We start from the raw sequence: 114,014 nt of genomic DNA on the forward strand, positions 1-114,014 counted from the left end.
GCGCAGGACGCAAAGCGGGTTAGCTCTAAGGCGCTTTTGAGGCATCCCTTAAAAAGTCCAACTGATTGTCGTCCATTAGAGAGAATTGACGAGTGGCGCCGGCCGCTCGGTAAGCCTCGAGCTGTTGATGTCCCTGCTGACGCGGTGCATCTGCATTTCGCCGTCGAGATGATGGCCGAGGATACCCTTGAGGTTTTCCTTCGGCGTCGATGGATTGAGCCAGCCCTCAAAGACCTCAGGATCGAGGATGATCGGCATGCGCGTGCGTCTGGTTCGCCACCACGTCGCGTAGGGTGGCATATGCTACTTCGGGCGCCCATCCAACTTGGATGATGCTGTCGATGAACTACCTGACAGAAATATCGGTTGCCGAAACTAAAATAAGAAGTGATCGACCTTCAGCGCAAAGGCATCATCGAGATAGATGACGAAATCTGACTTTCCATCGCCATTGGTGTCACCCTCGATTCGCGTGTCCGATACGTTTTTAGTGTAGCGCAACTCTCCCGCCTTGCCAGAGAAAGCCTTCGACCCGACGAAATTGAACTCTTGCGCACCAGACTTCTTCGAATTGGCGTCCCATGCGCTGAGATCGATGCTGTCGGAACTGGAAAAATCAAAGATCGTGTCTGCGGTTACGCGCGTATTACCCGTATCGCCCTTTGCGAAGACGAAGATATCGGCTCCTGAACCACCATAAAGACGATCGATGCCCTTGCCGCCATTGATTACATCGCTGCCGCCGCCGCCATCGATCCTATCCTTACCACTGTAACCCGAAAGTTTGTTGTTGCCGGAATTGCCGACAAGCACGTTGGCAGAGCCGTTACCGGCGCCGCTGATACCTTTGAAACCGATTAGCGTCAAATTTTCCAATGAGCCGGAGAGCGCGTAGGAAACCTCAGAGTAGACGGTATCCACCCCTTCACCGGCCAATTCGGTTATCTTGTCGCCACTGATATCCACGTAATAGCTGTCGTTGCCCTTGCCGCCGATCAGCGTGTCAGCACCACCAAGGCCATCAAGGACGTTGTTTCCGGAATTGCCAGTGATTCTGTTGACAAGGTTGTCACCTGTTCCATCGATGTTCTTACTGCCGGACAGGGTTAAATTCTCAATATTGGCAACGTCGTCAGTAAGCGAAAAGGAAAATGGTACGACGATAAGATCGGTACCTTGTCCTGCCAGTTCCTGCACACGGTCTGCCTTGCTGTCGACGATATAGGTGTCGTTACCAGCGCTACCGATCATGATGTCGGCGCCTCCGCGGCCATCAAGCCGGTTGTTATAAGCATTTCCCCTGATCGTGTTAGCGATATCATTGCCCGTGCCGTTGATGTTCTTGGTACCGATCAAAGTCAGATTTTCTACGTTGTCGGAGAGAACAAAGGACGCTGAAGAGTTGACCAGATCGGTCCCCTCTCTCGCTTTCTCCATCACTTTATCGGCACTACTATCGACAAAATAGGTATCACTTCCTCCGCCGCCGACCAGGATGTCCACACCCCCTTTACCGTCAAGCTGGTTGGCGCTGCTATTTCCGGTGATCTTGTTGTCCTGTTCATTACCAGTGCCCCTCAAACGGGATGTTCCCGTCAGCTTCAGGTTCTGGACGTATTCGGTGAGAGTGTAGGAGATGGAAGCGATGACGAGATCCGTGCCTTCGCCTGCCTTCTCCTGCACGATCGCGTTGAGATTATCGACGAAATAGGTGTCATCACCTTTTCCGCCGATCAGAACATCGGCACCGCCCTCGCCATTGAGCGTATCGTTTCCTCCATAGCCGACCAGATACTCGTTTCCGGAAGTCCCGACGATCTTTTCGGATGTTGCAGAGCCGAAGATTGCCTCCGAAAAATATTTTACGTGAACACTGCTTCGAGGCGTGTCATCCGCCCATGCAACCACCCATCCGCCATCCGCCAGCGAAGTGATCGTGGGCTGTTGTTGGTTGTTATTCCGGACATAATTCACGACAACTTCGGAACCGACCTTATTTCCATCGGAATCGTAGAGCTGCTGGTATATATCAAGCAGGTTCCTTCCCGTGGTGGCATTCCAGGTAACTATCCAGCCTCCATCGTCAAGCGCTGCAATCGACGGCTCAGACTGGTGGCCAACGGTTGACGTGTTGACCAGCTTCTCGCCCCCGGACACACTACCATCGGCCTTGTAGCGCTGCTGATAAACACCGAAATTGCTGCCGTCCTGTCCAAAGGACGCCCAGGTGATCACCCATCCACCGTCGGAGAGCACGGCAACATCGACGTCGTCCTTGGCCCCCGCTGTAAAGCTGTTGACCTTTATCTCGCCCCCGACGCCATTGCCGTTACTTGCATAACGCTGCTGATAGACGCCTGAACCGCTGCCATCCTGCCCGGCGGTAGACCATGTGACGATCCAACCACCATCGGGCAACACCGCGACCGCCGTATCATTCTCCTTGCCGACGGTAGAAGTGTTGACCTTATTTTCCTCACCAACTGCGTTACCATTGCTCCCATAACGCTGTTGGTAGATTCCAAAGCCGCTTTCATCCGGCAGAACGGTGGACCACGTCACAACCCAACCGCCGTCTGTGAAAGCCGTCACGGACGGCCCACTGCGATCTCTAATTGCGCGACTGCTTACGCTAATCTCGTCGCCAATTGCATCGCCATCGGCATTGTAGCGGCGCTGGGAGATCAAATAGCCACTGTCGCTCTCGCTATATGACGACCATGTAACCACCCACCCTCCATCGGAAAGCAGCGCCGTGGAAGGCTCCAATTGGGCATCCGGTATGTAGGTGTTAACTTGGCTTATTTCGCCGACGGGCTCTCCATCTGCATTGAAGCGAAGCTGGTAGATACCGTGGTCGCCGGCGTCCACGGCTCTCCAGTTGACGACCCACCCTCCGTCGGCAAGTCCAGTCACAACCGGTTCTCTTTTAGGGCCGCTTCTTGATTCGTGTAGGACGACTTCGGACCCTGAGTTCACCTGCGAAACCATTATCGCTGCCCTTATTTCGAGAATATTTTACTCGCATAAGTACATCAATTGCGCTTACTCGCAAAGAAAACATCCCTCAATAGATGATGGCGTTCACAACCGCCCCAGTCCCGAGGGGAAACATCGATGGCTGAAAATCGTTCAGCCTGTAACAGCGAGAGCGTTGCGCCTCCTAGGCATCACACCCGCGGAGAAAACGTGCTTTGGGGTGCGAGGCAAATCTCAGAGACCGGCGAGGTTCTCACCGAGTTTGCCCATCAGATACTCCGTTGCGGCATTGGTACTGTCCAATGGCACATGAACGTATTGAATTGGACGAGTACCAACTGGTCTTATCCAGTAAAGGCTTTCAGTAGGACTCCAATGCGCCAACGCATTTTTGCTGTCACTTGCGAAGAAAGCCACCAAAGTAATCGTGTTCGTGCCCGCATCAAATTGGCGGTCGAACCTCAAGCCTTTTTCGGAAAACTGTTTAATCGAAAGCAAGTTGCTTTCGATTTCAGAAAACTGCGCGAGCCCGGGCTGCACATCGAGGCATTCAAGCATCTCTCTATGGCGCTGTTCTGCGTAGGTTTCTTTTGGTTGACTGTCCTCAAATCTCTTATTCCAGTCAGTCAAAGTATCCTCCACCATCGACACCCTCATCCCAACCGAGCGCGATCTATCACGCTATTGCAGCCGCATCACCGTCGAACGGACAAACATCGACAGCACTCCCAACCTAGCGAAAGCCGGTGCGCAATGAATTTCTGCACCGAAATGTGGCCCGGCTACTGCTTGTACATGCACCGGACCACATTCGCGGTCGTGGGCGGGGCTCGCTACGACCACACCCAGAAATTCGCAATCTCTAAAATAGTTCCTTCGAAAGGGCGCGATCATGGTGACACCACAGAAGCAATCGAACCAGTTCGGCCACCATGACTGCGATCCCGCCGTGGTTGAGTATCTCCTCAGCGCTCTCCATCACCCCGTCCTCGTCCGTGCTTTGGACGAAAGTCACCCGGTTGACGTCGAGGCCCGCTTCCGTAAGCGCGGGAGCGAAAAGGTCGTCGTTCACCAGGCACCAGAACACAGGCCCCTTCGTCCGCGCAGCAACCCCTGCGGTAAATGAGGCGGCGGTCGCGCCGTTCACCGTATCGCTTCCACCACCCGCTATTTCGTGGGTAGAGCCAAACGCCAACCCACTGTGGATACGCCTATCAATTTCCGGAACGCCGAAGGGAAGGCGAGGGCGAGTTGAGCGATGGGCGCCAGCGATCGGGTCTATTTTTTCCTGCAGATCGGCTATGGGTGCAGCGTTGGCGCTCATTGGCTTCGTGCCTCAGCATCGTCAGTGTCTAAGGTTGGTCGCCAGCCACGAGTGAACCCCCGACTTATCGCGCTATCTGCCAGTTGAAGCTGCCAGCGTAGATAGGCGCAGTCAGCCAGCAGCGTGGCTACCGCGGCCCGAGCATTGCCCCCGTGCCAGGCGAGAGCTTCGTCGACCTCGTTGCGAGGCTCAGGTGATTCTGCGCGCACGTTCCCGTTCTGCTGTGTTGATGCCAAAGCAGGCACTCGTTTGGTTTCGGAGTGTTCTTATTATGTTCTTGTTGGGAAAACAGTCAAGGAGATCGGGAAAATATTCCTATGGCTTGGCCACCCACGCTTTCCAGAGCAGCGTCACTCTGCTCGGCGAGGATGGACGTACGGCAGGAAGTCCTCGTCGAAGTCTTCATGCGCGAAGTAATCGAGCGCACGCTGTCCCTGCGGTGAATCCAGGTCCTCCGACTTGCCGTCAGGGCCGCCCAGAAGCTGGCCGATAACGTGGTAGGCTTGTTGGATTTTCGCCTCGAGCTCGGCGATGCGTTCTGCGTCGGTCATTGTTGGTGTTCTTCCCTGTGTTCAGATGCGCCGCTTTCCGCCGTGCCAGTCGTTCAGACGCGCGATTTCTTCAAGCCCGAGATCCGCCACAATCCAGGTACGATCACCTTGACTGTCTCGCTTGCCTTCCTTGATGGCGCCCCTGCTGGCCAACTCATTCATAGTAAAATCCGTGGTGCCCGGAATTTCCGCGCTCGTCCTTACGTCGGGATGTTCTACAATATACCGGAGGGCATTCATGCAGCGGGTGTTTAAGCCAAGCTTCGGCTTACGATCATTGCGCTTGTCTCTCGCGGATCGCCAACCCTCAGGGTTCTCTTTACCGTCCTGCAGAGATTGCAATATGTAGCTTTTGTCGACGCCCATGTGGATGTTGTACCACTTCCTTACGAGTGGCACAGGCCGACCGTCATGAAGAGGATCGATTTTGGGAAAGCCGTGGCGCTCAAGCGCTGGGATAACCACCTTCACGTACATCAACGCGCGCTCCTTGCCTACGACCGCGATGGCGATCTCGCGGTCAGTGGCGAACAGCGAGAGTTTGGAGAGGGGATCGGTCACTCCGCCCCCCACATTCGGTTCAAGATTTTCGCGGCCATAGCCGCCTTGTCCTGAGGAAAGAAGCGACCGTAGTGCTTCATGACCGTCTCGGGTGTGTCCTGGATCGCATAGCTGGCCTGCTCATAAGAACCAGTTTTCTTGAGGACGTGGGTGGCCAGCACGTCGCGTACCGAGTGTGGTCCATGAGGCAGAAGACCCGCAATCGCTCCGCGGCCGGTGTAGGGATTGTAGATGCCGTACCTTTGGATCGTTAGGCGCCAAGCCTCATAGAAAGCTGCTTCGTCGTATGCGGCGGATGAGGTGTTGCGCTTAGTCGATTTGACGAAGAAAGTCCCTGGATCGGACGAAAGTCCTAAGAGGCGGGGCCTGTGTCGCTCGATGTAGGCCTCGATGTGAGCGTATAGCTCCGACAGATCGTTGAGAAACAGCCGGAACGGGTTGGAGCTGAAAAAAGATGAACCGGAGTTCTTGAACGCAATAGCAGGAATGAACACCTCCCATTTACCCTCACGGGGATTCCAACGCAGTTCGCCGCACCGCCGTTCGGCAAGGCGCCGCTCCGTGCTCGGAGGCGCGTCTCGATGGCAAATCAATAGCTCTCGGAGGTTTCGCTGACGGAGCCCCAAATGAAGACCCAAGCGCAGCATTAGATAAGACCTTAGGCCCTCGGCAGCGGCCATCGGAAATTTCCTCTCATCTGGTAGTCTGCGCAGGATCTCATCCGTAATCTTCCGATATTCAAGCACCGGGCTTTCGGCTTCGAGTATCGGAAGGATTGGTTCGAACGGGTCGCGGTGCACCCGCAAGACCTGCTGCACCTCGGCAAAACGAACGGCAGCATGTTTTCGGAGCACATTACAGGTTCCTGACCAGTCGTCGCGAGCGGCAGCAATCTCCGCTTCTTCGAGGATTCCCGGAATCGGTTTGAGCCGGTTAGCGAGATCCGGGCGCTGCCGCAGCCAGCCGGTGTCTTCTCGGACCAACTCGAGTGCAGAACTCAACATGTTGCACTCCCACACCGTAAAGAATCCGCGACGGCGCTCGCGCCAGGTAAGATACCAGTCCCAGATTCCGGGAAAAACAAGCAACGCCAGCGTGAGGTCAGCTATCGGCACGCCCGCGCCGCATACTCGCCCTGATGGGAGTGAAGAGAGCGCGCCGAGTAACAGGCCTAGATGCTCGATCTTTTGCCCTGCCGTGAAGTGGCCCCACTTCTTATTGCGCAGTAGGCCCTTGTCCGTTAGCGTGGCTGTCTTAAAGCAAACGAGGTCACGCATTTCTCCAGCCAAAGCCGCTGGCGCAGTACGTCGCCTGCTTCTCTTCCGCGCCGTTCGTCGCTCAAGTGAAGGGAACCTTATTCCAAAGCTCTCGCTGATCGTGTCAGCCTGATATCGCCGATAGTCCGTTGTTCTAGAAATGACGTTTTCGCGAGCCCATCGAATTATCTCTGCCTGTTTTTTTGCAGGTAGCTCGTTGAAGTCGTCGGGGAGATGCCATGCTAGGCGGCGCCTCTCTGCCGGACCTACGGAAAGCCCCGTCTCATGGCCGATGAGCGCTCGCCCTTGATGGGGAAGTTTCATCCTGAGATATCCTTTTTCCAGCCCATAGCGGACTTCAATCCGGCGCAGAATCTTCATGCTGCGAGCGCCGCGAGGAACCTTGCGGTCGCGCAGCCATGTTCGGATAGTTGTCGAGCAAAAGCGATCTTCTGGTATCACGACATGCTTGTGAAGAAAGGAGGCTGTTTCACCGTGGCGCTGCATCTGGAACGCCAACGCCTCCCGAAATGTAGGCGGGTCGTATTGGCTGTCGAAGCGGGCTACAGCGGGTGTCACGGTCGCCAACTCGGCAGCCGCATCACAAGTATGAGTCGGCGTTGGATGCTCGCGAATCCATTTCTCGATCACGAGAAGGCCGACCTGGATGTTTCTGCAGAGGTTGACTGGAAAATCTCCGTCCGCCCCGCAAGCCAACGAAATAGCGCGCCAGTCAGGGCGACCGTACCGTTTTGGCGGAGGTGTTCGAAAAACCAACAGACCAAGCAGATAGCTGGTTATGCTCGCGTACAGATCGGGGCCAGCTATCGGGGCGATACACGCGCCGCAGAAGACGGATATTTGATTCCTGATTTCCCTTGCGTCTGATGCCGGCATCGTTGTCCACCACTTTGCGAGGATTGCCGCCGGCACCAATGCCGACCGCGGTGTCGTGCTCCTCTAAGGTGGTGACCGGCCAGAGCCGGGCGCGGTTGGTGCCAGCGAGGGAAGGCTAACGCGAACGGTCAGAGACCGCAATAGGCGAAATCTGGCTAAGTATTTGACAAAATTGTAAAAATATGGAGTTGGACTGCCGTCGAATGCGTCGTCTACGAGGTCGATGATCTTCATGCCGAGCTAATGGAGATCGACGAAAACCTAGCCCGGTCTGAACTAACGCCTGCCGAAGAGTCCGCATACATCCTGCGACGCAAAGTTGTGTGGGAGGAGATTAATGGTTCCGTTGGTGCGAAAATTTTGCACACCAACGAACTCCGCGCTGACGGCAGACGCAAGGGCGAACAACACCTTAAGCAGTTCGCCGCTGAGATCTCGGAGGTTACGGGTTCCTCTAAACGCGACGTTCAACTCAAGATCGCACGCGCCCGCGAACTCGGTCCCGACATCACCCGCATCGTTGGAACGTCTCTGGATAAAGGCGTCGAGATGGACGCCCTCATAAAGCTCCGACCGTTTCTCCCGCTGACATTATTGCGAGAGCCGAGGCAGGTGACGGACTCGACCAATTACCGCGTGATGCCGACTAAGCCAAACCTCGCAGCGGGCTTACATTATGAATGGGCGTGGGTCTTTTCTTATCAACAGCGTTGACGCGTCCAGATTGTTGAAATCAGCGTAATCGCCGGTTCGATAGATGACCGCATTTGTCAGATTTAGGAAGGCTCTGCGGATCTTGATGTTTTTCCCCGCCAAAGCATCCTTCACTTTTTCGATGTAGCTGACGTAGTCGTCCGGAGCGCACGACATAACCAACTTTGTGTTGAAGTCATTTGTGTCTACACCGTCAAGCAACCCATCCCAGTCCAAATTGCCTGGACCTCCACCGGCATGATGGCCGCGGGCATTGAAGTAGTTATTGGTATTAATGGGCTTATTCCACAGGAGAACGACAGAGCAGCACCCGCCCATGACTCCGGTAATTATCGCCTCCTCTCCAGCCTGAAGCGTTACAATTATAGCCTTATCCCTCGGGCTTTGAGTGAGTTGCGCCATTTTCGTTTTTTTTGCCATTTCGGTCCTCGCAACAAAAGTAATATCCAGTGGCAATATCATCTGGCGCTCTGCCGCCGCCGATCCGACCTGAACGCCCCCTGTAACTCACGGCATCCTCGCACCGCATCTTGCGGTTGTCGAGCTAGGTGTCGCCGGTTTCGAAGGCAGCTGAACGCAATTTTGCACCGAGCGAAGTTACCGAGTGAAGTTAAGGGGATGGCGGTGGTGCGGAGGATTATTGCGCGGGGCTTGTGCTAGCGAGGTGCTAATCAGGCGCGGCTATTCCCATCCGCTTCATTCTCTCCAGCCTGGCTTCCCGCTTCTTTCGCATCTCCTCCTTCCGCTCAGGCGTCCAAAATGCCGGATCCTTTATCTTGTGGCTGATCCGCTTAGACTTGGGCAGGTTGGGAGGCGAGACCGGGTCGTATACTGCGGGGAGTGTTTTGGTCGGCGGCGCAATTGGGCGAAGCTCATTCCGAAAGACGGCTCCAATGGCTTTGGCGAGTTTGGATGTGTGATCGAGTTCCACCGTTTGCACCACGATAAACCAGGCATACGCCTCGTCACCGTTACTCTCGTTGATGTATCGGACGAAGTGGCGACCGACAACCTCTTCGATCGCAAGGCCATCGCTCTCGTCATTGTTGCACAGGTCTAGGGTAATTCGATCACCAAGGTTCGGCACCACACCTTTGAGGGCAGACAGAGGAATCGTGTCGATGTGCTGGTACCCGCCGTTCGATACCGGGCAGAGGACATAGACCTCCTCAAGGGCCTGCTCTTCCACCTTACTCCTGCCGATCCCGTAGGCGCACGCCGGCGCCGCCACTAGTGGTTTCTCCATCGGCTAGGAAAATCACTTTATCCTCAAGGGCGGCCCGAAGCGCATCAAGCGTGGATTGCTTTGCATCGGCGCCATTTTCAATCCGCGTGATCGTGTTGGCCGTCACACCCGCCAACTCGGCAAGTTCGCGAACGCCGAGTCCCACGGCAGCACGAGCCATCTTAAGCTGAATAGCCTTCATTTCGGTACCCTGTACAAATGCGTATTGACACGGAACCAGAATCGGCTATTGTGTCGGTACAGTGTACAAACACACTTCGACAAACGCAACACGAGGAGCCAACGATGACCGCCACGTCACCCAGATTAAGACCTTTCCGCTTCGCAGAAGGTCAACCAGTCCTGCTCGGAGGAGATCTGCCTGCGGTTATCCGCGGCAGATTAAGAACCTACGCAGGGCAGGCGCTTTATCAGATTGAACTGACCGGCGAGGCCGCCGGTCGCCCCTTCCGGACTGTGATGGAGGATGGGCTTGTCGAAGTCACTCAGCGGCCGACGCAAGCGCGCAATTACCGCGCTGCTGTTCTATCTCCAAGAAGGCCGATGCTGCTACTGCCGCAAGTTCCTGCGGTTAAGCTATGCGCCGCTTTATAGAAGCCGGCATAACGCAGCCACGCTTGAGCACCTGCGCCGCCGCGCTGATGGCGGCCGACACTCGCTCGATAATCTCGCTCTAGCTTGTAAATCCTGCAACGACGGGCGAGGGGTGATCGATTGGCTCACCTATGACAGCTGGATCCGAAACGAATTTTGAGTTTGCCGCTGACGCGCCGTAGGAGGCTGCACGCGGTCTTTTATTCGAATGCTCGTGCCACGGGGTGGTATCCGCGGCGCCTTCCTCGTGAGGGGATAGGGTGGGCTGTGTTCGCCTCGTAGCCCACCCGAGCAAAAGTCACCACGAGGCCCGCACTGACCACCCGCTCCAACACCGCGGAGCGCGGGCCGTTTCCACACCTCTATTCAGTCGCTCAGCAGCACCACGATTTCAGCTAAAAGCACATCGAGCGAATTTGACGAGTCCACCTGCGTGATTGTCGGTAGAGCTTCCTTTTTTCTAATCTGTGAATGAAGGTGCAGGTCTGCGATGTTCCGGGCCGTGGTATCCAGATGCTTCAGTTCGCGCTTCAGTGTGGCTCCGCCGTAGTTATTGGCGACCTCCGAGAAAGTCATCTTGCCAAAAATTGGCGGCACATGGTCCACGATTGCTCGCGTAAGCATCGCCATCGAAAGATAGCTCTCTGTCGCAAATGCTAGGTTGAGTTCTTCACAAAGGCGTATCAGCCTAGCTAGATCGAAGTTAGAAGATTTTATAGCACGAAGGGACTCGATACGCGTAGGATCCACGATCGCCCGAGATGTAACCGCCAACTTAACTTCTCGACGCCCGATTTCAGCGCCCTGCGCATTTACGGCTTCCGGTACCGACAATCGTCTAACCTGTGCGTTTACCGGAAGGTGTGCCAGCCATCGGAGGTGCTTGTCCAGATTGAACTCAGCATGTTCGCGGACGGTCGTCGATGGAAATCCAAGCGGGTCGCCAATGTCAATCGACGGCATTGCGGCCCACTCTGCCGCGAAACCTGAGTCAGGACATGTACACGCGATCCAATCGGCTACTCGAGCTTTCCATCCTGCAGCCTTCATACCCACTTCAAGAGGTGTGCCGAACTTCACGTGGGTCTTAAGTTCAGCGCCGAGGCGCGATAACTCGTCTAATCCCTTCATTGCTAGTCCTGACGCAAGTTCAACCGGCGAAAAACATCTTGGCCATCTCGTAGACAGCAAACAGGCCTCCCGCCAATTTCAGCCAAAACCCTGCGGTAAGGGAATCCGCCGCTCTTTTGCCTAGCTGACTGGCAAAATTCTCCGCGAACGTCTCACCGTGCCTCTGGCAAAAGTCCATTAGTTTCTGGCCGGTCGTGCGAAGTTGGTTGGCTGCATGAAGACCCGCTTGCCGGTTCGCGATCAACCGTTCTCTCGGCTGCCTAAGAACAGCCATAGCTTCCCGAATGCGCTCATTCTCCTCTTCGCCATACGGCGGAAGCCCAATTTCTTCGGGAGGGCCATTTCCGCCAATCATTGGAGAAGGAAGTTGAATATCCTTGAGGAGATCGGCTACCTCGTCTAGCGCAACTTGAAGCTGCTCATAGGAATCATCGTCATCCGGAATAATTCGGTCTTCGTGAGGCGCCCAATCAACTGCCATCGCCTCCAGCTCGTCGATTATCTCTTCGAGAAGGTCTGAAGGGATTTCGAAGAAATGGTCATCGAGCACCTCGCGCACATCATGAGGGCCTCCCCAAATCCAGTGGTATCCACCCTCGGCGCTGTCGTGTGGGGTGCTGTGTGCCGGGTCCTCGAAGTTCTCAAGAAACCAGTCTTTGACCCTTTCCCTGATGTCGTCTTCGGAGTCCTCATCGACGTCGATGAAAGGCGTGGTAGTTACCGGACCCAACTTCAACCCACTCAAGTCTCACCTCTTTAGCCGGCAGTATGCGCATAAAAAGAAAAAGGCCGGCATTCGCGCCGGCCCGTTCCGTTACTTCTTTCTCGTGCCCTTGGTCTCATCCTGACGAAGGACAGAGGCGGCAAGCGTCTTCACCTGGGATGCAGTTGGCTTTTGACCACCTAGCACCTTGCCGGCAATGGACGACGCCCTATTTCCAGTTTGAGCTTTTGCCATTCGGCTTACTCCGGGCCTTGATTAAAGGAACCTCGGGGACTATCACCAGCGTGCAACCGTCTGCCGATAGACTCGGCCTGTCCGACGGCCAGGCCACGACCAATCGAGCAAACACGAAGAGGCGACACCGCAAGGTGACGCCTCTTTTTGTACTGTCTAATAAAGGGACGCAAGCATCGCGCGTGAAATTCGCGCAGTAATCCACAGGTAATATAGCACGGCGTTTTCGGGTTATCCACACAGGATCGCAGAATTTCTACGCTTCAGTGGAAAGCGGGGAAAACTACTATTGATACTTGACAGATGTTTCTTGCCGCCGGGGCACCCAACATCCTCCCGCACACCGCATCCCGTATCGGCGCGCGCTACAAGCGCGCGTGCGAGAAGTCTCGCGCTGCACTCTATCGAATGGCACCGGTGGCTGTCGCGCGTGAGGCGTTTGTGTCCGCCTGCCTCGAAGCGGGGTTACCTGTCGAGGCTTTGGCGCCAAGTTGGCAGCAAGGACCGTCGTCGCCGCCTCGCATGAGTGCCTGAACATGCTCGCCGCTCGTCTATTGGGGCGGGCGGCGCCCTTTGGGAACGAAGTTCAGTTCGCCGCGTTCGTCTCTTGATCAAAACAGGAGAGCGTCATGAATCGCATAATCTATATCGTTGGACTGGTCGTTGTCGTCCTGGTGATTTTGTCGTTCCTCGGTCTCCGCTGATTTCGTGAGGTGAGCAATGATTACGCGATTCATTCTCGGCGGCGGTGCGCTGATCCTGTTACCTTTTGCAGCGTTTGCCGATGAAGCCAAAGTCACGTCTGACACAAGCTCGCTCCAGGCCTCAGAGATACTCTCCTCAGTCGAAAGGCGCCCTGACTTTGCGCGAATCTCCGGGATGTCGTGGAACGATAAGGGCTACTACGAGATCGAGTACCGTACGCGTGACAAGGCGAAGGTCGAGATCAATATTGATGCGAAGAGCGGCCAACCGGTCGACCAAGAGTAGGGGCATAAAATGAACGATCCACGCGAAAGGCGCATCACAGCGCGAGCCTTCGATCTCTGGCAGGCTGAAGGGTGACTAGAGGGGCGAAGCCTCAGCCATTGGCTGCAGGGGGAGAAAGAGGTCGACGAAGAGATCTACGAGGAATCGCGGAAAGGCAAAATCGAGTCGGTCGCACTTGCCGGCGCTGCGAACCCGCGTTGAGGTTTGACTCCAATAGGAGCCAACCGCGGCAGCCGAAAACTACGTTAGGAATGAAATTAGGAGCCGGTTCAATCAAGAACCGACTCCTAAAACAATATCAGCATGTTAGCTGAAGAAACTGGCTCCCCGGGCCGGATTCGAACCGGCGACCTGTCGATTAACAGTCGAATGCTCTACCGCTGAGCTACCAGGGATCATCCGCTTGCTGCTAGTTTCTAGCTGCTCGCTGCGGAGTGAGCGCGTAATACAAATGCTGGATCGATTTGCCAAGCGCTTTTTGACAAAAAAATGCATCAGACTTGATTGATTGTGGAGAAGTCTCCAACTGGGAGAGAGATGATGCCTGGAAAACCGGGCTTTTCAGCGAAAAGAGCGGTGGATGACAGCGAAAAAAAACAGCATGCATTTTGGTATCGATCCCCGCACCAGGGAGGTCGTCATCGGTTCTTTTCGCTTCAAGCTGCCGGAATCGCGCTGGTTGCGCACGCTGATCGGGGTGCTCCTGGTCTTCGGCGGTCTTCTCGGCTTCCTGCCGGTGCTCGGATTCTGGATGGTGCCGCTTGGCCTTCTCGTGCTTTCGCACGATTCCCACTTCGTGCGGCGCCAGCGCCGCCGCCTCGCCGTTTGGTGGGCGACCCGCAAGGCGCGCCGCAACGCCCGCTGATCGTTCCTTGCGTCATTTCCGCTGACCTGATTTAACCCGATGGCTATCGGAAGAGGGGAAGCCTATGGAATTGCTGGTGAAAGGCGCCGTGGTCGGTTTTGGCGCAACGGTGCTGATGGATGTGTGGGCTGTCTTGCTGTGGAAAGCCTTCCGCCAGTCGCGGCCGAACTGGGCGCCGGTCGGTCGCTGGGTCTGGCATCTGAAGAACGGCACCGTCTTCCATGACGATATCGCCGCCGCCGAGCCCCATGCGCAGGAGCAGGCGCTTGGCTGGATCTTCCACTACGTGGTCGGCATTCTCTATGGCGTCATTCTGGCGGTGTTTGTCGGCACATCGTGGTTTGCCGCACCGACCTTTCTGCCGGCCTGGATACTCGGCATCGTGACCGTCGGTGCGGGGTGGTTCCTGCTTCAGCCGGGGCTTGGGATTGGCGTTGCGGCCTCGAAGCTGCCGAACGCCAATACGGTGCGCGTCCTCAATCTGGTGTCGCACACCATCTTTGCGCTGGGGCTCTACGGAACGGCGCTTCTCATTCGCTGACAGGAAACACGCCACCGCCGCGAGCCGGCGGTGGCGTTTTGTTTTAGCGTGCGGCGGCGACGCCGAGAATGAGGCCCGTGGCGACGCTCATCAGAAGGTAGGAATTGTCCACCTTCACCCATTGCTGACCGCGGGCGGGCTTGCGCAGGCCGTAGCGATGGTAGTCGCGCACGGCCGGCCGGCCTTTCCAATTGGAATAGCGCTCGCCCTTGCGCCAGCTATGGCGCGTCGTGACCTCCTTCTTCTTTACGACGTAGGAATGGCCGGGCTTGCGGTCTTGGCGGTGCTGCTGCTGGGCCTGCGCCATCGGTACGACGGCAAAGGAGAGAGCGACGGCCGTCAGAAGAGTGCGGGTGAAGAGTTTCATCGGTTGGTTCCTCGTTGTTGATACGAGAAGCCTAGGACCGCATCGATGAACCAAAACTGAACGATATGATTACGATTTTGTAATGAAAATAATGGCTTAAATAGAGCGGTACGCTATAGAGGTAAGCTGGCAAGGCCCAGACGGGCCTGTCGCCTCAGTGGGTGGAGGGAATGTCTTCTTCCTCCAGGAAGGAGTGGATGCCGTCCCGCGCCACGGTGGCCAGGAACTCGTCGAAGGCCTCCCGGTCGGTTGCAAAGGGGGCATCCCATTCAAAAAGGTCCTCGTTCTGCGTCACCACCTCCAGCCGCCAATCCTGCTGGGTGCCGGCCGGCCGGTAGATATCCACGAGAACGGTGACGTCATCCTCCGTAAATTCGCCGGAGAGTTCGGAATGCTCGAGTTGAGGTTTCTTCGCCATGGGTGATTCCGTTTGATTTGTGTTCGGCATATGCGCACAGCAGCACGCGTCTGCAAGAGCCTGCGTTGTCAGGCAGGATCAATTTCCGCGAATGCGAATGCAGGCGTCCCGCCATTGCACCAGCTTCGCCCCGTCGCCCTTTTGCGGCGCAAGCGCGAAGGTCCTGTCGCCGATGGCGATCGTCGCTCCCTCGCTGTTGTCTTTCGACAGCGTGTCGAGCATAGGCGCGGTATCGTAGGTACCCAGACTGAGCATCCACCCACCGTCCATCTCGTTTGCATCGACATGGATCATGGAAATCGGCAGGTCTATGCTCTTTCCTCCGGCCGAAAGCGCCACCTTGGCGTAGGCAAGACCTGCGGAAGCCTTGATCAGGTCGATCGCCATCGGCTCCACTGGACCCGTGATGATGCTGATCTGCAGCGGCGGGCTCCGGGCGGGATCGCAGGAGAGGCTGTAGGCGGCGCATTCCGAGACCTCTTCTCCAGTGCAGGGACTGAAGGTGAGGTGGGCGGCCGGCTGTTCCTCGTTCTCATACATATAGGCGTAGAACTCCTCGCTTCGCGCCGACGTGAGGCCGAGGGAGAACACAGCAAGGATACTGGCAAGAAGCGATGCGAACCTCATGAGACCCTCTTGTCGATGTCGAGCCGAATCGTCGCAGCCGGTGTGATGGCCGGCGGTTTGCTGCGGCCCTGCGCACCCGCGCCAGCAAAGTATCAGAGCTTGGCGAGCATTTGTCGACGGTCTTTTGACTGAGGGCAGGCAATGCACCGCAAGCACGCCGAAAGAACGCCGCCGACGGGCAACAACGGCCTGCCGAACGAGGCAAGGACGATGCGGAACGCACAAGGCAACGGAAGCCCGTCAGGGCTGGTAACTTTTTGATTTCACTGATGAAGAAGTTGGAGGCCTCGCCGAGAATCGAACTCGGGTGCAAGGATTTGCAGTCCTCTGCGTCACCACTCCGCCACGAGGCCATCCGTTGTGGTGACGGGCGTTTAGAACGAATCTCAGGAGCGCGCAATACCCTTCATTCTCAAGCGGCTCCTTTTTTATCGGGAATGTCTGTTCCTTTCTTTTTTCGAGAGATTCTTGTCGCTGGCATCGAAACGAGGCCTCCTGGCTCAGGGCTCCAACTGCCCTGTGTCTTTCGTGCGCCAGCAGCGCCCGGGCATTTTTTGTACAGTATGGCAACTCCTCTATCGCGCTTCTGCTGGAGGTACAGCGGTCTTTCCTTGTCCAGATTCCGTGAAAATATCCCCGCTCTTTGCTGCGCGCCTATCATGAGATGTCCGCTCAGAATGGGTGCGGAAAGGCAGGTTGGTTGGCGGCAAACTGGATTGTACCGGTGGCCCTTGGAAGGAGAAATCAGCCGACCACTGCGATGCAGATGCAGCCGGCAATCGTGTCGGCCGAGGCGATCTTGTGTCGCCACTTAAGCAGAAAACTCGAAAAGGACTTCACAATGACAGGTATTATGCAGCGCATCCAAGGTACGGTCCAGAGCCTCAACGGGATCTCTTTGAGCACAGGTGTGATCATTCCCATCAATCCAAAGGCGGTGATGGTCGAACTGACATTTCAGGATATCAGCGTATCGCCTGCTGCCGGGGCAGGGTGGGGCCTGAGGTTGGAGGCGAGTTCCACCATTGAGACGACCGGCTACCAGGCCGGTCACTCGAAGATGACATCGTCGGCGCAGAGCGTTTCGCAAAGCGGGACCTGGTTCGTCCTTTGCGGAAACGAGTCGTCGGGCGACAGCTTCTACGGATATTCCCGTCTGTCTCTGGCCAATACCAGCAACAACAGGTGGTTTTGCGAGAGCATGCTGTTCGAATGCTCCGGTCAGGATATCCAGAGGCTCTCGGCGGGAACGAAGAGCGTCGCGTCGCAACTGACCGGCATCCAGATTTGGGGCGGTGGTGCGGCCGGAACCTTTGTTGGCGGCTCGGTTACGCCCGTGGTCTACGTCATCGACTGACGGATACACAAGAGGGGTCTCAAGTAGTCTTTTGAGTGGCCCTTTCGAAGACGGCGGCGCGCCCGTGAGGCGCGCCGTATCATGTTATTGCGCCGGTGCGCCTTCCAGGCCGACAAGGGCGATCTTGGCGTAACCCGCGCCGCGCAGGAGGTTCATGACATCCATGACGCTGCCATAGTCGACGGCCTTGTCCGCGCGCAGCAGGATGCGTGTATCCTTGTTGCCTTCCGTCACGGCATCGAGTTCCGGACCGAAAGTGTCGCGGCCGATCTCGCCGTTGCCGATCGAGACCGTAAGGTCCTTTTTCAGCGTCATGAAGACCGGCTTGTCCTCGCGCGGTGTCGGCTGGGCGACGGAGGAGGGCAGGTCGACATTGATGTCGACGGTTGCAAGCGGTGCGGCCACCATGAAGATGATGAGCAGAACCAGCATGACGTCGATGAACGGCGTCACATTGATCTCGCTGTTTTCCTCCAGGTCGTCTCCGCCGCCTTCCTTGATCTTGCTGGCCATGACGTCACCCGAGCTTCACAACGGAGCCGGCGGCCCGCTCGCCACGCTGGGCGGCGGGGTGACGGACGGCGCGGCGTACGTCTAGGTCGCGGCTGGCGAGGCGTTCGATGGCGGCCGAGGCGTCGGCAAGATTCTGGCGGTAGCCGGTGATGGCGCGGGCGAGGAAATTGTAGATCACCACGGCCGGAATGGCCGCGACCAGGCCGATGGCGGTGGCGAGCAGCGCTTCGGCGATACCGGGCGCCACGATGGCAAGGTTGGTCGTCTGCGCCTTCGAGATGCCGATGAAGGAGTTCATGATACCCCAGACGGTCCCGAACAGACCGACGAACGGCGCCGTGGAGCCGATAGTGGCCAGGAGGCCCGTCCCCTTGGCGATGCGGCGGCCGCCATGCACTTCCATGCGGCCGAGGCGCGAGGCGATGCGCTCCTTCACGCCACCATCGGAGACGTGGTCGAGCACAGCCTCAGAGGCTTCCATCTCTTCGCGGGCGGCGCGCGTCATGCGGGCGACGAGCCCGCGGTTGCGGCCGAGCGCCTGTTCGCCATCCTCAAGGCCGCGGGCGGCCACAAGGCGACGCACGGCGCGGCTGGCAGACCGCTGCGCAGCGCCGAGTTCGGCGAGCTTGACCAGAAGCACCGTCCAGGTGACGACGGAAGCGAAGGCAAGACCGATCATCACGCCCTTCACGACGATATCGGCCGCCATGAACATGCCCCAGGGGGAAAGATCGTGCGGCAGGCCGGCCTGGCGTGCACCGGCGGCATCATCGACCGCGTCGAGTTCCGTCGCGTCGTCGACAGCCATGACATCGGTCTCGGTCGCCGCTGCCGGGCTGGCCGACGTATCGGCATCGCCTTCGGTCGCGGTCGGGCGCGATGTCGTTTCGGTCGTTGTCGTGCCCGCGCCCGTTGCGGTGCCCGTAGACTGCGCCTGCGTGGATTGGCTCTGCGTGGATTGGCCTGTATCCGGCTGGGCGTCCGTCTGGACCGTGGGTGTCTCCTGGGTCTGCGCCGAAACGGCGTAGGGCGCGGCAAGCGCCATCAGGATCATCGCGAAGTGCAGTCGAGACCGTTTCAGCACGGCGTATTCCTCTTGTATGTCTTACTTTTAAACGGAGCCCGTTCGAGCGAAAGGGCGTCGGTGCGGCCGCAAGCGCGGCCTTAAAACCTGACTGTCCAATACGACATTATGCCCCGGACAGGCAATAATATGTTGAGTAATTTATTCATGATAACGCGGGCAGGCTGCGGGCCATCCTGCAAAGGCCGCTGAGGAGGGCGGTTTTTGCGCGCAAACCGTTCGCACCTATGGACACCCGGCCCGAAACCGCACTAAGAGAATTGCGACGCATCCGGCAGCGGGCCGGGCCTTCGCGCCGGTCCTCGCCGTTTTACTCAAGGGCTAGAGATGATTGACTACAAAGCAGCGCGCACGAAGATGGTGGACAACCAGATCCGTACGACGGACGTGACGTCGCACGAGGTGCTTGACGCCTTCCTGACCGTCGCGCGCGAAGAGTTCGTGCCCGCGGCGGTAAAGCCGCTCGCCTATATCGACACCGATATCCAGCTGGTGCCCGGCCGCTTCCTCATGGAGCCGTCGCCGCTCGCCAAGCTGATCCAGCTCGCCGAGATCGCCAGCACCGATATCGTTCTCGAAGTCGGCTGCGGCACCGGTTATGCCTCAGCGGTCCTGTCGCGCCTGGGCAGCTCGGTCGTCGCGCTCGAAAGCGACGCGGAGCTTGCCGCGACGGCGACGGAAACGCTTTCCCGCCTCGGTTATGACAATGTCGCCGTCGTCTCGGGCGATCTTGAGGCCGGTTACGCTGCGGAAGCGCCCTATGACGTGATCTTCGTGCACGGCGCCGTCGAGTTCGTTCCGGCAGCACTTTTCGCGCAGCTGCGCGATGGTGGCCGCCTGATCGTGGTCGAAGGCTATGGCAATGCCTCGCAGGCACGCATCTACATCAAGGAAAGCGGCCATGTTGCCGAGCGCAACGTGTTCAACACCGCCGTCAAGCCGCTGCCGGGCTTCCGCAGGGCAAAAGAATTCGTCTTCTAATACGGTGTAGTCCGATTGATGGAGGAAAGGCCCGCTTTTGTTGCGCTTTGGCAACGGGCCTTTCCTATTGTCGCTGCCGGACCTGATGGGACTGGCGCGATCCCTGTTTCCCAAGCAACTTAAAGCCACTATCGCAAGCGGTGCGGGAACCGTCGGGAACGGATGCCACATCGCCGAAAGGCGTGTGCGGCTTTTCGCGGGTCAAAGTGTATCAAAGGGCGGCTCTCTGTGGCGGGTCGATCCAGGATCGGAGTTTTGTACTGTGTCCATTCTTCGTCGAACCGCCCTTGCTTTTGCGTTTGCTTCCGCCGCGTTCGTCCTGCCACAGGGCGTCTGCGCCGAAACGCTGGCCGGCGCGATGGCCAAGGCCTACGAGAACAATCCGGATCTCAACGCTGCCCGCGCGGCGCTGCGCGCCATCGACGAGAACGTGACCATTGCGAAGGCCGGCTATCGGCCGCGTATCAACGCGGTGTCGGAATACGAGGTCACCGGCACCAAACTGGACAAGCGCCCGGTCTTCGGCAACCGCAAGACAAAGCAGCTTACTTCCACCCACGGCATCACCGTCACGCAGCAGATTTTCGATGGCTTCCAGACGTTGAACCGCGTGAAAGCGGCGGAACTGAATGTTCTGGCAAGTCGTGAGCAGTTGCGCGCCAACGAGATCTCCATCTTGCTGGCGGCTGTCGAATCTTACACCAATATCGCCCGGGATCAGCAGGTCGTCTCGATCCGCAAGCAGAACCTCGCCTTCCTGCGCGAGCAGCTCAACGCCGCCAACGCGCGCCTTGATGTCGGGGAAGGTACGCGGACGGACGTCAGCCTCGCCGAAGCCGAACTTGCTGCCGCCAAGGCGCTGTTGACGGCGGCCGTCTCCCAGCTCAAGCAGAGCGAGGCGGCCTATGTGCAGATCGTCGGCGTCGCTCCGTCCGGTATCAAGCAGCCCGCTGCGGCAAAGAAGGCCATGCCGGCCTCGCTCGATGCCGCAGTCGCGATGGGCTATCAGGAAAACCCGAACATCCTTTCGGCCATGCGTAGCGTCGATGCGGCCGGCTACAATGTGCGGGTGGCCGAAGGCACGATGCTGCCGGGTGTCTCGCTGCAAGGCGATCTTTACAAGTCCGTGAACAACGATGCCGGCCCGGCCGACAATCTGACCGGTGCGCTCTCGGCCCGTGTCGTCGTGCCGATCTATCAGGGCGGCGCCGAATACGGTCAGATTCGCCAGGCCAAGGAACAGCTCGGCCAGCGCCAGATCCTCGTCGATTCCGCCCGCATGGAAGTCCAGCGCACCATCGTTTCGGCCCACGCCCAGTATGAGGCGTCGGTCGCTGCCATTTCGGCGATCCGCCAGCAGATCGAGGCCGCCAACATGGCGCTGAACGGCGTGGTCGAAGAGCGCAATGTCGGCCAGCGCACGACGCTCGACGTGCTGAACGCGCAGCAGAACGTGCTCGACGCGAAGGAAAGCCTTGTCGCCTCACAGCGCGACGCCGTTGTCGCCAGCTATTCGCTGATTGCGGCCATGGGCGCGCTTACGGTGCACAGCCAGGGGCTGGAGGTCGCGGAATACCGCGCCGAGCGCCATTACGAGAAGGTCAAGGACAAGTGGTTCGGCCTTCGCACGGTCGACAGCAACTGAGCGGCCGCGGCCCTGCCCTTGGCAGGGTAAACAAATCTGTGCATCACTCTTAACACATGATTCGCGACGATTTAGTTCGCCGCTGAACTCGCCTAGGGTTTTCGGGATGTCCGGCAGGCCTTGCATGCCATGCCGCGGACGCCGCAGAGAACGGGGATAGAAATGGCTCAGCCAAGTGTAGCGCGTGAACCGTCCATGGATGAAATCCTGGCGTCCATCCGCAAGATCATCGAGAACAACGAAGCTCAGCCGGACCTCGCCGCCGATGCGCAGGACGATGACGGCTTCGATATCTCGACGGAAAGGGATGCCAGCCTTCTCGACCATCCCTCCGTTGTGGAACACTTCCACGTCGAGGAAACCCGGTCCGCCCCCGTGCATGCCGTTGCGCGCGCCGAACCTCTGCAGGGCGGCCAGCCGGCACTGTCGCTGGCCGATGTCGCCGCGCGCGTCCGCGCCGCTTCCGAGCGCCATGTCGCCGCCAACCGTGGCGAGCCGATGGAACGCGATTCGTTCTCGGTGGAGCCGATGCAGCCGGTCGTTGCGCGCGAGGACAATCCATTGGTGACGGCGCGCGTTGCCGCCACGGCGAGCCGTTTTGCGCCGGTGAACGAGACTGTCGAGCCGGTGGAGGCCGTCGCGCCCCGAATGGCACCGGTGCAGAGCACCGTTGCCGAGACGATCGAAGATAGCCCTGTCGGCCGCGAGATCGCTTCCCTCGTGTCGCCTGCCGTCAGCGAACGCGTCGCGCAGTCCTTCGGCGCGCTGGCGGAAGCCGTCGATGCCGGCCCGCGCCGTTCCTTCGACGAGATCGCCGAAGACATGCTGCGCCCGATGCTGCAGGAATGGCTCGACGACAACCTGCCGACGCTCGTCGAACGGCTGGTGCGCGAAGAGATCGAGCGGGTGGCGCGCGGCCCGCGCCGCTGACCGACGCCGCCATTTTCGAAAAGATGGTTTAAGCCGCGCCGGGGCCACCCGGTGCGGCTTTTCTTCTGATATTGTTGACTCCATGCCGCTCATCCGGTTTACAAAACCCAACCGATAAACAGCAGGCCACGCACGAAAATGCTTGAAAAAACCTATGATTCCGCAGCGGTCGAGCCGCGCATCGCCAAAACGTGGGAAGATGAGGATGCTTTCCGCGCGGGCGAGGGCGCAAAGCCTGGCGCCGAGACCTTCACCATCGTGATCCCGCCGCCGAACGTAACGGGCTCGCTGCATATGGGCCATGCGCTCAACAACACGCTGCAGGACATCATGGTCCGCTTCGAGCGCATGCGCGGCAAGGACGTGCTTTGGCAGCCGGGCATGGATCATGCCGGCATCGCCACCCAGATGGTCGTCGAGCGCAAGCTCGCCGCCGAAAAGCTGCCGAGCCGCCGCGAGATGGGCCGGGAGGCCTTCATCGAGAAGGTCTGGGAGTGGAAGGCGGAATCGGGCGGGCTGATCTTCAATCAGCTGAAGCGCCTCGGCGCCTCCTGCGACTGGTCGCGCGAACGCTTCACCATGGACGAGGGGCTCTCCGAAGCCGTGCTCGAAGTTTTCGTCTCCCTCTACAAGGAAGGCCTGATCTATCGCGGCAAGCGTCTCGTCAACTGGGACCCGAAGTTTGAAACGGCGATTTCCGATCTCGAAGTCGAGAACAAGGAAGCCGACGGCCATATGTGGCACTTCAAGTACCCGCTTGCCGACGGGGCCACCTATACCTATGTCGAGAAGGATGCCGACGGCAACGTCGTCTTCCAGGAAGAACGCGACTACATCTCGATTGCCACCACGCGTCCGGAAACGATGCTGGGCGACGGCGCGGTTGCCGTTCATCCGACGGATGAGCGCTATGCGCCGATCGTTGGCAAGCTCTGCGAAATCCCTGTTGGTCCCAAGGAACACCGCCGCCTGATCCCGATCATCACCGACGAATATCCGGAAAAGGATTTTGGTTCGGGTGCGGTCAAGATCACCGGCGCGCACGACTTCAACGACTATCAGGTCGCCAAGCGCAACAACATTCCGCTCTACCGCCTGATGGACACGCAGGCCGCGATGCGCGCCGATGGCGAGCCCTATGCGTTCTACGCTGCGCAGGCGCTGGAGATCGCGAAGTCCGGCCATGTTCCCAACGAGGCCGAAGTCGACGACATCAACCTCGTTCCCGACGAATATCGCGGCCTCGATCGATACGAAGCCCGCAAGCGCATCGTCGATGCGATCAATGCCGAGGGCCTAGCCGTCACCGTCAAGGACGCCGAAGGCAACGACATTCCCTATGTCGAGAACAAGAAGGTCATGCAGCCCTTCGGCGACCGCTCCGGTGTCGTCATCGAGCCGATGCTGACCGACCAGTGGTTTGCCGACGCCAAGACGCTGGCCAAGCCCGCCATCGCCTCCGTCCGCGAGGGCCGCACCAACTTCGTCCCGAAAAACTGGGAAAAGACCTATTTCGAATGGATGGAAAACATCGAGCCGTGGTGCATCTCGCGCCAGCTGTGGTGGGGACACCAGATCCCGGCCTGGTACGGTCCTGATGGCCAGGTCTTCGTCGAGAAGACCGAGGAGGAGGCGTTGCACGCCGCCATTCAGCACTATATCGCCCATGAAGGCCCGTGGAAGGCCTGGGTCGAGGAGAAGCTGGAGAATTTTGCGCCGGGTGACATCCTCACACGCGACGAGGACGTGCTCGACACCTGGTTCTCCTCCGCGCTCTGGCCGTTCTCGACGCTTGGCTGGCCGGAAAAGACGCCGGAACTGGCAAAATACTACCAGACCGACGTGCTGGTCACCGGCTTCGACATCATCTTCTTCTGGGTCGCCCGCATGATGATGATGGGCCTGCACCTGATGAAGGACGAACTCGGCAATCCGATCGAGCCATTCCACACCGTCTACGTCCACGCCCTGGTGCGCGACAAGAGCGGGCAGAAGATGTCGAAGTCGAAGGGCAACGTCATCGATCCGCTCGAACTGATCGATGAATACGGTGCGGACGCGTTGCGCTTCACGCTCGCCATCATGGCCGCGCAGGGCCGCGACGTGAAGCTCGACCCGGCCCGCATCGCCGGCTACCGTAATTTCGGCACCAAGCTCTGGAACGCCACGCGCTTTGCCGAGATGAACGGCGTTGCCTCCGATCCGAAGTTCGTACCTGAAACGGCCTCGCTGACGATCAATCGCTGGATCCTGACCGAACTCGCCCGCACGGCGCGCGACGTCACGGAGGCGATCGAGACCTATCGCTTCAACGATGCGGCAAGCACGCTCTACCGCTTCATCTGGAACCAGTTTTGCGACTGGTATCTGGAGCTGCTCAAGCCGGTCTTCTCCGGCGAGGACGAGGCCGCAAAGGCGGAATCGCAGGCCTGCGCGGCCTATGTTCTGGAAGAGACCTACAAGCTCCTCCATCCCTTCATGCCCTTCATGACGGAAGAGCTGTGGGCGCACACCGCGGGCGAGGGCCAGAAACGCGACAGCCTGATCTGCCATGCCGAATGGCCCGCACCCGCTTATGGCGACGACGCCGCAGCCGACGAAATCAACTGGCTGATCGATCTCGTTTCGGGCATTCGCTCGGTCCGCGCCGAGATGAACGTGCCGCCGAGCGCCACCGCACCGCTCATCGTGGTCGGTGCGAATGCGCTGACCCAGAAGCGGCTAACCACGCACGACTCGGCGATCCGTCGCCTGGCGCGCGTCTCCGAGATCGGCCTCGAGGATGCGGCACCCAAGGGCGCAGCACAGATCGTCGTCGGCGAGGCGACCGCCTGCCTGCCGCTTGGCAACCTGATCGATCTCGGCGCCGAAAAGGCGCGCCTTGAAAAGGCAATCGAGAAGGCGAAGGCGGAAGCAGGCCGTATCCAGGGCAAGCTCTCGAACGAAAAGTTCGTCGCCAATGCAAAGCCAGAGGTGGTGGAAGCCGAACGCGAGCGCTTCGCGGAACTCGAGCAGCAACTCGCGAGCCTTGCCGTTGCACTGACAAGGGTCAGCGAAGCCGGCTGATTCCACGCATTGCGTGTGAAGAGACAAGGAAAACCGCGCCGGTGCCCCCGGCGCGGTTTTTTATTCGGTGGCGGGCTGCAAAATTTCCATTGTGGTCGAAATGTGACATGTTGTCGCCGTGTTGGAATATTTTTCCGGATTTTGCGATAAATTTGTGTCGTTCTGAAATTTTCTTCCTGCTGTTTTGATTGTTGAGGTGCCCTCGAAAAATCTTACGTAATTCTGTGAATGCTCATGGGAAATTACGGGCGAGAAGTGGGGTTTGCTAATGTGGCGCGTGTCTTCGATAGTCATGACGGACAGGCGGTGGAGAGGCCGCTTACATGACATTGGGGGACTGTGAATGATCAACTCGATCTTCAAGAACGGTGTTCTCACCGTTGCGGCATTGGCAGCCTTTGCGACAGCTGCCCAGGCGGGTGGCTTCAGCCGCGGCGAAGCGGATACGGATATTCTTTACGAAGACGGTACCGCGGCGTTCCGCGCGAAGACGACTTTCGTCGCTCCGCAGCGCGGATACGATACCGTCAATGGTGTCGAGGGCACGGACGGCGACTACACGGACAACTATTTTATCCCGAGTCTGGCCGGCAAGGTACGTCTGACGGACAACCTGTCCTGCGCGGCGACCTACACCCAGCCCTTCGGCGCGTCCTCGACCTATGGTCTGCAGGCACAGGCCGCCGATGCGGCCACCTCGAGAATCGGCAACGCGACCATCGAGGCGAGCTTCGAAACGCAGGAATACGGCCTGACCTGTGCTGCGAACTTCAACCTTGAGACTGGCCGGCTGTGGCTGCTTGGCGGCCTCTTCCTGCAGAGCTTCGACTATGAGGAAGTTTCCCGCTACGGCACGCTGCGCCTGAAGGACAGCAGCGAGCTCGGCTATCGCCTCGGCGCCGCTTACGATATCCCGGATATCGCCCTGCGGGCCGAGCTCATGTACCGCTCGCAGATCGACCATTCGGGCGACGGTTCTTTCACCATCAGCCCCGCCGGCTCCCCGATTCTGGGCGTGCCGGCAGGTTTTGAACTCCCGGCCTATGGTGCAGGCAGCTTGCCGCAGTCCCTCGAGCTGAGCCTCCAGAGCGGCATCGCGCCCGGCTGGCTTGCGTTCGGTTCGATCAAGTGGACGGACTGGAGCGTGCTGCCGACGCTCAACTACAACATCACCGGCCTCGGCGATCTCAAGAAGAACTTCAAGTTCCGTGATGGTTGGACTGTGATGGGCGGCATTGGCCATACCTTCACCGATACCGTCTCCGGGGCGATCAGCCTGACATGGGATCGCGGTGTCGGCACCGGCGCCGATATCATGACCGACACGTGGACGGTCGGTATCGGCACGGCCATCAAGGCCGGCCCGGGCGAGTTCCGTCTCGGCGGCGCAGTCAGCTACCTGACGTCGGGCGAGCAGAAGTTTGATCCCGGCGGCGAGCTTGCGGATTTCAATGCGACGGTTGACGGCGACTTCGCCTACGGCGCAAGCCTGTCTTATCTCGTAAAATTCTGATCGGCGGACCAGAAGCATCGGAAAAAGGGCCCGGCGTCATCGCCGGGCCCTTTTTCTTGGTTAACACTTCGTTTCATGGTCGCCTGCCTTCTGGGGAAACCACAGCGAAGCCTGAAAATATGTGACGGAATCGCAACACATTTTTTTCCAGAGTTTGCTACACCCCTAGGCAAGCGACGAAATGTCCATTTCCCGCCACAAACGGGGCGCAGCGATACGGACATGTAGACGCGTGGAACCGCGCTTAAGGAAACGATGAGCCAGCCTATGTCATTGCCGCCGGAGAAGCCGGAAATCAGCACGGGCCCCGTGCATTCCCGGTTTGGCGCAAATAGGAAGGCCAGGCGCGGAATTGTAGAGTCGATGCCGAAGTCCGAGTTGATGCCGATGAAACTTTTGGTAATGGGCCTGTGTCTTTCGCTTTCCTCCGGGATGGCGTCCCAAGCCCTCGCATTTGACACGCAGTCCGGCGTAAGCCGGGAAAGTGGTCCTTTCGACCTCTTCAAATTCGGCTTCTTCTCCTACAAGGAGGGTCGCAAGAGCGACGCCGTGGAGGCGTATCGCTATGCGGCGGAAAAGGGCCATACCGGGTCGCGCTGGGCACTCGCCAACATGTATGCCGATGGCGACGGCGTGCCGGAAAACGATCTCGAAGCCTTCAAGATCTACAGCGAAATCGCCCAGGCCGGCGTGGAGCCGGGCTCGGAAGACACCGGCTACTTCGCCAATGCGCTGATTGCGCTTGCCAGCTACTACCGTCGCGGCATTGCCGACAGTCCCGTGAAGATCGACCTCACCCAGGCTCGTCAGCTCTATTTCCAGGCGGCGTCCGCCTTCGGCATTCCGGAAGCGCAGTTCCAGCTCGGCCGCATGATGCTGAGCGGCGAGGGTGGTTCCGTCAGCGTGCACCAGGCCAAGAAGTGGCTGAACCGCGCCCGCAACAACGGCCATGCCGGCGCCATGGGCCTCTTCGGCAACATCATCTTCCAGGAAGGTGATGCGGCGCGCGGTCTTGCTTTCATGACGGCAGCCCTCGATCATTGCCCGCCGAAGGACTGCGCGTGGCTTCAGACAACGCAGGAAGAAGCCTTCTCGGTTGCAAGCGAGGAAGATCGCCGCAAGGGCGTTGCGCTGGCGAAAAACATTCGCTCCAACTCAGCCGAATAGAGATCCGGTAGGATACTGGGCGGGCGGCCTGCCGCCCGCGGCTACGCCGCTGCCGACAGCGCGTAGTCGAGCACGGCCACGACCGGAACGTGGTCGGATGGTTTTTCCCAGTTGCGCACATGCTTTTCGACATCCGTCGAAACGAGCCGATCGGAAGCTTCGGCCGACAGCATCAGATGGTCGATGCGGATCCCGTTGTTCTTCGGCCAGGCGCCGGCCTGATAATCCCAGAACGTATAAAGCGGCGTTGCGTCGGACGACGCGCGCACGGCATCGGTCAGGCCAAGGTTTTCGAGGCGGCGGAACGCCTGGCGGGTCGGCGGCAGGTAGAGCGCATCGCGCTCCCAGACCTTCACGTCCCAGCAATCATGCGGTTCGGGAATGACATTGTAGTCGCCGGCGAGGATCAACGGTTTCTCCAGCGCGAGCCGGTCCTCGGCAAAGGCGACGAGACGATCCATCCAGGAAAGTTTGTAGGGATATTTCACCGGATCGTCGGGTGGATTGCCGTTCGGCAGGTAAAGGCAACAGAAGCGGATCGAGCCGCCTTCGACGGAAAAGACGCCCTCGATGAAGCGGGACTGTTCGTCGCCATCGCCGCCGGGCAGGCCGCGGTGGACTTCGTCAGGGCGAATCTTCGAGAGCAGCGCGACGCCGTTGAAGCCTTTCTGGCCATGCGTCTCGATGTGATAGCCCAGCGCCTCGATTTCGGTGCGCGGAAAACTCTCGTCGACCGTCTTGATTTCCTGCAGGCCGACGATGTCCGGGTTCGACTCTTTCAGCCACGCGACGAGATTGTCGATGCGCGCCCGCACGCCGTTGATATTCCAGGTGGCAATCTTGATCGGCATGCGGGTTCCGTTTCGGTTTTCAGAGAAATCAGATCGAGAAACTTGTGCCGCAGCCGCAGCTGGCAACGGCATTCGGGTTCCTGATCTGGAAGGACTGACCGAGCAGGTTGTCGATGAAATCGATCTCCGACCCGTCCATGTAAACGAGGGAGAGCTGGTCGATCAGCACCTTGGCATTGTCCTTTTCGAGCACGATGTCATCGTCCTGCTGGACGTCGACGAGGTCGAACTTATAGGAGAAGCCGGAACACCCGCCGCCTTCGACCGAGACGCGAAGCGCCTGCTTTTCGGGCGCCGAGCCGAGGATAGAGGCGATGCGCCGGGCGGCGGCATCGGAGATGGTTACGGACTTGTCAGTCATGTCTGCCTCCTGCCGGGGTCAAGATCCGGAGAGAATCGCTTCCTTGCGCGGGTGGCGGCCGTGAAGCCGCCTTGGGTCCGTCTGCTCCGGGCCATCTTTGCAAGTCTCTGAAAAGATTTGCATTTCAAGCTTTCCTTGCAGCCGGACTTGCCGCTGTGCACACTATAGGTATGAAGGCATTGCGGCCGCGTCAATGGGCGGCGTGAATGCAGGTGACGAATGACCTTTGACAGACATGCGCTCGGGTTTGGTGCCGGGCAACGCGCAATCTACGCCTCCGACCCGTGGACGACGCGCGGACGGCTTCATGCCGAGAGCGAAAGCCCGACCCGATCGGACTTTCAGCGCGACCGTGACCGCATCGTGCACACGACCGCCTTCCGGCGCCTCAAGCACAAGACGCAGGTCTTTATCGCCGCCGACGGCGATCATTATCGCACGCGCCTGACCCACACGATCGAGGTGGCGCAGATCGCCCGGGCGCTGGCGCGCGCGCTGAGGCTCGACGAGGACCTCGCCGAGGGCGTCGCGCTGGTGCACGATTTCGGCCACACCCCCTTCGGCCACACCGGCGAAGATGCGTTGCATGACGTGCTGAAACCCTTCGGCGGCTTCGACCATAATGCCCAGTCGCTGCGCATCGTCACCAAGCTTGAGCGCCGCTACGCGGAGTTCGATGGGTTGAATCTCACTTGGGAAAGCCTCGAGGGCCTCGTCAAGCACAACGGCCCGCTGATCGGCCCGACCGGCGAATGCACCCATGGCGAGGATGTGCCGCGCCCGATCCTCGAATACTGCGCCATACACGATCTCGAGCTGGCGAGCTTCGCCAGTCTGGAGGCGCAGGTCGCGGCTATCGCCGATGATATCGCCTACAACACCCACGACATCGACGACGGCCTGCGCTCCGGCTATCTGACATTCGAGATGCTGGAGGAGGTGCCGTTCCTTGCCGGGCTCATGCGGGAAGTCTCCGACAAATATCCGGGCCTGGAAGCACCGCGCTTCACTCACGAGATCATGCGCCGCCAGATCACCCGCATGGTGGAGGATGTGATCGGCTATGCGCAGGCGGCGATCCGCGAGGAGCGCCCGGAAAGTGCGGAGGATGTGCGCAAGGCCCGCCGCTGCCTGGCGACCTTCACCGAGGAAATGTCGGTGACCGACAAGCAGATCAAGAAGCTCTTGTTCTCGCGCATCTATCGCCACCCCGAGGTCATGCGCGTGCGCGCCAATGCCGCCTCGATCCTGACGGACCTTTACCATGCCTATATCGACGAGCCGCAGCTCATGCAGGGGCACTATTGGGTGGACCGTATTGCCAGCATGCCGGAATCGGCGCGCGCCCGCCATGTCGGCGACTATCTCGCCGGAATGACCGACAATTACGCTATCAGCACGCATCGGCGGCTGTTTGACCATACCCCGGAATTGCGATAGTCACCCGCCGAACCGAACTTCTTCGCAGGATTGGCCATGAAATGGCCGCCGCGAGCGGATGGATGAGATGAACCTTTTTACAGACTTCGATAGCAGAATCAAAAACGTACTCGAAGGACTTGAGATCGTGCGTGAAAAGCGCGCCGATGTCGATTTCAGCCGCATCAGCGTCGAACCACCGCGCGACGCCAGCCATGGCGATGTCGCGACCAACGCTGCGATGGTTCTCGCCAAGCCGCTCGGCCTCAATCCGCGCGCACTCGCCGACCTCATCGTCGGCGAGCTGAAGAACGATCCTGAGGTTGCCGATGTCAGCGTCGCCGGACCGGGCTTCATCAATGTGCGCCTTTCCGTTCCCTATTGGCAGAAGCTGCTGGCAGCCATCGTTGCGGAAGGCACGGACTACGGTCGCGGTTCGCTCGGCGCTGGCCGCAAGGTCAATGTCGAATATGTCTCCGCCAATCCGACCGGCCCGATGCATGTCGGCCATTGCCGCGGCGCCGTGGTGGGCGATGCGCTCGCCAATCTGCTGGCGTTTGCCGGTTATGCGGTGACGAAGGAATATTACATCAACGACGCCGGCTCGCAGATCGACGTGCTGGCCAAGTCCGCATTCCTGCGCTACCGCGAGGCGCTTGGCGAAACGATCGGCGAAATTCCCTCCGGCCTCTATCCGGGCGACTACCTTGTTCCGGTCGGTGAAGCGCTGGCTGTCGAGCACGGGACGACCCTGCGCGCCATGTCGGAGCAGCAGTGGATGCCGATCGTCAAGGAAAAGACGATCGGGATGATGATGGCGATGATCCGCGAGGATCTGGCAGCACTCAACGTCAAGCACGACGTGTTCTTCTCCGAGCGTTCGCTACATGCCGGTAATGGCGCGTCGATCCGCACTGCCATCAACGACCTGACCTTCAAGGGCCATGTCTACAAGGGCGTGCTGCCGCCGCCGAAGGGCCAGCTGCCGGAAGACTGGGAAGATCGCGAGCAGACGCTGTTCCGCTCCACGGAGGTCGGAGACGATATCGACCGCCCCCTGATCAAGTCGGACGGCTCCTACACCTATTTCGCGGCCGACGTCGCCTATTTCAAGGACAAGTACGACCGCGGCTTCGACGAGATGATCTATGTGCTCGGCGCCGACCATGGCGGTTACGTCAAGCGCCTGGAGGCTGTCGCGCGGGCCGTGTCGGAAGGCAAGGCCAAGCTCACGGTCCTGCTGTGCCAGATGGTCAAGCTCTTCCGCGACGGCGAGCCGGTGAAGATGTCGAAGCGCTCGGGCGACTTCGTCACGTTGCGGGACGTCGTCGACGAAGTCGGCCGCGATCCGGTCCGCTTCATGATGCTCTACCGCAAGAACAGCGAACCGCTCGATTTCGACTTCGCGAAGGTAACCGAGCAGTCCAAGGACAACCCGGTCTTCTACGTGCAGTATGCCCATGCACGCTGCATGTCGGTGTTCCGCCAGGCGGCCGAGGCCTTCCCGGGCCTCGATATCGCCTCGCTCGACCTCGCAGGCGCAATCGAAGGCAATATCGTCGATCCGAGCGAGCTTCTGCTTCTCGCCAAGCTCGCAGAATATCCTCGTGTCATCGAGGCCGCTTCACTGGCGCAGGAGCCGCATCGCATCGCATTTTATCTCTATGATCTCGCCAGTTCGTTCCATTCGCACTGGAATAAAGGCAAAGAACAACCGGAATTACGGTTTGTTAACGATAAAAATAGAGAATTGAGTATCGCCAGACTTGGGCTGGTGCACGCGGTTGCCTCCGTTCTCAAGTCGGGCCTTGCCATTACAGGCACGGCCGCTCCGGACGAGATGCGATAACGTCACCATTTGCCCACAATAAGCTGGCAAATGCGTATTTGTGGCTTGTGAGTGGGAAGCAGTATGGCAGACAAGAACTTCGCGCGAAGCGGAACCGCGGACACAGATCTCTTGGCGGATGATGATCCGCTAAGTGAACTTGCCCGTCTCGTCGGCTACGAGCCGCGTCCAGTCAAGGATGTGGCCAAGTCTTACTCGGAGCCCCTCGATACTGTGCCACGGCGGGAAAATCCTGTCCTGGCCCTCGAGGACGAGCTTATGCGCGCTTTCGAGCAGTATGACGCGCCGAGCCGCGTTGCTGCCGAGCCGGTCGTTGCCGAAAAGCCCGTTGCGCGCCCGGTCGAGCCCGTCTTCGAGGAGTTTCGGCCTGTTGCCGAGGATCGCGCTGCCGTCATCGACGAAATTCCGACGCGCGACGATGCGGTCACGGATGTCGATCCACGCGAGCCGTCGTTCACCGAAGAGGTCGTGGAGCCGGTCCTTGAAGCCGATCCGTCGCTGCTGCTCGCCGACGAGCTGGAAGCGGCCGTCAACGAGGTGCCTGCCGTCGAGGTGGAACCGGTTGTTCACACTGGCCGCCAGTTTGCCGATCGCCTGGAGCCGCACTTCGAAGCGCCCGTTCGCCATGAGCCGGTCGTTGATATCGTTCCGAGCAATCATACGGCCTCCAATGAACGTCAGCCGGAATTTCTCGGCTTTCAGCCGATGGTCGCTGACGAGAACCCGCTCGACGATCTGAGCCTGGATTTGGAGCGCGAACTGGAGCTTTCGATCGGCGATGGTTTCGCCGACGATCTCGTTGCTGATGACCGCTCCGTTGCCGAGGCGTCGTTCGTCGAGCCGCAGCCGGTGGTCGTCGAAGTCGTCGAGAACAATGCCGAGCCGGCCTTCCAGGAGTGGATGCCGGCGGAGGCTGATGCCGAACCGTTCCAGGCCGAGACCGCCTATGCCGCGGACGAGCCGCATTTCGTCGCGGACCTCGCCTTCGATAGCCGTGAGGAGCGTGCCCGCGCTGCCGCCGTGGTGGAAAACCAATGGCAGGCTGAAGAGCCGGTCTTCGAGGCTGTGTCCGACTATCGCGTCGAATCCGTAGAGACGGCCGTCCATGACCGCGACGCCTTGCTGGCCGATGTCGAGCGCTATCCGGTTCCCGAAGCCCGCACGCCCTTCGCAGGCGAATCGCGCAATCCCGCGAACATCGCCTCGATCTTCAGCCGTCGCGCGACGCCGACCGTGCATCACCGCGAGCCGGTGCTCTCCAAGGTCACGACGCCCGTCGTAGAACCCGTGAAGGAACCGGTCGCCAGGATCGAGCCTGCTCCGGTGGTCGAAACCCGTTCGGAGCCTGTCGTTGCACCGGCAGCGGTTGCTGCCGCCGAGCCGGAAATCGATTTCGAATCGATGGAATTCGATCTCTCCGATATCGAACTCGACCTTTCCGACATCGTGCTGGACGATTTGCCGGTCAAGGCGGACGCGAAGCCCGTGGAGGTGAAGCCTGTCGCGATGACGGCTACCGTCGCCAAACCGGCCGAAGCCCAGGCGCCGGTTCGCCGCGAACCCGCCGTCGCGGTTCCTGTATCGACCTATACGGCAACGCCGCAGCCGGTTGTGGCCGAAATGGCCGACGGCTCGCTGCCGTTCGATCCATCGATGATCGCCGACACCGACGTGGGCGTTTCTCCGGTCACCGAACTCGACGTGCCGCAGTTGCCGGTCATCGAGAAAGAAAAGCCCCCGGTCGCCCAGCCGGACTATGAATTCGACATCGATGCCGAGATGGCGCAGCTCTTCACCGAGCCTGCCGCCAAGCCGGCGCGTGGCGAAAGCCTGCAGGCGGGCGTCGCCGCCGGTGCGGTTGCCGCGGCCACCGTGGCCCAGCCGGCCGCGCAGATGAACGATGTCGATGATTTCGAGCGTGCGCTCGAAGAGGATTTCCGCCGCTCGCTGAGCCAGCCCGAGCGTATGGCAATTCCGGTCGATCCGGGTCAGGCGACGCAGCTTTACAGCGGCGATGGCTATGACGACGAACAGTCGCGTCCGCGCCGCGGCCTGCTGATCGCGGCCTCGATCGCCGGCTTGCTGCTGATTGGCGGCGGTGGCGTTTATGCCTGGAGCGCCTTCACGGGTGGCACCGCCGCTTCCGGCGAGCCGCGTGTCATCCTCGCCGACAAGGCCCCGATCAAGGTCGTGCCCGAGGAAAAGGGCGGCAAGACCGTTCCGAACCAGGACAAGGCGGTCTATGACCGCGTTGCAGGCGACAATGCCAACACGCCGCAGCAGGAACAGCTCGTCACCTCGACGGAAGAGCCCATCGACGTCGTGCAGCGCACGCTGACGCCGGAAACCTTGCCGGATGATGGTATCGACACGCCCGCCACGGCGGAAGACGACAGCAACCGTCTGCTGCCGGGTGTGGACGAGCCGGAAACGGGGACCGCAGATGGCAAGCCGTTGGTCTCGCCGCGTAAGGTAAAGACGATGATCGTCAAGCCCGACGGCACGCTCGTCGCCCGCGAAGACATCGTGAGCGAGCCGGCAGCCGAAACCGCCGGCCTTGATGCCAAGGCGACGGCGACGACGGCCGCCACGTCAGGTGAAGCGTCGGCGACGGCCAATGCCACCCTCGACGCCGACGCCTCGTTGCGCGCCGAGCAGATTGCGACGGACGGCCAGCCGCGCTCGGCGCTCGCCGAAGTGGCGACCGCTGAAGTCGACGACACCGCACCTGTTCGTACCGTCAAGACGACGACGATCGGCGCGACGACGGGCACCACGACCGACGGCAAGGCACCGGTTCCGGTAACCCGCCCGGTCGACCAGCCGGTCACCGTGGTCGGCACCGTCACGGAAAACGGCAATGTCGCCGGCACGCAGACCGCGTCGGCAACCCAGACCCAGCAGACGGCGGAACAGACGCAGGTCGCGGCGGTCGCGCCGGGCAGCTACGTCGTCCAGATCGCCTCGGTGCCTTCGGAAGCCGAAGCGCAGAAGACCTACAAGACGTTGTCCTCGAAGTTCGGCAGCGTCATCGGTGGCCGCGGCGTGGATATCAAGAAGGCGGAAATCCCCAACAAGGGCACGTTCTTCCGCATTCGCATTCCGGCCGGCTCGCGCGAAGAAGCAAACGCGCTGTGCAGCCGCTATAAGGGCGCCGGCGGCAGCTGCCTCGTCACGCGCTGAGGTCAAGACCAGATATTTGCAAGGCGCGGGACGGGTTCCGCGCCTTTCTCTTTGCCCATCCAACGCCAAACCGCTGAGATTGCCGACATGAGCGAATCGAAATCCTTCATTTCGGGCTGCAAGGGCCTGAGCCTCACCGAAGACGAAAAGGCCTTCTTCCGCAGCGAGCGGCCCTGGGGCTTCATTCTGTTCGGCCGCAATATCGGCGATCCCGCGCAGGTCGCGGACCTGACGGCCGAGATGCGCGCCTGCATCGGCGGCGGCAGCGATATCCCTGTGTTGATCGACCAGGAGGGCGGTCGCGTTCAGCGCATCAAGCCGCCGCATGTCCAGCAATATCCGAACGCAGCGGCGCTCGGCGCGATCTACCGTGCGGATGAGGAGAAGGGGCTGCGCGCCGCCTGGCTGATGTCGCGTCTGCATGCCTTCGATCTCCACCGCCTCGGCATCAATGTCGATTGCCTGCCGGTGCTGGATGTCGCCGTGCCCGGCGTACACGACGTCATCGGCAACCGTGCCTATGGTCAGGAGCCCGAAATCGTCTCGGTCATGGGCAAGGCGGCGGCTGAAGGCTTGAAGGCGGGCGGCATGCTGCCGATCATGAAGCATATGCCGGGCCACGGCCGTACCATGGTCGATTCGCATCACGACCTGCCGGTGGTGCATGCCGGCCTTGACGAGCTGGAGGCCTGCGACTTCGTTCCCTTCCGGCGCATGAACGGCGAGCTGATGGGGATGTCCGCCCATATCGTCTTCACCGCCATCGATGCCGACAATCCTGCAACGACCTCGGCCAAGGTGGTGCGCGAGATTATTCGCGGCCATATGGGCTTCGATGGCCTGCTGATGTCCGATGACGTGTCGATGAACGCCCTGAAGGGCGATATTGCCGAAAGAACCCGGGGAATCATCGCCGCGGGCCTCGACATGGTGTTGCATTGCCATGGCATCATGGACGAAATGCTGATGGTGACTGAAAACACGCCGCCACTCTCGGGCGAAAGCCTTCGGCGGGCCAAGGCGGTGCGTGCAGCCTTTACCGCGCCCGATGGCGCGGACGAACAGGCGTTGCGCGAAGAATTCAATGCCATGATCGCGGTGTCCTAGGAGGCTCCGCAAAGGGAGTTTCGTGCTGGGACCGGGAAGCAAGTCGCAGAAGAAAGGCCGCGGCGCAGATGCGCCGATGGACGGCCTGTGGCAGGACGGCGGCGAGGAGCGGGGGCTTTCCGAGGAAAGCCTCGTCGTGGATCTCGCCGGCTTCGAAGGTCCGCTCGATCTCCTGCTGCATCTCGCCCGCACGCAGAAGGTGGATCTCACCCGAATCTCGGTGCTGGCGCTCGCCGAGCAGTATCTCGCCTTCATCGACAAGGCGCGGAAAATCCGCATCGAGCTTGCCGCCGACTATCTCGTCATGGCGGCGTGGCTGGCTTACCTCAAGTCTCGCCTGCTGATCCCCAGGCAGGCCAAGGACGATGGTCCCTCGGGCGAGGAAATGGCCGCGAGCCTGGCCTTCCGGCTGAAGCGGCTGGAGGCGATGCGCGATGCCGCGACGCGCCTCGTCAACCGCAACCGCCTTGGCCGCGACGTCTTCGCCCGCGGCATGCCGGAGCATATCCCGACCGAGCGGCGCTCCGCCTTCGAAGCGTCGCTCTACGACCTGCTCAACGCCTACGCCTCGTTGCGCCAGCGCCATGCCATCACGCAGGTCACCATCGAGAAGCGCTCGGTCTGGTCGCTGTCCGATGCTCGCGAAATCCTGACGCTGCTGGTCGGCGGGTTCGAGGACGACTGGACGGCGCTCGACCATTTCATGCTGCGCTACCTGACCGATCCGACCGAGCGCACCACGGCGATCGCCAGCGCGTTCGCGGCAACGCTGGAACTCGTGCGGGAAGGGCGCCTGGAACTTCGCCAGGACGGCGTGTTCCAGCCGATCTATCTCCGGCGCGGCCCGAAGCCCGACGGAGAGGACGAGGGGAGCACGGATCGTGATTGACGGCGAGGGGGATGCACTGGAGGGCGGAACGATCGTCGATCCACGCCGGTTGCACGAGGCCGCGCGCATCGCCGAAGCGCTGGTCTTCGCGTCCGCCGGGCCAGTCTCGCAGTCCTATATCGCAGAGCGCCTGCCGCGCGGCGTCGATGTGCTGCATGTCATGCGTGAACTGAAGGGGTTGTATGCCGGGCGCGGCGTCAATCTCGTGCAGGTCGGTGACGGCTGGGCTTTTCGCACGGCGCCGGACCTGTCCTTCGTCATCCGCACAGACGAGACGGAGGTGCGCAAGTTGTCGCGCGCGGCTCTCGAAGTGCTGTCTATCATCGCCTATCACCAGCCGGTCACGCGCGCCGAAATCGAGGACATCAGAGGCGTGCAGACCTCCAAGGGCACGCTGGACGTCTTGATGGAGGCGGGTTGGGTGCGGTTCCGTGGCCGCCGCCGTACCCCCGGCCGCCCCGTAACCTTCGGCACGACACGGGACTTCCTCGATCATTTCGGCCTCGAGGAACTGCGTGACCTGCCCGGTCTCGAAGAATTGAAGGGGGCGGGCCTGCTCTCCGGCCGCATTCCTTCGAACTTCCAAGTGCCTCTTCCGCTTGGGGAAGACGAGATGGCGGAGGACGAGGACCCCATTACCCAGCTCGACCTCGAAGAGCTGGGTCTCTTGACACCGGGCGGAAAAGACGACGAATAGACGAAGCTTATCGAGCAGCTCCAGCAAAAGGGCGAAGCGGTTTCGCGTCTGGACGTTGCCTCAAGACAAACAGCTCGAAGCGTTCCCGTCGTAAGGAAAGACGAGAATGCTTGCAGACAGGACTGCATCGCCGGTCTGACCGGTGACAGGGAAAGACTTCGGCAATGGCTTCGGACCCCTCGGGCTCCAACGGTATCGAAACGAGACGAGCATCGGCGGTGACCTTCGCCGCGCGCCTTGCCTTCGAAGACATTCATCACAGCTACCACAACAAGCCGACGATCCGCGGCATTTCGCTGACGGCGGAGCCTGGTGAAGTGCTCTGCCTGCTTGGCCCCTCCGGCTCAGGCAAGACGACGCTTCTGCGCATCGCCGCGGGCATCGAGGCGCAGACGTCGGGCCGCGTGCTCCTCAACGATCGCGAGATCGCCGGTCCCACCACGTTTCTTCCGCCGGAGCGGCGCGGCGTCGGCCTGATGTTCCAGGACTTCGCGCTCTTCCCGCACATGTCGGTGCTCGACAATGTGCGCTTCGGCCTGACGGCTCTGCCGCGCGCCGATGCGGAAGCCGAAGCCGAGGTGGCGCTGGAACGCGTCGGTCTCTCCCATTATGCCCAGAAATTTCCGCACGTGCTGTCCGGCGGCGAGCAGCAGCGCGTGGCACTCGCCCGCGCGCTGGCACCGCGACCTTCGGTGCTGCTCATGGACGAGCCGTTCTCCGGTCTCGATTCGCGGCTGAAGGATTCGATCCGCGCCGATACGCTCGCTATCCTGCGCCAGTCGCGCGCCAGCGCCATCGTCGTCACGCACGATGCCGAAGAGGCGATGCGCATGGGTGACCGGATTGCGCTTCTGAAGGACGGCTGTCTCGTGCAGGCCGGCACGGCGGAGGAGCTTTATCTCCATCCGAAGGACATCTTCGCCGCCGCGTTCTTCTCCGAGATCAACGAGTTTCCGGGGCACGTGCGTGGCGGCGTCGTGGAGACGCCGCTCGGCGCCGTTGACGGGAAGCGTTTTGCCGATGGTCAGAAGGTGAATGTCGCCGTGCGCCTCTCGGGGCTTCGCGTTCTTGAGACTGGCGGTGAAATTCCCGCGCGCATATTGTCGCGCCGGTTTCTCGGCGTCGTGGAACTGCTGGACCTCGCCATACCCGGCGCGGACCGGCCGATCCGGGCACGCGTGCGGGCAGACCAGTTGGCAGCCGGATTGCGCGACGTCACGCTTTCGGCTAACCAGCGCGATATTCTAGTGTTTGAAAAAAACGGTTGAACGTCTTACATCGGGGTAAGGGTTCGTAAGGGAGTGGAAAAAATGGGTTCTTTCAGCATCTGGCATTGGCTGATCGTTCTGGTGGTTGTGCTGCTGCTGTTCGGCCGTGGCAAGATTCCGGAACTGATGGGCGACGTCGCAAAGGGTATCAAGAACTTCAAGAAGGGCATGTCCGACGAGGAGGCCGCTGCCGCCGAACAGGCGAAGACGGTCGATCACAAGGCCGACGAGGTCAAGTGACCGGCATTCGGCCGTGGACCGCTGTTTACGGCCTATGAGGACAGTTTCCTATGCTTGATGTCGGCTGGACCGAGATACTCGTCATCGCCATCGTTTTGATCATCGTGGTGGGTCCGAAGGACCTGCCGCAGATGCTCAGGACGTTCGGCCGCATGGTCTCCAAAATGCGCGGCATGGCCGGTGATTTTCGCCAGCAGTTCGACGAGGCGCTGCGCGAAGCCGATCTCGACGACGTGCGCAAGACCATCGGCGAAGCGCAGAAGCTCAACCCGCTCAACACCATCAGGGATGCGGTTAATCCGTTGCGCCAGATGGGCGATGAGCTGAAGGCCGACCTGCATAAATCGACCGGCTCCGTCACCACGTCGATACCCTCGGCCAGCACGGCCGAGAGTGTTTCCAGCGCGCCGGTGGCTGTGCCGTCCGAGGCAGCAAAGCCTGCCTCCGCCGAGCCCGTTGCCGCCGTGCCGCTGAAGGCAGGGCCGGTGAGCAAGACGGCAAAGCCGCGCAAATCGGCTGCAAAAGCCGAGGCGGAGCCGAAAAAGACTGTCGCCAAGCCCGTCACCAAGGCGACGGCAGCCAAGAAAGCGGCCCCCGCGAAGTCCGAGACAGCAAAGTCCGCGACCGCGAAGTCCAGGACGCCGAAGGCCAAGACTGCGAAGATCAAGAAGGACGGCGCATGAGCGGTGATATGGACGACAAGCCCCAGCCGCTCATCGAGCATCTGATCGAACTGCGCCGGCGCCTACTCTGGGCCGTCGGCGCGTTCTTCATTGCTTTCCTCGTCTGTTTCTATTTTGCCAAGCAGCTGTTCAACCTGCTCGTCCTGCCTTTCAAGTGGTCGGTGGAGTGGGCTGGGCTGACGCATCGCAATGTCGAGCTGATCTATACGGCCCCGCAGGAATTCTTTTTCACGCAGATCAAGGTCGCCATGTTCGGCGCCTTCGTCATCGCGTTTCCGGTGATCGCCCAGCAGGTCTACAAATTCGTCGCGCCCGGCCTCTACAAGAACGAGCGCGCCGCCTTCCTGCCGTTCCTGATCGCGTCGCCCATCCTGTTTCTGATCGGCGCGGGGCTCGTCTATTTCTTCTTCACGCCCATGGTCATGTGGTTCTTCCTTGCCATGGAGCAGGGCGGTGGCGAAGGCCAGGTGTCGATCCAGCTGTTGCCGAAAGTGTCCGAATATCTCAGCCTCATCATGTCGCTGATCTTCGCCTTCGGTCTCGTCTTCCAGCTCCCGGTGGTCTCGTCGCTTCTCGTGCGTGCCGGTTTCATCACGTCGCAGACGCTGAAGGAAAAGCGCAAATACGCGATCGTCATCGCCTTCGTGGTGGCCGCCGTTCTGACGCCGCCCGATCCGGTTTCCCAGATCGGCCTTGCGCTGCCGGCCATCCTTCTCTACGAGATTTCCATCTATACGGCCCGACTCATCGAACGGCAGCGGGCGAGCGTCTCGAACGCGCAGGATGCGGAAAACGAGGTCGCTGCAACACCGGGCGAGGCCGATTGAGGCTTCGCCGCCGGGGCGCTGCCGGGCGGGATGGGCTCTCATCCACGGAACGCCTGGAACGACAATGCTTGATATCAAATGGATCCGCGACAACGCCGCCGCCCTTGACGCCGCTCTGGCAAAACGTGGCACAAGCCCCCTTGCACAGAGCCTGATCGACCTCGACGAGAAACGTCGCAGTGTCATCCAGAAGGCGCAGGACATGCAGTCGCGCCGCAACGCCGCCTCTAAGGAGATCGGCGCGGCGATGGCCGCCAAGAACAGCGAACTTGCCGACAAGCTGAAGGCGGAAGTTTCGGTCATCAAGGATCAGCTTCCGGCCGCCGAGGAAGAAGAGCGTCAGGTCACCGCCGAGCTCAACGACGCCCTGTCGCGCCTGCCGAACATCCCGTTTGACGACGTACCCGTCGGTTCGGACGAAACAGGCAATGTGGAAAAGCACAAATGGGGCAGCAAGCCCGGCTGGAACCACAAGGCGCTGGAGCACTACGAGATCGGTGAAGCGCTCGGCTACATGGATTTCGAGGCTGCGGCCAAGATTGCCGGATCGCGCTTCACGGTGCTGAAGGGCCAGCTCGCCCGCCTCGAACGCGCGCTCGGCCAGTTCATGCTGGACGTGCACACGCAGGAGCATGGCTACACCGAGGTGCATGCGCCGTTGCTCGTGCGCGACGATGCCATGTTCGGCACCGGGCAGTTGCCGAAATTTTCCGAAGACCTGTTTCGCACCACGGATGGACGCTGGCTGATCCCGACCGCTGAAGTTTCGCTCACCAACCTCGTGCGCGAAGACATCCTGGATCAGGAAAAGCTGCCGCTACGCTTCACCGCGCTGACGCCCTGCTTCCGCTCGGAAGCCGGTTCCTCGGGCCGCGATACGCGCGGCATGCTGCGCCAGCACCAGTTCATGAAGTGCGAACTCGTCTCGATCACCGACGCCGAAAGCGCGGTCGACGAGCACGAGCGCATGACGGCCTGCGCGGAAGAGATCCTGAAGCGTCTCGGCCTGCATTATCGCGTCTTGACGCTGTGCACGGGCGACATGGGTTTTGGCGCGCGCAAGACCTACGATCTGGAAGTCTGGCTGCCGGGGCAGGATACGTTCCGCGAAATCTCGTCCTGCTCTGTCTGCGGCGATTTCCAGGGCCGGCGCATGAATGCGCGTTATCGCGGCAAGGACGACAAGGCGACGAAGTTCGTGCATACGCTGAACGGCTCGGGCACCGCCGTCGGCCGCGCTCTGATCGCCGTTCTGGAGAACTACCTCAACGACGACGGCTCGGTCACCGTGCCGGACGTCCTGCTGCCCTATATGGGCGGCCTGAAGAAGATCGAGAAGGCCGCGTAAAGAGCGGAGCACCCTATGCGCATTCTGCTGACCAATGACGACGGCATCCATGCCGAGGGCCTCGCGGCCCTCGAGCGGATCGCCCGGGAACTGACGGACGATGTCTGGATCGTGGCGCCGGAGACGGACCAGAGCGGCCTTGCGCATTCGCTGACGCTTTCGGAACCTTTGCGTCTGCGGAAAATCGATGAGAAGCGTTTCGCGCTGCGTGGCACGCCGACCGACTGCGTGATCATGGGCGTGCGCGAAGTTCTCGACAGGAAGCCTGATCTCGTTCTCTCGGGCGTGAATGTCGGAGCCAACATGGCCGACGACGTGACCTATTCCGGTACGGTCGCGGGCGCCATCGAGGGAACGCTCCAGGGTATCAAGTCCATGGCGTTAAGCCAGGCCTATAACCATGCCGGCGGCCGTGTCGTGCCGTGGGACGTGGCCGAGACCTTTGCACCGAAACTCATCCGCCAGCTGATGGATGTGGAGTTGCCGGACTGGACGTTCTTCAACGTCAACTTCCCGAACTGCGCACCCTCCGATTTGCAGGGCGTCGAAGTCACCGCCCAGGGCAAGCTCGATTTCGGTCTGACGATCGACGAGCGCGCCGATGGCCGCGGCTTCCCCTATTATTGGTTGCGATTCGGTGAGCGGAAGGGCGATTTCCGCGCCGGTACCGATATCCATGCCGTGAAGAACCATAAGATTTCGGTCACGCCGCTGAAGCTCGACCTTACGGACTACTCCGTGCTCGACCGCGTGCAGCGTGCCCTTAGCGGCGAGGACGCGGATTGAGCACGGGGCGGGTGATCGAGAAGGAAGGTTTTGCTGCGCTGGCTCTGCGTTTGCGCGGGCAGGGCATAAACAATCTCGACCTCCTGACGGCTGTCGAACAGACGCCGCGCACGCTCTTCGTTCCACCGCAGTTTACCGGCGAGGCATATTCGCGCCGGGTGCTGCCGCTCGAATGCGGCTCCTTCATGGAGGGTATCGACCTCTCCGTGCGCATCCTGCATCTTTTGAACCTGAAGACCGGCCAGCGCATCCTCGAGGTCGGTACCGGCAGCGGCTTCACCGCCGCCGTCATGGGGCGCATGACCGAGCGCGTGCTGTCAGTCGATCGATACCGCACGCTCGTCACCAATGCGCAGTCGTCGATCGACAAGGCGGGCATCCGCAATGTCATCGTGCGCCAGGCCGATGGCAGCAACGGCATGCCGGGCGAAGGCACCTTCGATCGCATCCTCGTCACTGCCGCCTTTCCGGCCCTGCCACGCTTCTTCGCCGAGCAGCTGGTTTCCGGCGGCATGCTGATCGCACCCGTCATGGTCAGCGAAACCGAGTGTCGCATGCTGAAGCTGGTGAAGACCGGCAGCCGGTTCGATCGCGAGGACCTCTTCGAGGTGCCTTATCTACCGATCGTGCCCCAGATGGCGCAGGCCCTCTAGGACCTTACGACACATCCCACAATCAACATTTTGCGGCTGAACGGGCTTTTGCTCGCTGAGTCTTGCGGCATTTGCGCGGCAAGGCGAGGTGCCGGCTGCCGCCCGTCAGGCGCGTCGCGTGAATTCCTTTCGCAAATACAGCGCGTTAACCATTTGTTAACTTTGGTAAGCTTCGCGCAAGCTTCGGGGCGTAGGCCGATGACGAAGCACAAGTTCCACGCAGAATGCCGGTTTTCCAACAGGTACCGGAGTTCCGATGGAGAGGGTAATGTACGTCTCGAACAGGATTGCCAGCAGCTCGACCAATGACAGCCTCGCGTATCTCGCGACCAAGGCTGCCGGCAAGGCTGTCGAGGAGAATGCCGAGGCTGCGTCGACCGCGCATCTGGCCGGCGGCAGCTATGATCCCTCCGCTCATGTCGGCCTGTCCGTCGATGCACTTCTCGTGCTGAGCGTCGCCAAGGAAGAGACCGCTTACAGTCAGCCGTCGCTGACGGAAGCCGAGCGCAACAACCTCGACACATCGGAACTGGAAAAGCGGGAATACGCCGCCTACGGCCACTTCCTCGATCAGGGTGACCGCAAGGGCTACTATCGCGCCTACATCGAGTATTTCGACAGCATGCCGGCGGAAGACCAGCGCGGCGACCGTTATGCCGGCACGCGCGAGCCGGCCGTGTCCGCCTTGAGGGCCATCGCCTACAATGAAAGCGCCCTCGACATGGCGGCGCCGGATGCTGCGCTTGAGAATGCGACCGCCGCCAGCGAACGCAACCAGCGCCGGGTAACGCCGATCTCGGCGATCTTTCAGCCGAGCGCTGTCGACTATGAGAACGCCGCGCGTGTTGCCGGCCGTATCTCGCGCGCCGACAGCATGTATGTCTCCGGTTTCTGAGGTCCGGTGGGCGGCCGTGCTGCCACGCCATGGTTATCAATTCATCAAAAAACCGTCGTTGATAGCCCGGCTTTAACCGGGCAGTAACTCTAACGCGCTTTAATCGGACTACATCAAGTAGCGTACCGATTGGGTAGTCTCATGCGTAAGAGTGTATCGCCGAGTTTTGGTAGGACTGCGACCCGTCTGATGGCGGCCGCCCTGCTGGCCAGCGTTGCGACCGGGTGCAGCTCGGACGTTTCCCGTTTTGGCGGCCTCTTCTCCAGCTCCGGCTCGGATAACATCACGACGAATTCAGTTCCGCGCCGCACGCTTCTCGGCGGCGATCCGGTTCCGCGCGGCACGGTCGGTAGCGGCCAGATGGCGCAGGTCAACCAGATGGGCGGTTCGCGCGACGAAGCGTTGAACCAGCCCTTCCCGGATCAGGGCAACGTTTCCTACGACCCGATCAATACCGCCACCACGAATGGCTCCGGCACGCGTCTTGCGACGACGCCGATGACGGTTCAGCGCGGCGAGCTGACCGACCCGACCGCTGGCGCCCGAGCCGATGCCGAGCGTAATGTCGCCATGGCGCAGGAGTTGCCGCAGCGCAAGGCCAAGGCCATTGTCGATGAAGCCGACGCGATGACGGCGACCGCAAAGGCTGGCAAATCCGGCTGGTCCACGAACAACGCACCGGTTGTCATGTTGCGCCAGGGCGAAAGCGTGAAAACGCTCGCCAATCGCTACGGTGTGCCGGAAAAGGAAATTCTCGCTGCCAACGGCCTGAAACGCTCGTCGGATGCGGAGCCGGGTCAGCGGATCGTCATCCCGACCTTCAGCACCACGGCCAGCGCCGCCAAGGCCTCGACGGACCATACCCTGAAGGTCGACGGCAAGCTGCCGACACCAGAGCAGAAGGGCGAGAAGAACGTCGCCATCCTGCCCGGCACGTCCAGCCGCGACAAGCAGAAGTCGGAGAACGGCCAGACGAACACCAACGTCGCCGACGCCGCCGAAGGCAAGGGCAAGAGCGGCTACGAAGTGCAGCCGGGCGACTCGCTCGCCAAGATCGCCCGCAGCAACGGCGTTTCGGTTGAAGCGCTGAAACAGGCGAACGGTCTCAATACGGCGTCGATCCGCATCGGCCAGAAGCTGGTGATCCCGGCCGGCGGTGGCGCGGTCGTCGCGGAAAAAGCGACCACGGACAAGACGACCACGGCCTCCGTTCCGGTCAACAAGGAAAAGAAGGTCGAGACGACGGAAAAGAAGCCGGAATCCTACAAGGCGCCGGTGAAGACGGTTTCGGTTACGGAAGCCACCGAAAAGTCCGACGTGACGGACGATGCACCCGAATCGACGGGCATCGGCAAATATCGCTGGCCTGTACGCGGCGCGGTCATCGCGGCATACGGCGCCAATGTCGAGGGCAACCGCAATGACGGTATCGACATCTCGGTGCCCGAGGGCACGCCGATCAAGGCTGCGGAAAACGGCGTGGTGATCTATTCGGGCTCGAGCCTGAAGGAACTCGGCAACGCCGTGCTCGTACGCCACGACGACGGGACCGTCACCGTCTATGGCCATGCCGGCGAACTGAACGTTCAGCGCGGCCAGAAGATCCAGCGCGGCCAGACGGTCGCGACCTCGGGCATGAGCGGCAACGCCAGCCGTCCGAAGGTGCATTTCGAGGTGCGCAAGAACGCCACCCCGGTCAATCCGATGACCTTCCTGGAATAGGCGGGTTGGAATATTGTAACAGACAGCGCGGGCAGCCTATGGCTGCCCGTTTGCGTTTTACTGTCGGGTTGTTGCGGCTTGCCGCCCGAAAGCCTCGCGGTAGGCCACCGGCGTCGTCGACAGATGCAGACGAAAATGATGGCGCAGCGTGCCAGTGGTGCCGAAGCCTGAAAGGGCTGCGATTTCCTCGATCGAGGCGCTGGTTTCCTCCAGGAGATCGCGAGCCTTGCCGAGGCGCTGGACAAGCAACCAGCGGGCGGGCGTCATGCCCGTGGCCGATTCGAAGCGGCGCAGGAAGGTGCGGTCGCTCATGCCGGCGCGGCGGGCGAGCGTGGCCACCGTGTGGTCGGCGCCGAGATGTTCCCGCATATGATCGAGCAGCGGTCCGAGCCGGGTGCTTTCATGCGAGCGCGGCACGACCTGGCGAATGAACTGCGCCTGGCCGCCATCGCGGTGCGCAGGCATGACGAGCCGCCGGGCAACGAGATTGGCTGCCTCCGTGCCAAAATCCCGACGGATGAGGTGCAGGCAGAGGTCAAGCCCCGCTGCCGTGCCGGCCGACGTCAGCACATTGCCGGCATCGACATAGAGAACGTCTGGCGTCACCGCGATGTTCGGGAACCGTTGCGTCAGCGTGTCCGTATAGCGCCAGTGGGTTGTCGCGCGCCGGCCGTCGAGCAGACCGGCCGCTGCGAGGACGAAGACGCCGGAGCAGAAGGAAAGGATGCGCGCACCGCGGGCATGGGCTGCCTGCAGCGCAGCGATCAGCACGTGCGGCACCGGTGCGTCGATGCCGCGCCAGCCGGGAATGACGATCGTGCCGGCCTCCGCCAGCAGGTCCAGCCCGCCATCCACGGCAAAGCGCAGGCCGCCCGTCGAGCGCATTTCACCTTCGTCGAGGCCGGCAACGGCGAAGCGATACCAGTTCGGTCCCATTTCGGGCCGGGGAAGGGCGAAAATCTCGGTCGCGATGCCGAATTCGAAGGTGCAGAGCTGGTCATAGGCGAGCGCCACGACCAGCGGATTGGCGATGGGTTGACGTGAAATCGCGTTTGTCATGATCTTGATGCTATATGGCGATCATGCCATCTGCAAGCCGTGCCCGGATGCGGCTACATCTGTCTCGTCCCAACAAGGAAAGAGACAATGAGTTTTGTCACCGACCATGCGGCCGCATCCCCGTCCGTCGCCATCGCGCATTTCCTGAAGCTTTTGTCGGTCGAGACCGACTGTGCGGATGTCGCCGCAGCGCTGACGTCCGGCGATCAGGATTTCGTTCTCCTGCATGTCATCGGTTCGCCTGAAGCCTATGCCCGCCGGCATGTGCCGGGGGCGGTGCATCTGCCGCATCGGCAGATCAGCGCCGAGCGCATGGCCGAATGGGCCGAGGATACGCTGTTCGTCGCCTATTGCGCCGGCCCGCATTGCAACGGCGCGGACCAGGCCGCGCTCAAGATCGCCCGTCTCGGCCGCCCGGTCAAAATCATGATCGGCGGTATCACCGGTTGGGAAGACGAGGGTCATCCTTTCGCCTCGGGAAGCGAACCGGGCAGCCTGATGCCGATCGCCGCCGAATGAACGCCAACGACATCCATGTCCGACCCTTTACGCCCGACGACGTCGATGCCGTCTGGGAATTGATGCGGGCGCTCGCCGTCTTCGAAGGCTATATCGATGCTTTCGCTGTCACGCCCGATGATATCAGGCTGCACGGCTTCGGCTCGGCCCCGCCCTTCGGTGTCTTCGTGGCGGCGAAGGGCGAGGCGATTGCCGGCATTGCGGTGCACTACCGCATTCCCTGGACCTATGACCTGAAACCCGTCGTGGTGCTCAAGGAGATCTTCGTTGCGGAGGCCTTTCGCGGGCAGGGCGTGGGGCAGGCGCTGTTTGGGCATCTGCATGCCCATGCCGCCGCTACCGGCGCTTCCGCCCTTCGCTGGACGGTCTTACCGGACAACATGGCGGCGAAGCGATTCTATACGGGGCAGGGCGGCATGCTCGATGCTGACTGGGAGCATTGGACCCTGCCTTTAAAGACGCGAATCTGAAATGGTCCGCGCCATCAAAGACGGAGAGTTCACTTGATCACCTGCTATCTCAGATATGTCATCGATCCGCACAAGCTCGAAGAATTCGAAGCCTATGCCCGCGCCTGGATCCCCATCGTCAACCGCATGGGGGGCCAGCACCACGGCTATTTCCTGCCGAGCGAGGGCGCAAACAACATCGCGCTCGCGCTGTTCAGCTTCCCGAGCCTTGCGGCTTACGAGGACTACCGCACCCGTATGCTGAGCGATCCGGAATGCATCGCAGCTTTCGAAATGGACAAGCGCAACCGCAGCATCATCAGCTACGACCGCAGCTTCATGCGGCCGGTTTTTTCCTGAAAGCAAAACGCCGGCCCGCTGTTTCCGGGCCGGCGTTAGCATTATTTGTTGAGCGGCTTGCCGAGACGGCCGGCCAGATCCTGCACATATTGCCAGGCGACACGACCGGAGCGTGAGCCGCGCGTCGTCGCCCATTCGAGCGCTTCGGCGTGCAACTGCTCCTGCGAAACCTCCAATTCGAAATGGCCGGCATAGCCGTCGATCATCTCGAGATAGTCGCTCTGGCTGCATTTGTAGAAGCCGAGCCACAGGCCGAAACGGTCCGACAGCGACACCTTCTCTTCAACCGCCTCCGACGGGTTGATCGCCGTCGATTGCTCGTTCTCGATCATGTTGCGCGGCAGGAGGTGCCGGCGGTTCGAGGTGGCGTAGAGCAGCACGTTGTCCGGCCGCCCCTCGACGCCGCCGTCGAGGGCGGCCTTCAGCGACTTGTAGGACGTGTCGTCGTGATCGAAGGACAGGTCGTCGCAGAAGATGATGGACGGGAACGGCGCATCTTTCAGCACATCCAGAAGCTGGGGCAGCGTCGCAATGTCCTCGCGGTGCACCTCGATCAGCTTCAGGCCGCTTGCGGTTTCCTTCGCCGCAAGCGCATGCACCGATTTCACCAGTGACGACTTGCCCATGCCGCGCGCGCCCCACAGCAGCACGTTGTTGGCCGGCAGGCCGCGCGCGAAGCGAACGGTGTTGTCGACGAGAATGTCGCGCACATGGTCGACGCCGCGGATGAGATCGATCTCGATGCGGTTCGGCCGCTTGACGGGCTGGACATGCTGGCGGGCCGGCGACCAGACGAATACATCGGCGGCGTTCCAGTCGTTGATGGCGGGGGCGGGGCCTGCGAGGCGCTCGAGCGCCACGGTGATGCGGCCGATTTCGGCCAGCAGAAGCTTGACGTGATCTTCCTGCACTTTGTCTCTCCTCATGCGTGAGAGCCGGGTAGCATGCGACGGCCGGTCGCGAAAAGGGGGAAAGTGCTTGAAAACGGAGGGGTTGACGCGGTCGTGTGTTGCATTCAAGGCCCGCTTGCCTATATTCCGGCAACCGAAATGGCCGCTGCGGCCGCGCAAATTCAAGATTTCAAGGAGTAACTGATGTTCATTACCGAGGCCTTCGCTCAGACGGCGGCACCTGGCGGGGCAGCGGGCGGCGCTGACATTCTCATGTCGGTCCTGCCATTCCTGCTGATCTTCGTGGTGATGTATTTCCTCATCATCCGTCCGCAGCGCGCCAACATGAAGCGTCGCGAAGAGCTTCTGAAGAACATCCGTCGCGGCGATCAGGTCGTCACCGGCGGCGGCATCGTCGGCAAGGTCACCAAGGTTATCGACGACGGCGAACTCGAAGTCGAAATCGCCGAGGGCACCAAGGTGCGCGTCGTGCGCAGCGGCATCAGCGAAGTCCGCGTCAAGGGCGAGCCCGTCAAGGAATAGTCTTGGCTTGCCGTCCGGCTGGGGTAAACTCGGCCGGGTGGCTCGACTGGTATTCAGCCGGCGTGCACGCCGCGTTGTTTTTTGGTTCACGCAATTCCGGCAAGATGGCTTGGCCTTTTGCCGGAATTGACGTAGCGAGACCGTGATGCAGCAATCCGCCCGCTGGAAGACCCTTGCTCTCTGGCTCGTCCTCGTGACGAGCCTTCTTGTCCTTCTGCCGAGCCTTTTGCCGGCCCGCATGGCCGCCGGCTTGCCGAACTGGATGGCGACCCACCGCCTCGTTCCCGGGCTGGACCTCACCGGCGGTTCCCGCCTGGTTCTCGAAGTTTCCCGCGCAGATATCGCAGCAGAGCGCCTGCGCGCCGCCGTGGAGAGCATCGGCAACACGCTGCGGGCCGCCCGCATTCCACATGGCGATCTCAATGGTGCGGAAGACACCGTCGATGTCACGGTGACAGCGAGTGACCGCATCGACGCCGCCCGCCAGGCGCTGGTAGGCCTCGATCTCGGCACGTTGAGCGAGCCGCAGGCCGGCCAGTTCCGCGTCGTGCTCTCGTCTGCCGCCGTCGAGGAGGCCGTCCAGGCCGCATCGCTCGGCGCCGTCGATGCCGTGCGCCGCCGCGTCGAAAGCCTCGATATCCCGGCACTTTCCGTCGGTCGCGGCGAGCGCGGCCGCATCGTTGTCGCAATGCCCGGCCTGACCGATCCGCAGCGCGTCAAGGACCTCCTGGCGCAAGCCGGCAAGCTTTCCGCCCGCCTTGTCGATGACAGCATGCCGGTCAATACGGCAATCGAGGACGGCGCGCCGACAGGCTCGGAAGTGCTCTATTCCACCGGTGAGCCGCCCGTCGGCTATCTCGTGCGCCAGGACGATCTCTTCACCGCGGCGGATGTCGCCTCGGCGGAGCCGGCGGCGAATGATGAGCCCTTCATCGAGTTCGTGCTGCGGGGCGAAGCCGCCGAGCGCCTTGCGGCTTTCACACGCGATAACAGCGGCCGCACCATCGCCGTCCTGCTCGACGGCCAGGTGATCTCGACGTCGCAGATCCAGGGCGCCATCACGGATGGCGTCGGTCGCCTGTCCGGCGATTTCGATGCGGAGGGCGCGGCCAACCTTGCGCGCATCGTCGCAAGCGGCCCCCTGCCGGCACCTGTGACAATCATCGAGGAGCGTTCGATCGAGCCCGCTCTCGGCGCCACCTCGACCCGGACCGTCGCCGTCGCTCTTGCCGCCGCCGTTTTGGCCGTTGTCGCCTTCATGACCTTCTTCTACGGCGTGCTCGGCATCATCGCCTCGCTCTCGCTGTTCTTCAACGTGGCTCTGACTTTTGCCGTTCTCGCGCTGGTCGGTGCGCCGCTTTCCCTTTCCATGATTGCTGGCATCGTCCTGACCATCGGCATCGCCGTCGATGCGAGCGTGCTGATTTTCGAACGCATCCGCGAGGAAACAAAGGCCGGCTTGTCGCTGGACGAGGCCGTCGACACCGGCTTCAACCGTGCCCGCGCAACAGTGTTGGATGCGTCAGCCACAATGCTCATTGCCGTCGCCGTGCTCTTCCTGCTGTCGGCGGCGCCCGTGCGCGCCTTTGCGCTTGCCGTCGGCATCGGCATGCTGGCGACGCTCTTCACCACCTTCGGCCTGACGCAGCGTCTCGTGCGCGCCTGGCTTGGCCGCAGCCATATCACCCACCTGCCCAAGGGCGTGCGCACGGGGATTTTCGATCGCCTGAACCTGCGTTTCATGGCGGTGCGCAACGGCGTCTTCCTGCTGACGGCCGTGTTGTCGATTGCTGTCGCGGGCCTGCTTTATGCCGGCAAACTGCGGCTCGGCATCGATTTTACCGGTGGTGCGGCGCTGGAGCTTCAGGCGAAAACCGGCAACGCCGATCCGTTCGAGATCGCTGCCCGCCTGACCGATACGGGTGTCGATGTCCAGAGCGTCGACGGTGCGCGTGATCCGCGCCGCGCGCTCGTGCGCCTCACGGCGCAGGGCGAAGGCGAGAATGCCGAGCAGACATCCGTCCTCATCGCCCGCGGTGAGCTGGAAGACGACTATGATTTCCGCCGCGTCGAAGTGGTCGGGCCGGCCATATCGGGCGAGTTGATCGATACGGCGACGCTCGGCTTCGTTGCCGGCCTCATCGCACTTGTCGCCTATATCTGGATCCGCTTCGAATGGCATTTCGCCATCGGCGCGATCATCTCGCTGGCGCATGACGTGTTCTTCACGCTGGGCTTTTTGGCGCTGGCGAAGATCGAGTTCAACATAAGCGCCGTTGCCGCGCTTCTGACGGTTGCCGGCTACTCGCTGAACGACACGATGGTCGTCTATGACCGCATCCGCGAGAATCTGCGCCATTTCAAGCAGATGCCGCTTCCCATCCTCATCGACGACGCGATCAATCGCACGCTGTCGCGCACCGTGCTGACCTCGGCGACGACGCTGATCGCGCTTGCGGCGCTCGCGTTCTTCGGTGGCGAGGCGATCCGCACCTTCGCGCTGACGCTGCTCTTCGGGGTGGCGATCGGCACCATATCCTCTATCTACATTGCCGGACCGATCCTTATCCTGTTCCGTCTCCGGCCGGAGCGCTACCGCCCCGGCAAGGGCGGCGCGGGGGCGGTCCCGGAGACGGGAGCCAATGGCTAAGGGCATCGAAATCCGGGAGGCGCATTTCCCCGGGCGTGCACCGATCGACGCATATGGCAATGGCGGCTTCCGCTTTGCCGACATGTCGCATCGCGGCTCCATCCTGTGCCTTCCCTCGGGCATTCACGGTTGGGACAAGACGGAAGAAACGCCGCTGACGCTGGCCGACCTTGAGCGCGTGCTGGACGAGGCGGGCGAGATCGAGGTGCTGCTGGTCGGCACGGGAAAGGAAATCCGTCCGCTGCCGGCCGATATCAAGGCGGCGCTGAAAGAGCGCCGCATCAGCTCCGACCCGATGAGCACGGGTGCCGCCGTGCGCACGTTCAATGTCATGCTGGCCGAGAGCCGGGCAGTTGCCGCCGCCCTCATCGCGGTGTGACGCGGAAGACAAGAAGTGACCGATACCAAGGACAATTATGCGCACTGCCTCGCAGTGCTCCGCGACACTGATCGCGACCGCTATCTCGCCTGCCTTCTGGCGCCTGCCGAAAAGCGCGGGCCGCTCGCGGCTCTCTACGCCTTCCATGCCGAGATCGCCCGCGTGCGTGATCTCGTGCGCGAGGCGCTGCCCGGGGAAATCCGCCTGCAATGGTGGCGTGACCTTCTGGAGGGCGAGGCCGATGGCGATGCCATGGCCAATCCGCTCGCTGCCGGCCTGCTCACCTGCGTGAAAGAACATCGACTGCCCGTCGCGGTGCTGACGGACATGATCGAGGCACGCATCTTCGACGTCTACAACGACCCGATGGAAAACCGCGCGGCGCTGGAAGGCTACGCCGGAGAGACGGCTTCCGCGCTGATCCAGCTTGCAAGCCTTATCCTCGACCCTGCAAGTGCGCCGGAATCGGCGGTTGCCGCCGGCCATGCCGGCGTTGCGCAGACCGTCGCCGGCACGCTGCTTCTGCTGCCGATCCATCGTCGCCGCGGCCAGATCTATCTGCCGGCCGATCTTATGGCGGCGACGGGCCTGACGCCGGAAGCGCTACTTGCGGGAAACGATCCGGCCGCAGCGACGCGCGCCATCGAAGCCTTCGTCGGCCTCGGACGCGACCATCTTGCCAAGGCGCGCGCCGCAGGCGGCGTATCGCGCGCGAATCGTGCGGCCTTTTTGCCAGTCGCCCTTGTTGAGCCTATATTGGCCGCGGTGGAGAAGGCCGGCGCCATTGCGCTTGAACGATCCCTCCAACCCGCGCAATGGCGCCGGCAGTGGTGGATGTGGCTGGCAATGCGCCGCGGACCGTTCTGAGCAACTGACGAGACGCAAAACTGGCGCAAGCCTTGTCCGCTACAGGCATTGGATCATGTTTTTGGAGGAGGAGAGAGACAATGCTCTGGACCATCATCATCGCCTGCCTGTTCCTGGCAGGCCTGATCTTCCGCCACAGTTTCCGCCGCGACGACGGGCAGGAGCAGGCGGGCGATGATTCAGGGCTTGCAATCGTGGAATTCGGCCGGGCTTTCCCGGAGGAGGCCATCCGCGCCGTGGTGACCACCAGGGATCGGCGTACGGTCTTTCTCCGTCTGCATGACGGCAAGGCCGGCTGCATGCAGGCCCACGGCCACCACTATGCCTGCCACCTGATCGAGCCGGGCACGGTGCGCGTCAGCAGCGCCGGCCCGAAGCGCCTCTCCATACAGTTCGCCAACGCCGCCTTCGAAGGCGGCACCTATGAGTTCCAGGACGAGAAGGAGGCAGCAGAGGTCTCCCTCTGGCTGCTCGGCAGCTTCATGCCGGGGGCGGCAAACCTCAACGCCCAGCCTGTCAACTAGACACGTAGAGTCAGGATGTTTTCGCGTCGTGCGACAACATCCTGATTCTAGTCTGCTCTATAGTGGACACGAAACTGCGGCGAACGTCCGGGGCTGCTCAGCACCCAAGCCAGCGGGCGCAGTCTTCAAGCGCGCGGGCGGCGGTGGCCTGCTTCTTTGCGACCGCCTTGTCCTTGCCGCGAAAACGCTTCAACCCTTCGGGTCTGACGACGGCGCCTGCTTCCAGCGGCGGGAAAAGGCCGAAATTGACGTTCATCGGCTGGAAGGAGCGTTTGCCCGGCTCCTCGTCGGAGACGATGTGGCCGCCGGTAATGTGGTTCAAGAGCGCGCCGAAGGCCGTCGTTTCCGGCGGCAGCACCGGCGTCTCGCCGCGGCGCTCGGCGGCGGCGAAGCGCCCGGCAAGCAGGCCGATGCTGGCGCTCTCGACATAACCTTCGCAGCCGGTGATCTGTCCGGCGAATCGGAGGCCCGGACGGCCCTTCAGCGCCAATGAACGGTCGAGCAGCGTCGGCGAATTGATGTAGGTGTTGCGGTGCAGGCCGCCGAGACGGGCGAATTCCGCATTTTCGAGGCCGGGAATCAGCCGGAAGATTTCCGCCTGCGCGCCGTATTTCAGCTTCGTCTGAAAGCCGACCATGTTGTAGAGCGTGCCGAGCGCATTGTCCTGGCGCAATTGCACGACGGCATAGGCCTTGACGCCAGGGTTATGCGCATTGGTCAGGCCCATCGGCTTCATGGGGCCGTGGCGCGGCGTCTCTCGACCACGCTCGGCCATCACTTCGATCGGCAGGCAGCCGTCGAAATAGGGCGTGCCTTCCCACTCCTTGAAGCCCGTCGTGTCACCGGCGATCAGTGCGTCGATAAAGGTGTTGTACTGCGCCTCGTCCATCGGGCAGTTGATGTAGTCCTTGCCCGTGCCGCCGGGGCCGACCTTGTCGTAACGCGACTGGAACCAGCAGATATCCATGTCGATGCTGGCGGTATGGACGATGGGGGCGATTGCGTCGAAGAAGGCGAGCGAATCGGCGCCGGTGCGTTCCTGGATGGCGGCAGCGAGCGACGGCGCGGTGAGGGGGCCGGTGGCGATGATCGCCTGGTCCCACTCTTCCGGCGGCAGGCCAGTCACCTCCTCACGCGTGATCGTGATCAGCGGGTGGTTTTCCAGAGCTGCGGTGACGGCGGCAGAAAAACCGTCGCGGTCGACGGCGAGCGCGCCGCCGGCCGGCACCTGGTTGGCATCGGCCGAGCGCATGATGAGCGAGCCGGCAAGCCGCATTTCGGCATGCAGAACGCCGACAGCATTCGACGTCGCATCGTCCGAGCGGAAGGAGTTCGAGCATACGAGCTCGGCAAGGCTGTCCGTCTTGTGCGCATCCGTGCCGCGCACGCCGCGCATTTCATGCAGGATGACGGGAACGCCGGTTTCGGCGATCTGCCAGGCGGCTTCAGAGCCGGCAAGGCCGCCGCCGATGACATGGATTGGATTTTGCGAAGAGGTCTGGGTCATGGGCGGTTCGTTACCATGGGCAACGGCGCTTTTCCAAGGAAAAGCATGGGGGCGGGGCGTCATGCCCCCGGAATCAAAAACGGCACCAGATGGTGCCGTTTGATCGTCCCTCGCGCGGGCCGTTTCCGGCCGCAGCGGCGGAAACCGGCTATGTATTAGCGGAAGGAACGGGCTGCGATATCACGGATGTCGTAACGGGTCAGGCCGATGTCGGACAGCGTGTGGTTCGACAGGTTGCCGAGTTCGTTCATCGTGCGGCGGTAGGACATCCAGTTCTTTGCGATGCGGATCGGGTTCATGATCTTCTCCTCGAAGTGTTGGCCGGGAGGTCTGTCTCACCGGTTTGTGACGCCTATATACGCGACACCCTTGTTAATGTGCAGTGCAAAGAAAATGCAGCTGCTATGCATTTGTGCAATAAGACGATGAAGGATCGTGCAGATGCTCTTGTTGTATGCGCAATAGGCAAAAAGTGGCGCAATTCCAAGCAGGTAGACTAAAAGAGTGATGTTTCCGGCGGGCGGCGATGACGTCGCAGCGGAAGGATTGCGACATTGTGCGCCGCAAAAAGATGCGCAAATGAAAACGCCCCCCGGTGGGAGCCGGAGGGCGTTCAAATTGCGACCCGAAGGGTCCGTTCGGCTTAGATCGAAGCCTTGCGAGCGATGTACGGGATATCGCTGCGGCCGATGCCGAGGTCGCGGAGCTCGCGGTCCGTCATACGGCCGAGTTCGCTGACGGTCTGACGATACTTGCGCCAGTTGTTGAAAGAGCGTGCCAGGTTCATGTCATTTACCCCTTTCGTGGGCTTGCGTACTGGGCGGCCGCTCGTCTTTGGCGCCGCCCTGATCTGATGGATTGAAATATACGCTGCGCCGCGAAAAAAGACAGCGCTATTGCTGTATGGCACCTATGCATATTTCGCATGTCAAGCGGAAATTTAGGCGAAATTTCGACCAAATACCGGATGTGGCGCCACAATGGTAAATGAGTTATGCGGGATTGATTGGTTGCAGCGCAAAAAGAAACGCCCGCCGGGGGAGGAGATCCGGCGGGCGTTTCTGATCTCGATTGGCAGCTTGGGAGGAGGAGGGCTGCCAATCATGTCGGGGGACGTTGGGAGGAGGAGATCGTCGCCCGACCGATGAAAGAGATGTAACCTGCCCATGCAGCGAGCAAAAGCGCGCGCTCGGAATGGCACCCATGCGCGAGATGCATGCGTTTGCAGGGCACGCGAAATGTCGCGCGGAGCCTGGGCTGCGTGGCGACGGTCTCGGAATTTTGCTGATGGGCGATTGGTTCGCCACGCGGGTCGGCGAAAACAATAACGCCCGCCGGGGGAGGAGGTCCGGCGGGCGTCATTAAGAGTGATTGGCAACTGGGAGGAGGAGTGTTGCCAATCGTATCGGAGGAGCGCTGGGAGGAGGAGTGCGCTGCTCCGAATTCCTGTGCGATACCGTTTCCGGCGATCGGGTCTGTCGGCATCATGCCGGGCGTTCGACCATTCCGCCCTCCGGTCTGCCTGTCGCCTCAGCGGCGCCTTGGTTTCCGGTTCGAACCATCTCTGATCCGATGACTGCAATGTAACCCGATCCCTCGATTTTGTGCAGTGCAATATGGGAATGGATGATATGCATCCGCTGCATGCCCAAAATCGAAACGCCCACCGGGGCTTTGTTGCTAAATCTATCGGGTATTTCTTTGATTTTCGTTAACCGTCGTGCTGTTTGCAGCCGTTCTGCCGAGAATAGCCATTCGCTTCGTGGATTTCGCTTCGATTGCGAATTTCTGGGTGCGCTATACCGTCTCTGTTGACAGGATTCGAAACGGTCGAGTCGGGCGCATTTTCCGAGGGAGCGATGGCGGATGTATAGAGGCAGGCTGGAGCGCGATCTCAAATTGTGGACGCAGCAGGGCTTGCTCGACATGCCCACGGCCGATCGCCTCCTGAAAGAGTTCGATTCCCGTGAAAGCTCCTTCAGCCTCGGCCGCGTGCTGATGATGATTGCCGCGCTGCTGATGTCGGCTGCCGTGCTGTTGCTGGTTGCCGCCAACTGGGAGGCGATACCGCGCCTCGTGCGCGTCATCGGCATCGTCGCGCTGATCTGGGGGGCCTATCTGGCGGGTGGCCTGCTCATCCAGCGTGGGGCGCCGCGGCTTGCCGCAGCCTTCCTTGCGACGGGTACGCTCGCTTTCGGTGGCGCCATTGCCCTTGTCGGACAGATGTATCACCTCTCGGGCGATGCGCTTCAGGCGATGCTCGTCTGGTTCGGCGGCGCGGTGATTGCGGCCGCGCTCTTCCGCTCCGGCGCGGTGACCGCCATCGCCGGCTTCCTTGCGTTCGCCGTTGCCTGGACGGACTGGAGTGAAGCCTACAATGCTAACGAGACGCTGCTTTTGTGGCTGATGCCGCTCATGGCCGTCATCATCATTCTGCTGGTACGCTACACGGATGCCGGGCGTGTCCGCCATCTCGCCTATCTGCTGCTCGTCGCCTCGCTCGCTTTCATCTATGGCGAACACGAGACCCCGACGACCGCCATAACCATCGCCGGGCTTGGTGCGGTCGCCTATCTCCTGGCCAGCGTGCCGCAATCGCCCCTCCATGCGCTGGCCCGCAGCGCGGGCGCCGCGCCCGCCTTCTATTCCTATCTCGTATTGCTGCTCGGCCTTTTCGTGCTGCATGCCGAGTTCGACAGCGTGGGGGATCGGCTGTTTCTCGGCATCATCACGCTCGTCGCAGCCATCGGCGGCATTGTGCTGTCCGGCAAGAACAATGGCGCGGTGCGCTACCTCGGCTACGCGACCTTCGCGGCCGAAACGCTCTATCTCGCCTCCGAGACCATCGGATCGATCATCGGCACCTCGGGTTTCTTCCTGATTTCGGGGCTGGTCGTCGCTCTCGTCGCCTGGGGCGTGATCGTCGTCGAGCGGCGTTTTTCCAAGGCTGAAACGAAGGCGGAGGCCTGAAACATGTCGACACTCTCTTCCTTCCGCATTCCGCCGCTTGCCGCCGCCATCATCGCAGCAAGCCTCCAGACGGCCGTGCTCGGCTATATGGTCGAAAGCCGTGCCTCGATCCTGCGCAATGGTGCGGATATCAAGCTGAAGACGCTGCCGGTCGATCCGCGCGACCTGCTGCGCGGCGACTACGTCATCCTCTCCTATCCGATCTCGACGATCCCGAAGGACATCATCACCGGCGAGGTGCCGAAGGTGAACGGCCGCGAGCGTCTTGCCGTGCGGCTGAAACCCGGTGCAGACGGCCTGTGGACGGCGACCGAGGCAAGTTTCGGCACGCTTACGGCGGAAGAGGGCAGTGTCGTGCTGCATTCGCTGCCCTTCGACTATTATTCCGTGACCGACGGCGTGCTGCCGGACAGTCTCTTCGTCAGCTACGGCCTCGAGCGCTATTATGTGCCGGAAGGCGAGGGCAAGGTGCTGGAAGAGGCTCGCAATCAGGAGGAGCTCGAGGTGGAGGCGCGCGTGGCGAAAGACGGCAGACCGCAGATCGCCCGGCTGATCCTGCGCGGCGAACCGGTCTACGACGAACCGCTCTATTGAGCCAAAGAGCCGGGAAAACAGTCTTTTGACTGTCATTTTTCCTTTGATCCGTCGAAAACGGATGATATAGAGACGCCGCGCTCGGAAGGCGTCATGGGAGCGGCCTGGCCGCCCGTGGCAACGAGGTTTCTGAGAGCGGGTATGGTGAAATTGGTAGACACGCCAGATTTAGGTTCTGGTGCCGCAAGGCGTGGGAGTTCAAGTCTCTCTACCCGCACCAGGACCACGAAACGCGTAAAACAACAGGTTTGCGCGGGCGTGGAGCATTTCAGCGCGCCATTTTGCTTGCCAAAAGGCCACCGAATTCAGTAAAGCCACTGCCGGCAAATGGACCGGCGGGGTGTTCGCCATAACCGGCAGGCCGGTTTGAGCACCGCCAACTCGAAATGAAGGTTTGAACATGCAGGTTATCGAAACGCTCGCTGAAGGGCTGAAGCGCGAAATCAAGGTCGTTATCCCGGCCAAGGACATGGAAGCTCAGATGAACGAGCGTCTTGAGGACGTGAAGGGCCGCGTTCGCATCAACGGCTTCCGTCCGGGCAAGGTACCGTTCGCCCATCTCAAGAAGATGTACGGCAAGTCCGTCATGGCCGAACTCGTCAACGAGATCGTCCGCGACCGTCCGACCACGATTCTCTCCGAGCGCGGCGAAAAGTCGGCCACGCAGCCGGAAGTCGCGATGACCGAAGACCAGGCCGAGGCCGAGAAGATCCTCAACGGCCAGGCCGATTTCGAGTTCACGCTCTCCTACGAAATCATCCCGGCGATCGATCTCAAGGACAATTCCGGCATCGCCGTCACCCGCGAAGTCGTCGATATCGACGCCAAGGAAGTTGACGAGCAGATCCTGAAGATCGCCGAAAGCGCCCGCTCCTACGAAACCAAAAAGGGCAAGGCCGCCGACGGCGACCGCGTCACGATCGATTACCTCGGCAAGGTCGATGGCGAAGCCTTTGACGGCGGCAAGGACGAGGACGCAGAACTCGTCATCGGCTCCAACCGCTTCATCCCGGGCTTCGAAGAACAGCTCATCGGCCTGAAGGCTGGCGACGAGAAGGTCATCACCGTCACCTTCCCGGCTGAATACCCGGCCGCAAACCTCGCCGGCAAGGAAGCCACCTTCGACATCAACGTCAAGGAAGTCGCTGCTGCAGCCGACGTCGAAATCAACGACGAGCTGGCCACCAAGCTCGGCCTCGAATCGGCCGACAAGCTGCGCGAAATCGTCCGCGGCCAGATCGAAAGCCAGTACGGCTCGGTCACCCGCCAGAAGGTCAAGCGTCAGATCCTCGACCAGCTCGACGAGATGTACAAGTTCGAAACCCCGGAGCGCCTCGTCGAAGCCGAGTTCGAAAACATCTGGCGCCAGATCAACACCGATCTCGCCCAGTCCGGCAAGACCTTTGCTGACGAAGACACGACGGAGGAAGCCGCTCGCGAAGAATACCGCAAGCTCGCCGAACGCCGCGTCCGCCTCGGCCTCGTTCTCTCGGAAATCGGCGAAAAGGCCGGCGTCCAGGTAACCGACGAGGAAATGCAGCAGTCGCTTTACCAGCAGCTGCGCCAGTTCCCGGGCCAGGAAAAGCAGATCCTCGAATACTTCCAGAAGACCCCGGGTGCCGCCGCTTCGCTGCGCGCGCCGATCTTCGAAGAAAAGGTCGTCGATCACCTGCTCGGTGAAATCAAGGTGACGGACAAGACCGTTTCCAAGGAAGACCTGCTCGCCGACGACGAAGACGGCGACGACAAGGATGCCAAGAAGGCTGCGCCGAAGAAGAAGGCTGCTGCCAAGGCCGAAGCTGCGGAAGGCGACGATGCCGCTCCGAAGAAGAAGGCCTCGGCCAAGAAGAAGGCCGCTGAAGGCGACGCCGAGTAATCGGTTCGGATCCTCTCGAATTTGGAAAAGGCCGCCCAATAGGCGGCCTTTTTCGTTCCACGATAGCTGAAAATGCCGCATCGCCCTATGGCGAACGGCGCCGTGGCTATCCTGCGTATAGTGCTTCGACCACTGCGGTCTGTGTCTCCGTCGCCGTAAGCTGACCGAAGAAGCCTTCAGCACGGGACTGTCGGCAGGCCTGAGCCAGGGCGTCGTCATCGAGGTCAAATACCGAATCGTAGGCGGGCACGCGGGCGGCGGCGGCAGTCAACAGCGTTGCGGCGCGGGCACTGGTGAAAGAGGGGGTCCATTCGCCGGCTTCCGTTCTTGTCCGCCGGGCGCCGAGGGTGAGAGCGAGGGCTCTCTGGTCCCAAACCAGGCCGGCCAGGCGCTTTGATTTTTCCGCAAGGCTTTCCCGCGCGGCGGGGGCAGGGAGGAGTCCATCGGTCATGGCAAGGATGGATGTGCTGCCTTCGGGGCAACCGCACTCCGCTTCCGCGACACAAAGCAATGTGGCGAGGCGCTGGAGATCTGCACCGGTGCGGTAGCCACGCAGCGCGATCATGGACGCACTGGCGGCGAGGGCCATTTGAAGCGTTGCGATGTCCGAGTCGGTCTCGACCATGACGATGGCGCCACGGATGTCCGTTTCGCCGATCCGCCCGGAGGGAATGAGCACGCCGTGCCGCGCAAGGGGGATCGGCTGGTCAGGGGCGAGAGCGAGCAGGGCGCGGGGAAGCGGTGTCATGGCTTTTCATAGGACTTTGCGGCCGCTTCTGGCAATGACCGGTCCGTTAATGGACATGGTGAACCAATCTTAAACACTTTGGCGATAGCGTGGTTTCAATCGCGTATTGCAGGCGTTTGGGGCGTCCATTGATCGTTCATGCTTTTCTCCGTTGGGTCGAGACCGCCCGGGCCGCCGACAGGGCGAAGGCCGCCAGTGTGCTGGCAAAGGCTTATGCAAAGCTGCGTATTGCGCCCGATGATCGCCGCGCCGCCGAAATGGCCATGATCTTCCTGCTCGACGATCCCGCGCCGAAGGTGCGGCTGGCTCTGGCGGAGGCGCTGGCCGAATGCGAAGACGTGCCGCGCGCCGTCATCCTGCCGCTGGCTGAAGACCAGCCGGAAATCGCCGCCCATATCATCTTGTCTTCGTCACTGCTGACGGATGCCGATCTCGTCGATCTCGCCGCCAAGGGCAGCGCGGTGACGCGCATGCTGATCGCAAACCGCGCCTATATCTCGCGCGCCGTGTCGGCAGCGATGGCGGAGATCGGCGATGTGCCGGATGTTTTGGCGCTGCTGGAAAACGAAGGTGCCGTGCTTTCGCGCCGCAGCCTGACCCGCATTGCCGACCGCCTCGGCGAGGACGCCGAAATCCGCGCCCTGCTGCTCGACCGCGACGATCTTCCGAGCGATGCGCGGCATACCCTGGTCGAGAAGGTCGGCACGGCATTGGCCGGATTCGGGCTTATCCAGGCGGCCATCGGCGAGAACCGGGTCGAGCGCGTCACGCGCGAAGCCTGTGACGTTGCGACGATCGGCATGGTTGGTGAGGTCAATGCCGCAGAAATGCCTGACATGGTGGAGCATCTGCGCCTGACGGGGCGTCTTACGCCCGTCTTCCTGATGCACGCGCTGTGCACCGGCCGCGTCGAGTTCTTTGCCACGGCGATCGCCAATCTTTCGGGACAGGCCGAGCGGCGGGTCCGCTCCATCCTTTCCGACGGTCGCGAGGCGGCCGTGCGAGCGCTCTACGAAACGGCCGGGCTTGGCCGGGACATCAGTGCGCTCTTTGCCGAGGCGACCATGCTGTGGCGGCGCGAGGCGAAGGGCGGGCAGAGCGATCTTTCCGTGTCCGAACTGCTTTTGTCGCAGGCACGCTCGGCCGGCAATTCGGCCTGCCAGTCGATGCTGGAACTGGTCGAGCGGCTGGCAATCGCCGAACAGCGCCAGACGGCGCGCAGCTATGCGCTCATCGCTTCGCGTGAAGCCGCCTAACGCCCCTAGTCGACGAACCGCTTGATGACCCAGCTATAGCCGTCCTCGGCATAGCGCACCGGCTTCACAACCGCAGCCTTGAGCGACGCGGTATCCGGAATGGCCTTCTTCACGAAATTCAGCGTGCGGGTCGCAAGACCCTGTCGCGCCTCGGCCGTTTCGGCGGGGACGGGGACTTCGGCCTGCGTGGCCGTTTCCGCCGGCTTTGCCTCGGGCGCGGGTTTGGCGACATCGGCGGTCATGCGATCTCCGGAGCTTTCGCAGACGGCGACGATGACGGGATAGTTCTTGTCCTGATGGCGATTGATGTAGGTCTCTGCCTGCGCGTCGCACAGCGCCACGGTCTGCCAGCTTTTTGGCACCGTATCGATATAATGGCACTGGGTCGCGCTGTCGTCGCAGCCCATGATCGTCATGACGATGAGAGCAGCTTTCATGGCTGTCCTTTCCGGTTCCGTGCCGCCGGTTAGAGGCCGGCATTACCGCGAAAATAAGGCGTTCAGCTCGGCCGCAACCCCGTCAGATATCCAGGTTGTCGGCAAAGACCGCGCGGTCCTGGATGAAGCGGAAGCGGGCTTCCGGCTTGGTCCCCATGAGGTCGTCCACGGCAGTGCGCGTGCCTTCGAAATCGACATCGTCGATGGCGACCTTCAGAAGCGTGCGCTTCTTCGGGTCCATCGTCGTTTCCTTCAACTGCGCCGGCAGCATCTCGCCGAGACCTTTGAAACGGCCGATTTCCACCTTGCCGCGACTGTTGAACTCGGTGCGCATGAGTTCCTCACGGTGTTCGTCATCGCGCGCATAGAGCGTCTTGCCGCCCTGGCTGAGGCGATAGAGCGGCGGGACGGCGAGATAGAGATGGCCGCCGCGGATGAGGTCGGGCATCTCCTGGTAGAAGAAGGTGATGAGCAATGATGCAATGTGGGCGCCATCGACGTCGGCATCCGTCATGACCACGACGCGCTCGTAGCGAAGGTCCTCTTCGCGGTATTTCGTGCGCGTGCCGCAGCCGAGTGCCTGCACGAGATCGGAAATCTGCTGGTTGGCGCTGAGCTTTTCACGGCCGGCGCTGGCGACGTTGAGGATTTTTCCACGCAGCGGCAGAATGGCCTGGTTGGCGCGATTGCGCGCCTGCTTGGCCGAGCCGCCGGCCGAATCGCCTTCCACGATGAAGAGTTCGGCGCCCTCGGCGGAATTCTGCGAGCAGTCGGCAAGCTTGCCCGGCAGGCGCAGCTTGCGTACGGCGGTCTTGCGGCTGACTTCCTTCTCCTTGCGGCGGCGCATGCGCTCTTCCGCACGCTCGATCACCCATTCGAGAAGCTTGGCGGCTTCGCCCGGATTGTCGGCGAGATAGTGGTCGAAGGGATCGCGCAAAGCGTTTTCGACGATGCGCTGGGCCTCGACGCTGGCGAGCTTGTCCTTCGTCTGGCCGACGAATTCCGGTTCGCGGATGAAGACCGAGAGCATGCCGACCGCCGAGATCATCACGTCGTCGGTGGTGATGGCGGCGGCGCGTTTGTTCTGCGTCAGTTCGGCATAGGCCTTGAGGCCCTTGGTGAGCGCGATGCGCAGGCCAGCCTCGTGCGTGCCGCCATCGGCCGTCGGAATGGTGTTGCAATAGGAATGGATCAGCGAATCGCCGCCGTACCAGGTAACGGCCCATTCCAGCGAACCGTGGCCGCCGGACTTTTCGCTCTTGCCCGCAAAAATCTCGCGGGTGACGGTGTAGTCCTTGCCGAGCGTCGCCTGCAGGTAGTCCTTCAGGCCGCCGGGGAAGTGGAACACGGCCTTTTCCGGTGTTTCCGAGCCCTCGGGCAACAGCGACGGGTCGCAGCTCCAACGGATTTCGACGCCGCCGAACAGGTAGGCCTTGGAGCGGGCCATGCGGAAGACACGGCCGGGATCGAAACGCGCATGGGCGCCGAAAATTTCCGGGTCCGGATGGAAACGCACCTTCGTGCCGCGACGATTGTGAACGTCGCCGAGTTCTTCGAGGCCGCCGACCGGCTTGCCGCGCGAAAAGCGCTGGCGATAGAGTTTCTTGTTGCGCGCGACCTCGACTTCCAGCTCGTCGGAGAGCGCGTTGACGACGGACACGCCGACGCCGTGCAGACCGCCCGAGGTCTCATAGGCCTTGCCGTCGAACTTGCCGCCGGCATGCAGCACGGTGAGGATGACCTCGAGGGTGGATTTGCCCGGCATCTGGGGATGGTTTTCCACCGGTATGCCGCGACCATTGTCCGTAACGGTCAAAAAACCCTCGGCGTCGAGATTGACGTCGATGAAATTGGCGTGGCCGGCCACGGCCTCGTCCATCGAGTTGTCGATGACTTCGGCGAAGAGATGGTGCAGGGCCTTCTCGTCCGTACCGCCGATATACATGCCGGGACGCATGCGCACCGGCTCGAGGCCTTCCAGAACACGGATCGCGGACGCGTCGTAGCCACCCGAGCCTTCGCTCAACGGCTGGCGCGGCTCGCGGGCCGGTTCGGCGGCGGCAACGGGCTTTTCAACCGGCTTGGCCGGCTGGCGCTCGGGCTCGGAGGGTATTTTGGCGAAGAGGTCGTTGCTGTCGTCTTGCATGGGCTGTTCAGAGTTTGTTCCGTTTGCCGGTTTTTCCCGTCGATCCGCAGGGATCGACGTTCGGCGCAAAAGGGATGGTCGGCGAATCACTTGCAACTCTGCCAGATTCCGGGGAATTTCGCGATGGCAGCACGGCAATGTCAGGCTTGCGCCGGACGGTCGTCCTGTATCGTTCATGCCGCTTCACTGCGGCGCCCCCGTGTCTGTCGGTCGTCAAGCCGCGCCAACCGTTGCGCAAGGATTGCGTTGCAGGCGGGTGGATGGCAAGTATCGCCAGCCCGAAGGAGCGTCCGTTCATGCGTCAGTCCACAGTTCATTGCCTGAAACGGCTGGTTTTCGCCGCTCTCTTCGCCGGCCTGACCGTTCAGGATGCGGCAGCTCTAACGCTCCAGCCGTGGAAGGATGAGCTTTTCGCCTATGGCACGGTGGTCGAAACGACGGATGACGGTGCGCTGAGCGTCGTCGATTACCAGGAACTGCGCGACATCAACGGGCGCGATCAGGTGCCGGAACGCCGGGCGAAATCCAGCTACGTCTCGACGGGCGTGAAGAAGGCGCAGCAGAACATGACGGTCGATACGCCGGCCGGGCCGATCGACGTGACGATGATCGGCAAGGGTGAGGGGGCCGCCTTCACGGTCATCTTCGTCCATGGCCGTGGCGGCGACCGGCGGCTTGGCAGCAACGACTGGAGTTTCGGGGGCAATTTCAATCGGCTGAAGAACCTCACCGTGCGCGGCGGCGGCGTCTACTACGCCCCGAGCGTGCCGTCCTTCGACGATGCGGGTGCTGCGCGCATTTCGGGCCTCATTCTACGCGCCAAGGCGCTGTCGCCGGATGCGCCGGTCATCCTTGCCTGCGCCTCCATGGGCAGCTTCATCTGCGCGCGTGTGGCGCGCGATACGGCGGCCGTCGAAAGCCTCTCGGGCATGGTGCTGATGGGCGGGGCGGCGGATGGCGATTATGCCAAGACACCGGCCTTCAAGGCGAAGCTGCCGGTTTTCTTCACCCATGGCGACAGCGACAGCGTCTATTCGGCGAACGACCAGATCGCGGTCTTTCGCAAGCTGCGCAAGGCCGGTGTGCCCGCCCGCTTCGTGCTGTTCCAGACGGGGGGGCACGGCACGCCGGTGCGCATGACCGACTGGCGGGAAACGCTCAACTGGCTCTTTGCTCAATAGGATATTACGAGCGCAAAAGCACCTTCGTCGAATCGAGTGCGGCGGCGATCTGCTGGTAATGGCCGGCGCGTTTGTCCGAATTCTGGACGGCGCGCAGCAATTGCGTTTCTGCTTCCTCGATCACCTGCCGCGCTTGTGCCATCGCCTTGCCCAGCTTTTCGCGCTTTGCAGCGGCATAAATCTTCGTCTGCCGGAGCCGGGGATTGGCTCTTGAGCGCTGTTGCGGCGCTTTCCGGTCGACGATGCCGGCCTGGATGCGACCAAGCTTGCTGGAGGCGCGGCTGATGATCTGGCGTGCCTCGGAATAGGCTGGCCCCGCAGGAATGCGCTGGGCGATATCCGCCAAGCGCTGGCGCAGGCAATCGATGCGATAGGCTGGATCGTAGCTGCCGCATTCGGCGCGCGCGCCGTTGATATTTTTTACGATTGAGGATGTGAGATAGTCCGTCGGCACAGCAACGGTAGCAGAAACGGCGCTGCTGCCGATGTCTCCGTTCGAGCTGTCGCCATTCCCGGGACTTGTCTGCCCCCGGACATCGGGCACGACGGCAAGGGCGAGCGCACCCGCGAGCAACGCCGCATGGATCGAACGCAGATGAGCCGACTTGATCATGCCTTCCTCCTCTTTCCTGTCCCGTTTGACTATTCCGTCTGGCCGAAGGCGATGCGCATGCTGCGCTGGGTGCCAGCGCCGATATCGCCGTCGATGGTGCCCTTGTAGAACTTGTTGCGGCTGAGTTCGGCCTGAAGCGCCCGGCGCGTTTCAGGTTTGAACATGGTCGGCCGCGTCGAGAGCTGCTGGAGAACGTCGTCGACGCCAGAGCGTAATGCCTGGTAGAGATAGCTGGCTGCGTCCTGCGGGGTCTTGCCCGGCACCAGCCCGTCATCGATGAGGGCCGCGACGTTGAACATCGCTTGGGGATGGCGCAGGTCCGCGGCGCGGATGAAAAGCCCGACGGCCTTCTTCGGATCGCGCGGCAAGCCTTCAGCCCCCTGGTAATAGAGGAAGCCGAGGTCGTTGATCGCATCGGCGAAGCCGAGATCGGCGGCGCGCTGGTAGAATTTGATCGCTTCCGGCACGTTCTGTGCCGTGCCGATCCCCTTTTCGTGGAGCTTGCCGAGTTCGAACATTGCCTCCGCGTCGCCGGCATCGGCGGCCTTGCGGAAGAACGCGAGGGCTTTCTCCGGCTGGAATTTCTCCCTATCGGGCGTCAGTGCCATGTAGGCAAGGCCGAGCAGGGCGCGCGTATTGCCCTCTTCGGCAAGGGCGGCGAGTTGCACTTCCTGCTCGGGTTTCAGTGCCTGCCATTGCGAGGCCTTGTCTGCCATATCGGCGACGGCGGCATCCCCGCCGGCAAGGAAATAGGGTGCGCCGGACAGGGAGCCGTAAAAGTGCGGCTGCTGGCGGTTGGCGGTGAGCGACATCACGCGGTCGCGCACCTGGCGGAAGACCAGGCCGATCTCGACATTCGGCCGGGGCAGGCTTTCGAGGATGGCAGTGGCGAACGGACTGTGCTCGCCATCGCCATCGAGCGCCACCTTGCCACCCTCGGCCGCATAGATCACCAACATGCCCTGCGAAGGATCGGGTGCCACAAGTCCGTCACCGCTGAGCTTTGCGCCGTCGGCCGCGATCGCGCCGGCAAGCGCGGGGAAGGGGTTGTTGCGGCAGGAATCGAGAATGACGATGCGCAGTTTTCGCGCCCGCTCGACGCTGCGCAGGACGGACGTGAGGCTAATGGCCTGCGCCGGGATCGTGGCTGGGTCGTCGACCTTGATATCGACGGGCACGAGATAGTTTTCACCCGCGGCCTCCACACCATGGCCGGCGTAGTAGACGAGGGCGATATCCGCAGTCTCCACCTTGCGCGAGAAGGCGTCGACGGTCTCCCGCATCTGGATGAGGGGGATGTCGATAGCAAGATCCACCGTGAAGCCAAGGCGCTGCAGCATGTCGGCAACGGCGCGCGCGTCGGAGGCGGTATTCTTCAAAGGCGAGATTGACGTATAGGCGGACATGCCGACAACAAGCGCCATGCGCTTGAACGATGCGGCGGGCACCGTCAGCGTATCGCCGGCGGTGATCTTTTCCACCTCCGTCTTGATGCCCATCAGGCCGCGCGTCTGGCCGCCGGCAGAGGCCGAATCCTGCGCGGCGGCGCTGCCGGCCGAAAGCAGCACCGTCAGGATAAGGAAGATGCCCAGTCTCGAGGGAAGCATATGCCCCTTCGCCTTCCTCACACGCAGATCGCGGTATCAGCTGTCACGGATCAGATCCCATGAATATTCGGATTCGCGCGGTCACATGCCGGCTTTTCTTGGGGGCTTCGATTTGCTACGCCGCAAGCCGAGAAAAGTTCAGGGATAGGGAGGCCTCATGACACCGGACGTAACCCCACTTGTTGCCGGAAACTGGAAGATGAACGGCACGCGCGCATCGCTCGACCAGATCAAGGCGATGGCCGAAGGCGTCATGGGACCGCTTTCCGACAAGGTCGAGACGCTGATCTGCCCGCCGGCGACGCTGCTTTACGTGGCGACCGCGCTCTGCACCGACAGCCCGCTGCAGATCGGCGCGCAGGATTGCCATGAAAAGGCATCCGGCGCCCATACCGGCGATGTCTCGGCCGAAATGATCGCCGACTGCTTCGGCACCCACGTCATCGTCGGCCATTCCGAGCGCCGCACCGACCACAAGGAAAACGATGCGCTGGTGCGCGCCAAGGCGGAGATCGCCTTCGAAAACGACCTCGTCGCCATCATCTGCATCGGCGAGACCGGAGACGAGCGCAAGGCCGGCAAGACGCTGGAGGTGCTGAAGACGCAGCTCGACGGCTCCGTGCCGGACGGCGCGACGGCGGAAAACACGGTCATCGCCTATGAGCCCGTCTGGGCGATCGGCACCGGCCTGACGCCGACGGCTGACGATGTGGAAGAGGCGCATGCCTTCATGCGTGCGGAGCTCAAGGCCCGTTTTGCCGGTGAAGGCGCAAAAATGCGCATTCTCTACGGCGGCTCGGTCAAGCCGGGCAATGCCAGGGAGTTGATGGGCGTCGCCAATGTCGATGGCGCGCTGATCGGCGGCGCGAGCTTGAAATCCGACGACTTCCTCGCCATCTTCCGCGCATACGAAGCGCTGACGGCCTGAACCACGCGCTGATCGTCCGCCTGCCCGAAAAGGGCGGGTGGATTGTCGGCTAGGGCTTGGAATGGCGCACGGCTTGGTATATTGAGCCGCAAACCTGAATTTTGGGCCGTCTGGCCGGGATCCTTAAACATGCAGACCATCTTGCTCGTCATCTATCTCATGGTCGTCGTCGCGCTCATTGGCGTCGTGCTGATCCAGCGCTCGGAAGGCGGCGGCCTCGGCATCGGCGGCGGCTCCGGCTTCATGTCGGCGCGCGGCACGGCCAATGCCCTGACGCGCACCACGGCAATCCTCGCGACGCTGTTCTTCGTGCTGGCACTCGGCATGGGCATCATCGCCCGCTGGGAATCGCAGCCGACCGACATTCTCGACCGCATCCCCGGCACGACCGGCACGGGCGGCGTTCTCGACGCGCTTGGCGGTGCGGAGAAGCCGGCTGAAGGCAGCCAGCAGAACCAGGGTACCGAGACCAACTCGAACACCACCAACCAGACGCCCGCGACGACCGGCACCGATGCCGTTCCGACCGAAGGCGGCGCTGCAACCGGCACCGGCACCACGACGACGGGGACCGGTACGACGGGTGGCGCGACGACGGGCACGGGCGGCAACGCCGGCGTCCCGAGCGGCCAATAAGCCGCAAAAGAAAAAACAAATCGGCCGGTTGGGTCACACCAACCGGCCTTCTTCTGTGTAAAACGCCGATTGCAACTTCCGAAATCACGCTCAAGGTGATTTTTCGGTAGCGCAATCGATTTTGAAAAGGTATCCGGTGACTCCCATGGCGCGATATGTATTCATCACAGGCGGCGTGGTTTCTTCCCTCGGAAAAGGCATTGCCGCCGCTGCACTCGGAGCTCTCCTTCAGGCCCGCGGTTACCGCGTCCGCCTCCGGAAGCTGGACCCCTATCTTAATGTCGATCCGGGCACCATGAGCCCGACGCAGCACGGCGAAGTGTTCGTCACCGACGACGGCGCGGAAACCGACCTCGACCTCGGCCACTACGAGCGCTTCACCGGCCGCTCGGCCACCAAGACCGACAACATCACCACCGGTCGCATCTACAAGAACATCATCGACAAGGAACGCCGCGGCGACTATCTCGGCGCGACCGTTCAGGTCATTCCGCACGTGACCAACGAGATCAAGAACTTCGTCACCGAAGGCAATGACGACTACGACTTTGTGATCTGCGAGATCGGCGGCACCGTCGGCGACATCGAGGCCATGCCCTTCATGGAAGCGATCCGTCAGCTCGGCAACGACCTGCCGCGCGGCACTGCGGTCTATGTCCACCTGACGTTGATGCCCTACATTCCGGCAGCCGGCGAACTCAAGACCAAGCCGACTCAGCATTCCGTCAAGGAACTGCAGGCGATGGGCATCCACCCGGATATCCTGCTGGTGCGCGCCGACCGGGAAATCCCGGAAGCCGAGCGCAAGAAGCTCTCGCTGTTCTGCAACGTGCGTGCGACCGCCGTCATCCAGGCGCTCGACGTCGCATCGATCTACGACGTGCCGCTTGCCTACCACAAGGAAGGCCTCGACGACGAAGTGCTGGCCGCCTTCGGCATCGAGCCGGCGCCGAAGCCGCGCCTCGAAGCCTGGCAGACGGTTTCCGATCGCATCAAGACGCCGGAAGGCGAGGTGACGATCGCGATCGTCGGCAAGTACACTGGCCTCAAGGATGCCTACAAGTCGCTGATCGAGGCGCTCTACCACGGTGGCATCGCCAACCACGTCAAGGTCAAGCTGGAATGGATCGAGTCGGAGGTCTTCGAGAAGGAGGATCCGGCGCCGTATCTCGAAAAGGTGCATGGCATCCTCGTTCCCGGCGGTTTCGGCGAGCGCGGCTCGGAAGGCAAGATCAATGCGGCGCGCTTTGCCCGCGAGCGCAAGGTGCCGTATTTCGGCATTTGTTTCGGCATGCAGATGGCGGTCGTCGAGGCTGCCCGCAACCTCGCCGGCATCGAGAAGGCCTCGTCCACCGAATTCGGCAAGACGGCCGAGCCGGTGGTCGGCCTGATGACGGAGTGGGTGAAGGGCAACGAGCTCGAGAAGCGTTCCGCCTCCGGTAATCTCGGCGGCACGATGCGGCTTGGCGCCTATCGTGCGGCCCTGAAGGGCGGCACGAAGATCGCCGACATCTACGGCACGACGGACATTTCCGAACGCCACCGCCACCGCTACGAAGTCAATGTCGACTACAAGCAGAAGCTCGAAAACTGCGGCCTCGTCTTCTCCGGCATGTCGCCGGACGGCGTTCTGCCGGAGACCGTCGAGTATCCGGATCATCCGTGGTTCATCGGCGTTCAGTACCACCCGGAACTGAAGAGCCGCCCGCTCGACCCGCACCCGCTCTTCGCAAGCTTCGTCGAAGCGGCCCTGGAACAGAGCCGCCTCGTCTGACCATTTCCTTCCTGAAAAAAAAGCCCGGCAGCGATGCCGGGCTTTTTCTTTTCGGGTTCTTTGCGCTTAACGCTTGGAAACCGGCATGTAATCGCGCTTCGGTTCGCCGATATAGAGCTGGCGCGGACGGCCGATGCGCTGTTCCGGATCCTCGATCATCTCGTTCCACTGGGCGATCCAGCCGACGGTGCGGGCGAGCGCGAAGAGCACGGTGAACATGGTCGTGGGGAAGCCCAGCGCCTTCAGCGTGATGCCGGAGTAGAAGTCGATGTTCGGATAAAGCTTCTTCTCGATGAAATACTCGTCCGTCAGCGCGATGCGCTCGAGTTCCATCGCGACTTCCAGCATCGGGTCGTCCTTGATGCCGAGTTCGTTGAGAACCTCGTGCGTCGTCTTCTGCATGATCTTGGCGCGTGGGTCGTAGTTCTTGTAGACGCGATGGCCAAAACCCATCAGGCGGAACGGGTCGTTCTTGTCCTTGGCCTTGGCGACATATTCCGGAATACGATCGACCGAACCGATTTCGGCGAGCATGTTGAGCGCCGCCTCGTTGGCGCCGCCATGGGCAGGACCCCAGAGGCAAGCGATGCCGGCCGCGATGCAGGCGAACGGGTTGGCGCCCGACGAGCCGGCGAGGCGCACGGTCGAGGTCGAGGCGTTCTGCTCGTGGTCGGCGTGCAGGATGAAGATGCGGTCCATCGCGCGGGCCAGGACCGGGTTCACCACGTAGTCTTCGCAGGGCACGGCAAAACACATGCGCAGGAAGTTCGACGCATAGTCGAGGTCGTTCTTCGGATAAACGAAGGGCTGGCCGATATGGTACTTGTAGGCCATCGCGGCGATCGTCGGCATCTTGGCGATCATGCGCAGCGAAGCGACCATGCGCTGGTGCGGATCGGTGATATCGGTCGAGTCGTGGTAGAAGGCCGAGAGTGCGCCGACGCAACCGCACATGACCGCCATCGGATGGGCGTCGCGACGGAAGCCGGTGAAGAAACGGCTCATCTGCTCATGCACCATGGTGTGGTGCGTCACGCGATGATCGAAGTCGTCCTTCTGCGCCTTGGTGGGCAGTTCGCCGTACAACAACAGGTAGCAGACTTCCAGGAAGTCTCCATGCTCGGCCAGCTGGTCGATGGGGTAGCCGCGGTGCAGCAGTACGCCTTCATCGCCATCGATATAGGTGATCTTCGATTCGCATGAGGCGGTGGACGTGAAGCCGGGGTCGTAGGTGAAGGCACCGGTATTCTTGTAGAGCGTACCGATGTCGATCACATCGGGGCCGATCGTCCCGGATCGCGTCGGCAGTTCGACTGTCTTGTCACCGATCGATACACCCGCGCTAGTTCCTGTCATGACGATCCTCCGTTGTTTCGAATGGTGGCACGCAGTTGTGCCGCACCCATGAACATGCTCGTTTTGCTAGCCCATTTACGGCGCCCTGCCAAGCGATACCAAAGGCAAATTGTGCACTGCGGAAATAGGCTTTCCGGCAACGCAATATCTACCGTTTGCGCGAAGTTGCAAGCAACCTTTGAGAGTGCTCGCCATAATGCGGAGGTGGCATCCTTTCTGTCTCGCTTAGTATTTTTCGCGCCTACTTTTGATTGAAGATTTTCCTCCTGAATTGCACTATGGTGGCGTGAAGCGGGGCCGGAACCATGGCCGGGGTGGACGAAGCGGAGAGACGCAACGCGGTGCGCGAGGCCGAAGCCTGGCGGACGCCGTCTGACGCGCGACTGCCGGCGACGGCTCCCGACGATCCGCCAAAGCGTGGCGCGCCACTTGCCGTTCTGCGCCGGCTTGCGGGGCGGCTGCGGCACGCTTTCATCCCCCGGCAAGACACGGCGGCCGCCTGGGCGGCCGAACGCCAGCATGGCCACTTCTTCCTTTTCGTGCCGGTCTTCCTTGGCGTGGGGGCGGCGCTCTGGTTTGCGGCTGCGTCCGATCCGTCTGTCTTTGCGCTTGTTCTCGTCGCCTGCGCGACGTTCTGGCCTGCCTGGCGTTTGCGGCACCGGGAGGATTGGCTGGCGCTGGCCGCAGGCGGCGCGTTTCTCGTGCCCGTCGGCATGCTTCTCGCGGGTATCGAGACCGCACGGCTCGACACCGTCCTGCTCGACGCTCCCGTGACCACCCAGATCACAGGCCGCGTGCTCGCGCGCGAAAGCGATGAGCGCGGCGCAATCCGCTACCGCATAGTATTGGAGGCTACACGCGAGCCCGTCTTGAAGCGCGCGCCGCGCGTGGTGACCGTCCTTGCCCGCAGCCGGCACGAGCCGATCCCGATCGGCGGCGGTATTGCTGGTCGCGCGCGGCTTAGTCCACCGTCAGGCCCAGCGCTGGCCGGCCTCAACGATTTTGCGTTCGATGCCTACTTTGCCGGCAACGGAGCGGTTGGATATTTCTACAAGGCGCCGGAAAGGGTGGAGACGGCGGCGGCTGGTCTGGAGGAGCGAATCCGGCAGGAAATTGCGACCTGGAGAAACAACCTGACCGAGCATATACGCGGCAGGATCGATGGCGATGCCGGAGCGATAGCGGCCGCTCTGGTGACCGCCGAGCAGCGCGCGATCAGCGAGGAGACCGTGGAGGCGATGCGGCAGGCGGGGCTGGCGCATGTGCTGGCCATTTCGGGGTTGAACATGGTGTTGGCAGCCGGCACCTTTCTCGTTGGCGCACGTATGCTGATGGCGCTGATCCCCGGCTTTGTCGAGCACTATCCGGCGAAGAAAATCGCCGCCGCCGGGGCTCTGGTCATGGTGACGCTTTATATTCTGGTTTCGGGTGGGGCGATTTCGGCGGTGCGTTCGTGGATCATGATCTGCGTCATGCTCGTCGCCGTCCTGTTCGGCCGCGCGGCGATCAGCCTGCGCAACGTCGCCATATCGGCAGTCCTCATCCTGCTGGTCACGCCGTCGGCCATCACCAATCCTGGATTCCAGATGTCCTATGCCGCGACGCTCGGGCTCGTCGCCGGCTATGCGGCCTGGCGCGAGCGCCCCGTGCGGCACGAGGGCCGGGGAGGGGCGATCCGTGGCCTTGGCGGTTCCGCTGGCCGTTTCCTTGGCGGATTGACGCTTTCCTCGCTGATCGGCGGCTTTTCGACGCTTATTTATTCGGTGGGCCATTTCAACCGGATTCCGGCCTATGGGTTGGCAGGCAACTTGCTCTCCATGCCCGTCATCAGCGCCGTCGTCATGCCTTTCGGCCTTGCCGCCGTGCTGCTGATGCCTTTCGGGCTCGATGCCATCCCCTTCGCCATCATGGGCAAGGGGATCGAGTGGATGATCGCGCTGTCGGCCTGGGTCGCAAGCTGGAACGGCGAGATCGTCACCGGCCGTATCCCCGCCGTGGCCTTCCTGCTCATCGGCCTGGGCGGCGGGCTTGTCTGCATCCTGCGAACACGCCTTCGCCACGCCGGCACGTTGCTCGTGCTGCTCGGCACCGCCATCGCATTCTGGCCGGGCGATCCCGTCGGCCCCGAGGTTCTGATTTCCGAGGACGGCCGCCTCGTCGCCGTGTTGCGCGACGGGCGCGTTGCGACGAACCGCGTCCGCCCGCCGGATTTCGTCTACGCACAATGGCGAAGAGCTTTACGGCTGGGCGAGCACGTCAAGCCGGATATGAGAAAGACCACTGGACTGACACTTGAAGAGGGCGGAGCGGTTGTCGAAAACGCAGAAAAGCGGAAACCGCCGCGGCGTCGGGCGAACCGGGAAAAGGCCAATGCGGCAATGTCGTCCGCGCTCGACGCGGCAACACGACAGGCCGGTTTCATCTGCGAGGCAAAGGCTTTCTGCGCTGCTGTTTCACCGAGCGGCTGGCGCATCGTCACGCTTGAGGATGTCGCGTTCCTCGGCATTGCCTGCGATGCCGCAGACCTTGTCGTCACGCAGGTGCCGCTTCGGATCGCGACCTGCCGTTCCGGCGCAAGGCTCGTGACGGCTCGTCATCTTCGACGAACCGGCGCTTTGGAAATCAGGCCCGGTGCAGACGGGGCCGCAACAAACCGTCTCCAGGCCAGCATCACCCCGGCCATTGACACGCTGGACCGACCCTGGTCCCGGCACCGTCTCTATGACTGGCGGACAGGCACCTATGCGGAGAACGAGGCCGAACGAGAGCGTGCCAGCGAAGGACGCCAAGGCCGGGCCGGGGACGCAGGCGAAACCGCCCATTCGCCGCAATCCCTGAATTGATCATCTATCGCGGCAATCAAATCCAAATTCTCCGCTTTGGATATTCGTTCGTCCCAAGTGCAGCCCCGGGGCGGCAAAAAAGACCCAAGAGGCAACCATGTCCCCTCGGTAATCAGTGGTAGCGGCGGATAAGGCCAACCAGCTTGCCCTGGATCTTCACGCGGTCCGGTCCGAAGATACGCGTCTCATAGGCAGGGTTTGCTGCTTCCAGCGCGATGGAGGCGCCTTTTCGGCGGAAGCGTTTCAGCGTGGCTTCTTCATCGTCGACGAGTGCGACGACGATTTCGCCGGGGCTGGCGGTGCTGGTATTGCGGATGATGACGGTGTCGCCGTCGAAAATGCCGGCCTCGATCATCGAGTCGCCCTTGACCTCCAGCGCATAGTGGTCGCCGCTGCCGATCATTTCGGCCGGAACGGTGATATCGTGCGTGTTGTTCTGAATGGCCGAAATCGGCACGCCGGCCGCGATTCGGCCCATGACGGGCACGGATACGGAGGAAGACATGATGTCCGCTTGCGGCGTGGTGACACGTTGCGGGGGCGTTGAGGGGAGCGGCTGCTTGCCTCGGCTGCCTTCGATGACGGCGGGCGAGAAGCCCCGGCGCGGTTGCAGGCTCGGCGAATAGGCTTCAGGAAGCTTGATGACCTCCAGGGCACGCGCCCGGTTCGGCAAACGGCGGATGAAGCCGCGCTCTTCCAGGGCCGTGATAAGGCGATGGATGCCGGATTTGGAGGCGAGATCAAGCGCATCCTTCATTTCGTCGAAAGACGGCGGAATACCGGATTCCTTCATACGCTCGTGAATGAACAGGAGCAGTTCCTGTTGTTTGCGCGTCAGCATGGTCTCTCCACCGAGAATCGTGAAACAAATCCAGAACGGACACTATATGTTCCATATGTGTTCTGCAAGTGGCTTCTGAAGTAATCGACGCGTTGGACATGTGATTGCCGAACCTACCGGTCACAGAGTAACGATCGGCAGCAAAAATTGCTGCCTTCGCCGTCGAACAGCAGATTTTTCCATTCACGCGATAAATCATTTTCCAGTGCATCGCTCGGTGAAAAAACGATTCCTCTGGTTTGGCTTCACGTTTTGCACAAGACCGAGGCCGGCCGCCGGCCTCAATCGCTCTTCTATCCCGGCACTCAAAGAATGAGGTCGGTCGCATCCAGGCTGGCTTTGGTGAACTGCTTCAGGATGAGGACGTCCACGCTGGACAGGCGGATTTCGAGATCGGCGCCCACCTGCACGGCCTTGCTGAGAACGGAGCTCGCTGACGAAAAATTATAGGACTGGAGATCGATGTCATCGACATTGTTCTGGAAGTCGGTGATCGTGTCGCGTCCGTAGCCGCTTGCAAAAACGAAGATGTCGCCGGCACTCCCGCCGGTCAGCGTGTCGTTGCCTGTGTAACCGGCAATCCTGTTCAAGCCTGCATTGCCTATCAGTTTGTCGCCAAAGGCGCTGCCGAAAAGGTTTTCAATCGAGGAATACGTGTCACCGCTCGCCTCGTTGGTATTGACGCCGGCATTTGCCAGGCTTGCCGTTACACCTATCGTCGCCAGCGAATAGTTCGCCGTGTCGGTGCCGAAACCACCGATCAGTGTGTCGCCGCCTGTACCGCCATTCAGCGTATCGTTTCCTGTTCCGCCATCAAGGGTATCCGCGCCGTCACCGCCCCTGAGATTGTTATCTCCGGTACTACCGACCAGTCTGTCCACGAAGTTGGTACCCGTGAGGTTCTCAATGGACGAATAGGTGTCGGCCGCAGCGTCGTTGGTATTGCTGGAGGGTGTGGCAAGATTGGCGACTACACCCTTCGTGGCATTTGAATACGACGCGGTATCCGTGCCGGCGCCACCGATCAAGGTGTCCGCCGCCGCCCCCCCGAGCAACGTGTCGTTGCCATTGCCCCCGTCGAGCTGATCTGCACCCGCGCCCCCGTTAAGGGTATCGTTGCCATCAAGGCCGAAAAGTGCATCTGCGCCGTTATTGCCGGAGATGCTGTTGACAGCCTGGTTACCACGGATCGTGTCGTTGCCGCTGCCGCCCGTTGCGTTTTCGATGAGCGAGCGAAGATCGCCCTTGAAGAGCAGCGCGTTGAAAATGTTACCACGCGCGAAACCGCCATTTGGTCCACCGCTGAGATAGGCGAGCTGTGCGGCGTCAAAGACGGAGTGTTCCCCTGGGCGGAGATCGATTTTGACACCGTTTGTATAGGCGCTGAGATCGTAGGTATCATTGCCGCCTCCGTCCCAGAGCGTCGCGAAAATGCGATTTTCACCAGGGGCGATGGCGAGTTCGCCATTGACGAGCGTATCGCCGCTGCCCGGTGTCCATTTGTAGACGGTGGCGCCGGAATTGGTGGAGTAGTCGGCGCCGTACATGTGCTGGAGAGCCGCGATATCGGCCATCATAAATGTCTGCGGCGCACCGAATTCTTCATAGGAGTAGTAACCGTTTGTGTCGCCGATATAGGTCCGATAGCTCATGACCGTGAATTCGATGCTGTTGGTAGCATCGGGCATTTTGCCGTAGACGAGATCCTCCTGCGCATGCTTGAGGCCCAGAGCATGCCCTAGCTCGTGGATCAGCGTGTGCCAGGCGTAGTTACCGGCCACCGGTTTGCGCAGATCATAGATCGTGCCCGCATCGGCAGTTCCGAACCAGATATCGCCGTCGTCGGCACTATCGCTATTGATGACATTGCCGGGAAAATCGGCAACTTCCGCCGTGCCTGGCACGCTGGACTGCGCAAAGCGAAATGTTGCGTTGGTCGAATTTCCCACGGTGAAGTTTAGATTTGTAAATCCTTCAACAGAAAAACCATCGTTTGCTTTCCCACCGAAGGACGTTTCCATTGCGAAGAGGGCGGTGTTCTTTTGCGCGTAGGAAATAGTGCTGAAGCCGCTATTGTATTTCGAATAGCTGTAATCGGTTACCACTGTGGGGAAGGCGTATGTAACCGTGGACGCGCTCCAGCCCTTTCCGACAAGGAGTGAATCGACAAAGATTGAACCCGTAGCATTGATGTTTTTTGTAGTCGTTGCTGAACCCGACATGTTTCCCTCCGGATTTTGGCTGGGCGCCACTGGTGACGCAAAGAGAGCGGCTTCCCAAAAAATGCCTCAGTACCAATACACTATCACGGCAACCACCTCTAAGACGCGCGGGATCGCTATGCTATTCGCAGTTTATTTTGCATTGTCTGCCGCATACAGTCCGAACTTCTCCGGCTCCGTGTTGAACGCCAGGGATGCATCCGCACATCGACAGACAGTTGTGAGAGTGGTCATGCAGAAGCCAGGCGATCCGGAAAAGGCTATCGAATCCGAGTATGAAACGCTCAAAGGCCGGGGAACGCGAGAGGCATTGGAGCTTTTCATTGCAAGGCATCCAGATCACCCGCTTGCGGCAAAGGCAAAGGAGGAAATGAAGCGTTTGAACGACTGAACATCATCCGGCACAACGGGAAGATGTGTGTAATCCTCTCGTATGTCTTTTATTCTATTGTTATTTTAGCACGCCTGCGCGGTTTTCGGCGCCTTCTTCACATCCTCTCCCAAAAGCACCCGAATAAAGCCGTCAGCCGACCCGTCGATAGGAGGATTGCGGTTGACGAACATCATGGGCCTTGCCAGCATGCCCTGAAATTCGGACCGTCCAGTTTGCATTTGGGGGCACACGTTGACTGCGGGTTCCATCGTCGCGACACTTCTGATCGTCTTTGCTGGCCTTCTGGCCGTGCCGGCCGTCAGCCATACCAATGCGGGCACGACTTTTTCGCTGATGGCCTCGTCCATGGCCTTCGTCGCCATGGGGATCGCGCAATTCATGGCAACGCGCCCGCCCTTCGTCGAAAGGCTTTTCGGCGGGCTCGACCGCATCTATCAATTCCACCGCAAGATCGGCATTGCCGTCCTCTGTCTTATCCTCTTCCATTATTTCGTTGCGCCGGATTTCCAGGGCCTTTCGGTGACGAGCGGTCTCAATCAGCTCGCCAAGACGATGGGGGAGTGGGCGTTCTACGGTTTCGTCTTCCTGCTCGTCTTGAGCCTTGTGAAGGTCATTCCGAAGACGCGCTTTCAGGTTCCTTACCAATACTGGCGTATCACGCACCGCTTCATCGGCCTGCTCTTCGTGCTTGTCGCCTTCCATCAGATGTTCATCAAGCGGCCCTATGACGGCACGGCGTTTCTGGCGACCTATCTCAACATTTTCGCTCTGATCGGCATCGTGAGCTATGCCTATACGCAGCTGCTGCCGTGGCTGCGCACACGCCGCTACGAGGTGGTGAATGTCGAGCGGCACGATGGCGCGACCATCATTTCGGCGCGGCCGATCAACCGCAAGCTCAGGGCGATGCCCGGCCAGTTCGGTTTCTTCCGGGTCAACAAGCCGGGCCTGCGCGAGCCGCATCCCTTTACCATTGCCGGTATCGAGGACGATGGTTCGGTTCGCTTCGCAATCAAGCCGCTCGGCGACTACACGAAAGCGTTGCGTGAGGGCGTGGCGGTCGGCGATGCGCTGACGCTTGAAGGCGGCTATGGCCATTTCAATCACAAGCGCGGCGGCAAGAAGCAGATCTGGCTTGCCGGCGGCATCGGCGTCACGCCGTTCCTCGCCATGGCGAGCCGGCTGAAGGGCGACGAGGGGCAGGACATCCACATGGTCTACTGCGTGCGCGACAGCGCCGAGGCGATCGGCCTCGACACGTTTCGCACCCAGGCGGAAAAACTTGGGAATTTCAGCTTCGTTCTGCACAACTCGACGACCGATGGGCGTTTCGATGCCTCGAAGCTTGTCGCGGGTACCAGCATGAACCCGGCCGAAGCCGACCTGTGGTTTTGTGGTCCGCCGCCTTTGCGGCTGGCCATCGAAAAGGGACTGAGGGAGCTCGGCAAGGCGCCGCAGCGCGTGGAGTTCGAGCGTTTCGAATTTCGCTAGAGCAGGCCCTGCATAGAATTGCGTGAATGAAATCGGGCGTCTTCGCGTTTCTAAGAAAAGCGGGAATGCTTGGAATTTACAGCCGGTCTACCGGCCTCTTGGAGCGAAGGGAACAAGCCATGCGCGTGTTCAAGACATCACTTCTGCGACCGGTTTCCCGCTTTGCAGCGGCGCTCGGTCTGACCATGGCGGTGTTCTGTCCCGCCGGCGCGTTCGCAATCGACCAGTTCGCAGCCGATGCCTACGGCACCTACCAGGCGAATGCGGACAACGGCAAGATCCTGTTCGGCGCGGCCGGCTGTGGCGCCTGTCATGGCTCGGGCGACAACATGGAACTGCTGTCCGGCGGCATGGAAATGCAGACGGCGATCGGCAAATTCTTCGCGCCGAACATTTCGGCCCATCCGAACGGCATCGGCGGCTGGTCCAATGCGGACTTCCTGAATGCCGTGATGGTGGGTCTCAAGAAGGACGGCGACAACCTCTACCCGGTCATGCCCTACACGTCCTATGGCGGCATGAAGCCGGAGGACGTGCTTGATATCAAAGCCTATATCGAGACGCTGCCGCAGACGGATGCCGCGTCGAAGGAACACGAGATCGCCTTCCCCTTCAGCCGCCAGACGACGATCACGCTCTGGAAGCGCAGCCATTTCACCGTGCAGGCCTATCAGCCGCGCGAGGAAACGCAGATGGAGCGCGGCCGCTACCTCGTGGAAAATGTTGGTGGCTGCGGCGATTGCCACACCCCGCGCACCACGACCTACGGCCTCGATCTTGCCCGTGCCTATGAGGGCGAGAAGGGCCTGACCGGCGCGGTGGCGCCCGATATTACCAAGGCACGCATGGCCGGCCTTGCTTCACATGAAGTCTTTACCAAGGGCCTGATCGAAGAGAGCAAGAAGCTCTCCGGTTCTCCGCTCTCCGATCCTGTCATGCGTCGCATCGCACAGGGCCTTTCCGCTCTGTCGGACGAGGACAAGCAGGCCATGTACGCGTTCCTTTCCGACCGTGAAGTGAAGGTGATCCCGGTCGAGACCAGCACGGCGCCGGTCTGCAGCGAGGCGACTGCCGAAAGCGCGCTGAACGTCGGCGGCGGCAATGCCGAGCTTGCCTCCGCAGCCGATGCCTTCATCGGCAAATATTGCCGCAACTGCCATGGCCCGGGTGAGAGCTCGCAGGGCTCCTTCCCGTCGGGAGACCTTGCCTCGATTGCCGCAAACCCGGCCTTCGTGACCCCCGGAGATGCCTCCAAGTCGCTGCTCTACACCAGTGTCACCAGCGGCCGCATGCCGCTCGGCAAGCGCCCGGCCGACGCAGAGGTGCAAGGCCTTGCGGACTGGATCAACTCGCTCAACCAGGCGGAGATTCCGACAGCGGTTTCAGCCACCAAGGTGAAGCGCTCACGCCCGATGCTGAAATATCTCGATTTTGTCGAACTCGCGCTGCAGGACGTCTCCAAGGTCGACGAGCACGACCAGCCCTTCATGCGTTATTTCAGCTATCGCGACCAATATAACGGCATGATGAGTTGCGAGACGCACGAAACCTTCCTGAAGCGCATGAAGGTCCTCGCCGGTGGTTTCAAGAAGCTCTTGAACTCGCTGTCCTATGGGCCGGAACTCGTCCTTCCCGAGGAAGTGGAAGGCTCCGACGGCCTGCTCGTTCGTGTCGATCTGCGCGACCTCGAATGGAGCCAGGAAGACTACGACTTCCTGATCAACGAGTATTTCTATGGCGTCGAGCCGGCAAGCAATGCTCAGTTGCACGCCCTTGCCAAGGCGACGCAGAGCCAGCTTCCGATCATGCGTGTCGACTGGTTCATGAGCAACGGCGCCCGGCCGAAGGTCTATAACCGCCTCATGAAGCTGCCGACCAATATCATCGAGTTGGAGACGCGCTTCGGGGTGAACGTCAACCAGAACATCGAACGCCGCCGCATCGTGCGCGCCGGTTTCGCCGATGGTTCCTCCGGCGTTTCCGATCACAACCGCATGCTCGAACGGCACGACATGCCCTTCGGCGGCTACTACTGGAAGTCCTATGACTTTGCAGGCGACCTTGGCCGCCAGGTCCTGAAGCGCTTTCCCGCAGGTCCCGATGGTGTCAAGCTGAAGGCCGGCCTGGAACCCTTCGAACACGACGGCGGTGAAATGATCTTCTCGCTTCCGAACGGCATGCAGGGCTACTACCTGTCGACCAACAAGGGCGACCAGCTCGACATCGGCCCGACGGCGATCGTCTCCTTCCGCAAGCGGCCGATCGGCAAGGGGGTCGAGATCATCAACGCACGCTCCTGCTTCGATTGCCATTTCGACGGCATTCTCTCCAAGCGGGACCAGCTGCGCGAGCATATCGAAACATCCACGCTGTTCTCCAAGGATCAGCAGGACGAGCTGCTCGCCGTCTACGTGCCGCAGGAGGAACTGAACGAGGTCTACAAGCGCGACACCGACCGTTTCGTCGGCGCACTCGATCGCCTCGGCATCACGGAAGCGACGGCCGGCGGCGGCAAGACGGGCCTGAAAGCGCCCGGCGGCGCTGAGATCTTCACCTACTTCGCCGACCAGTATGAGGACGAGTTGAATTTCGAGCAGCTGGCGGCCGAGTTCGACATGACGCCGGAAGAGTTTTCGTCCGACATCCGTCGCCTTACCGACGTCAATGCCCTGCGCATCGGCCTCGACTGGGTTGCGACACTGGAAGCCGGCGCCACGATCCCGCGCACCGAGGTGGAGGAACAATATGCCTTCATGTTGCAGCCGCTCGTACAGCTTGACCCGTTGAAGCGCGGCGTCAACGCGGACGCCGCTGCCGTGCAATCGTCGCAGGGTCAGGTGGCGAATACGGACCAGCATGCCACCCAGACCAATACCGACACGGCCTATGTCGCGCCCGCCTATAAGCAGGAAGACAAGGCGCAAGCAGATAAGGTGAAGCTGGCGCTGCGCGTGCCGACGACCAGTGCAAAGGTCGGCGACTACCTCAGTTTCGAGCTCAGTACGAACCACAGCTGCGAACTGCAGGTGATGTATGTCGAAGACACCGGCAATGTCGAAATCATCCCGGACGTGATGATCGGCAACACGATGCTGAATGCCGGCGAAAGCCGCCTTATTCCGCAGCCGGGTTCTGGTAACCTGACCTTCGATTCGCCGTCGCCCGGTGAAACGATGATCGCCCTTTGCCGCATCGGCGGGCTCGGCGACCAGAAGATGACGGCGGAAAAGGCCAAGCAGCTGGTGGCATCCTCCAAGCTGCCGCCGACACGCGGTCTGGCGGTCGACCTCGCCAGACAGGCCGAGCAGGACAATGGCGCGAGCGGTCTCCAGATGGTGACGTTCGAAATCAAGTGACAACAGGGGCAGGGGCCTGCGGTCCCCTGCCTGTTCGTTTCAAGAGTATACGAGGGCTGGACCGACAATGCTGATGCGATCTCTGGAGCATTTCCGCTTTTCCTTGAAACGCGAAAGCGCTCCATCCGTTTGTTTTGGTGCGGCTTCCGGCGCAAAAAAGCTTTGCTCTCTCGCTGGGACGGCCTTGGCGGCGACGCTCTTCGTATTGGCTGGCGCGGCACCGGCCGCCGCGGCTTGCGACGCCTTTACCGGTGTCATCGAGGCGTTCAATGCGGGTGACGAGCAGAAGGCCCAATCCTTCGCCGAAGCCGCGGGCACCGCCAATTGCAGCGCCGACGAGCGCACGCTGGTCGGCCGTGTGGCCGCGCTCACCACCTTCAACCGCATTGCCACCGCGGTTGGAAATGGCGGCAGGCTTGCCGACCATCAGGCGGATCTTGAAATGCTCCAGAAGAAGTTCGGCGGTCCCTGGCAGGTCTTCGATGCGTTGGGCGATCTCGCCCGCGAGCGCAAGGACTATGAGGAAGCGGCCAAGCTCTACCAGATCGCCCTGGAGGACGGCTCCAACACGACGCTGACACCGGACTGGATGGCGCCCGACGAGCAATATATCCTTCGCCTGGATCGGCTTGCCGGCGAAATGCGCCTTGCGGCACCTCGTCCCGTCAAGCTCGCCATGCGCGGCGGCTGCAAGATCTCCTTCCGCGGTGTGAAGATCAAGAAGAAGTCGACACCGGTGCGCTATGTCTTCGGCACGGCCGATTTCACGCCCGAAGGTGTCGAGGCCGCAAAAGACCTGGCGGAATGCCTGAGGGCGGTCAAACCCGCCGCGATCAAGCTGATCGGCCATACCGACCCGGTCGGCTCGACATATGCAAACTACAAGCTGTCGCTCGCCCGCGCCGATACGCTGAAGACCTATCTCTACGATGCCGGCTATGCGGGCACGGTCACGACGATCGGCAAGGGTGAAGACGAGCCCTTCAAGCCGGACGATGCCAGCGCCTATGACACGGACACCCTGAACCAGCTGAACCGCCGCGTGGAGGTGGACGTGCAATGAGAACGCTGCTGCCCCGTCTGCTGGCGCTTACGCTCTCGGCCGCTTTTCCGCTGCCTGCCCTCGCGGCGCAAACCTATGCGCTCGTCGTGGGCGTGGATCAGTACCCGAACGATGTCAGTCTTGACGGCGCCGTGCGCGATGCCGAGGATGTCTATAGGTCGATGAATGCCGCCGGCTTCAAGGCGAGGAAGTTCACCAATGCGGAGGCCCGCAAGGACGATATTCGCAAGGCCTGGACGGACATGGTGGCCGAAGCGGCTTCCGGCGATACGATCATCTTCACCTATGCCGGCCACGGTGCACAGATGCCGGAGCTTATCGAGGGCGACGAAGCCGACGGGCTCGACGAGTTCCTCCAGTTGCCGGGTTTCGACCGCAACCGCTACGAGGAAACGTCGAGGGAGATCATCGTCGACAATGAGATGAATGCCTGGTTTGCGGAAGCCGAAGGCAAGGGCGTGCATGTGCTCTTCGTGTCCGACAGCTGCTTTTCCGGCGGCATGAGCCGTTCGATCAAGGGAAAGTCGCGGCTGGCGCCCGCCGTGACGGTCAAACTCGCACCACCTTCGCAGGAAGCGCTGTCTGGCGCGGACCTCAAGGAGATCAATTTCAAGCAGGTGACGGTGCTTGCCGCCTCGCTGGAAAGCCAGCCGACGCCGGAGGTCATCATCGACGGCGAGCCGCGCGGCGCGCTCAGCTGGAGCTTTGCCCGCGCCGTGGAAGGCAGCGCCGACCGCGACGGCAACGGCATCATCACGCGCATCGAGCTTGAAGACTATATCTTCAGCAATGTGAAGAACCGTTCCGAGGCGTTGCAGGTGCCGAACTTCATGCCACAGGTGGCCCGCTCGGAGAGCGAGGTCGTCGTGACGCTGACACGCGGCATTCCGGTCGCCACCGGTGACACCACGACAACGACGAATGACGCCGGCACGACGCCGAAAACCATAAAGACCGTCCGGGACCTTGGCTGGACGGGCAATATCGCCCTGCAGATCGACGGCCAAGCCGATCGGCCGAACAGTGCTGACGGCGCTGGTACGCCCTTCCGGTGGGATGTGGCGGCCGGCACCTTCTATACGCCCAACGGCGATGTCGCGGCGGAAAATGTCGGCCCGGAGCGTATCCAGTCGGTCGTCGATAAATACGTGCTGCTCGATTTCCTCAAAGCGATGGCAAGCCAGAATCCCGGCACCGTCTCGCTGACGCCGGTGAAGGATATCTATGCCGCCGGCCAGCGCCTGCGTTTCGACGCACCGCCCGGCCGGTATCCGAACATGCTGGTCTTCAACCTTGCCAATACCGGCGAGGTGCAGTTCCTCGACATGCAGGCCGCGGGCACGAACAGCTCGGAATTCAAGCTGACGGATGTCGAGATCGTCAAACCCTTCGGTGCCGACCACCTCATCACGATCTGGACCGGCGAGCCGGTCGACGCCATCGGCGCCGTGCTTTCCGACAAGAACGTGACGGCCGCCGCCTTGTTGCAGGCGCTCTCGACGCGGCTCGATGGCAAGGAGGCGAGCGTGGCCATCCAACCTCTCTATACGCGGGAAACGCTCTGATGATCCGTTACGCCGCAGCACTGCTCCTTTCCCTCTCCCTGTTTTCCGCGGTCGAGGCCGCCGACCGGGCGCTCCTCGTCGGCATCGGCACCTATGCGTCGCTGCCTGAAAAGATGTTCCTCGAAGGGCCGAAGAACGACGTCCCTCTCATCGAGAAACTCCTGAAGGAAAAGCAGGGCTATGCGGCCGATTCGATCCGCGTGCTGCTCGACAAGGATGCGAGCCGCGCCGCCATTCTCGCCAGCATCGACGAATGGCTGATCAAGGGCACACAGCCGGGTGATCGGGTCTATTTCTACTTCTCCGGCCACGGTTTGCAGGTGAAGGATGCCAGTGGCGATGAAGAGGACGGCCTCGACGAGGCGCTTTCGACCTATGATATCGCTGCCGGCGACGGTGACTGGACGAATGTCATTCTCGACGACGAAATCGACGCGATGCTCGAACAGTTGAAGGGCCGCGCCGTCTCCATCGTCGTCGATGCCTGCCACTCCGGCACCATCTCGCGTTCTCTTTCCACCAAGGTGGCCGATGTGATGGAGAGCGCGCGCTTCCTGCCTCGGCCGTTCGCCAAGCCGGTGGAGGCGGTGAAAATGCGCGGTCTGCGCATCGATGTCGCTGTGGTGGACAAGCCCGAGATCGTCAAGCAGAACGGCGTGGAAGCCTGGAGTGCCGCCTCGTCCTACCAGGTCGCCTGGGACGACACGCGCCTGCCGCCGGAAGAGCGCCACGGCGTCTTCACGCTCTCCTATGTCAACGGCCACGAGATTTCCGCTGCCGACAGCAACGGTAACGGCATCGTCTCGAATGCCGAGCTTCTGGAATATGTGAAGAAGCAATCACAGGCCTATTGCGCCGGCCAGACCCAATGCCAGGGCCTCGATCCGCAGCTCGAGGTGAACTACGCGCTGCTCGGTGCCGCCGCCGTGACTCCGGCAGCGGGCGACACGACCAGCGGCGACACGCAGCAGCAGAGTACGGACTACGGCAAGGTCGAGCAGGTCAAGGTCGAGAACACCCAGCAGACGGCCTATGTCGCGGCGGATCCGGTGGATGCGGTCAGCGATATCCTCGGCAAGCCGCAGACCGGCGATGTGCAAGTCTCGCTCTCTTCCGACCACCTGAAAACCGGCGACCCCTTCCGCATCACGGTGGCAAGCAGCACCGGTGGGCACCTCATCCTCTACGACGTCGACAAGGACGGCAAGGCGACGCAGATATTCCCGAACGAGGCGGCGAAAAAGATCACTCCGCTCACCGCCAACACTCCGCTCACGATTCCGGATGACTATTACGGCTTCGATTTTGAAGCCGACGGACCGAGTGAAAATGTTCTCGTCGCCATCGTCGTCGCCGACGATATCGACCTGACCAAGGTCGCGCCCAACGACTACGGCCTGCAGAAGGAACTCGACGCCCGCACCACCATCGCCGACATCGCCGGGACGCTGAAGCAAACCTGGACGCGTGATATGGAAAATCGCAGCGTGAACTGGTCGCTGGGGCTGCTGAAATACACGGTTTATTGAGCAAGGCGGCTGCGCGCTTTCGACAACAGGGCCCGGCAGCCGCCAGGTCACGACAAAAGCTGTTTTTCTACGCATTTTCCGGGTTGACCCGACGGAACCTCATGCATATGTTCCGCCCACTTCCGCGGGGCGCCTTGCACCGCTCGGGAGCGTGTAGCTCAGCCGGTAGAGCAACTGACTTTTAATCAGTAGGTCCAGGGTTCGAATCCCTGCGCGCTCACCACCGACCACCGTTGTCAGACAGGGTAGCGGTGGATTTTTGAAGACGACCTCTCAGCCGATATGATGGCAGCACCTGCGAATGCGGGATTGTGTCCAAGACATTTCGCCGCGTTCTCCAAAAGGTGATTGGCAGGAGGGGGGCGGCGGGGCTATCAGATGGCACCCACGGAGGGGGGCGGCCCGTGTTTGCCATCGGTCACCTCTTCAGGACGTCTCGGAGTAGCCCCTTGTCGATTGCCGATATTTCTCTTTGGAGTGCGCTTCTGGCGGGAGCGCTCTCGTTCCTTTCGCCCTGCGTGCTGCCGCTCGTGCCACCCTATCTCTGTTACATGGCGGGCATTTCGGTGGATCAGTTCCGCGGCGGGGAAGCGGCGGCGGTGCGGCGGGATACGCGCGGGGCGGTGCTGCTTGCGGCGTTCTTCTTCACGCTGGGCTTTGCGACCGTCTTCGTGGCGCTCGGGGCGGGGGCTTCAACCATCGGCATGGTGCTGCGGCGGCATCTCGACCTGCTCGCCCAGATCGGTGGCGTCATCATCATCCTGATGGGCCTGCATTTTCTCGGGCTGCTGCGCATCGGGCTTTTCGCCCGTGAGGCGCGGTTCCAGGGCGGCGGCAAGCCCGCGACAGCGTCGGGCGCCTACATCATGGGCCTTGCCTTCGCCTTTGGCTGGACGCCGTGCATCGGGCCGGTGCTGGGGGCGATCCTGGGGATTGCCGCGGCGCGCGAGACGGTGGGCGACGGAGCGGCCCTGCTGGCCGTCTATTCGCTCGGCCTTGCGGTTCCGTTCTGGATCGCGGCCGGCTTTTCCGGGGCTTTCATGCGCTTCCTCGTGCGGTTCCGCCGCCATCTCGGCGCGGTGGAGAAGGTCATGGGGGTGCTGCTGATCCTCACCGGCCTCGCCTTCATTTTCGGTTACATCAGCGCCGTCGCCATCTGGTTCCAGCAAACGTTTCCCATTCTCTCGCAAATCGGCTAGTCGGGATATCATTCTCGGAAGAGAGCGGGAGCAGGCTTCGGCTCATGGCTGACATCATCGGACTGGTTCTGCCGTTCTTCGGCATGATCCTCTTGGGATATGTGGTCGCGAGGATCACGAAACAGCCGGTCGATGCACTTGGCTGGCTCAATACGTTCATCATCTACATCGCGCTGCCGGCGCTGTTCTACAAGCTGGTGGCGAGGACGCCGATCGAGCAATTGACGCGCGTCGATTTCATCATCGCCAATATCAGCGCGACCTATCTCGTCTTCGGTCTGATCTTCGCGGTTGGGCTCTGCCTCCGGCGCGCGACGATCGGTGAGGCGACGGTGCAGGGACTGGCAGCGGCCTATGGCAATATCGGCTATATGGGACCGGGGCTGGCGCTGCTGGCCTTCGGCGAGCCGGCGGCGGTGCCGGTTGCGCTGGTCTTCTGCTTCGAGAACATGCTGCATTTCATGGTGGCCCCCGCGCTGATGGCGATGGGCGGTGGGGAAAAGCAGGCTCCGTTGCAGATTGCTGCCGGCGTGGCGAAGAAAATCGTCACGCATCCCTTTATCATCGCGACGGCCGCAGGTTTCGTCGCGGCTTTTGCATGCTTCGAGGCCCCGGCGCCGTTGCAGCGCCTGATCGACTATCTGGCCCAGGCGGCCGCACCTTGCGCGCTTTTTGCCATGGGGGTGACACTGGCGCTACGCCCGCTGAAGCGCGTGCCCGTTGAAATCGGCTACATCGTGCCGGCAAAACTTCTGCTGCTGCCGGTGACGATGTATCTGGTACTCGGGCTTGCCGGCAATTTCGATGCGGTTTGGGTTTTTACCGCCGTGCTGCTTGCCGCCCTGCCGACGGCGACCAATGTGTTCGTCATTGGCCAGCAATACGGCGTCTGGCAGGAGCGGGCGTCCGCGACCATCCTCATCACGACGGTGCTGTCGGTCGCGACGGTGACGATCCTGCTCTATCTCATCAAGTCAGGCCTGCTTGCGGGCGACCCGTTCCCTTAGCGTATCGCGAAACGCCTTGAACGATCCGCCCGGCTCGATGCCCTCTCGCATGACGATGCTGCGCAGCGGGCCGAGCGCTGACAGGAGATGCAGCCCCGCCGAGCGCAGGAACTGCACGGGCAGGAAATCCGACAGCAGCGAGCGGTTGAGCAGATCGACGCTCAGCGTGCGCGAGCGGATATCCGCCTGGCGCTTGCGGTCGAAACGGTCGCCGATGCCGTCATAGGCGGTGGGCTCGGCTGTTTGCAGCAGGTCCTTCAAGGCCATGATGTCGCGCAGGCTGAGATTGAGGCCCTGGGCGCCGATCGGCGGGAAGGCGTGCGCGGCCTCGCCGACCAGCGCGACGCGGCCCTTGCCGAAGCGATCAGCCGTCATGCCAGACAGGGGAAAGTTCTGTGCGCCGCCTTCGACGGTGACCTTGCCGAGCATGGATTGCATACGCGTTTCGACGGCTTGGCCGAGAGCGGATTCGGAAAGGCCGCACAGGCGTGTCGCCTCCCGCGGTGGCAGCACCCAGACCAGACTGGAGCGGCGACCCGGCAGCGGAACCTGGGTGAAGGGGCCGCTTTCCGTATGGAATTCCGTCGAGACATTGCCGTGTGGCCGGTCGTGCGAAAAATTCAAAACGAGTGCTGCCTGCGGATAGGACCAGGTGCGTACGCCTATGCCGGCACTCTCTCGGATCTTTGATTTCCGGCCATCCGCGCCGACAACGAGGCGGGCGAGCACGCGCTCGCCATCGTCGAGCACCAGCTCTACGCCGTTTTCGAAGCTGCTGGCGACAGTCACGCCGTTGGCCACGCGCACGATGTTGCCATTGGCGGCAATGCGGGCATCGAGCGCTTCGATGAAGGGGGCGTTGGGAATGTTGTAACCGAAGGCGTTCAGGCCGACCTCGCCGGAGCGGAAGGCAACGGGCGGCGCGCGCAGGAGGCGGGCCGTGCCGTCGAGGATCTGCATCGTTTCGAGGGCCGCGGCCTGCGGGGCGATGTCGTCCCAGAGGCCGAGCGTCTTCAGAAAGGCGATGGATTGGTCCATCAGCGCCGTGGTGCGGCCATCGGCGGCACGCGCGGGCGGGGCGATCAGCGCAACGCTGCGGCCCGAATCGGACAGCGCAAGCGCCGCAAGGCTGCCGGCAAGGCCGGCGCCGACGATCGCAATATCGAATTCCCTCATGGCCAACCTCGCAAGGGGCACGCGTTACCCACAGATTTGCAGTGCTTCTACTCCATGAGAACTAGGCCGGCAAAGAGGCAATTTCCATGGGATGAATCCGCGCAGGCCGCCGAAGCGCTTGACGGACAACCGATTTTCGCTGGAAGTGCCGGGCAATCAATGCATATTACCTGACGTGACGGCACAAGAGGGCGTGTTCGGCGGATCGCGGCCGAGATCAAAGCCCCAAGGGATGGACAGCGAACGGCAATGAAGTTCTTCAACTACAAGCGCGTGCCCTACGCGGAAATCCGCGCCTTTTCCGTTCATATGCTGACGGCGTCCGGCTCGTTCCTGGCTTTTCTCGGCGTCGTGGCGGCGGCGGAGCATCGTTTCGTCGATATGTTCTGGTGGCTCGGGTTGGCGCTTCTCGTCGATGGCATCGATGGCCCGATCGCGCGAAAAGTGCGCGTCAAGGAAGTTCTTCCCAACTGGTCCGGCGACACGCTGGACAATGTCATCGACTACGTGACCTATGTGCTGCTGCCCGCCTTTGCGCTTTACCAGAGCGGCATGATCGGCGAGCCTTGGTCCTTCGTGGCCGCGGGCGCCATCGTGGTGTCGAGCGCCATCTACTATGCAGACATGGGCATGAAGACGGACGAATATTTCTTCTCCGGCTTCCCGGTCGTCTGGAACATGGTGGTGTTCACGCTCTTCGTCATCAAGGCGAGCGAGCTGACGGCGTCGATCATCGTCTTCGTCTCCGTCTTCCTGACGTTCATGCCCATCAACTTCCTGCATCCGGTGCGTGTTCAGCGGCTGCGGCCGCTCAATCTCGGCATCTTCTTCGTCTGGTCTCTTCTCAGCGGCTATGCGTTGCTCCTGCATTTCGATACGCCGGACTGGGTGGTCTGGGGCGTCGTGGCGACGGGGCTCTATCTCTACGGCGTCGGCGCGGTGCTGCAGGCTTTTCCAAAACTCGGCCGGTAACAGACTATCGGGAGAACTGACATGACCAAGGCGATCGTCATCCGCACTCTCGGCGGACCTGAGGTTCTGAAGCTCGAGGACGTCGCGCTTGGCGCCCCCGGACCGGGCGAAGTCCAGATCCGTCAGGCGGCGATCGGCCTCAACTTCATAGACGTCTATTTCCGTACCGGCCTCTACAAGGCCGAGCCGCCGTTCATACCCGGTAAAGAAGGTGCGGGCACGATCACCGCTCTTGGCGAGGGCGTGACGGATTTCGCAATCGGCGAGCGCGTCGCCTATGCCTCGGCGGACGGCGCCTATGCGACCGAGCGCAATGTCGCGACCAAACATCTCGTGAAGGTGCCGGACGGTATTTCGCTGGAAACGGCGGCGGCGATGATGCTGAAGGGCATGACGGCGCAATATCTGCTGCTTCAGACCTATCCTGTGAAGCCCGGCAGCGTGATCCTGTTTCATGCCGCCGCCGGCGGCGTCGGCCTGATTGCCGGACAATGGGCCAAGGCGCTCGGCGCGACCGTCATCGGCACCGCCGGTTCGCAGGCGAAGATCGATCTGGCGCTGGCACATGGCTATGACCATGTCATCGATTACGGCAAGGACGATTTCGTTGCCCGCGTCCGCGACCTGACAAACGGGGCAGGCGTCGACGTCGTCTACGATTCCGTCGGCAAGGATACGTTCCCGCAGTCGCTGGACTGCTTGAAGCCGCGCGGCCTCTTCGTCAGTTTCGGCAATTCCTCCGGCCCGGTCGAGGCGTTCAACATGGGCCTGCTCGCGCAGAAGGGGTCGCTTTACGCCACCCGACCCACGCTGTTTGCCTATATTGCGACGCGCGCCGCACTCGATGCATGTGCAAACTCGCTCTTTGATGTTGTGCAGAGCAACAAAGTGCGTATCAATATTAATCAGACTTATTCGTTGGCGGATGCCGGGCAGGCGCACACGGATCTGGAAGCAAGAAAAACGAGTGGAACGACGTTGCTCATTCCCTGAAACGACCCGAACGGGCGCAGGGGATCGAGATCGCAGGAAAGAGGGGAAGCGTGTCAGCCGTTGGAGCGTCCGAGGGCAGCCCGTTGCTGGCTGTCCGCAACCTGACAAAGCTGTTCGGGTCTTTTGCCGCATGCAACGGCATCGACCTCGACATCAAATCCGGTGAAATCCACGCCCTTCTGGGCGAGAATGGTGCCGGCAAATCCACCCTCGTCAAAATGCTCTTCGGTGTTCTCGCACCCACCAGCGGCCAGATCCTCTGGAAGGGCGAAGCTGTGCGCATAGCAAGCCCCGGAGCCGCGCGCCGCATCGGCATCGGCATGGTCTTCCAGCATTTTTCGCTGTTCGAGGCGCTGACGGTGGCGGAAAACATCGCGCTGTCGCTGAGCCCGGGCATTTCGCTTTCCAAGGTCGCGGAAGAGGCCTCGCGTCTCTCCCATCTCTACGGCCTGCCGCTCGATCCGAACGCGCATGTCGCCGATCTCTCGGTCGGCGAGCGCCAGCGCATCGAGATCGTGCGCGCGCTGTTGCAGAACCCGGAACTCATCATCCTCGACGAACCCACCTCGGTGCTGACGCCGCAGGAAGCCGACCGTCTGTTCGAGACGCTCGCCAAGCTGAAATCCGAGGGACGCTCGGTGCTCTATATCAGCCATCGGCTGGAGGAAGTGCAGCGCATCTGCGACCGGGCGACCGTGCTGCGCCACGGCAAGGTCACCGGTGCTTGCGATCCGCGCAAGGAGACACCCGCCTCCCTGGCGCGCATGATGGTAGGCAGCGATGTCGCCTCGGTGAGCGCCGCTGGCACCAACACCAAAGGTGACGTGCTGCTCGAGGCCCGGCACCTCACCGTGCCGTCGCGCACGCCCTTTGCGGTTGCGCTCAAGAATGTTTGTCTCAAGGTCCGCAGCGGCGAGGTTCTGGCGATCGCGGGCGTTGCCGGTAACGGGCAGGGCGAGCTTTTCGACGCGCTCTCGGGCGAGTATCCGGTGGTGGATCCGACTGCGGTTTCCATCCGTGGCAAGGCGGCCGGCAATCTCGGCATTACCGCGCGCCGCCTGATGGGCGCCGGCTTCGTGCCGGAAGAGCGCCATGGCCACGCCGCCGTGACGACCCTGCCGCTGTCCGACAATCTCGTCCTGGCGCGCAGCCAGTCCGACCGTAAGACCTTTCTGGCCGGCGGCCTGCTCGGCATCATCAGGCAGGCTGTGGTGCGCATCGCATCCAAGCGCATTTCCGAGACGATGGACGTGCGCAAGAGCGGCGAGAACCCGGCGGCCGGTTCGCTCTCTGGCGGCAATCTGCAAAAATACATCGTCGGCCGCGAACTGGACCGCCAGCCCGCGGTGCTGATCGTCAACCAGCCGACCTGGGGTGTCGATGCCGGGGCGGCAAGCCGCATTCGCCAGGCGCTTGTCGATCTCGCCAAATCCGGCTCGGCGGTGCTCGTCATCAGCCAGGACCTCGATGAAATCTTCGAGGTCGCCACCGAGATCGCCGTCATCAGCGAAGGGCGGCTTTCGGATTCGTATCCGGCTCACGACCTGACGCGGGAGAAGATCGGTCTCCTGATGGGCGGCATGTACGGCAAGACGGAAGGCGAGGTGGCCCATGCGCATTGAACTTGAAAAGCGCGCCAATCCATCGACGCTCTATTCCATCGTCTCGCCCTTTCTTGCGCTGGCGCTGACCGTGGTCGCCGGTGGGATCATGTTCGCGCTGCTCGGCAAGGATCCAGGTGCGGCGCTCTACAGCTTCTTCATCGAGCCGTTGCTCGACGTCTGGTCGCTGCACGAGATCGCCATCAAGGCCGCGCCGCTTATCCTGATCGGCGCGGGCCTGTCGGTCTGCTATCGCTCGAACAACTGGAACATCGGCGCCGAGGGCCAGTTCATCGCCGGCGCGATTGCCGGGTCCATCGTGCCGGTCGTCTTCCATGAATGGCATTCCTCGCTGGTCCTGCCGCTGATGCTGATCTTCGGCATGATCGGCGGCGCGCTCTATGCCGCCATCCCCGCCTTTCTCAAGGCGCATATGAACACCAACGAGATCCTGACGAGCCTGATGCTGGTCTATATCGCGCAGCTCTTCCTCGACTGGCTGGTGCGCGGCCCCTGGCGCAGCCCGGATGCCTACAATTTCCCGGTCACGCGGGATTTCGCGCCAGAGGCCATCCTGCCCGAACTCATCTCGTCGGGCCGCGCCAATCTCGGCTTCGCGCTGGCCATTGTCGCGGCTGTCGGTCTCTGGATCATGATGCGCTATACGCTCAAGGGCTTCGAGATCACCGTGCTCGGCCAGTCGGAGCGGGCAGGGCGTTTTGCCGGTTTCTCTTCCAAGCGCATGATCTGGTTCTCGATGCTGCTTTCCGGCGGCCTTGCCGGTCTTGCCGGCATTGCAGAAGTCAGCGGCACCATCGGCAAGCTCCAGCCGGTTATCTCGCCCGGCTATGGTTTCACCGCCATCATCGTCGCCTTCCTCGGGCGCCTCAATCCGCTCGGAATCATCGCGGCTGGTCTGTTCCTCGCCCTGACCTATGTGGGTGGAGAAGCGGTACAGCTGACGCTCAGCGTCTCCGACAAGGTCACCCGCGTCTTCCAGGGCCTGCTGCTCTTCTTCGTGCTCTCCTGCGATACGCTCATCCAGTACAAGATCCGGCTGGTCTTCGCCCGCCTCGGCCAGTCCAATGAAGGGGGCGCGCACTGATGGGTATCGTCGAAGCGATCCTCCTCACCGTCATCACCGCGGCGACGCCACTGGTACTCGCGTCCATCGGCGAACTCGTGACGGAACGCTCGGGCGTTCTCAATCTCGGCGTCGAGGGCATGATGGTGATGGGCGCAGCCATCGCCTTTGCCGCCACGCAGATTACCGGTTCGCCCTATATCGGCATCCTTGCAGGCATTGCCGGCGGCGCGCTGTTCTCGCTGCTTTTCGGTTTCCTGACGCTGACGCTCGTCGCCAATCAGGTGGCGACAGGTCTGGCGCTGACCATTCTCGGCCTCGGCATTTCCGGCCAGATCGGCGAGCCCTATGTCGGCATGTCCGGCACCAAGCTGCAACCGATCGTCATTCCGCTCCTGTCGGACATTCCGTTCCTCGGCCCGCTGCTCTTCAAGCAGGATATCATCTTCTACGTGTCGATCGCGCTGGTGATCGGCGTCAACTGGTTCCTGTTCAAGAGCCGCGCGGGCCTGAAGATCCGCGCCATCGGCGACAACCATGGCTCGGCGCACGCGCTCGGCATCCATGTCATCCGCACGCGCTACCTCGCCGTAATGTTCGGTGGCGCCTGTGCGGGCCTTGCCGGCGCGCAGCTCTCACTGGTCTATACGCCGCAATGGGTGGAGAACATGTCGGCGGGGCGCGGCTGGATTGCGCTCGCGCTCGTCGTCTTTGCCTCCTGGCGCCCCTGGCGGGTGCTGGCGGGCGGCTATCTCTTCGGCGCGGTATCGATCAGCCAGCTCCACGCGCAGGCCTTCGGCATCGGTATTCCGTCGCAGTTCCTGTCGGCGCTTCCCTACATCGCCACGGTTGTCGTACTCATCCTGATATCGCATAACAGGCGCATGACGCAGATCAACACGCCAGCCTGCCTTGGCAAGCCGTTCGTGCCCGATCGCTGAAAAGAACAAGAAGACGGGAAACAACCACTCCTATTAACCACAGAGGATAAAATGAAGAAAATCATTCTCGCTCTCGCAACATCGGCCGCCGTGCTGGGTTTCGCCGCCGCTGCCAGCGCACAGGACAAGACGAAGATCTGCTTCATCTATGTCGGCTCCAAGACCGACGGCGGCTGGACCCAGGCGCACGATATCGGCCGCCAGGCGCTGCAGGCCGAATTCGGCGACAAGATCGAAACGCCGTTCCTCGAAAGCGTGCCGGAAGGCCCGGATGCCGAGCGCGCGATCGAGCGCATGGCCCGTTCCGGCTGCGCTGCCGTCTTCACCACGTCGTTCGGCTTCATGGATGCCACGGTCAAGGTCGCGGAAAAATTCCCGGACGTGAAGTTCGAGCACGCCACCGGCTTCAAGTCGGCTCCGAACGTCGCGACTTACAACTCGCGCTTCTATGAAGGCCGTTACATTCAGGGCATCATCGCCGCCAAGATGTCCCAGAAGGGCGTCGCCGGCTATATCGCTTCCTTCCCGATCCCGGAAGTCGTGATGGGCATCAACGCCTTCGTACATGGCGCCCAGTCGGTGAACCCGGACTTCAAGGTCAAGGTCATCTGGGCCAACACCTGGTTCGATCCGGGCAAGGAAGCCGATGCGGCCAAGGCGCTGATCGACCAGGGCGTCGACATCCTGACCCAGCACACCGACACGACCGCGCCGATGCAGGTAGCCGCCGAACGTGGCATCAAGGCCTTCGGCCAGGCTTCGGACATGATCAAGGCTGGTCCGGAAACACAGCTGACCGCGATCGTCGACACCTGGGGCGCCTATTACATCAAGCGCACCAAGGCCGTTCTCGACGGCACCTGGAAGTCCGAGCAGGTCTGGGACGGCCTGAAGGACGGCATCCTGACCATGGCGCCCTACACCAACATGCCTGACGACGTGAAGAAGCTGGCGGAAGAAACCGAAGCGAAGATTCGCTCCGGCGAACTGCACCCCTTCACCGGTCTGATCAAGAAGCAGGACGGTTCCGACTGGCTGGCTGATGGCGCCGTGTCCGACGACGGCACGCTGCTTGGCATGAACTTCTACATCGCCGGCGTTGACGACCAGCTGCCGAAGTAAGTGGTCGCATACCAAATCGATACGAAAGGCGCCCTCTAGGGCGCCTTTTTCGTTTGCGAAGGATGTGTGACGCGTTCAGGCTTTGCGGAATCGGCGCGTGGCTCTATACCTGCCGGATGTTCCGCATCTAAAGGGGTGATGCGGAGCGGAGGAGGGGACTTTTTGCGCAAAGGTTTGCTTGAGACGGTCATCAGCGGCGTGAGCACGCGCACCAGCCATGCGCAGGTGGTCAATGCGCTGGGACGGTCCATCATCGCGGGTGAATATCCCGTGGGATCGACGCTGCCGGGCGATGCGGAGCTGGCTGCGCGCTTCAAGGTGTCGCGCACGGTTCTGCGCGAAGCCATGAAGACACTTGCGGCAAAGGGCCTCGTCGTGCCGCGCGCGCGCATCGGCACGCGCGTAACGCCCAACATCCAGTGGAACCTCTTCGACAGCGATATCCTCACCTGGTATTTCGCCGTCGGCGTCAACGAGGATTTTCTGCTGCACCTTTCCGAAGTGCGCCTTGCCTTCGAGCCCCATGCCGCCGCACTGGCCGCAAGGCATGCCTCGGAGGCCGATATCAGCCAGATGATGCGCCTTGCCGTCGCCATGGGCGACCCCGAGCATACGGCCGAAACGCTTGCCATGGCGGATCTGAAATTCCACCTCTCGGTGCTGGAGGCCTCGCGCAATCCTTTCCTGCGCACCGTCGGCAGCCTGATCGAGGCTGGCCTTGTCGGAGTCTTCAAGCTCAGCTCGCCGGCTGCGGATCGCGGCAAGATCGGCGATGTCGCGGCCACCCACATCCGCATCGTCGAGGAGATCGACAAGCGGGACGAGGACGGCGCGCGCCGCGCCATGGAAAATGTCATCCGGGTCGGCCGCGAGCGCGTCGTACAGGCGTTGCGCGAAGAAAAATAGCCCGTTTCAGGTGTTGTTCCCTCGCGCGGGAGCGCCCTTGTCGTTGGGCTGGTCGTTTGCTGTTCAGGGGGCGGTCAGATTGAGTTCACCCTGCCTCTCCGCATCCGCAGTTGGCTTGTGCGTTGCCTCCCCTGCAAGCAGCGTGTCGGCCATCGCCGCGGCGAGTTGGTCCTTTGCGATCACAATATGATTGGCGCCGAACTGGCGCAGGTGGTCGGCTTCCGCCTGCGACGTGGCGCGCGCCACGATGGAAAGGGCACCATTTGCCCCGCGCGCCTGCTCGATCAGCGTGCCCGAGGCAAAGGCATCGGGAATGGCGGTGACGAACCAGCGTGCCGCGGCAATGTTGGCCTGCGCGAGCACGCCGCGACTGCCGGCCGGCTCGCCGATCGCTTCGATGCCTGCCTCTCGCAGAGCCTCTGCGACACCGGCCCGTTCCTCGATGACCAGCAGTGGAACGCCTGCGGCTCGTAACCGCTCGACGATGCGCTTTCCGACGCGGCCATAACCGACGACGACCGCGTGGTCGGTGAGGGTGGTGGGCTCGGGAGCGGCTTCCGTGAAGGTCGGTTCTTCGGCCTGCGGTGCGGCATCGCCGCTCTCCGCAGGGTCCGGCGCGACCGCCGGTGCTTCCAGCTTCGCCCCGTAGTGATCGACGGCCATGAAAAGCAGCGGATTGACGAGAATGGAAAACAGCGCGCCGGCAACGATGAGGTCCTGCGCTACGGGGGGCAGAAGGTTGAGCCCAACACCGAGCACGACGAGGATGAAGGAGAACTCGCCGATCTGGGCAAGGCTCGCGGCGATCGTCAGTGCGATCGTCCGCGGATAACCGAAAGTCTTGACGATAAGGTAAGCGACGGCCGACTTGACGAAGACGATAGTGAAGATCGTCGCGAAGATGGCGAGCGGACGTTCGAGCAGGTTGACCGGATCGAACAGCATGCCGACCGAGACGAAGAACAGCACCGCAAAGGCATCGCGCAGTGGCAGCGTTTCGCGCGCCGCCTGCTGGCTGAGCTGCGATTCCGCCAGAACCATGCCGGCGAAGAATGCGCCGAGCGCGAAGGAAACCCCGAAAAGTTTCGCCGATCCGTAAGCGACACCCAACGCAATGGCCAGCACCGAAAGGCGGAAGAGTTCGCGCGACCCTGTATGGGCGACATAATGCAGGATCATCGGAATGACCTTGCGGCCGACGATGAGCATCAGCGCTATGAAGGCCGACACCTTGAGTGCCGTAACGCCGACCGCCGTCCAGACTTCGCCGAGACCCAGTGCCCTCGTGAGGTCAGGATCGACATTGGCCGTCTGCGCCGTACCGCCCAGCATGCCGGCGAGCGGTGGCAGCAGCACGAGCGCCAGCACCATGACGAGGTCTTCGACGATCAGCCAGCCGACGGCAATGCGCCCTTTCTCCGTCTCCACCATGCGCCGTTCCTGCAGCGCGCGCAAAAGCACAACGGTACTGGCAACCGACAGCGACAGGCCGAAGACCAATCCGCTGCCGGCGGACCAGCCCATGGCAAGGCCAAGCAGGAGGCCGAAAACCGTCGCCACCGCTATTTGCCCGATCGCGCCGGGAATGGCGATGGCGCGGACGGAGAGAAGATCCTTCAGGGAAAAATGCAGGCCGACGCCGAACATCAAAAGGATAACGCCGATCTCCGCCAGTTCGTTCGCCAGGCTCTGGTCTGCGACAAAGCCCGGCGTGAAGGGGCCGATGATCACGCCGGCGAGAAGATAACCGGCGATCGGCGGGAGGCGAAAGCGATGCGCGACGAGCCCCGCGACAAAAGCGAGACAGATGCCGGCGACCAGCGTTGCGATCAGTGGTGTCGCATGAGGCAAGCGTGTCTATCCTGATTCCGTGGGAATTCAAGGGGATAGGGTAGGGTGGTCGCCGGGTCTCCGCAAGGCGAAAATGATCAGTCGTCGTTGCTGGCGTTAAGGTCTTCCGGGCGCTTGCCCTCATCCGTATTGCGGATCGCAAGTTGCGCCGCGCCCATCGACTGGTAAAGGTTGAACAGCGATTCGCTTGCTTTTGCGGCCAGCCGGAACCATTCGCTGTTACCAGCAATCGCCGGATGATGGAGCAACTGGTCATCGACGAGGTCGAGCACGATGGAGGTGGTATGCACTGCCTCGTGGAAGCCAAAGGAGCCGGAGGAATAGTGGCCGAGCAGGTCCGGCGGCGTCATGGCGCGCTCTGCGGCCAGGATGTCGAGTTGCTTCAGCCGCTCTTCTTCGAGTTCGATGTCGGTGCTTTCAAGCATGTCCGCCTCCGTTGCAGTGCCTCTCCCAGACCTACCCGATTCGGACACGCCGGTGGATCGGAGATCCGGCCCAAGGCGGTTTATTTTGAACAAGGCCGGACGGTTGAACCGCCCGGCCTTTGTTTCTCAGCCCTGGGGCGTCAAAGTCACGGAGGTGCCGGTCGCGGCAATGTTCAGGCCGATCTGGCCGCTGATGCTGACCGTCTGCAGCTGGATCGAGCCCGAGGTGCCGCCGATGAGCAGGTTCGTTCCGATGCCCACGCCAACGGTCGCTTCGGCCGTCGCGCCCTGATAAAGACCGCCGAGCGAACCTTCATGGTAGCCGGCCGTCGGGGCGAAGACTGCCCACACGATGCGGCCCTGCGTGGTGAAGCCGACATCGACGCCCATCTTGCGGATCACGCCGCTGTAGACATCCTGCCGGCCGCGGGTTGACTTGAAGACGCAGTCGATGGACTTCGCCGAACCGAGGACATAGCCGAGGCCGCCGCCCACATCGCAGGTCAGCATGCCGATCTTGATGCCGTCGCGATCGCCACCGCGTTCGACATAGACGGGCTCCCGATCGCGGGAGGCCATGTCGGCCGCGCCGGCCGTCGATGCCACCGCCTGCGCCAGGGTAAGGGCGAAAACCGCTCCAAGCTTCTTGTTCATCTGTGCTCTCCTTCTCGTTCTGCTGGCACGATAACGGCGAATCCGGTGCATTGGTTCCCGGTCGCCTGTCATCTGATGGCGAAGATCGTGGCGGAGTAGGGGCAGCAGGCGCCGCAGCGACAGGAAGAGGAGCGCCGTCGCTTTCCGGTCACACACCGTTGATCGTGGGCAGGTGCATCATGACCTCGTCACGGCGCGCTTCATCGAGGGAGGCGATCTTCTCGTTCCAGAATGCCTGGGCCTCCTGCGTCCCATGAACCCATTGCCGGGTACTGACCGTGTTGTCGTCGATCGCCGCAAGCCGTCCGCCGCCGAGACGGAGATATTCTGCGGCAAGTTTTGCGGTCGGTGTCGTTTCCATGCTCAGCCTCCGTTGGTGTGGTAGGCGGAAACCGGGGAGGCGGCGCGATTGTTCCGCGCAGCAACAGGCAACAAAAAAGGCCGGGGCGAAAACGCACCGACCTTCCTCATCATCACCTATTCACCAGTGCCAGTACATCCGTGGTCAAGGGCATCAGGTGATGGCGGCCATTGCGAGCGGCAGAGGCTTTCCAGCGCTCTCAAGCAATTACCGATGACGGGGATATAGGAGGGGATTGTGGTCAAATCAAGGTTGCGTCGCACAATTCCATGTTCTGACATTCGCGCTGCGTCTCGGACCGGCGTTGCCGAACCAAATGTATCGGGTATGGGAGAGCATTGGCGGAAGAGGTGGGATTCGAACCCACGGTACGGTTTCCCGCACGCCGGTTTTCAAGACCGGTTCCTTAAACCACTCGGACACTCTTCCATCGTTCGAGGCGGTGTTTTCCCGGTTTTGGAAAAGCCGTAAAGCCGCGCTTGCGGTTCATCCCCTCGACGTTGCGGCTTTTTAGCAGCTTTGATGGCATCGTCAACGACGAGATGCCTCTATTTAGAGAGGGCGCCGGGCCTCAGTGCAACTTTTCCCGACTTGTTGCTGACGCATTGTGATCGTAGCTTCATGAGGCACCCGAAAGCAATGTTGCGGGATGGATGCGAGCAGGGGAGGCAGCAAGATGGACGTGCTTCGAGACCCCACGCATATCGGCATGTTTGAACCGCAGGATCTCGATATCCTGCAGTGTGTTTTCGTTCGTTTGACCTCCGTCCAGGCGCCCACGCTCGATGAGATGCGCGCGCGCGCGCTGGCGCGGTCGATCATCACGTTGTACCGCCATGGTGTGCGTGATCCCGATCAGTTGTTCGATGTCCTGCAGGTGCGGGCGTCCTGACGGGGTTTTCCTGCGGGGAGGCGCATCGACGTCGCCTCCCGTGCCATGAATTAACCAAGCGGAAACCATAAATCACCGAAGCTGGCCTTCGGATTCCCAATCATTCGCAATTTTGCCATGTTACTGGCATGATTAACGTACTGTTATTTACTGAGTGGCATTGACGGCTAACTTGCAGGGGCAAGGCAGTTGGCTGGCGCACCGTCGGGGACAATAGCGGCGTGGGACATAATACTATCTCGAAGAATGCGACCCGGTTCGGCTTGGGCTTGAGGTTGCTGACAATTCCGTTGGTCTGCGCCGGCCTCGCCGCCTGCGCGACGACCACCCCGGCACCGAAGAAAAAAGTCCGCAGCAAGGAGTTTTTTTCTGAGTCCGAATACGGCGTGAAAGCAAGTCCGCGCGTCATCGAGGACGGGCAGGCCGTGCCGAAGGGCGGCGGTCGCTACCAGCTCGGCAAGGCCTATCAGGTCCGCGGCAAATGGTACAAGCCGAAGGAAGAGCCGGGCTACAACAAGACCGGCCTTGCCTCCTGGTACGGCTCGGCGTTCCACGGCCGTCGGACGGCGAATGGCGAAGTCTATGACCGCTATCATCTTTCCGCCGCCCACCCGACCTTTCCGCTTCCAAGCTATGCGCGCGTCACCAATATGGAGAACGGCACGTCCGTCATCGTGCGCGTCAACGACCGTGGCCCCTTCCACGAGGGCCGCGTTATCGACGTGTCTTCCAAAACGGCCGACCTGCTCGACATGAAGCGCACGGGCACGGCCAAGGTGCGCGTGCAATATGTCGGCAAGGCTCCGCTCGAGGGCAACGACACACCTTATCTCATGGCATCCTACGTCACGAAGGGCTCGCGTGTTCCTGTCGTGGATCCGGGTGGCCAGATCGCAACGGGCGTGATGGTGGCCTCCGCCGACAGCCGGTCCCTGCCGGGCGTCGGGGCCGAGGAGAATGTGCTGAAGGTCCCGGATCAAAGCACGATGACGGCACTCAACAAGACGCAGGCCACGTCGGATGCGTTCCAGGCCATGGAAGCGCAGTTCGCGTTGCTGCCGGAAATCGGTCCGTTGCCGATGGAACGGCCGAACTACGTGCCGCAGCTTTCCGCCGAGCCGAGCTATGCGGCCGCCTATGCGGATGAACGCGTGCGCGATGCCGCCGGTGCCTTCGATGCCATCCTGACACTCGACGGCCAGCTGACGCCGCTCTCCGCGCTTCCCGACAACGCAGGCTGATGGCCTGCGGCATCACAGCCGTTTGCGCAACGCCGACAGCTGTGGGAGTGTGACGACATCCGGAGTCGCCATGCATCGCAGCCTGTTCGTTTTTCTCTTTGTTTTTCTGTCCCTGCCGAACCTCGCGCATGCCCAGTCGGCAGCGCCGCAGGCGGGTTTTGACGTCAAGGCCAAGCAGGTCTACCTGATCGAGGCCGAGACCGGCACGGTGCTCTTCGCCCGCGCGGAAGATGAACTGGTGCCGGCCGCCTCGCTCGCCAAGTTGATGACGATGGCGACGGCCTTCAAGGCGCTTGCCGGCGGTGAGATCACGCTCGAAACCCAGTATCCCGTCACCGAGCATGCCTGGCGCACCGGCGGCGCGCCGTCGCGCACCTCCACCATGTTTGCCGCGCTGAAATCCAATGTGAGGGTGGAGGACCTTGTGCGCGGCGTGACGGTGCAGTTCGCCAACGATGCCTGCATTGTCCTGGCCGAAGGCATGGCAGGCTCGGAAACGGCCTTCGTCGAGCGCATGAACAGGGAGGCGCGGGACCTCGGCCTGCAAAAATCCACCTTCGCCAATGCGACCGGCCTGCCGAACCCGGCCAACAAGGTGACGATGCGTGAGATGGTATTGCTCGCCAGGCACCTGCAGACCACCTATCCGGAGCGCATGGGCTACTATGCCGAGCCGGAATTCGAATGGAACAAGATCAAGCAGCGTAACCGCAATCCGCTGCTCGCGCTCAACATCGGCGTGACGGGCTTCGTCACCGGGTTTTCGGAGGAGGGCGGTTACTCCATCGTCGCGGCCGTCAACAGGGACGGCAAACATCTGCTGCTGGCCATGGGCGGCATGGAAAGCGAAAAGGCGCGCATCGAGGAATCGCGGCGCATCATCGAATGGGCGCTTTCGTCGTTCGAGCGGCGCACCCTGTTCAAGCAAGGCGAGGCGATTGCCGATGCATCCGTCTATGGCGGCGATGCATCGACAGTGCCGCTGGTTGCCGGCGAGCAGGTGGATGTGTTCCTGCCGAAGGACAATTCGCAACGGCTTGTTGCGCGCGTCGTCTATACGTGGCCGATCCGCGCGCCGGTCGAGCCGGACAAGGCGGTCGGGACGCTGAAGATCTGGAACGACAAGCAGCTCTTGCGCGAGGTGCCGGTGAAGACGGCCGGTACGGTGGGCGAGGGCACGTTGCATGCCCGGGCGGTCGATGCGCTGATCGAACTCTTCTTCTTCTGGATATGACTTCTTTGGTTGGGATGCGGCGGGGCGGCCCGAAAAGCGTTTCGCCGGCCGGAAACATCGGTTAGTAGTGGTCCGACTCGTCTCCGCCTCGGCGGATATCGTCGGAAGGGCTGCGAAAGCAGCCACTGGAACGGAAACAGGATTTGTCGGCCGCACCCGGTTTGTTTGTCACGTTTGAAGGCGGCGAAGGCGCTGGAAAGTCGACCCAGATCCGGCTTCTGGCGGAAGCGTTGCGTGCACGCGGCCTCACCGTGTTGATGACGCGCGAGCCCGGCGGCTCCAGGGGGGCGGAAGCCGTGCGCCACGTTCTCCTGTCCGGCGCTGCAGAGGCCTACGGTATCCGCATGGAGGCCATTCTCTTCGCGGCTGCGCGTAGCGACCATGTCGAAGAGGTCATCCGCCCCGCGCTGACGACCGGCACGGTGGTGCTCTGCGACCGCTTCATGGATTCGTCGCGGGTCTACCAGGGCATAACAGGCAATCTGGAGCAGCCGTTCGTCGAAGCGCTGGAACGCGTGGCGATCAACGGTGTGACGCCCGACTGCACCATCATCTTCGACCTCCCCGCGGCAATCGGCCTGGAACGTGCGCGAAAACGCAGCGCCGGCCCGGGCGAAAGCGAACAGCCCGACCGCTTCGAGAAGGAAGAGCTGGAGACGCACGAAAAGCGCCGCGAGGCCTTTCTGGACATTGCCGAACATGAACCGCTGCGCTGCCGCGTGGTGGACGCGACGTTGACGCCGGAAGCGATCGCCGCGCAGGTGCTCGCCATCGTCGATCCGCTGCTACCGATCAATGCGCATGGCCATCCCGATCCGGAGCACGTCTCGTGAGCGACGATCGTCCCGGCATTCTTGACGGCGCCGTGCACCCGGCCGAACAGACGAAACTGTTCGGCCATGCCGAGGCGCAGGATTTTTTGGCGCGATCCTACCGATCCGGCAAGGGGCATCATGCCATCCTGATCGAGGGGCAGGAGGGCATCGGCAAGGCGACACTTGCGTTCCGCTTTGCCAACCACGTCCTCCACCATCCCGAGCCTGCGGAGGCGCCGGAGCACATTGCCGATCCATCGCCCGCCTCGCCGATCACCCGCCAGCTCGTCGCCGGCGCGTCGCACAACCTGCTCCATCTGACACGGCCCGTCGACGAGAAGAGCGGCAAGGTGAAGTCGGCGATCACGGTGGACGAGGTGCGCAGGGCAGGGAAATTCCTGGCGCAGACCTCCGGCACCGGCAACTGGCGCATCGTCATCATCGACCCCGCGGACGACCTCAACCGCAATGCCGCCAACGCAATCCTGAAAATCCTCGAGGAGCCGCCGAAGCGCTCGCTCTTCCTGGTGCTGACCCACGCTCCAGGCAAGCTGCTGCCGACCATCCGTTCGCGCTGCCTGCCGCTTGCGTTGGCGCCGCTGTCGGAAGACGAGCTCGCAGCCGCGCTCGACAGCCTTGGCGCGACACCGAGCGGACCGCGGGCAGGGGACGTATTATCCGCCGCGCATGGCAGCGTCTCGGAAGCCCTGAAGCTCACGAACTACGGTGGTTTCGACATCGTGGAAGCCTTCCGCACGATCGTGGAAGCGCCCGCCGAACCGCCGCGCCGCGACGTGCACAAACTTGCCGACGTGTTGTCGGCCAAGGACAGCGAGACGGTCTTCTCCTTCTTCTGCCAGCACGCCACCGATTTCGTCACTGCCGCCGCCCGAAGCGCCGCCCTTGCCGGCGACATTTCCCGCGCCGACCGTCTCGCCCAGCTTTCCTCGCAACTCGGCGAGCGCATCGCCATCGCGCAGGGCTACAACCTCGATCGCAAGCAGACGATCATCAGCGTGCTCGACGACATCAGGGCCTCGCTTTAAATCAACTTGCTGTTTCCCTCTGCGCCCGCATGGTCTAATACCTTGCGGCATTGCACAACCGAAGACAGAACGCACCCGCCATGACCGATACGAACCGCTTCTACATCACGACCGCCATTTCCTATCCGAACGGCAAGCCGCATATCGGCCATGCCTACGAGCTGATCGCGACGGATGCCATGGCGCGCTACCAGCGGCTCGACGGGCGCGATGTGTTCTTCCTGACCGGCACGGATGAGCATGGCCAGAAGATGCAGCAGACGGCACGCAAGGAAGGCATTACGCCGCGTGAGCTCGCAGACAGAAATTCTGCCGAATTCAAGCAGATGGCCGTTCTTCTTAATGCATCGAACGACGACTTCATCCGCACGACCGAAGAGCGTCATTACGAAGCCTGTGCCGAAATCTGGCGCCGCATGGAAGCCAATGGCGACATCTACAAGGGTGGTTATGCCGGCTGGTACTCCGTGCGTGACGAAGCCTACTACCAGGAAAACGAGACGGAAAAGCGCGACGACGGCGTGCGCTACGGCCCGCAGGGCACACCCGTCGAGTGGGTCGAGGAGGAGAGCTACTTCTTCCGTCTGTCGGATTATCAGGACAGGCTGCTGAAGCACTACGAGGACAATCCCGATTTCATCGGTCCGGCCGAACGCCGCAACGAGGTGGTCTCCTTCGTCAAGTCGGGCCTGAAGGATCTCTCGGTCTCACGCACGACTTTCGACTGGGGCATTCCGGTTCCGGGCGATCCGGCCCATGTCATGTATGTCTGGGTCGACGCGCTGACGAACTATGTCACCGCGACCGGCTACCTTACGGACCCCGAGGGGCCGCGGGCAAAATACTGGCCGGCGAACATCCACATCATCGGCAAGGACATCATTCGCTTCCATGCCGTCTACTGGCCGGCCTTCTTGATGTCGGCCGGCGTGCCGCTGCCGGAGCGAGTCTTCGCCCACGGCTTCCTGCTCAACAAGGGCGAGAAGATGTCGAAGTCGCTCGGCAACGTGGTCGATCCGGTCAATCTCGTGAACCATTTCGGCCTCGACCCGATCCGCTATTTCTTCCTGCGCGAAGTCTCCTTTGGCCAGGACGGCAGCTATAGCGAGGAGGGTATCGCCATCCGCATCAACTCCGATCTCGCCAACGGCATCGGCAACCTCGCGAGCCGTTCGCTGTCGATGATCGTCAAGAACTGCGACGGCAAGGTGCCGGAGTGCGGCGAACTCTCGGACGCCGACCGCGCGATGCTTGCCTCGGTCGATGCGCTGCATGCGATCACCCGCGAGGAAATGGGCAAGCAGCAGATCCACAAGGCGCTGGCGGCGATCATCGCGGTCGTTTCGGAGGCCGACCGCTACTTTGCCGGCGAGGCGCCGTGGGCGCTGAAAAAGACCGACCCCGTGCGCATGGGCACCGTGCTCTATGTCACCGCGGAAGTGGTGCGTCAGATCGCGATCCTGCTGCAGCCCTACATGCCGCAATCGAGCCGCAAGCTGCTCGACCTCGTCGCAGCGCCTGTCGAAAATCGCGATTTCTCGGCGCTCGGCGCGGCGGGCCGCCTCGTTGCGGGAACGCCGCTGGAAGCACCGACCCCGGTCTTCCCGCGCTATGTCGCCCCCGAGGCTTGATGCCGCGATGCTGATCGACACCCATTGCCATCTGGATTTTCCGGATTTCGCCGTGGAGCGCGACGATATCGTCGCGCGGGCACACGCGGCCGGCGTCAGGCAGATGATCACCATCTCGACGCGGGTGAAAAAGTTCCCGGAGATCCTGGCGATCGCCGAAAGCTATCCCTCTGTCTTCTGCTCGGTGGGCACGCATCCGCACAATGCGGATGAGGAGCTGGACATCACCGTGGCGGAGCTGGTGGCGCTTTCGAAGCATCCGCTCGTCGTGGCGATCGGGGAGGCGGGTCTCGACTACTTCTACGACAATGCACCACGCGAGGCGCAGGCGATCGGCCTCACCAACCATATTGCCGCCGCCCGGGAAACCGGCCTGCCGCTCGTCATCCACAGCCGTTCTGCGGATGAGGATATGGCGGCGATCCTGAGCGATGAGACGGAGAAGGGCGCCTTCCCCTTCCTGTTGCACTGTTTCTCTTCCGGCCCGGAGCTCGCCCGCATCGGTGTCGAACTCGGCGGCTACGTCTCCTTCTCGGGCATCCTCACTTTCCCGAAATCCGAGGAGTTGCGCGAGATCGCCAGGACCGTGCCGTTGGAGCGCATGCTGGTCGAGACCGATGCACCGTATCTTGCGCCGAAACCGTTCCGGGGCAAGCGCAACGAACCGGCCTATGTCGCCCATACCGCGGCGGTGCTTGCGGAAACAGTCGGCGTCAGCGTCGAGGAGATCGCCCGCATCACCACGGAAAACGCCTTCCGCATCTTCTCGAAGATGCCACGGGTGTAGCCGTGATCTACCGGCGGCGCTTCACCATCCTCGGCTGCGGTTCTTCGCCCGGCACGCCGCGCATCACCGGCGATTGGGGCGCCTGCGATCCCGCCAACCCGAAAAACCGCCGTACCCGCGCCGCCTTCCTCGTGGAACAGTTCGGGCCGGACGGCGTGACGACTGTCGTCATCGATACGGGCCCGGATTTTCGCGTGCAGATGATCGCGGCCGGCGTCGAAGACATTGACGCGGTGTTCTACACCCATCCACATGCCGATCATATTCACGGCATTGACGATATCAGGGGCTTCGTGCTGCAGAACCACCGGCAGGTGCCGATCTGGGCCGATGCGCCGACGATGGAGCGCATCCGCGAAGGTTTCGGCTACTGCCTGAGGACGCCGGAAGGCAGCCTGTATCCGCCGATCGTGACGGAAAACCTGATCGAACCCCGGGATGCGCCGGTGACGATCCATGGGCGAGGGGGTTCCATTACCTTCCAGCCGCACCTCCAGATCCACGGCTCGATCCATTCGCTGGGCTTCCGCATCGGCGATATCGCCTATTGCAGCGATGTCAGCGATTTTCCGGAAGAGACCGTGCCGCGACTCCAGAACCTCGACGTACTGATCGTCGATGCGCTGCAGTATCGTTTCCATTCGAGCCACCTGTCGCTCGGCCAGGCGCTGGAATGGATCGAGCGGCTGAAGCCGGCGCGCGCCATCCTGACCCACATGCATGTGCCGCTCGACTACGACACGGTGCAAAAGGAAACGCCGGATCATGTCGAACCGGCGTTTGATGGTCTTCGCTTCGAGATCGAACTTTCGGACGATCAGCTGAAATAAGGTTTCAGGTTTTCGCGGATGCGCTCCAGCACCGTTGCGCCGGACAGGTCCGGCATAAAGGCCTTGCCGGTGATCTGCTCATAGGCCTGGATATAGACCTTGGATGTCTGCTCGACGAGATCGCGCGGGATTTCCGGGATCGGATCCTTGTAGGGATCGCAGCGCTCGGTGACCCAGGCGCGGACGAAATCCTTGTCGAAGCTTGCCGGGCGACCGCCCTTGGCAAAGCTTTCCGCGTAGCTTTCGGCAATCCAGTAGCGGCTCGAATCCGGTGTGTGGATTTCGTCGGCCAGCACGATGCAGCCGTCCTTGTCCGTACCGAATTCATATTTGGTGTCGACCAGGATCAGGCCTCGCTCGGCCGCACGCGCCTGACCGCGTGCAAAAAGCGCCAGTGCATAGCGTGAAACGATTTCCCATTGTTCAGCGGTCAACAGGCCCTGATCGAGGATCTCCTGGCCGGACAGCGGTTCGTCATGGCCGCCATCGAACGCCTTGCTCGTCGGCGTGATGATCGGCTCGGGCAATTTCTCGTTGTCGCGCAGGCCATCCGGCAGCGTGATGCCGTACATCTGGCGTTCGCCCTTGCGGTATTTGGTGAGGATCGAGGTGCTGGTGGTGCCGGCGAGATAGCCGCGCACGACGATTTCCACCGGCAGGATATCGAGCCGCGTGCCGATCACGACATTCGGATCCGGATAGGACCGGACGTGGTTCGGGCAGATATCGGCGGTTTCCTCGAACCAATAGCGCGCCGTCTGCGTCAGCACTTCGCCCTTGAAGGGAATGGCCGTCAGGATGACGTCGAAGGCGCTGAGGCGGTCGGTGGCGATGATGATACGGCTGCCATCGGCAAGATCGTAGTTCTCGCGGACCTTGCCATTGTAGCGGTTCGGCAGTTCCGGAATATGGGCGTCGGAGAGAATGCGCAGATCGCTCATCGTGGCTGGCTTTCACTGTTGGTTCCGTCTGTCGTTCGCTTACGGCTCCAGACAGTTCCGGGTCAAGGCACAAACCGGA

107 protein-coding genes and 5 tRNA genes are annotated in these 114,014 nt (G+C 61.6%); 71 read left to right on the forward strand and 41 right to left on the reverse strand.

The features are described from left to right. Nucleotides 1-75 precede the first annotated feature (75 nt). The 7 genes from MUO32_RS22345 to MUO32_RS29330 form a co-directional block, all read right to left on the reverse strand. Complete coding sequence (locus MUO32_RS22345) at nt 76-300, reverse strand: SOS response-associated peptidase (RefSeq protein WP_257950598.1); 225 nt, start codon at nt 298-300, stop codon at nt 76-78. A 75-nt stretch (nt 301-375) separates the two neighbouring features. Further along, nucleotides 376-2,871, reverse strand: a complete 2,496-nt coding sequence (locus tag MUO32_RS22355) for a calcium-binding protein (RefSeq protein WP_308311328.1) — start codon at nt 2,869-2,871, stop codon at nt 376-378. 342 nt (nt 2,872-3,213) lie between these two features. Further along, nucleotides 3,214-3,624 carry a hypothetical protein gene (locus MUO32_RS22360; RefSeq protein ID WP_257950599.1) on the reverse strand — a complete coding sequence of 137 codons (411 nt, stop codon included), beginning with the start codon at nt 3,622-3,624 and terminating at the stop codon, nt 3,214-3,216. Between the two features lie 217 nt (nt 3,625-3,841). After that, a complete protein-coding gene (locus MUO32_RS22365) occupies nt 3,842-4,303 on the reverse strand; it encodes an ImuA family protein (protein WP_257950600.1) in 462 nt (153 codons plus the stop codon). A 350-nt stretch (nt 4,304-4,653) separates the two neighbouring features. After that, entirely contained in the window at nt 4,654-4,854 is a 201-nt protein-coding gene (locus MUO32_RS22375; protein WP_257950601.1) for a hypothetical protein, read from the reverse strand. 21 nt (nt 4,855-4,875) lie between these two features. Further along, the gene (locus tag MUO32_RS22380) at nt 4,876-5,415 is read right to left on the reverse strand and encodes a hypothetical protein (protein ID WP_257950602.1); all 540 of its coding nucleotides are present in this window, start codon (nt 5,413-5,415) and stop codon (nt 4,876-4,878) included. Continuing rightward, complete coding sequence (locus MUO32_RS29330; RefSeq protein WP_308311329.1) at nt 5,412-6,692, reverse strand: hypothetical protein; 1,281 nt, start codon at nt 6,690-6,692, stop codon at nt 5,412-5,414. Before MUO32_RS29330 ends, MUO32_RS22380 begins: the two co-directional genes overlap by 4 nt. A gap of 264 nt (nt 6,693-6,956) precedes the next feature. Between MUO32_RS29330 and MUO32_RS29335 the strand changes: the two genes are divergently transcribed. Next, on the forward strand, nt 6,957-7,559 hold the full coding sequence (locus MUO32_RS29335) for a hypothetical protein (protein WP_308311330.1): 603 nt from the start codon (nt 6,957-6,959) through the stop codon (nt 7,557-7,559). Between the two features lie 252 nt (nt 7,560-7,811). Further along, on the forward strand, nt 7,812-8,282 hold the full coding sequence (locus MUO32_RS22390) for a hypothetical protein (protein ID WP_257950604.1): 471 nt from the start codon (nt 7,812-7,814) through the stop codon (nt 8,280-8,282). On the opposite strand, the gene MUO32_RS22395 is transcribed toward MUO32_RS22390, so the two are convergent. The 3 genes from MUO32_RS22395 to MUO32_RS22405 all read right to left on the reverse strand — a co-directional run bounded on the left by MUO32_RS22395 (nt 8,238) and on the right by MUO32_RS22405 (nt 9,709). Further along, nucleotides 8,238-8,744, reverse strand: a complete 507-nt coding sequence (locus MUO32_RS22395; protein ID WP_257950605.1) for a hypothetical protein — start codon at nt 8,742-8,744, stop codon at nt 8,238-8,240. The two genes, MUO32_RS22390 and MUO32_RS22395, sit on opposite strands and share 45 nt — an antisense overlap. Before the next feature lie 205 nt (nt 8,745-8,949). After that, complete coding sequence (locus MUO32_RS22400; RefSeq protein WP_257950606.1) at nt 8,950-9,471, reverse strand: hypothetical protein; 522 nt, start codon at nt 9,469-9,471, stop codon at nt 8,950-8,952. A 1-nt stretch (nt 9,472) separates the two neighbouring features. Beyond that, entirely contained in the window at nt 9,473-9,709 is a 237-nt protein-coding gene (locus tag MUO32_RS22405; protein ID WP_257950607.1) for a helix-turn-helix domain-containing protein, read from the reverse strand. A gap of 291 nt (nt 9,710-10,000) precedes the next feature. On the opposite strand from MUO32_RS22405, the gene MUO32_RS22410 reads away from it, so the two are divergent. Next, entirely contained in the window at nt 10,001-10,282 is a 282-nt protein-coding gene (locus tag MUO32_RS22410) for an HNH endonuclease (protein ID WP_257950608.1), read from the forward strand. Between the two features lie 206 nt (nt 10,283-10,488). On the opposite strand, the gene MUO32_RS22415 is transcribed toward MUO32_RS22410, so the two are convergent. Then, nucleotides 10,489-11,253 (reverse strand): hypothetical protein, encoded by a 765-nt coding sequence (locus MUO32_RS22415; protein ID WP_257950609.1) that lies wholly within the window; start codon nt 11,251-11,253, stop codon nt 10,489-10,491. 19 nt (nt 11,254-11,272) lie between these two features. Continuing rightward, entirely contained in the window at nt 11,273-11,998 is a 726-nt protein-coding gene (locus tag MUO32_RS22420) for a hypothetical protein (RefSeq protein ID WP_257950610.1), read from the reverse strand. A 621-nt stretch (nt 11,999-12,619) separates the two neighbouring features. Here MUO32_RS22420 and MUO32_RS22425 point away from each other — a divergent pair. Together MUO32_RS22425 and MUO32_RS22430 are read left to right on the forward strand one after the other, a co-directional pair. Further along, the gene (locus tag MUO32_RS22425; protein ID WP_374708710.1) at nt 12,620-12,745 is read left to right on the forward strand and encodes a hypothetical protein; all 126 of its coding nucleotides are present in this window, start codon (nt 12,620-12,622) and stop codon (nt 12,743-12,745) included. Nucleotides 12,746-12,931: 186 nt separating this feature from the next. Beyond that, nucleotides 12,932-13,201 carry a PepSY domain-containing protein gene (locus MUO32_RS22430; RefSeq protein ID WP_257950611.1) on the forward strand — a complete coding sequence of 90 codons (270 nt, stop codon included), beginning with the start codon at nt 12,932-12,934 and terminating at the stop codon, nt 13,199-13,201. 320 nt (nt 13,202-13,521) lie between these two features. On the opposite strand, the gene MUO32_RS22435 is transcribed toward MUO32_RS22430, so the two are convergent. Next, nucleotides 13,522-13,596, reverse strand: a tRNA-Asn gene (locus MUO32_RS22435). A 185-nt stretch (nt 13,597-13,781) separates the two neighbouring features. Between MUO32_RS22435 and MUO32_RS22440 the strand changes: the two genes are divergently transcribed. Further along, complete coding sequence (locus MUO32_RS22440; protein WP_257950612.1) at nt 13,782-14,066, forward strand: hypothetical protein; 285 nt, start codon at nt 13,782-13,784, stop codon at nt 14,064-14,066. 64 nt (nt 14,067-14,130) lie between these two features. Further along, nucleotides 14,131-14,607 carry a DUF2938 domain-containing protein gene (locus tag MUO32_RS22445; protein WP_257950613.1) on the forward strand — a complete coding sequence of 159 codons (477 nt, stop codon included), beginning with the start codon at nt 14,131-14,133 and terminating at the stop codon, nt 14,605-14,607. A 43-nt stretch (nt 14,608-14,650) separates the two neighbouring features. Here the strand turns inward: MUO32_RS22445 and MUO32_RS22450 are convergent, their stop codons facing one another. The 4 genes from MUO32_RS22450 to MUO32_RS22465 all read right to left on the reverse strand — a co-directional run bounded on the left by MUO32_RS22450 (nt 14,651) and on the right by MUO32_RS22465 (nt 16,372). Next, the gene (locus tag MUO32_RS22450) at nt 14,651-14,974 is read right to left on the reverse strand and encodes an RcnB family protein (RefSeq protein ID WP_257950614.1); all 324 of its coding nucleotides are present in this window, start codon (nt 14,972-14,974) and stop codon (nt 14,651-14,653) included. A gap of 154 nt (nt 14,975-15,128) precedes the next feature. Next, nucleotides 15,129-15,392 carry a hypothetical protein gene (locus MUO32_RS22455; RefSeq protein ID WP_257950615.1) on the reverse strand — a complete coding sequence of 88 codons (264 nt, stop codon included), beginning with the start codon at nt 15,390-15,392 and terminating at the stop codon, nt 15,129-15,131. Nucleotides 15,393-15,470: 78 nt separating this feature from the next. Next, complete coding sequence (locus MUO32_RS22460; protein WP_257950616.1) at nt 15,471-16,019, reverse strand: hypothetical protein; 549 nt, start codon at nt 16,017-16,019, stop codon at nt 15,471-15,473. Nucleotides 16,020-16,298: 279 nt separating this feature from the next. Beyond that, nucleotides 16,299-16,372 (reverse strand) — tRNA-Cys (locus tag MUO32_RS22465). A 347-nt stretch (nt 16,373-16,719) separates the two neighbouring features. Here MUO32_RS22465 and MUO32_RS22470 point away from each other — a divergent pair. Next, nucleotides 16,720-17,376, forward strand: coding sequence for a hypothetical protein (locus MUO32_RS22470; protein ID WP_257950617.1), 657 nt, complete (start codon nt 16,720-16,722; stop codon nt 17,374-17,376). Nucleotides 17,377-17,460: 84 nt separating this feature from the next. Here the strand turns inward: MUO32_RS22470 and exbD are convergent, their stop codons facing one another. Continuing rightward, nucleotides 17,461-17,889 carry a TonB system transport protein ExbD gene (gene exbD, locus MUO32_RS22475; RefSeq protein ID WP_257950618.1) on the reverse strand — a complete coding sequence of 143 codons (429 nt, stop codon included), beginning with the start codon at nt 17,887-17,889 and terminating at the stop codon, nt 17,461-17,463. A gap of 4 nt (nt 17,890-17,893) precedes the next feature. Continuing rightward, nucleotides 17,894-18,973 carry a tonB-system energizer ExbB gene (gene exbB, locus MUO32_RS22480; protein WP_257950619.1) on the reverse strand — a complete coding sequence of 360 codons (1,080 nt, stop codon included), beginning with the start codon at nt 18,971-18,973 and terminating at the stop codon, nt 17,894-17,896. A 330-nt stretch (nt 18,974-19,303) separates the two neighbouring features. Between exbB and MUO32_RS22485 the strand changes: the two genes are divergently transcribed. The 6 genes from MUO32_RS22485 to exoR all read left to right on the forward strand — a co-directional run bounded on the left by MUO32_RS22485 (nt 19,304) and on the right by exoR (nt 28,275). Further along, complete coding sequence (locus MUO32_RS22485; RefSeq protein WP_257950801.1) at nt 19,304-19,954, forward strand: protein-L-isoaspartate O-methyltransferase; 651 nt, start codon at nt 19,304-19,306, stop codon at nt 19,952-19,954. A gap of 262 nt (nt 19,955-20,216) precedes the next feature. Beyond that, on the forward strand, nt 20,217-21,599 hold the full coding sequence (locus MUO32_RS22490; protein WP_257950620.1) for a TolC family outer membrane protein: 1,383 nt from the start codon (nt 20,217-20,219) through the stop codon (nt 21,597-21,599). A gap of 162 nt (nt 21,600-21,761) precedes the next feature. Continuing rightward, nucleotides 21,762-22,529, forward strand: coding sequence for a PopZ family protein (locus tag MUO32_RS22495; RefSeq protein ID WP_257950621.1), 768 nt, complete (start codon nt 21,762-21,764; stop codon nt 22,527-22,529). A gap of 138 nt (nt 22,530-22,667) precedes the next feature. Continuing rightward, nucleotides 22,668-25,595, forward strand: coding sequence for a valine--tRNA ligase (locus MUO32_RS22500; RefSeq protein ID WP_257950622.1), 2,928 nt, complete (start codon nt 22,668-22,670; stop codon nt 25,593-25,595). 343 nt (nt 25,596-25,938) lie between these two features. Continuing rightward, complete coding sequence (locus tag MUO32_RS22505) at nt 25,939-27,108, forward strand: OmpP1/FadL family transporter (protein ID WP_257950623.1); 1,170 nt, start codon at nt 25,939-25,941, stop codon at nt 27,106-27,108. A gap of 363 nt (nt 27,109-27,471) precedes the next feature. Further along, nucleotides 27,472-28,275: an exopolysaccharide production regulator ExoR gene (gene exoR / locus MUO32_RS22510; protein WP_257950624.1), complete on the forward strand. Its 804-nt coding sequence runs from the start codon at nt 27,472-27,474 to the stop codon at nt 28,273-28,275. A 41-nt stretch (nt 28,276-28,316) separates the two neighbouring features. Here exoR and xth read toward each other — a convergent pair whose 3' ends face one another. Together xth and erpA are read right to left on the reverse strand one after the other, a co-directional pair. Next, entirely contained in the window at nt 28,317-29,120 is an 804-nt protein-coding gene (gene xth, locus MUO32_RS22515) for an exodeoxyribonuclease III (protein ID WP_257950802.1), read from the reverse strand. A gap of 34 nt (nt 29,121-29,154) precedes the next feature. Further along, on the reverse strand, nt 29,155-29,487 hold the full coding sequence (gene erpA / locus MUO32_RS22520; protein ID WP_257950625.1) for an iron-sulfur cluster insertion protein ErpA: 333 nt from the start codon (nt 29,485-29,487) through the stop codon (nt 29,155-29,157). A 219-nt stretch (nt 29,488-29,706) separates the two neighbouring features. Between erpA and MUO32_RS22525 the strand changes: the two genes are divergently transcribed. The 15 genes from MUO32_RS22525 (at nt 29,707) to MUO32_RS22595 (ending at nt 47,053) form a co-directional block, all read left to right on the forward strand. After that, nucleotides 29,707-30,927: a deoxyguanosinetriphosphate triphosphohydrolase gene (locus MUO32_RS22525; RefSeq protein WP_257950626.1), complete on the forward strand. Its 1,221-nt coding sequence runs from the start codon at nt 29,707-29,709 to the stop codon at nt 30,925-30,927. A gap of 67 nt (nt 30,928-30,994) precedes the next feature. After that, nucleotides 30,995-32,755: an arginine--tRNA ligase gene (gene argS, locus MUO32_RS22530; RefSeq protein ID WP_257950627.1), complete on the forward strand. Its 1,761-nt coding sequence runs from the start codon at nt 30,995-30,997 to the stop codon at nt 32,753-32,755. Between the two features lie 63 nt (nt 32,756-32,818). Beyond that, nucleotides 32,819-35,938 carry an SPOR domain-containing protein gene (locus MUO32_RS22535; RefSeq protein WP_257950628.1) on the forward strand — a complete coding sequence of 1,040 codons (3,120 nt, stop codon included), beginning with the start codon at nt 32,819-32,821 and terminating at the stop codon, nt 35,936-35,938. 87 nt (nt 35,939-36,025) lie between these two features. Continuing rightward, nucleotides 36,026-37,045, forward strand: a complete 1,020-nt coding sequence (gene nagZ, locus MUO32_RS22540; protein WP_257950629.1) for a beta-N-acetylhexosaminidase — start codon at nt 36,026-36,028, stop codon at nt 37,043-37,045. 76 nt (nt 37,046-37,121) lie between these two features. Next, nucleotides 37,122-37,934: a ScpA family protein gene (locus MUO32_RS22545; protein WP_257950803.1), complete on the forward strand. Its 813-nt coding sequence runs from the start codon at nt 37,122-37,124 to the stop codon at nt 37,932-37,934. Continuing rightward, nucleotides 37,930-38,631 carry an SMC-Scp complex subunit ScpB gene (gene scpB / locus MUO32_RS22550; protein ID WP_257950804.1) on the forward strand — a complete coding sequence of 234 codons (702 nt, stop codon included), beginning with the start codon at nt 37,930-37,932 and terminating at the stop codon, nt 38,629-38,631. Before MUO32_RS22545 ends, scpB begins: the two co-directional genes overlap by 5 nt. A gap of 164 nt (nt 38,632-38,795) precedes the next feature. Beyond that, nucleotides 38,796-39,899 carry an ABC transporter ATP-binding protein gene (locus MUO32_RS22555; RefSeq protein ID WP_257950630.1) on the forward strand — a complete coding sequence of 368 codons (1,104 nt, stop codon included), beginning with the start codon at nt 38,796-38,798 and terminating at the stop codon, nt 39,897-39,899. Nucleotides 39,900-39,941: 42 nt separating this feature from the next. Continuing rightward, entirely contained in the window at nt 39,942-40,139 is a 198-nt protein-coding gene (locus tag MUO32_RS22560) for a twin-arginine translocase TatA/TatE family subunit (RefSeq protein ID WP_257950631.1), read from the forward strand. A 50-nt stretch (nt 40,140-40,189) separates the two neighbouring features. Then, nucleotides 40,190-40,822, forward strand: coding sequence for a Sec-independent protein translocase protein TatB (gene tatB, locus MUO32_RS22565; RefSeq protein WP_257950632.1), 633 nt, complete (start codon nt 40,190-40,192; stop codon nt 40,820-40,822). Next, a complete protein-coding gene (gene tatC / locus MUO32_RS22570) occupies nt 40,819-41,649 on the forward strand; it encodes a twin-arginine translocase subunit TatC (protein WP_257950633.1) in 831 nt (276 codons plus the stop codon). The genes tatB and tatC overlap by 4 nt, the downstream gene beginning before the upstream one ends. A 64-nt stretch (nt 41,650-41,713) precedes the next feature. Next, entirely contained in the window at nt 41,714-42,997 is a 1,284-nt protein-coding gene (serS, locus tag MUO32_RS22575) for a serine--tRNA ligase (protein ID WP_257950634.1), read from the forward strand. A gap of 15 nt (nt 42,998-43,012) precedes the next feature. Next, nucleotides 43,013-43,783 carry a 5'/3'-nucleotidase SurE gene (gene surE / locus MUO32_RS22580; protein ID WP_257950635.1) on the forward strand — a complete coding sequence of 257 codons (771 nt, stop codon included), beginning with the start codon at nt 43,013-43,015 and terminating at the stop codon, nt 43,781-43,783. After that, complete coding sequence (locus MUO32_RS22585) at nt 43,780-44,436, forward strand: protein-L-isoaspartate(D-aspartate) O-methyltransferase (protein WP_257950636.1); 657 nt, start codon at nt 43,780-43,782, stop codon at nt 44,434-44,436. The genes surE and MUO32_RS22585 overlap by 4 nt, the downstream gene beginning before the upstream one ends. A gap of 268 nt (nt 44,437-44,704) precedes the next feature. Then, on the forward strand, nt 44,705-45,331 hold the full coding sequence (locus MUO32_RS22590) for a hypothetical protein (protein WP_257950637.1): 627 nt from the start codon (nt 44,705-44,707) through the stop codon (nt 45,329-45,331). A 141-nt stretch (nt 45,332-45,472) separates the two neighbouring features. Continuing rightward, nucleotides 45,473-47,053: a peptidoglycan DD-metalloendopeptidase family protein gene (locus MUO32_RS22595; RefSeq protein ID WP_257950638.1), complete on the forward strand. Its 1,581-nt coding sequence runs from the start codon at nt 45,473-45,475 to the stop codon at nt 47,051-47,053. Nucleotides 47,054-47,110: 57 nt separating this feature from the next. Here the strand turns inward: MUO32_RS22595 and ftrA are convergent, their stop codons facing one another. After that, entirely contained in the window at nt 47,111-48,112 is a 1,002-nt protein-coding gene (ftrA, locus tag MUO32_RS22600) for a transcriptional regulator FtrA (RefSeq protein ID WP_257950639.1), read from the reverse strand. An 87-nt stretch (nt 48,113-48,199) separates the two neighbouring features. Between ftrA and MUO32_RS22605 the strand changes: the two genes are divergently transcribed. The 3 genes from MUO32_RS22605 to MUO32_RS22615 are packed head-to-tail and all read left to right on the forward strand — an operon-like array spanning nt 48,200 to nt 49,440. Next, nucleotides 48,200-48,631 carry a rhodanese-like domain-containing protein gene (locus MUO32_RS22605; RefSeq protein ID WP_257950640.1) on the forward strand — a complete coding sequence of 144 codons (432 nt, stop codon included), beginning with the start codon at nt 48,200-48,202 and terminating at the stop codon, nt 48,629-48,631. After that, nucleotides 48,628-49,101 (forward strand): GNAT family N-acetyltransferase, encoded by a 474-nt coding sequence (locus MUO32_RS22610; protein ID WP_257950641.1) that lies wholly within the window; start codon nt 48,628-48,630, stop codon nt 49,099-49,101. Before MUO32_RS22605 ends, MUO32_RS22610 begins: the two co-directional genes overlap by 4 nt. A 33-nt stretch (nt 49,102-49,134) precedes the next feature. Beyond that, on the forward strand, nt 49,135-49,440 hold the full coding sequence (locus MUO32_RS22615) for an NIPSNAP family protein (RefSeq protein WP_257950642.1): 306 nt from the start codon (nt 49,135-49,137) through the stop codon (nt 49,438-49,440). 41 nt (nt 49,441-49,481) lie between these two features. Here the strand turns inward: MUO32_RS22615 and MUO32_RS22620 are convergent, their stop codons facing one another. Further along, nucleotides 49,482-50,366, reverse strand: coding sequence for an ATP-binding protein (locus MUO32_RS22620; RefSeq protein WP_257950643.1), 885 nt, complete (start codon nt 50,364-50,366; stop codon nt 49,482-49,484). Nucleotides 50,367-50,534: 168 nt separating this feature from the next. On the opposite strand from MUO32_RS22620, the gene yajC reads away from it, so the two are divergent. The 5 genes from yajC to MUO32_RS22645 all read left to right on the forward strand — a co-directional run bounded on the left by yajC (nt 50,535) and on the right by MUO32_RS22645 (nt 55,293). After that, on the forward strand, nt 50,535-50,873 hold the full coding sequence (gene yajC, locus MUO32_RS22625) for a preprotein translocase subunit YajC (RefSeq protein WP_257950644.1): 339 nt from the start codon (nt 50,535-50,537) through the stop codon (nt 50,871-50,873). Between the two features lie 145 nt (nt 50,874-51,018). After that, nucleotides 51,019-53,523 carry a protein translocase subunit SecD gene (gene secD / locus MUO32_RS22630; protein WP_257950645.1) on the forward strand — a complete coding sequence of 835 codons (2,505 nt, stop codon included), beginning with the start codon at nt 51,019-51,021 and terminating at the stop codon, nt 53,521-53,523. Beyond that, the gene (locus tag MUO32_RS22635) at nt 53,516-53,902 is read left to right on the forward strand and encodes an Mth938-like domain-containing protein (protein WP_257950646.1); all 387 of its coding nucleotides are present in this window, start codon (nt 53,516-53,518) and stop codon (nt 53,900-53,902) included. The genes secD and MUO32_RS22635 overlap by 8 nt, the downstream gene beginning before the upstream one ends. Before the next feature lie 15 nt (nt 53,903-53,917). After that, entirely contained in the window at nt 53,918-54,769 is an 852-nt protein-coding gene (locus MUO32_RS22640) for a phytoene/squalene synthase family protein (protein WP_257950647.1), read from the forward strand. An 80-nt stretch (nt 54,770-54,849) separates the two neighbouring features. After that, entirely contained in the window at nt 54,850-55,293 is a 444-nt protein-coding gene (locus MUO32_RS22645; protein WP_257950648.1) for a hypothetical protein, read from the forward strand. Between the two features lie 97 nt (nt 55,294-55,390). On the opposite strand, the gene trmFO is transcribed toward MUO32_RS22645, so the two are convergent. The 3 genes from trmFO to MUO32_RS22665 all read right to left on the reverse strand — a co-directional run bounded on the left by trmFO (nt 55,391) and on the right by MUO32_RS22665 (nt 57,587). After that, entirely contained in the window at nt 55,391-56,800 is a 1,410-nt protein-coding gene (gene trmFO / locus MUO32_RS22650; protein ID WP_257950649.1) for a methylenetetrahydrofolate--tRNA-(uracil(54)-C(5))-methyltransferase (FADH(2)-oxidizing) TrmFO, read from the reverse strand. Nucleotides 56,801-56,955: 155 nt separating this feature from the next. Then, nucleotides 56,956-57,099: a DUF1127 domain-containing protein gene (locus MUO32_RS22655; protein WP_117371029.1), complete on the reverse strand. Its 144-nt coding sequence runs from the start codon at nt 57,097-57,099 to the stop codon at nt 56,956-56,958. Nucleotides 57,100-57,443: 344 nt separating this feature from the next. Further along, nucleotides 57,444-57,587: a DUF1127 domain-containing protein gene (locus MUO32_RS22665; protein ID WP_117371030.1), complete on the reverse strand. Its 144-nt coding sequence runs from the start codon at nt 57,585-57,587 to the stop codon at nt 57,444-57,446. 1,079 nt (nt 57,588-58,666) lie between these two features. Here MUO32_RS22665 and MUO32_RS22670 point away from each other — a divergent pair. The 4 genes from MUO32_RS22670 (at nt 58,667) to tig (ending at nt 62,240) form a co-directional block, all read left to right on the forward strand. Further along, entirely contained in the window at nt 58,667-59,770 is a 1,104-nt protein-coding gene (locus MUO32_RS22670; protein WP_257950650.1) for a DUF2157 domain-containing protein, read from the forward strand. Between the two features lie 3 nt (nt 59,771-59,773). After that, complete coding sequence (locus MUO32_RS22675; RefSeq protein ID WP_257950651.1) at nt 59,774-60,364, forward strand: GDYXXLXY domain-containing protein; 591 nt, start codon at nt 59,774-59,776, stop codon at nt 60,362-60,364. Between the two features lie 135 nt (nt 60,365-60,499). Next, nucleotides 60,500-60,584, forward strand: a tRNA-Leu gene (locus tag MUO32_RS22680). Between the two features lie 180 nt (nt 60,585-60,764). Then, nucleotides 60,765-62,240, forward strand: a complete 1,476-nt coding sequence (gene tig / locus MUO32_RS22685; protein ID WP_257950652.1) for a trigger factor — start codon at nt 60,765-60,767, stop codon at nt 62,238-62,240. A gap of 106 nt (nt 62,241-62,346) precedes the next feature. Here tig and MUO32_RS22690 read toward each other — a convergent pair whose 3' ends face one another. Then, entirely contained in the window at nt 62,347-62,988 is a 642-nt protein-coding gene (locus tag MUO32_RS22690; RefSeq protein WP_257950653.1) for a hypothetical protein, read from the reverse strand. Nucleotides 62,989-63,116: 128 nt separating this feature from the next. Between MUO32_RS22690 and MUO32_RS22695 the strand changes: the two genes are divergently transcribed. After that, a complete protein-coding gene (locus tag MUO32_RS22695; protein ID WP_257950654.1) occupies nt 63,117-64,244 on the forward strand; it encodes a DUF2336 domain-containing protein in 1,128 nt (375 codons plus the stop codon). Between the two features lie 5 nt (nt 64,245-64,249). On the opposite strand, the gene MUO32_RS22700 is transcribed toward MUO32_RS22695, so the two are convergent. Then, complete coding sequence (locus MUO32_RS22700; RefSeq protein ID WP_257950655.1) at nt 64,250-64,681, reverse strand: hypothetical protein; 432 nt, start codon at nt 64,679-64,681, stop codon at nt 64,250-64,252. 82 nt (nt 64,682-64,763) lie between these two features. Then, on the reverse strand, nt 64,764-66,827 hold the full coding sequence (parE, locus tag MUO32_RS22705; protein ID WP_257950656.1) for a DNA topoisomerase IV subunit B: 2,064 nt from the start codon (nt 66,825-66,827) through the stop codon (nt 64,764-64,766). Between the two features lie 296 nt (nt 66,828-67,123). On the opposite strand from parE, the gene MUO32_RS22710 reads away from it, so the two are divergent. Next, a complete protein-coding gene (locus tag MUO32_RS22710) occupies nt 67,124-68,008 on the forward strand; it encodes an alpha/beta hydrolase (protein WP_257950657.1) in 885 nt (294 codons plus the stop codon). Nucleotides 68,009-68,012: 4 nt separating this feature from the next. Here the strand turns inward: MUO32_RS22710 and MUO32_RS22715 are convergent, their stop codons facing one another. Further along, nucleotides 68,013-68,621 (reverse strand): hypothetical protein, encoded by a 609-nt coding sequence (locus MUO32_RS22715; RefSeq protein ID WP_257950658.1) that lies wholly within the window; start codon nt 68,619-68,621, stop codon nt 68,013-68,015. A gap of 29 nt (nt 68,622-68,650) precedes the next feature. Beyond that, nucleotides 68,651-70,228, reverse strand: coding sequence for a caspase family protein (locus MUO32_RS22720; RefSeq protein ID WP_257950659.1), 1,578 nt, complete (start codon nt 70,226-70,228; stop codon nt 68,651-68,653). Nucleotides 70,229-70,385: 157 nt separating this feature from the next. Between MUO32_RS22720 and tpiA the strand changes: the two genes are divergently transcribed. The 3 genes from tpiA to MUO32_RS22735 all read left to right on the forward strand — a co-directional run bounded on the left by tpiA (nt 70,386) and on the right by MUO32_RS22735 (nt 73,566). Then, nucleotides 70,386-71,156: a triose-phosphate isomerase gene (gene tpiA, locus MUO32_RS22725; protein WP_257950660.1), complete on the forward strand. Its 771-nt coding sequence runs from the start codon at nt 70,386-70,388 to the stop codon at nt 71,154-71,156. Nucleotides 71,157-71,285: 129 nt separating this feature from the next. Continuing rightward, entirely contained in the window at nt 71,286-71,792 is a 507-nt protein-coding gene (gene secG / locus MUO32_RS22730) for a preprotein translocase subunit SecG (RefSeq protein ID WP_257950661.1), read from the forward strand. 145 nt (nt 71,793-71,937) lie between these two features. After that, nucleotides 71,938-73,566, forward strand: a complete 1,629-nt coding sequence (locus tag MUO32_RS22735; protein WP_257950662.1) for a CTP synthase — start codon at nt 71,938-71,940, stop codon at nt 73,564-73,566. A 66-nt stretch (nt 73,567-73,632) separates the two neighbouring features. Here the strand turns inward: MUO32_RS22735 and gltA are convergent, their stop codons facing one another. Continuing rightward, nucleotides 73,633-74,922, reverse strand: coding sequence for a citrate synthase (gene gltA / locus MUO32_RS22740; protein ID WP_257950663.1), 1,290 nt, complete (start codon nt 74,920-74,922; stop codon nt 73,633-73,635). A 305-nt stretch (nt 74,923-75,227) separates the two neighbouring features. Between gltA and MUO32_RS22745 the strand changes: the two genes are divergently transcribed. Further along, a complete protein-coding gene (locus MUO32_RS22745) occupies nt 75,228-77,765 on the forward strand; it encodes a ComEC/Rec2 family competence protein (protein ID WP_257950664.1) in 2,538 nt (845 codons plus the stop codon). Between the two features lie 112 nt (nt 77,766-77,877). Here MUO32_RS22745 and lexA read toward each other — a convergent pair whose 3' ends face one another. Both lexA and MUO32_RS22755 read right to left on the reverse strand, forming a co-directional pair. Further along, on the reverse strand, nt 77,878-78,606 hold the full coding sequence (gene lexA / locus MUO32_RS22750) for a transcriptional repressor LexA (RefSeq protein ID WP_257950665.1): 729 nt from the start codon (nt 78,604-78,606) through the stop codon (nt 77,878-77,880). Between the two features lie 305 nt (nt 78,607-78,911). Next, complete coding sequence (locus MUO32_RS22755) at nt 78,912-80,828, reverse strand: M10 family metallopeptidase (RefSeq protein ID WP_257950666.1); 1,917 nt, start codon at nt 80,826-80,828, stop codon at nt 78,912-78,914. A gap of 232 nt (nt 80,829-81,060) precedes the next feature. Between MUO32_RS22755 and MUO32_RS22760 the strand changes: the two genes are divergently transcribed. From MUO32_RS22760 to MUO32_RS22800, 9 genes are all read left to right on the forward strand, one after another. Further along, nucleotides 81,061-81,219, forward strand: coding sequence for a hypothetical protein (locus tag MUO32_RS22760; protein ID WP_257950667.1), 159 nt, complete (start codon nt 81,061-81,063; stop codon nt 81,217-81,219). A 234-nt stretch (nt 81,220-81,453) separates the two neighbouring features. Then, nucleotides 81,454-82,713, forward strand: a complete 1,260-nt coding sequence (locus MUO32_RS22765) for a ferric reductase-like transmembrane domain-containing protein (RefSeq protein ID WP_257950668.1) — start codon at nt 81,454-81,456, stop codon at nt 82,711-82,713. Between the two features lie 119 nt (nt 82,714-82,832). Further along, on the forward strand, nt 82,833-86,069 hold the full coding sequence (locus tag MUO32_RS22770) for a c-type cytochrome (RefSeq protein WP_257950669.1): 3,237 nt from the start codon (nt 82,833-82,835) through the stop codon (nt 86,067-86,069). Between the two features lie 184 nt (nt 86,070-86,253). Further along, nucleotides 86,254-87,132, forward strand: coding sequence for an OmpA family protein (locus tag MUO32_RS22775; RefSeq protein ID WP_257950670.1), 879 nt, complete (start codon nt 86,254-86,256; stop codon nt 87,130-87,132). Next, the gene (locus tag MUO32_RS22780; RefSeq protein ID WP_257950671.1) at nt 87,129-88,697 is read left to right on the forward strand and encodes a caspase family protein; all 1,569 of its coding nucleotides are present in this window, start codon (nt 87,129-87,131) and stop codon (nt 88,695-88,697) included. Before MUO32_RS22775 ends, MUO32_RS22780 begins: the two co-directional genes overlap by 4 nt. Beyond that, on the forward strand, nt 88,697-90,226 hold the full coding sequence (locus tag MUO32_RS22785) for a caspase family protein (RefSeq protein WP_257950672.1): 1,530 nt from the start codon (nt 88,697-88,699) through the stop codon (nt 90,224-90,226). The genes MUO32_RS22780 and MUO32_RS22785 overlap by 1 nt, the downstream gene beginning before the upstream one ends. 147 nt (nt 90,227-90,373) lie before the next feature. Beyond that, nucleotides 90,374-90,449 (forward strand) — tRNA-Lys (locus tag MUO32_RS22790). A 226-nt stretch (nt 90,450-90,675) separates the two neighbouring features. Continuing rightward, nucleotides 90,676-91,425: a cytochrome c biogenesis CcdA family protein gene (locus MUO32_RS22795; protein ID WP_257950673.1), complete on the forward strand. Its 750-nt coding sequence runs from the start codon at nt 90,676-90,678 to the stop codon at nt 91,423-91,425. A gap of 44 nt (nt 91,426-91,469) precedes the next feature. After that, nucleotides 91,470-92,432, forward strand: a complete 963-nt coding sequence (locus MUO32_RS22800; RefSeq protein WP_257950674.1) for an AEC family transporter — start codon at nt 91,470-91,472, stop codon at nt 92,430-92,432. Here the strand turns inward: MUO32_RS22800 and MUO32_RS22805 are convergent. After that, nucleotides 92,400-93,608 (reverse strand): UbiH/UbiF family hydroxylase, encoded by a 1,209-nt coding sequence (locus MUO32_RS22805; RefSeq protein ID WP_257950675.1) that lies wholly within the window; start codon nt 93,606-93,608, stop codon nt 92,400-92,402. The two genes, MUO32_RS22800 and MUO32_RS22805, sit on opposite strands and share 33 nt — an antisense overlap. Before the next feature lie 249 nt (nt 93,609-93,857). Here MUO32_RS22805 and pcsA point away from each other — a divergent pair, with 249 nt between their 5' ends. From pcsA to MUO32_RS22840, 7 genes are all read left to right on the forward strand, one after another. After that, nucleotides 93,858-94,580 (forward strand): phosphatidylcholine synthase, encoded by a 723-nt coding sequence (gene pcsA / locus MUO32_RS22810; RefSeq protein WP_257950676.1) that lies wholly within the window; start codon nt 93,858-93,860, stop codon nt 94,578-94,580. Between the two features lie 21 nt (nt 94,581-94,601). Beyond that, entirely contained in the window at nt 94,602-95,573 is a 972-nt protein-coding gene (locus MUO32_RS22815) for a quinone oxidoreductase (protein WP_257950677.1), read from the forward strand. A gap of 50 nt (nt 95,574-95,623) precedes the next feature. Beyond that, nucleotides 95,624-97,195 (forward strand): ABC transporter ATP-binding protein, encoded by a 1,572-nt coding sequence (locus tag MUO32_RS22820; RefSeq protein WP_257950678.1) that lies wholly within the window; start codon nt 95,624-95,626, stop codon nt 97,193-97,195. Next, nucleotides 97,185-98,279, forward strand: a complete 1,095-nt coding sequence (locus tag MUO32_RS22825) for an ABC transporter permease (RefSeq protein WP_257950679.1) — start codon at nt 97,185-97,187, stop codon at nt 98,277-98,279. Before MUO32_RS22820 ends, MUO32_RS22825 begins: the two co-directional genes overlap by 11 nt. After that, the gene (locus MUO32_RS22830) at nt 98,279-99,199 is read left to right on the forward strand and encodes an ABC transporter permease (protein WP_257950680.1); all 921 of its coding nucleotides are present in this window, start codon (nt 98,279-98,281) and stop codon (nt 99,197-99,199) included. Before MUO32_RS22825 ends, MUO32_RS22830 begins: the two co-directional genes overlap by 1 nt. Nucleotides 99,200-99,250: 51 nt before the next feature. Continuing rightward, on the forward strand, nt 99,251-100,321 hold the full coding sequence (locus MUO32_RS22835) for a BMP family ABC transporter substrate-binding protein (RefSeq protein ID WP_257950681.1): 1,071 nt from the start codon (nt 99,251-99,253) through the stop codon (nt 100,319-100,321). A gap of 138 nt (nt 100,322-100,459) precedes the next feature. After that, a complete protein-coding gene (locus MUO32_RS22840) occupies nt 100,460-101,227 on the forward strand; it encodes a FadR/GntR family transcriptional regulator (protein ID WP_257950682.1) in 768 nt (255 codons plus the stop codon). Nucleotides 101,228-101,290: 63 nt separating this feature from the next. Here MUO32_RS22840 and ybaL read toward each other — a convergent pair whose 3' ends face one another. The 5 genes from ybaL to MUO32_RS22865 form a co-directional block, all read right to left on the reverse strand. Continuing rightward, entirely contained in the window at nt 101,291-103,078 is a 1,788-nt protein-coding gene (gene ybaL, locus MUO32_RS22845) for a YbaL family putative K(+) efflux transporter (protein ID WP_257950683.1), read from the reverse strand. Between the two features lie 77 nt (nt 103,079-103,155). Next, nucleotides 103,156-103,503, reverse strand: coding sequence for a hypothetical protein (locus MUO32_RS22850; protein ID WP_257950684.1), 348 nt, complete (start codon nt 103,501-103,503; stop codon nt 103,156-103,158). 126 nt (nt 103,504-103,629) lie between these two features. Next, a complete protein-coding gene (locus MUO32_RS22855; RefSeq protein WP_257950685.1) occupies nt 103,630-104,157 on the reverse strand; it encodes a DUF992 domain-containing protein in 528 nt (175 codons plus the stop codon). A 148-nt stretch (nt 104,158-104,305) separates the two neighbouring features. Further along, nucleotides 104,306-104,518, reverse strand: coding sequence for a hypothetical protein (locus tag MUO32_RS22860; protein ID WP_257950686.1), 213 nt, complete (start codon nt 104,516-104,518; stop codon nt 104,306-104,308). A 339-nt stretch (nt 104,519-104,857) separates the two neighbouring features. Next, nucleotides 104,858-104,947: transfer RNA gene (locus MUO32_RS22865), tRNA-Ser, on the reverse strand. Nucleotides 104,948-105,194: 247 nt separating this feature from the next. Here MUO32_RS22865 and MUO32_RS22870 point away from each other — a divergent pair. The 8 genes from MUO32_RS22870 to MUO32_RS22905 all read left to right on the forward strand — a co-directional run bounded on the left by MUO32_RS22870 (nt 105,195) and on the right by MUO32_RS22905 (nt 112,994). Then, the gene (locus tag MUO32_RS22870) at nt 105,195-105,410 is read left to right on the forward strand and encodes a hypothetical protein (RefSeq protein ID WP_257950687.1); all 216 of its coding nucleotides are present in this window, start codon (nt 105,195-105,197) and stop codon (nt 105,408-105,410) included. A gap of 221 nt (nt 105,411-105,631) precedes the next feature. After that, a complete protein-coding gene (locus MUO32_RS22875; RefSeq protein WP_374708709.1) occupies nt 105,632-106,651 on the forward strand; it encodes a septal ring lytic transglycosylase RlpA family protein in 1,020 nt (339 codons plus the stop codon). A gap of 70 nt (nt 106,652-106,721) precedes the next feature. Further along, nucleotides 106,722-107,885, forward strand: coding sequence for a D-alanyl-D-alanine carboxypeptidase family protein (locus tag MUO32_RS22880; RefSeq protein WP_257950688.1), 1,164 nt, complete (start codon nt 106,722-106,724; stop codon nt 107,883-107,885). A 143-nt stretch (nt 107,886-108,028) separates the two neighbouring features. Continuing rightward, the gene (gene tmk, locus MUO32_RS22885) at nt 108,029-108,718 is read left to right on the forward strand and encodes a dTMP kinase (protein ID WP_257950689.1); all 690 of its coding nucleotides are present in this window, start codon (nt 108,029-108,031) and stop codon (nt 108,716-108,718) included. Next, nucleotides 108,715-109,746 carry a DNA polymerase III subunit delta' gene (locus MUO32_RS22890; protein WP_257950690.1) on the forward strand — a complete coding sequence of 344 codons (1,032 nt, stop codon included), beginning with the start codon at nt 108,715-108,717 and terminating at the stop codon, nt 109,744-109,746. The genes tmk and MUO32_RS22890 overlap by 4 nt, the downstream gene beginning before the upstream one ends. Before the next feature lie 80 nt (nt 109,747-109,826). Next, nucleotides 109,827-111,377: a methionine--tRNA ligase gene (metG, locus tag MUO32_RS22895; protein WP_257950691.1), complete on the forward strand. Its 1,551-nt coding sequence runs from the start codon at nt 109,827-109,829 to the stop codon at nt 111,375-111,377. A 7-nt stretch (nt 111,378-111,384) separates the two neighbouring features. Continuing rightward, nucleotides 111,385-112,164: a TatD family hydrolase gene (locus MUO32_RS22900; RefSeq protein ID WP_257950692.1), complete on the forward strand. Its 780-nt coding sequence runs from the start codon at nt 111,385-111,387 to the stop codon at nt 112,162-112,164. A gap of 2 nt (nt 112,165-112,166) precedes the next feature. Further along, nucleotides 112,167-112,994, forward strand: coding sequence for an MBL fold metallo-hydrolase (locus MUO32_RS22905; protein WP_257950693.1), 828 nt, complete (start codon nt 112,167-112,169; stop codon nt 112,992-112,994). Here MUO32_RS22905 and MUO32_RS22910 read toward each other — a convergent pair. Further along, complete coding sequence (locus MUO32_RS22910) at nt 112,982-113,926, reverse strand: phosphoribosylaminoimidazolesuccinocarboxamide synthase (RefSeq protein ID WP_257950806.1); 945 nt, start codon at nt 113,924-113,926, stop codon at nt 112,982-112,984. The genes MUO32_RS22905 and MUO32_RS22910 overlap by 13 nt on opposite strands. Between the last annotated feature and the right edge of the window lie 88 nt (nt 113,927-114,014).

This window comes from Shinella sp. CPCC 101442 (assembly GCF_024704725.1).
GTDB lineage: Bacteria > Pseudomonadota > Alphaproteobacteria > Rhizobiales > Rhizobiaceae > Shinella.

Excerpts from the sequence above, each read along its gene's own strand:
- MUO32_RS22495 (WP_257950621.1), top strand. The coding sequence starts at position 21,762 with ATGGCTCAGCCAAGTGTAGCGCGTGAACCGTCCATGGATGAAATCCTG.
- pcsA (WP_257950676.1), top strand. The coding sequence starts at position 93,858 with ATGAAGTTCTTCAACTACAAGCGCGTGCCCTACGCGGAAATCCGCGCC.
- tatB (WP_257950632.1), top strand. The coding sequence starts at position 40,190 with ATGCTTGATGTCGGCTGGACCGAGATACTCGTCATCGCCATCGTTTTG.
- MUO32_RS22745 (WP_257950664.1), top strand. The coding sequence starts at position 75,228 with ATGGCCGGGGTGGACGAAGCGGAGAGACGCAACGCGGTGCGCGAGGCC.
- MUO32_RS22535 (WP_257950628.1), top strand. The coding sequence starts at position 32,819 with ATGGCAGACAAGAACTTCGCGCGAAGCGGAACCGCGGACACAGATCTC.
- MUO32_RS22430 (WP_257950611.1), top strand. The coding sequence starts at position 12,932 with ATGATTACGCGATTCATTCTCGGCGGCGGTGCGCTGATCCTGTTACCT.
- yajC (WP_257950644.1), top strand. The coding sequence starts at position 50,535 with ATGTTCATTACCGAGGCCTTCGCTCAGACGGCGGCACCTGGCGGGGCA.
- MUO32_RS22855 (WP_257950685.1), bottom strand. The coding sequence starts at position 104,157 with ATGAACAAGAAGCTTGGAGCGGTTTTCGCCCTTACCCTGGCGCAGGCG.
- MUO32_RS22805 (WP_257950675.1), bottom strand. The coding sequence starts at position 93,608 with ATGAGGGAATTCGATATTGCGATCGTCGGCGCCGGCCTTGCCGGCAGC.
- MUO32_RS22425 (WP_374708710.1), top strand. The coding sequence starts at position 12,620 with ATGGCACCGGTGGCTGTCGCGCGTGAGGCGTTTGTGTCCGCCTGCCTC.
- MUO32_RS22415 (WP_257950609.1), bottom strand. The coding sequence starts at position 11,253 with ATGAAGGGATTAGACGAGTTATCGCGCCTCGGCGCTGAACTTAAGACC.
- tig (WP_257950652.1), top strand. The coding sequence starts at position 60,765 with ATGCAGGTTATCGAAACGCTCGCTGAAGGGCTGAAGCGCGAAATCAAG.
- MUO32_RS22450 (WP_257950614.1), bottom strand. The coding sequence starts at position 14,974 with ATGAAACTCTTCACCCGCACTCTTCTGACGGCCGTCGCTCTCTCCTTT.
- MUO32_RS22665 (WP_117371030.1), bottom strand. The coding sequence starts at position 57,587 with ATGAACCTGGCACGCTCTTTCAACAACTGGCGCAAGTATCGTCAGACC.
- metG (WP_257950691.1), top strand. The coding sequence starts at position 109,827 with ATGACCGATACGAACCGCTTCTACATCACGACCGCCATTTCCTATCCG.
- MUO32_RS22605 (WP_257950640.1), top strand. The coding sequence starts at position 48,200 with ATGAGTTTTGTCACCGACCATGCGGCCGCATCCCCGTCCGTCGCCATC.
- exbD (WP_257950618.1), bottom strand. The coding sequence starts at position 17,889 with ATGGCCAGCAAGATCAAGGAAGGCGGCGGAGACGACCTGGAGGAAAAC.
- MUO32_RS22780 (WP_257950671.1), top strand. The coding sequence starts at position 87,129 with ATGAGAACGCTGCTGCCCCGTCTGCTGGCGCTTACGCTCTCGGCCGCT.
- MUO32_RS22700 (WP_257950655.1), bottom strand. The coding sequence starts at position 64,681 with ATGAAAGCTGCTCTCATCGTCATGACGATCATGGGCTGCGACGACAGC.
- MUO32_RS22445 (WP_257950613.1), top strand. The coding sequence starts at position 14,131 with ATGGAATTGCTGGTGAAAGGCGCCGTGGTCGGTTTTGGCGCAACGGTG.
- MUO32_RS22655 (WP_117371029.1), bottom strand. The coding sequence starts at position 57,099 with ATGAACCCGATCCGCATCGCAAAGAACTGGATGTCCTACCGCCGCACG.
- MUO32_RS22610 (WP_257950641.1), top strand. The coding sequence starts at position 48,628 with ATGAACGCCAACGACATCCATGTCCGACCCTTTACGCCCGACGACGTC.
- MUO32_RS29330 (WP_308311329.1), bottom strand. The coding sequence starts at position 6,692 with ATGCGTGACCTCGTTTGCTTTAAGACAGCCACGCTAACGGACAAGGGC.
- MUO32_RS22505 (WP_257950623.1), top strand. The coding sequence starts at position 25,939 with ATGATCAACTCGATCTTCAAGAACGGTGTTCTCACCGTTGCGGCATTG.
- MUO32_RS22840 (WP_257950682.1), top strand. The coding sequence starts at position 100,460 with ATGCGGAGCGGAGGAGGGGACTTTTTGCGCAAAGGTTTGCTTGAGACG.
- MUO32_RS22715 (WP_257950658.1), bottom strand. The coding sequence starts at position 68,621 with ATGATCAAGTCGGCTCATCTGCGTTCGATCCATGCGGCGTTGCTCGCG.
- MUO32_RS22365 (WP_257950600.1), bottom strand. The coding sequence starts at position 4,303 with ATGAGCGCCAACGCTGCACCCATAGCCGATCTGCAGGAAAAAATAGAC.
- MUO32_RS22900 (WP_257950692.1), top strand. The coding sequence starts at position 111,385 with ATGCTGATCGACACCCATTGCCATCTGGATTTTCCGGATTTCGCCGTG.
- surE (WP_257950635.1), top strand. The coding sequence starts at position 43,013 with ATGCGCATTCTGCTGACCAATGACGACGGCATCCATGCCGAGGGCCTC.
- ftrA (WP_257950639.1), bottom strand. The coding sequence starts at position 48,112 with ATGACAAACGCGATTTCACGTCAACCCATCGCCAATCCGCTGGTCGTG.
- nagZ (WP_257950629.1), top strand. The coding sequence starts at position 36,026 with ATGAGCGAATCGAAATCCTTCATTTCGGGCTGCAAGGGCCTGAGCCTC.
- MUO32_RS22670 (WP_257950650.1), top strand. The coding sequence starts at position 58,667 with ATGTATAGAGGCAGGCTGGAGCGCGATCTCAAATTGTGGACGCAGCAG.
- MUO32_RS29335 (WP_308311330.1), top strand. The coding sequence starts at position 6,957 with ATGGCCGATGAGCGCTCGCCCTTGATGGGGAAGTTTCATCCTGAGATA.
- MUO32_RS22635 (WP_257950646.1), top strand. The coding sequence starts at position 53,516 with ATGGCTAAGGGCATCGAAATCCGGGAGGCGCATTTCCCCGGGCGTGCA.
- MUO32_RS22620 (WP_257950643.1), bottom strand. The coding sequence starts at position 50,366 with ATGAGGAGAGACAAAGTGCAGGAAGATCACGTCAAGCTTCTGCTGGCC.
- MUO32_RS22345 (WP_257950598.1), bottom strand. The coding sequence starts at position 300 with ATGCCACCCTACGCGACGTGGTGGCGAACCAGACGCACGCGCATGCCG.
- gltA (WP_257950663.1), bottom strand. The coding sequence starts at position 74,922 with ATGACAGGAACTAGCGCGGGTGTATCGATCGGTGACAAGACAGTCGAA.
- MUO32_RS22800 (WP_257950674.1), top strand. The coding sequence starts at position 91,470 with ATGGCTGACATCATCGGACTGGTTCTGCCGTTCTTCGGCATGATCCTC.
- MUO32_RS22455 (WP_257950615.1), bottom strand. The coding sequence starts at position 15,392 with ATGGCGAAGAAACCTCAACTCGAGCATTCCGAACTCTCCGGCGAATTT.
- MUO32_RS22460 (WP_257950616.1), bottom strand. The coding sequence starts at position 16,019 with ATGAGGTTCGCATCGCTTCTTGCCAGTATCCTTGCTGTGTTCTCCCTC.
- MUO32_RS22395 (WP_257950605.1), bottom strand. The coding sequence starts at position 8,744 with ATGATATTGCCACTGGATATTACTTTTGTTGCGAGGACCGAAATGGCA.
- MUO32_RS22390 (WP_257950604.1), top strand. The coding sequence starts at position 7,812 with ATGGAGATCGACGAAAACCTAGCCCGGTCTGAACTAACGCCTGCCGAA.
- serS (WP_257950634.1), top strand. The coding sequence starts at position 41,714 with ATGCTTGATATCAAATGGATCCGCGACAACGCCGCCGCCCTTGACGCC.
- MUO32_RS22360 (WP_257950599.1), bottom strand. The coding sequence starts at position 3,624 with ATGGTGGAGGATACTTTGACTGACTGGAATAAGAGATTTGAGGACAGT.
- exoR (WP_257950624.1), top strand. The coding sequence starts at position 27,472 with ATGCCGAAGTCCGAGTTGATGCCGATGAAACTTTTGGTAATGGGCCTG.
- MUO32_RS22755 (WP_257950666.1), bottom strand. The coding sequence starts at position 80,828 with ATGTCGGGTTCAGCAACGACTACAAAAAACATCAATGCTACGGGTTCA.
- secD (WP_257950645.1), top strand. The coding sequence starts at position 51,019 with ATGCAGCAATCCGCCCGCTGGAAGACCCTTGCTCTCTGGCTCGTCCTC.
- lexA (WP_257950665.1), bottom strand. The coding sequence starts at position 78,606 with ATGCTGACGCGCAAACAACAGGAACTGCTCCTGTTCATTCACGAGCGT.
- secG (WP_257950661.1), top strand. The coding sequence starts at position 71,286 with ATGCAGACCATCTTGCTCGTCATCTATCTCATGGTCGTCGTCGCGCTC.
- MUO32_RS22560 (WP_257950631.1), top strand. The coding sequence starts at position 39,942 with ATGGGTTCTTTCAGCATCTGGCATTGGCTGATCGTTCTGGTGGTTGTG.
- MUO32_RS22690 (WP_257950653.1), bottom strand. The coding sequence starts at position 62,988 with ATGACACCGCTTCCCCGCGCCCTGCTCGCTCTCGCCCCTGACCAGCCG.
- trmFO (WP_257950649.1), bottom strand. The coding sequence starts at position 56,800 with ATGACCCAGACCTCTTCGCAAAATCCAATCCATGTCATCGGCGGCGGC.
- MUO32_RS22830 (WP_257950680.1), top strand. The coding sequence starts at position 98,279 with ATGGGTATCGTCGAAGCGATCCTCCTCACCGTCATCACCGCGGCGACG.
- MUO32_RS22645 (WP_257950648.1), top strand. The coding sequence starts at position 54,850 with ATGCTCTGGACCATCATCATCGCCTGCCTGTTCCTGGCAGGCCTGATC.
- MUO32_RS22860 (WP_257950686.1), bottom strand. The coding sequence starts at position 104,518 with ATGGAAACGACACCGACCGCAAAACTTGCCGCAGAATATCTCCGTCTC.
- MUO32_RS22760 (WP_257950667.1), top strand. The coding sequence starts at position 81,061 with ATGCAGAAGCCAGGCGATCCGGAAAAGGCTATCGAATCCGAGTATGAA.
- MUO32_RS22555 (WP_257950630.1), top strand. The coding sequence starts at position 38,796 with ATGGCTTCGGACCCCTCGGGCTCCAACGGTATCGAAACGAGACGAGCA.
- MUO32_RS22440 (WP_257950612.1), top strand. The coding sequence starts at position 13,782 with ATGACAGCGAAAAAAAACAGCATGCATTTTGGTATCGATCCCCGCACC.
- MUO32_RS22825 (WP_257950679.1), top strand. The coding sequence starts at position 97,185 with ATGCGCATTGAACTTGAAAAGCGCGCCAATCCATCGACGCTCTATTCC.
- MUO32_RS22590 (WP_257950637.1), top strand. The coding sequence starts at position 44,705 with ATGTACGTCTCGAACAGGATTGCCAGCAGCTCGACCAATGACAGCCTC.
- MUO32_RS22770 (WP_257950669.1), top strand. The coding sequence starts at position 82,833 with ATGCGCGTGTTCAAGACATCACTTCTGCGACCGGTTTCCCGCTTTGCA.
- argS (WP_257950627.1), top strand. The coding sequence starts at position 30,995 with ATGAACCTTTTTACAGACTTCGATAGCAGAATCAAAAACGTACTCGAA.
- MUO32_RS22835 (WP_257950681.1), top strand. The coding sequence starts at position 99,251 with ATGAAGAAAATCATTCTCGCTCTCGCAACATCGGCCGCCGTGCTGGGT.
- MUO32_RS22850 (WP_257950684.1), bottom strand. The coding sequence starts at position 103,503 with ATGCTTGAAAGCACCGACATCGAACTCGAAGAAGAGCGGCTGAAGCAA.
- MUO32_RS22815 (WP_257950677.1), top strand. The coding sequence starts at position 94,602 with ATGACCAAGGCGATCGTCATCCGCACTCTCGGCGGACCTGAGGTTCTG.
- erpA (WP_257950625.1), bottom strand. The coding sequence starts at position 29,487 with ATGACTGACAAGTCCGTAACCATCTCCGATGCCGCCGCCCGGCGCATC.
- tpiA (WP_257950660.1), top strand. The coding sequence starts at position 70,386 with ATGACACCGGACGTAACCCCACTTGTTGCCGGAAACTGGAAGATGAAC.
- MUO32_RS22545 (WP_257950803.1), top strand. The coding sequence starts at position 37,122 with ATGGACGGCCTGTGGCAGGACGGCGGCGAGGAGCGGGGGCTTTCCGAG.
- MUO32_RS22595 (WP_257950638.1), top strand. The coding sequence starts at position 45,473 with ATGCGTAAGAGTGTATCGCCGAGTTTTGGTAGGACTGCGACCCGTCTG.
- MUO32_RS22735 (WP_257950662.1), top strand. The coding sequence starts at position 71,938 with ATGGCGCGATATGTATTCATCACAGGCGGCGTGGTTTCTTCCCTCGGA.
- MUO32_RS22500 (WP_257950622.1), top strand. The coding sequence starts at position 22,668 with ATGCTTGAAAAAACCTATGATTCCGCAGCGGTCGAGCCGCGCATCGCC.
- MUO32_RS22405 (WP_257950607.1), bottom strand. The coding sequence starts at position 9,709 with ATGAAGGCTATTCAGCTTAAGATGGCTCGTGCTGCCGTGGGACTCGGC.
- MUO32_RS22880 (WP_257950688.1), top strand. The coding sequence starts at position 106,722 with ATGCATCGCAGCCTGTTCGTTTTTCTCTTTGTTTTTCTGTCCCTGCCG.
- MUO32_RS22525 (WP_257950626.1), top strand. The coding sequence starts at position 29,707 with ATGACCTTTGACAGACATGCGCTCGGGTTTGGTGCCGGGCAACGCGCA.
- MUO32_RS22375 (WP_257950601.1), bottom strand. The coding sequence starts at position 4,854 with ATGACCGACGCAGAACGCATCGCCGAGCTCGAGGCGAAAATCCAACAA.
- MUO32_RS22720 (WP_257950659.1), bottom strand. The coding sequence starts at position 70,228 with ATGCTTCCCTCGAGACTGGGCATCTTCCTTATCCTGACGGTGCTGCTT.
- parE (WP_257950656.1), bottom strand. The coding sequence starts at position 66,827 with ATGCAAGACGACAGCAACGACCTCTTCGCCAAAATACCCTCCGAGCCC.
- MUO32_RS22870 (WP_257950687.1), top strand. The coding sequence starts at position 105,195 with ATGGACGTGCTTCGAGACCCCACGCATATCGGCATGTTTGAACCGCAG.
- tatC (WP_257950633.1), top strand. The coding sequence starts at position 40,819 with ATGAGCGGTGATATGGACGACAAGCCCCAGCCGCTCATCGAGCATCTG.
- MUO32_RS22675 (WP_257950651.1), top strand. The coding sequence starts at position 59,774 with ATGTCGACACTCTCTTCCTTCCGCATTCCGCCGCTTGCCGCCGCCATC.
- MUO32_RS22710 (WP_257950657.1), top strand. The coding sequence starts at position 67,124 with ATGCGTCAGTCCACAGTTCATTGCCTGAAACGGCTGGTTTTCGCCGCT.
- MUO32_RS22785 (WP_257950672.1), top strand. The coding sequence starts at position 88,697 with ATGATCCGTTACGCCGCAGCACTGCTCCTTTCCCTCTCCCTGTTTTCC.